Below are 90452 nucleotides of genomic sequence, written 5' to 3' on the forward strand. Positions count from 1 at the left end.
GAATCCGGTTCTGCTCAGGGGTGTCGTCCATCACCATCTGGTTGAAGCCGGTGCCGCCGAATTCCTTGGACTTCACACCCGATAGCCGACCGTTGCTGTGCCACTGCGGACGCTGTTCCCCATTGAACAAGCGCCCGGTCACCACCGGCCGATCCGGGTCGCCGTTGAGGAAGGACACGATGACTTCCTGCCCGATGCGCGGTACCTGGATGGCACCCCAGTACTCGCCGGCATTGGGGTAACTCACCCGCATCCAGCAGGACGCTGCCTCGTTGCCAGGATTGATCCGATCCCAGCGGAACTGGACCTTGACGCGATCGAGCTGATCGGTATGGACCTCTTCTCCGACAGGCCCGACGACGATGGCGGTCTGCGGCAACATGAGCGGCTTCTGATGAGTACGTGCAGGGCGAAACGGCAGCTTGCGGCGTTGTACCTCGACGCGATTGAAGCAATGGCCGGTGTGCTCATTGCCCTCTTCGCCGATGTCCCGTTCGCGCCCGATGGACTGCTTGAACGTCTTCAGTGCAGGACTCAGGCTGCCCGGAAAGTCCAGCGCCTGATGCGACAGGGGAAGGTTGTTCTCGATGAACCAGTCGATGGCGAGTATGACGAACTGGCGTTCGCTCTGCGCTTCCTTCCGGTGCAGCGGATGCTCCTCCAGCCTGAACCAGCGTCCACAAGCCAGATTGCGCACACCTGAGACGGCAGCGTAGCGCTGCATGGAGGATTCCCACTGCTCAACTTGCAGGTCGGCCTGTCGATTGCCTTGTGCCAGCTGCGCAAAACTGTAAGCACCGGTGTACTCATACATCTCCAGCTGTGCGGGCAGTTGGCCGTATTCGGGCATCACCTGTTCTTCGGCCTCCTTCTGCATGCGAGGCGATTTGTAGTCGTCGCTGCGGCCCCGCCAGGATGTCGAGGCGAGCGTGCGGCTCGCGCTCCAATGCAGGATCTTGTCGAGCTCGTCGCGCGGGCCGGCGCGGTGGAAGGCAAGGTCTTGCTGCGGCAATCCGGGCAGGCTCCACGTATTGTCGGTGATGACCAGAACGTGGCCGCTGCCGTCTTCCCGCTGCTCGTGATGGGCGAACCAGCCTTCTTCTTCCATGAGGCGCTGGACGAAATGCCAGTCGGTTTCGTACTGGGTGCAATAGGATCGGGTAAGCGAAGGCCGCTCCAGTTCAAAGCGATACTGCCCCCGCGCCTGTGGATGGCAGTCGAAGACGTCCGCAAGAATGTCTTCGGTGGTCTTGTCCTGCCAGATGCGCGCATCCTTGCGAAAGCGCAGGAAATGCAGCCAGGACGAAAACGCAAGCTGGCAGAAGTCGATGTCGCCGTCACTGCCCAGCCGCCTTGCGCTATGCACGTAGCCATGCAGCGGCAGCGTGTGGCCCTGGTGTTGTCTGATCCATAGGGTGACGGGCTGGGCAATCAACTGCTCCAACGCTATGCCGACCTCCGTGGCCAGCACATCGATGCTGACCTCGTAGCCGTGACTCAGGCGCTCAGTGGCGATGAGCCGTTGTGGCAGCAGGATGTCGGTCCCGAGCGGCGAGTCCAGCTGGAGCAGCCGGCGATGCTGCGTCATGCGCGCTTGGGAACGAGATGAATCTTTCTGCGAGGGGGAGGGCATGCGATGCGACTTCCAGAGAGAATTTGCGCATTCCGAAACATGCCAGTGAACAAACAGGATAAAAACGCACTACCTCGTGCGAAGTGCGTACACGCTCTGCTTGAACGAAGAGGTTCCGGATGCGGCCTATGCCCGTGGACTCATCGATGCAGCAGAGGCCCCGAGCGACGAAGGCGACAGTCTCCGATGTACGAAGCGCTTTCTCAATGGAAGAAATTCTATTTTTCTCATGATTAGCATTGCTGCTTTCAGTGCGTAACAGTCAAGATAGATCGTCGCTTTTGATGAAATGACGATATGTGTTGAATGGTAACGCCCATAAAAAATCGCGCCGCTCCTAGGGAGGGCGCGATGCCTTGTACGTCAGCAAGCAAAAGACGCTTACTTTGTCCCGGTCTTGTTCCAGTCGGCCGCCTTGTCCGACGCCGCTCCCGCCACCGAGTACAGCGCGCCTGGTGCATTGCGCGTCTTCTGGAATTCTTCCAGCGACTGCCCGCGCATGGCCGCGTAGATATGCAGGTTCGATACGCCGACCACCGCGCCCAGCTTTTCCAGCAGGAAGAAGATCACGCCATAGCGGATCATGGCCTGCCAGTCGCGACGGCTGATCATGTCGCTTTCTTCCTGTGTCAGGCCGGCTTGCTCATAGGTCGCCTGCGGATCAGCCAGGAAGCGCTCACGGAACGCCGGCTGGATCAGCTGGTACAGGTAGCGGTTGATGCGGTAGCGGGTGTTGGCCGTTTCCAGCGTGAAGGGGTAGGTGCCGGCAAGCTGCTCTATCCCTTTCAGCTGGTGTGCCACGTGCTCCCGATGGCGCTGCGTTTCGGCGGCCTGCAAGGCCGTATCGACCATGACCGCCGGTTCATAGACGGCCACCGCAATACCCGTCATGGAGGGCAGGTAATACTCGCGATGCAGGCAGTTCACCCCCGCCGGCATGGCGCCGCGCATGATGAGCCACATGATGACCTCGGCACTTTCCAGTCCGCCCAGGGTCGCCAGCTCGGCATGGGTCAGGCGGGTCAGGGCTTCCGGGTCGTGCTGCAGCAGGTCCAGGAACTGGTGGTCCCACGGGGTATTGTTGAAGCCGGCGCGCTCGCCATGCACCTGATGCGACAGCCCGCCGGTGGCGACGATGACCACATCGAGGTCTTCCGGATAGCTTTCGATGGCGCGGCGCAGACCCTGGCCCAGCTTGTAGCAGCGGCGTGCGGTCGGGATCGGGAACTGCAGCACGCCGACCTGCAGCGGGATGATCTGGCCGGGCCAACCCTCCTGGTGCGGCCACAGCATCGACAAGGGCGAGAAGCACCCATGGTCCAGCGGCTTGTTCTGGAAGAAGGCCATGTCGAATTCATCGGCCATGAGCGAGCTGCCGATATGGCGCGCCAGCGCGGCATGGCCACCAACGGCGGGTAGCTTGCGGGCACCCCCGCCTTCGTCGGCGACCTGGTACTCGCTGCCCACCCCCAGGGCAAAGGCGGAGTAATGGTCGAAGAAGAAGGAGCTCACGTGGTCGTTGTAGACCACCAGCAGCACGTCCGGTTGCTTCTCTTTCAGCCATTGCTGCACCGGCTCGTAAGCCTTGAAGATGGGCGCCCAGACCGCATCGTGCTGCTTGTTTGCATCCAGCGCGAAGCCGATGGTCGGTGTGTGGGAGGTGGCGATGGCGCCGACGATGTTGGCCATGACGATTTATTCCTGTAACAGATGAATCCGATGTGATTGATGCAGCGGCTTGATCAAACCGCAGCCGCTGGACGCTGCCCCATCTGGATGAAGACGATGATCAGCGCCGCCAGCGTAGCGGGGACAGCGAGAATGGCGATGACGGCACCAAAGCCCCAGCCCATCGACAGCAGCACGCCACCGGCAAAGGAACCCAGGATGCTGCCGAAGCGGCCCACCCCCAGCATCCACGATACGCCGGTGGCACGCACCACGGTCGGATAGCAGGAGGGGGCAAAGGCGTTCAGTCCGGTCTGCGCGCCGCTCATGCAGAAGCCGGCCAGCAGCACGTAGGCCGCAAACATGCCCGACTGCACACTGCCGCAAGCCAGCAGCAGGATGAAGACGGCACCCGCGATGTAGGCCGCGGCGATGGCACGACTGGGCGACCAGCGGTCCATCAGGAAGCCTACCACCAGCGCGCCGACGGTGCCGCCCAGCTGGAACAGGGCGGTAATGCTGGCGGCCTTTTCGATGGGCAGGCCGGCATCCTTGATCAGCGTGGGCAGCCAGCCTGAGAGCAGGTAAATCACCAAGAGGCCCATGAAGTAGGTGCCCCACAGCGACAGCGTGGTCTTGCGATAGCTGTCCGAGAGCAGTACCTTGGCCGGCTGGCCACCCTTGACCGGCGGTTCACTGACGCTGAATGTCTGGTCGGCGGCGAAGCTGCCACCGCACACGCGCGCCAGGGTGCGGGCAATGCGCTGGGCAGGATAGTGGCGTACCACCATGAAACGGGCCGACTCGGGGACCAGCCACAGGTAGAAGGGCAGGCAGCACAACGGAATGGCACCGCCTACCATCAGCACGCTGCGCCAGCCGTGCTCTGGCAGCAGGGCGGCGGCCAGGAAGCCGATCAGGCCGGAACCCAGATTGAAGCCGGTGAACATGATGGCCAGCAGGGTGCTGCGCGAGCGCTCGGGGACGTATTCCGAGAGCAGGGTGGTGGCATTGGGCATGGCTGCACCGAGGCCCAGGCCGGTCAGCAAGCGCAGGGCGGAGAGCGTGACCACGTCGTGCGCGAAGGCACAAGCCAGGCTGCACACGCCGAACCAGGCCACCGCCGTCATCAGCAGCTTCTTGCGGCCATAACGGTCCGACAGCGGACCGACCAGCAATGCGCCAATGGCCAGGCCGATCGGCGCGGCACTCATGACCACGCCGAAGGCGGCGCGCGAGATGCCCCACTCTTTGGTGATGGCCGGTGCCAGGAAGCCCATGATGGCCACGTCCATACCGTCGGTGGCCACGATGAGGAAGCACAGGATCAGCAGCAGCCATTGATAGCCGGACATCTTGCGTCCGTTGATGTGCGAACGCACGTCCAGCGATTGTGCTGTATTCATTAAGTCTCCGTGATGGTGTCGATTTGTCGGGATCTGCCGGCTTGTATGCACGCGGCTTGGGGATTGCCGGTCAAGGTGCGATCAGGGCTCCTTGACTTGCCGCAAAGTGTAAGACGGGGATCAATGGCGAGTATTGCTTTCGGCTACCTGAGCGTTGCCATTTGCTAATCACGGTGGATTTCAAGCAGATCCGCGAAGCGCGCCCGCAGCGCCCTCCGGTGAGCCCCATGCCGCCTTCCGGCGTGCTTCAGTCCATGCCGGTGGCGACCGCTTCGATGGCTTCCTGCAGGGCGCTTGCGCCCGGAGACAGATGCGCTCCCTTGCGCTGCATGAGTCCGATGCGGCGTTCCATGCCACGCATGGCGAAGGGCAGGGTGGTGAGCTGGCCGGTGGCGATTTCGTGTTGCAGCTGATGGGCCGAGATCACGGTGAGCATCTCGCTGCCCACCAGCAGTCCGCGCAGCAGCGCCAGGTCGCCGGTCTCCACCGCCGGGCGGGGTGCTGGCCAGCGACTGTCGCGGAAGAATTGCTCGATGGAATCGCGCAGCGGCGTCCCGGCCCGCGAGAGCACCCAGGGATAGCCATCGAGATCGCGCAGGGACAGTTTCTTGCGGCTGGCCAGCGGGTGACCCGCGCGTGCAATCAGCGCGGCACTGTCAGCCACCAGCGGGCGCATGTCGAAGGTGTCACTGGAAAAGGCGCGCAGGGCGCCGACGATGAAATCGATACGCCCGCTCATGAGACCGGCCGCCAGCTCTTCATAGGGGCTTTCCAGCGAACGGATCTGCAGGCGCGGATGCCTGGCCAGCACGCGCGTCATTGCCTTGGGCAGCAGCTGCGAGCGCGCCAGCGGCAGGGCACCGACGGTCACTGTCCCTTGCACCACGCCATCGAGTGCGGCGATATCTTCCGGGATATGGCGCAGTTCGGCCAGGGCGCGACCAAAGCGCTCGGTCCAGCGACGCCCGGCATCGGTGGGCAGCATGCCGTGCGCGGTGCGGAAGAACAGCGCCTGTCCCAGGATACCCTCCAGCATCGACAGCGCCTGACTGACCGCCGAGGGGGAGACTTCCATCAGGCGCGCCACGCTGGGCATGTGATGCGTCTCGGCCAGCAGTGCGGCTGCCTGCAGGCGCCGCTCGTTGAACAAGGCATCGAGGCTGCCCACCGGCTTGCCGTTGCGGTCGCGCAGGCGCAGTGCATCATCGCGCACCTCGCGCAATTCGGCTTCGATGCGCTCCACCCTCAGCCGTACAGCCTCGCCGGCAGCGGTGGGCAGCATGCCACGCCCCTTGCGCTCGAACAGTTGTGTGGCCAGGCTGTGCTCCAGTGCTGCCACCGAGCGTGCTACCGCAGAGGAGGCGCGCAGCAGCGTGTCGGAGGAACGGCGTACGCCGCCGGTGGTGGCGACGACATTGAAGACGTGCAGGTGACGCAGGTTGAGCAGGGTCATGACGGGTCGTTCCAGGTCGGTTGAATTCTGAGCGCGATTAGAAAATTAGAACAGAGGAAGGGCCACAACGCAACCAAGCCGGGAGGGCGCTCACGCATACTCGGCGCCATTGTCATCAACGGTAAAGAACCTTGTCCGACCTCGACCTTCACTGCCCTGGCGAGCCTGAGGCATCCGACCTCCTGGCCATCCCCTGCACCCTGATGCGGGGCGGCACGTCGCGCGGCCCCTTCTTCGTGGCCGATGATCTGCCGCAGGACAGCGCTGCGCGGGATCGCGTGCTGCTGGCCGCACTGGGCTCGCCCGACCGGCGCCAGATCGACGGTCTGGGCGGCGCGCATCCGCTGACCAGCAAGGCCGGTATCGTCAGTCGCAGTCGCGTCACCGGCGTGGATCTGGATTTCTTGTTTGCACAGTTGCAGCCCGAGTCGGACCGGGTCGATACCACGCCCAATTGCGGCAACATGCTGGCTGCGGTGCTGCCCTTTGCCATCGAACGCGGACTCATTGCCGCCGGTCCCGAGACCACTACTGCCCGCATCCTCACGTTCAACACCGGCATGCAGTGCGACGTCACCGTCCAGACACCGGGTGGCCGCCTGCGTTACCGGGGCGATACCCGGATCGATGGCGTGCCGGGAACGGCAGCGCCGGTGCGCATCAATTTCCTTGATACCGCCGGTTCGGTGTGCCCGACGATGCTGCCCACCGGCCGCGTACTGGATCGCGTGCGCTATGCAGTGCCCGGCGGCGAGCAGCGCGAAATCGTTGCCACGCTCATCGATAACGGCATGCCCATGGTACTGGTGCGCGCGGCTGATTTCGGCCTGGCCGGTGATGAAGGTGTGGCCGTCCTCAATGCTGACGACGTCCTCAAGCAAAGGCTCGAAGCGCTGCGCCTGGCCTGTGGTCCGCTCATGGGCCTGGGCGACGTGACCGACCGGAACTATCCCAAGATGTGCCTGCTGTCGCCGCCGACGGCAGGCGGCACGGTCTCGACCCGCTGCTTCATTCCGCACGTCTGCCATGAAGCCATCGGGGTACTGGCGGCCGTTACCGTCGCCACGGCCTGCGTGCTGGAAGCGTCGGTTGCGCAAGGCCTGGTCGCCACCGGCAGCGGCTTGCAACGTACCGTCTCGGTGGAGCATCCCAGCGGCGAATTCAGCGTCGAGCTGGAGCTCGATCCGCACGACCAGCAACAGATCCTGCGTGCCGCGCTGCTGCGCACGGCGCGTCCCATCCTGCGCGGGGAAGTGCTGATTCCCGCCGAACTCCTGACAGAACATCCCTGAACCCCATGCGAGACTCTCTCATCATCGACTGCCATGGCCACTACACCACGGCCCCCAAAGCGCTGGAAGACTGGCGCAACCGGCAGATCGCCAACCTGAATACGCCCGAACTCGGTCCCAAGGTGGCCGAGCTCAAGATCAGCGATGACGAACTGCGCGAGTCCATCCAAAACAACCAGCTGCGTCTGATGCGCGAACGCGGGGCGGATCTGACCATCTTTTCGCCGCGCGCCTCCTTCATGGCGCATCACATTGGCGATCTCAACACCAGCCAGACCTGGGCGGCCATCTGCAACGAACTGTGCCATCGGGTGGCGCAACTGTTCCCGGATCACTTCATCGGCGCGGCCATGCTGCCGCAGTCGCCGGGGGCCGATATCCGCACCTCGATTGCGGAGATGGAAAAGTGCGTACGCGAATATGGTTTCGTCGGCATCAATCTCAATCCGGATCCCTCGGGCGGGCACTGGACCTCGCCGCCGCTGTCGGACCGCTCCTGGTATCCGCTCTACGAGAAGATGGTGGAGCTGGAGGTGCCGGCCATGATCCACGTGAGCACCAGCTGCAATGCCTGCTTCCACACCACCGGCGCGCATTACCTCAATGCCGATACCACCGCCTTCATGCAGTGCCTGAGCTCGGACCTGTTCAAGGATTTTCCGACGCTGAAGTTCCTGATCCCGCACGGTGGCGGTGCTGTGCCGTATCACTGGGGGCGCTTCCGTGGCCTGGCACAGGAGATGAAAAAGCCGCTGCTCGAAGAGCATCTGCTCAACAACATCTTCTTCGATACCTGCGTGTATCACCAGCCGGGCATCGACCTGCTCACGCGCGTGATCCCGGTGCAGAACGTGCTGTTCGCCTCCGAGATGATCGGCGCGGTGCGTGGCATCGATCCGCAGACCGGCCACTACTACGACGACACCAAACGCTACATCGAGGCCGCCGCACTGAGCCCCGAAGAGCGCCACCAGATCTACGAAGGCAATGCCCGTCGCGTCTATCCGCGCCTGGATGCCGCCCTCAATGCGAAAGGACTGAGCCAATGAGCATCCCCCTGATCAACCAGCTTGGCGTGGTCAAGCGCCATATCGAACGGGCCGAGGCGGGCGCCGTGCAGCAGCTTGGCCAGTTCGGCGTGGCCACCGTGCATGAGGCCCAGGGTCGTACCGGCCTGTTGAAGCCCTACCTGCGTCCCGTCTATCCCGGCACCACCATCGCGGGCACGGCCGTGACGGTGCTGCTGCACCCCGGCGACAACTGGATGATGCACGTGGTGGCCGAGCAGATCCGACCTGGCGATATCGTGGTGGCGGCCATCACGGCCGAGTGCACCGATGGCTATTTCGGCGATCTGCTGGCCACCAGCTTCATGGCGCGCGGTGCGCGGGCACTCATCATCGATGCCGGTGTGCGCGACGTGAAGGTATTGAAGGAAATGGGCTTTCCGGTGTGGAGCCGGGCCATCAGTGCCAAGGGCACCATCAAGGCCACGTTGGGATCGGTCAACGTACCGGTGATCTGCGCCGGGGCGCTGGTCAATCCGGGCGACGTGATCGTGGCCGATGACGATGGTGTGGTGGTCGTGCCCGCTGCCGACGCCACGCGCGTGGCCGGGGTGGCGCAGCAGCGCGAAGCCCTGGAAGGCGAGAAGCGTGCCCAACTGGCCGCCGGCGTACTGGGGTTGGACATGTACAAGATGCGCTTGCCGCTGGAAGCTGCCGGCCTGAAATACATCGACTGATCTTGTTTGACCCGCAGGCTGAACCTGGCAAGGAGCAGCGAGGGGAAGAACAGAGCGCCCACGCAGAAGAGGCGCACACCGATCTGAACTGACATGCGAGCTATCCGGCAGCGCGCCCTTGATGCACGCCATCGACATTGACAAGAACACTGGATCAACCAGACCGATTTACCCACAGGAGGAGATTCCTTATGCAGTTGCAACATCCCATCCGTCTCATCCCGGCAGCCCTGCTGCTGGCTGCTGCCCCCGCTGCCTTCGCGCAGAGTTCCGTCACCATCTATGGCGTAGTGGATGTTTATACGGCCTACCAGAAGAGCACCGTCGGCGGCAAGGACACCTCGCTCTGGGCCATGGGCAACAATGGACAGATGACCAGCCGTCTCGGCTTCAAGGGCGTCGAGGATCTGGGCGGCGGCTATCGCGCCAGCTTCAATCTGGAAACCGGTTTCGATCCTAGTACCGGCGGCCTGCAGAACAGCTACCGCTACTTTGACCGCCAGTCCTGGGTCGGCCTCGGCGGCGGCTTCGGCGAAGTGCGCGTGGGGCGGCAGAACAGCGTCATGTTCCTCTACTCGGGCAATATGGATGCGTTCGGTGCGGCCACCTATGGCTCGGCCTACAACAACTTCGCCAACTGGCTGGCGCGGGTGGACAACGACATCAGCTACATCTCGCCCAAGTTTGCCAATACCACGCTGGAGCTGCATTACTCGGTCGGCGAGCGCGCCGGCAGCACCGCCGGCAATGCGGTCTACCAGATCGGCATGCAGACCCAGCAGGGGCCGCTCTACGTGGCCAGCGCCTATCTCAACGCCAACAACGCCACCAACACCAACAGCGTGAAACAGTTCATGCTGGGCGGCAATGTTGAGTACGGCAGCGGCAAGGTTTACCTGGCCTTCTTCCGCACCAATGAAGTGATCTCGGCCACCACCGGCAATGTCTTCACCAATCCGGCTGGCAAGTACGATCCGACCGGTGCCGTGGTCGGCAATACGGCGGGCGACTATCACAACACCTACAGCCTCTCGGCCGACTACCGCATCAATGCGCAGACCACCGTCGGTGCAGGCGGCGGCTATGTCAAGGACAGTTCGCGCTACAACAACAACGCGCGCCAGTTCAGCCTGATCGTGAACTACGACCTCTCCAAACGCACGCGGCTGTATGCGGTGGCCTCACGCCTGATCAACCAGAATACCGCCGCCTATCGCATGACCGGTGCCAGCTTCACGGCCAGCCAGGCCTTGAGCCCGGATGCAGGTGCCAGCGAGACCGGCGTGCAATTCGGGATCCGGCATACCTTCTGAGGACCGTCGTTCTCAGTCCGAAGGCATGGCGTAGGCCGCGAGGAAGGTCTCTACCGCGCGGCCTACCATGCGCTTCATGCGCGGCCGCGAGATGCTGGTTTCCAGTCCCAGCATCATCGGCTTGACCGTCTCGCAATCGAGCAGGGCGCACAACTGCTGGGTCGCCAGCATGGGGTCGGCCGGTCGCAGGCGACCGGCTGCCATCTGCTTCTTCAGGAAGGCGGCGATGCGCTCCATCCCCATCTTCGGTCCCTCTTCGTGGAAGCGTCGGCCGATGTCACTGCGGCCGGCTTCGGCCACGATCATGCGGTGCGTCTGCAAGGTGCTCTCCTGGCACAGGAAACTCACCGCCTTCTCGCCAAAGACCTGCAAGGTCTTCGCCAGATCGTCCACCTCCTGGTCCAGTGCGGCCAGGGCAGGCTCCATCTGCTTCTTGGCCTCGCCGTGGGTCACCGCCACGAACAGCTCCTCCTTCGACTTGAAGTAGCCATACAGCGTGGCCTTTGAGCCACCGATGCGGGCCGAGATCTCGGCCATGGACGCACCCTCGAAACCCATCTCCTTGAAGACGTCGGCCGCCACGGCCAGGATGGCCTCGCGCCGGGCAGGGGTCTTGACTCTCATTGCTGGTCTCCGTGATTTCTTTACAAGTGTCTTTTTCGTACAGATGTGTTCAGTATTGCTTGACCGGGAAAGAACTGTCAATTAATAATACTGTACAGTTCGGTATCGTTATAAAAATCTTCCTTCTTTTCCGGAGAGTCCTTCATGCGCACCCCACCCCTACTACGGCCCGTCGCTGCACTGGCCATCCTCAGTGTTCTCAGTGCCTGCGGCAAGCCGCCGGGCGGGCCGCCACCGGCAGCGGGCACGCCCGTGCTGGGGGTGATGACGGTGCATGCGCAACCGGTGGAACTGCACACGGAACTGCCGGGGCGGACCTCGCCCTACCAGATCGCCGACGTACGGCCGCAGGTCAACGGCATCATCAAGACCCGCAGCTTCCGTGAGGGCAGTGACGTCAAGGCGGGCCAGGTGCTGTACCAGATCAATCCGGCCAGCTATCAGGCCGCCTATGACAGCAGCGTGGCGGCGCTGGCCAAGGCCGAGGCGAGCGTGAAGACGGCGCGCCTGAAGGCCAGCCGCTACAAGGAGCTGGTGGCCATCAGGGCGGTCAGCCAGCAGGATTACGATGACGCCGTCGCTTCGCTCGGCGAAGCCGAGGCCGATGTGGGTTCGGCCCGCGCCAACGTGCAGACCAGCCGCATCAACCTCGATTACGCCAGAGTCGACGCGCCCATCTCCGGGCGCATCGGCAAGTCCAGCGTGACCCCGGGTGCGCTGGTGACTGCCAACCAGACCACGGCGCTGACCACCATCCAGCAACTCGATCCGATCTACGTCGACGTCACCCAGTCCAGTACCACCTGGCTCAACCTGAAGGAAGCGCTGGCCAATGGCCAGCTGCAGAAGTCGGGCAATGGCGCCAAGGTCAGGCTGGTGCTGGAGAATGGCCGCACCTATGCGCAGGAGGGGACGTTGCAGTTCTCGGACGTGACGGTCAACCAGGACACGGGGGCCATCACCCTGCGCGCGGTGTTCCCCAATCCGAAGACCGATCTGCTGCCGGGCATGTATGTGCGCGCCGTACTGGAGGAGGGGGTGCGCCAGCAGGGCCTGCTGGTGCCGCAGCAGGCAGTCAGTCGCGATGGTGCCGGCAAGCCGGTGGCCTTCGTGGTCAATGCAGCGGGCGTGGTGGAACAGCGCGCCCTGGTGACTGATCGCGCCATCGGCAGCCAGTGGCTGGTCAGCAGCGGTCTCAAGGAGGGCGACCAGCTGGTGGTCGATGGCCTGCAGCGCGCCACCCCGGGGGCCAAGGTGAACGTGGTGCCGTGGTCGCCCAAGGCCACGGTGGCCACGGCCAGCGGCACCGGCACCCACACCAACTGAAAGGCGGGAACAGATCATGGCTCGCTTCTTCATTGACCGCCCCATCTTCGCCTGGGTCCTCGCCATCATCGTCATGCTGGCCGGCGCCATTTCGGTACTGACCCTGCCGATTGCGCAGTACCCGGCCATCGCGCCACCGGCCATCGCCATCACTGCCAACTATCCGGGGGCGTCGGCCAAGACGCTGGAAGATACCGTGACCCAGATCATCGAGCAGAAGATGAAGGGGCTGGATCGTCTCAGCTACATGGCCTCCACCAGTGAATCGTCCGGCACGGTGACCATTACGCTGACCTTCGAGAACGGTACCAATCCGGATACGGCCCAGGTGCAGGTACAGAACAAGCTCTCGCTGGCCACGCCCCTGCTGCCCTCGGAAGTCCAGCAGCAGGGCATCACGGTGACCAAGTCGGCCACCAACTTCCTCAACGTGCTGGCCTTTACCTCGGAAGATGGCAGCATGAGCGGCTCGGACCTGTCGGACTACGTCGCGGCCAACATTCAGGATCCGATCAGTCGGGTCGAAGGGGTGGGCGATACCACGCTCTTCGGTTCGCAATATGCCATGCGCATCTGGCTCGATCCCGACAAGCTCAACAGCTACAGCCTGACGCCGCTGGACGTGAAGAACGCCATCCAGGCGCAGAACGTACAGGTGTCTTCCGGTCAGCTGGGCGGCTTGCCGGCCGCCGAGAACCAGCAGATCAACGCCACCATCACGGCCCAGACCCGCCTGCGCACGGCCGAGCAGTTCCGCAACATCGTGCTGCGCACGCTTACCGGCGGGGCCCAGGTCAAGCTGGCCGACGTGGCCCGCATCGAACTGGGCAGCGAAAGCTACACCTCGGTGGGTCGCTACAACGGCAAGCCCGCCGCCGGCCTGGCCATCAAGCTGGCCACCGGCGCCAATGCGCTCGATACCGTCAAGGCCATCGATGCGCGCGTGGCCCAGCTGGAGAAGTTCTTCCCCGCCGGGATGAAGGTGCAGAAGCCCTATGACACCACGCCCTTCGTGCGCATCTCCATCGAGGAAGTGGTGCGGACCCTGATCGAGGCGGTGGTGCTGGTGTTCCTGGTGATGTACCTGTTCCTGCAGAACTTCCGCGCCACGCTGATCCCGACCATCGCCGTGCCGGTGGTGTTGCTGGGAACCTTCGGCGTGCTGGCCGTGTTCGGCTTCACCATCAATACCCTGACCATGTTTGCCATGGTGCTGGCCATCGGTCTGCTGGTGGACGATGCCATCGTGGTGGTGGAGAACGTCGAACGGGTGATGTCCGAGGAGGGCTTGCCGCCCAAGGAGGCCACCCGCAAGTCCATGGGCCAGATCAGTGGTGCCCTGGTCGGGGTGGCGCTGGTGCTGGCGGCGGTGTTCGTGCCGATGGCCTTCTTCAGCGGTTCCACCGGGGTGATCTATCGCCAGTTCTCCATCACCATCGTCTCGGCCATGACGCTGTCGGTACTGGTGGCGCTGGTGTTGACGCCGGCCCTGTGCGCCACGCTGCTCAAGCCTGCGGCCAAGGGGCATGCGCTGGCGAGCACCGGTTTCTTCGGCTGGTTCAACCGACAGTTCGATCGCGGCAACCTGCGCTATCAGGGCATCGTGCGCCACATGCTGGGTCGTGGCTGGCGCTACATGGCGGCCTATGCGGTGCTGCTGGCACTGGTGGTGACCGGCTTCATGAAGTTACCGGTGGGCTTCCTCCCGGATGAAGACCAGGGCACGCTGTTTGCGATCCTGCAGTTGCCCTCCGGCGCCACCAAGGCGCGTACCGACGAAGTGATCCGGCAGGTCGAGCATCATTTCCTGGTAGACCAGAAGGATGCGGTATCGGGCATCTTTGCCGTCTCCGGATTCAGCTTCGCCGGTAGCGGGCAGAACATGGGCTTTGCCTTCATCAAGCTCAAGCCCTGGGATGAGCGCAAGGGCCCGGGGCTCTCGGTGACCGACGTGGCAGCCAAGGCCGGTGCCGCCTTCGCCCGCATCCGCGATGCCCGCGTGTTTGCCTTCGCCCCGCCGGCGGTGTCCGAGCTGGGCAATGCCACCGGTTTCGACCTGATGTTGAAGGATGAAGCCAACCTCGGCCATGCTGCCCTGATGCAGGCCCGCAACCAGTTGCTCGGCATCCTGTCGCAGGACAAGCGTCTGGTGGCGGTGCGCCCCAACGGGCTGGAAGATACGCCGGAATTCCGCCTCCATGTCGACACCGACAAGGCCGGTGCGTTGGGGGTGTCCATGTCCGACATCAATGACACCATCGCCACCGCCTGGGGCAGCAGCTACGTCAATGACTTCATCGACAAGGGCCGCGTGAAGAAGGTGATGCTGCAGGCCGATGCGCAGTACCGCATGCTGCCTTCGGACCTGGACCGCTGGTATGTGCGCAACAGCGCCGGCACCATGGTTCCGTTCAGTGCCTTCTCCACGGCCAGCTGGGCCTCCGGCTCGCCGCGCCTGGAACGCTACAACGGCGTGCCGTCCATGGAGATCCTCGGCATGGCCCTGCCGGGCGCGGCCTCCAGCGGTCAGGCCATGGCCATCGTGGAAGCGGCCCTGGCCAAGATGCCGCCCGGCATCGGCTATGAATGGACCGGACTGTCCTTGCAGGAAAAGGCTTCCAGCGGCAAGACCGGCATCCTCTACTCGATCTCGATCCTGATCGTGTTCCTGGCGCTGGCGGCGCTCTACGAGAGCTGGGCGGTGCCGTTCTCGGTGATCATGGTGGTGCCGCTGGGCGTGTTCGGCGCATTGCTGGGCGCGATCCTGACCTGGAAGATGAATGACGTCTATTTCCAGGTAGGTCTCCTGACCACCATCGGCCTGGCCTGCAAGAACGCCATCCTGATCGTGGAGTTCGCCAAGGATCTCTACGAGCACGGCAAGAGCCTGGTGGAAGCCACCATGGAAGCGGTGCGCATGCGTCTGCGTCCTATCCTCATGACCTCGCTGGCCTTCATCCTCGGCGTGCTGCCGCTGGTACTGGGCAGTGGTGCCGGCGCCGGTGCCCAGCATGCGCTGGGGACGGCGGTGATCGGCGGCATGCTCTCGGGCACGGTGCTGGCGATCTTCTTCGTGCCGCTGTTCTTCGTGATCATCATGAAGCTGTTCGCCCGCAAGCCGTCTTCCGCGCCGCAAGGCCAACCCGCGATTTCTCCGGAGCACTGACATGAATTCCTTTCCGACCACCCGCGCCGCGCAACGCCCCCGTCTCCTGATGACGCCGCTGCTGCTGGCCACGCTGCTGGGCGGCTGCACCCTGATGCCGGACTACCAGCGTCCCGCCGCGCCCGTCGCCAGCCGCTTTGCGGGCGACCACAGTGCAGCGCCCGCCAGCACCACGCCGGCGACGGCCGTTTCTGATATCGGCTGGCGTGATGTTTTCACCGATCCGACATTGCAGGAAGTGATAAGTCTGAGTCTGGCCAACAATCGTGACCTGCGCGTGGCCGTGCTCAACATCGAAAAGGCGCGCGCCCAGTATGGCGTGGAGCGTGCCGCACTGTTCCCGACCATCAACGCCGCCACCAGCGAATCGGCCAGCCGCACGCCGGCCGACCTGTCGACCACCGGCCGTGCGCTGACCTCACGCAGCTATACCGCCACGCTGGGTTTGAGCGCCTATGAACTGGACCTGTTCGGACGCGTGCGCAGCCTCAAGGAACAGGCGCTGCAATCCTTCCTCTCCACCGCCGAAGCCAGGCGCAGTACCCAGATCAGCCTGATCGCCGAAGTGGCCACGGCCTGGCTGACCCTGGCCTCCGACCAAGATCGCCTGCGCCTGGCCAGGGACACGCTGGCCAGCCAGAGCAGCAGTTATGCGCTCACGCAGCGCAGCTTCGAGCTGGGCTCGGCCTCGGCACTGACCTTGCGCCAGGCGCAGACCAGCGTGGAAAGTGCGCGTGTGGATGTGGAGAGCTACACCGCCCAGGTCGATCAGGACCGCAATGCCCTGGTGCTGCTGGTGGGCAAAGACCTGCCGGACCGATTGTTGCCGCAGGGCCTGCCGGATACCGCCCTGGCCGCCGCCAGTCCGCTGGCGAGCATTCCGCCCGGGCTGCCCTCGGAACTGCTGCAGCGCCGCGCCGACATCGTCGAGGCCGAGCGCTCCCTGCGCGCGGCCAACGCCAATATCGGCGCGGCGCGTGCGGCCTTCTATCCCAGCATCAGCCTGACCGCCGATGCGGGAACGGCCAGCGCGCGGCTGGCCGGCTTGTTCAAGGGCGGCTCGGGTTCGTGGAGTTTCGTGCCGCAGATTTCCTTGCCGATCTTCGATGGCGGCGCCAATCAGGCCAATCTGGATATCGCCACCATCAGCCGCGACATCAGCGTGGCCCAGTACGAGAAGGCCATCCAGACCGCCTTCCAGGAAGTCTCGGACGCGCTGGCCCAGCGCAATACCCTGGGCCGCCAGCTCAAGGCCCAGGAGGATCTGGTGGAAGCCAGCGACGCCTCGTATCACCTCTCGCAGGCACGCCTGAACAGTGGTGTGGATAGCTACCTGGACGTGCTCGATTCGCAGCGCACGTTGTATTCGGCACAGAAGACCCTGATCGGTACGCGTCTGTCGCGCTGGACCAACCTGGTGACCTTCTACAAGGCGCTGGGCGGCGGCTGGGTGGAACGCACCGGCACCCCCGTGGCGAGCGATCCGGCCACCGCCGCGCCATGAGCCCGCGCGCCGACAAGACCCGCGCCATCCTGCTCGACGCGGCACTGGCCGCCTTTGCCCGGCGCGGGGTGCGCGCCACCACGCTGGAGCACGTAGCCGCCAGCGCCGCCTTTACGCGCGGGGCCGTGTATTGGCACTTTCCGGACAAGGTGGCGCTGGTCAAGGCGGTCTTCGATGAGCTGGTCTGGCCGTTCGATATCGGTCCCGAACTGGCGGTCTATCGCCAGAGCGAGCAGCCGCTGATGTTGTTGCGCGAAGTACTGTGGTTCAAGCTGCTCGATTTCCTGCGCAATGTGCGCCAGCGTCGGCGCATGGAGGTGGTGCTGCGCTATCGCGGCACGCCCGAGCTGCCCGAGGAACTGGGCGAGCGCATCGAGTCACTGAGCCTGCGCGCCTTGCAGCATCTCACCGCCGTTCTCAATATCGCCTATGAGCGTGGCCAGTTGCGGCGCGGGCTGACCCCCATCGACGTGGCACGTTGCCTGGTGGCGGCCTGCATGGGCGTCATCGCCGAGCACATGGAAGATCCGCAGGCGCGCCTGGAACATTCCTTTCACCTGGCGCCGCTGCTGGTCCTGCAAGGTGCCGGCGCGCTGCTGGAGGAAGACGCCTAGGGGCTGCTGACATTGAATCGCTCCCGCAGATTGAATGTGAACAGGCCCTAATGCCGTGCGCTGGCGCGCGCAATCAGGGTGTTGAGGAAGGCGCGGGCGGCATCGGGCAGGGTGCGTCCGGCCAGGGACTGGATTTCCAGCTGCAGGGTATTCATGTCCTTGTCGCGGATGGGCAGGGCCGCCAGCTGCCCTTCACGTACCAGCCTGCGGATCGGCAGCGCGGCCGAGAAACCGATGCCCTGGCCGGCCATCACGAAGCACAGCAGGGCGCTGATGGAGTCGGCCGCCAGCGTCGGTTCCAGCAGGACGTTACGGCGGCTGCAGCAGGCATCGATCAGGCGTCGCATGGTGATGTTCTTCTGCGGCATGGCCAGCGGGTAGGGCGCCAGCTCCGACAGGCTGACCTGCCTGCGATGGGCCAGGGCATGGTCCGGTCGCATCACTGCCATGATGGGGGCGCGCTGGGCGAACTCCACCTTGATGTCCGGATCCGGTGCCATCGTGAAGGTCAGGCCCAGGTCCACTGCTCCTTCGCGGATCTGCTGCGCCACATGGACTGCGTTGCCCACCGACAGCTGGAAACGGATGCCCTTGTGCTGAGCGCAGAACTGTTCGATGGCCACCGGGACGAATTCCAGCGCGAAGCCTTCGGTGGTAGCCAGTTTCACTTCCCCGCGCCGCAAGCCTTTCAGGGCGGCCAGTTCATTGCCGATGCGCTCGGCTTCCAGTTGCTGGCGCAGCGCATGCGCGGCCAGCAATTCTCCTGCGGCATTGGGCCGCATGCCGCGCGAGACGCGCTCGAACAGCGGGGTGTCGAGCTCGGCTTCGAGGCGGGCAATCTGGCGGCTGATGGCCGAGGAGGCTACGTTGAGGGTATGGGCCGCTTCGGTAATGGAGCCGCGCCGCACGACTTCAAGGAAGTAGCGTACGGCGGTCTCCTGCAAGATGCGGGTAGGGATATGGGACATGCAGCGATTGTAGGAACGGTTTGCCGATTCGGCAATCACTAATTCGAAAACTTGTACTTGTGGCAAACCATGCGCGGGCTTAGGATTGGCTCACCGATCGGCGGCAAGCTTGCCCGCCATCGCGTTGCGAGGGAGGCTTCATGGATGCTGCAAGGGCTGCAATGACGAAGGCGCAGGGCGAGGGACGCTACCGATACCTGGTGCTGGTGTTGCTTTATCTGGGTTGGTGCGTGTCCTATATCGACCGCGCCGCCATCACTTTCGCGGCGACCCAGATCGCCGGTGAATTCCAGCTCAAGCCCTCGGAGCTGGGCATCCTGCTCTCCAGTTTCTTCCTCGGTTATTCGTTGCTGCAACTGCCCGGCGGCTGGCTGGCCGATCGTTACGGTTCGCGGCCCGTGATCGTCGTTTCCATCCTGTTGTGGTCGGTCTTCACCGGTATCACCGGCATGGCCTGGTCGATCACCAGCCTGGTGGTGATCCGCTTCATCTTCGGCCTGGGCGAGGGCGCGTTTCCGGCGGCCAGCGTCAAGGGCGTGGCCGAACATTTCAGCCGGGCCGAACGGCCCAAGATGTCTTCGCTGCTGATGTCGTCCAACTACATCGGCAGCATGCTGGCACCGCTGCTGATTGCCCCGCTGATCCTGCATTTCGGCTGGCGTCCGGTGTTCCATACCATCGGCATCGTCGGGCTGGTGTTCGCGCTGGTGTACTGGTTCTGCGTGCGGCCGGTGCTGCCCGGCAAGGATGGCCCCAAGGCCATCAACAAGGAGGCTTTTACGGCCCTTCTCAAGATGCCGTTGATGTGGAAGATCGTGGGTGTGTGGTTTGGCCTGTCCATCATCAACAAGGGACTCGACAGCTGGATGCCGACCTATCTGATGACCGTACGCGGGCTGAACCTGAAGGCGGTGGGTTTGTTGTTGCCGCTGCCCTATGTCATGGCCGGGCTGTCCACCGCCATTGGCGGCTGGGTCATGGTGCGCTTCTTCGATGGTCGCGAAAAGCTGCTGCTGATCGGCTCCTCCCTGCTCACGGCCATCTTCGTCTACTGCATGTACACTGCCCGCAGCGTGGAAGGTGTCATTGCCTGGCAATGCCTGGCGTATTTCTTCAAGTCCTTCGTATTGGCCACCTGCATCGCGCTGCCGACCAAGCTGCTGCAGGCCCAACTGGTCGGTAGCGGCGTGGGCATGGTCAACCTGGGCGGACAACTGGCGGGCTTCATTTCGCCGCTGGTGATCGGCTTCCTGGTCAGCGCCTTTGCCAACTACGATTACGCCTTCAGCTTCCTGATCGGCGCGGCCTTGTTCTCGGTGCTGGTCAGCCTGTTCATCCGCACCAGCAAGAGCACCGAGCAGATACAGCCGGCCTGATCCCACTTCAAGGAAATTCATGTCTGACATCCTCGTCGAAAAAAGTGCCGTCGAACTGCGCCAGCTGATCGGCAGCAAGCAAGTCTCTCCGGTCGAATTGCTGGACGCCTGCATCGCCCGCATCGAAGACCTCAATCCCCATATCAATGCCGTGACCGCCACCTGCTTCGAGCGCGCCCGCCAGGAGGCGCGCGCGGCCGAGCAGGCCGTGATGGACGGTCGCCCGCTGGGCCTGCTGCACGGGCTGCCCATCGGCATCAAGGATCTGGAAGAGACAGAAGGTCTGCTCACCACCTACGGTTCGCCCATCTATCGCAGCAATGTCCCCGCGCGCGACAACGCGCTGGTAGCCCGCCTGCGTGCCGCCGGTGCCATCGTGGCCGGCAAGACCAACGTGCCGGAGATGGGGGCGGGCGCCAACAGCCGCAATACGGTGTGGGGCGCCACCGGCAATCCCTTCAATCCGTTGCTCAATGCCGGCGGTTCTTCCGGTGGTTCGGCCGCAGCGCTGGCGGCGGATCTGCTGCCACTGTGCTCCGGTTCGGATACCGGCGGCTCGCTGCGCATTCCGGCGGCCAAGTGCGGCGTGGTCGGTTTTCGCCCGTCGCCGGGGCTGGTGCCGAGCCAACGCAAGCTGCTGGGCTGGACACCGATCTCGGTGGTCGGTCCCATGGGCCGCGATGTGGCCGACACCGTGCTGCAATTGCGCGCCACGCTGGGGCTGCATGCCAGCGATCCCTTGAGCTATGCGGTCGATGAAGGGGCCTTCGCAGCGCTGCCACCGGTGGACCTTTCACGCTTGCGCATCGGCTATACCGAGGACTTCGGCGTGTGCGCAGTAGACGATGGCATCCGCCAGGTCTTCCGCCAGAAGATGGCCGCCATCGGGCGTTTCGTGCAGGTCTGCGAACCGGTCGAGGTCGACATGGGCGAGGCCCATCGCGCCTTCGACGTGATCCGTGCCGAAGCCTTCGTGGCCGGTTTCGAGGCCGCCTATCGGCGCGACCCTGCCTCGTTGGGCCCCAATACCCGCGCCAATTACGAAATGGGGGCGGCCATGAGCCTGTCCGACTGTGCCTGGGCGCAGAGTGAGCAGACCCGCCTGTTCCGCCGCTTCCAGCAGCTTTATGCGTGCTATGACCTGATCCTCTCGCCGACCACGCCGGTCTCGCCCTTCCCCTGGAGCGAGCTGTACCTCAAGGAGGTCAACGGCGTGGCGCTGGAGAATTACTATCGCTGGCTGGCCCTGACCTATGTGGTCACGCTGGCGACCAATCCCTCGATCTCGCTGCCGTGCGGACGCGATCATCGCGGCATGCCCTTCGGCCTGCAGGTGACCGGTGCCTTCCGCGACGATGCCCGCCTGCTGGCCTGGGCAGGAGCACTGGAGGCGGCGTTTGCGGGCGAGGAGACATTGCGCCGGCCACGTCCCGATCTGCACAAGCTCAAGACCGTCCACGCACCGTTGAACTCCATCGTCACCCATCCGCCTGTCCTGGATGGCGGGGCGACGGCGGTGGCGGCACAGTCTGCGGTATAAAACATTTATATAATTTTTAGAATTTATATCATTCCATTTCTTCGAGATTCCATGAGCACGATACAACGCTTCAACACCAATGCCCGCATGAGCCAGCTGGTGCTGGCCAACAATTTCGCCTTCGTCGCCGGACAGGTACCCGACCACGCGGGTGCGCCCATCGCGCAGCAGGCCAGCGAAGTGCTGGCCAAGGTCGATGCACAGTTGCAGGCGCAGGGCATTGCGCGCGAGCGTATCGTCAGCGCCAATGTCTGGCTCTCCAGCCCGGAGCACTTCGCCGCCTTCAATGCGGTGTGGGACGCCTGGGTGCCGGCCGGTCACGCGCCCACGCGCGCCTGCGTGCAGGCCTTGCTGATGGCGCCGGGACTGGATGTGGAAGTGGCCGTCATTGCCGCGCTTTGAAGCTGCCTCAGGAGCATGTCCATGAATGAGCACGGCCGCGTCGACTATCTCATCATCGGCGCCGGCATTGCCGGTGCTTCCATTGCCTACTGGCTGGCGCGTCACGGCGGCGTATTGCTGGTGGAGCGCGAATCGCAGCCGGGCTATCACAGTACCGGCCGTTCAGCCGCGCTCTACATGGAAAGCTACGGCCCGCCCCAGGTGCGGGCACTGACCTGTGCCAGCCGCGCCTTCTTCGATCATCCGCCCGAAGGCTTTGCCGAACACGCGCTGCTCACGCCGCGCGGCGCCTTGTTCTACGCTACTGCTGCCTTGCGGGAACAGCTCGATGCCCATGAGGCGCTGGTACGTTCGGTCTCCGACAAGGTTCAGCGCCTCGATGCGGACCAGACCCGTGCCATGGTGCCGGTCTTGCGTGAGACCGACCTGATCGGATCGGTCTATGAGGAAGACGCCAGCGACATCGACGTGCATGCCCTGCACCAGGGTTTCCTGCGCGGTGCGCGGGCCGCGGGTGCGCGCGTGCTGTGCAATGCCGAGGTGTTGTCGCTGCAGCATGTGCCGGCTGAGGGCCACTGGCACGTGCACACCAGTCAGGGAGAGTTCAACGCCGGCGTCATTGTCAATGCTGCCGGTGCCTGGGCCGACGAGATCGGCGCTCTGGCCGGGGCGGCGCCCATCGGGCTGGTACCCAAGCGACGCTCGGCCTTCACCTTTGCCGCACCGCCAGACAGTGCGCACTGGCCCATGTTCATGCCGGTTGATGAATCCTTCTACATCAAGCCGGATGCCGGCCTGTTGCTGGGTTCGCCGGCCAATGCCGATGCGGTCGCAGCGCACGACGTGCAGGCCGAGGAGCTGGACATCGCCATCGCCATCGACCATATCCAGAACGGCACGACGCTGGAAATCCGCCGTCCGGCCCATGTCTGGGCCGGCCTGCGATCCTTCGTCGCCGATGGCAGTTTCGTCGGCGGCTACGATGCGCAACTGCCCGCCTTCTTCTGGGCGGCGGGGCAGGGTGGTTACGGCATCCAGTCCTCACCGGCCGCCGGCGAAGCCTATGCCGCCCTGGTCAGGGGCGAACCCGTGCCAGCGCATATCGCCCGCTTCGGTGTGGAGGCGGCAGCATTGAGTCCGGCGCGCCTGCGCTGAGCACGCGGCAGCCGATCAGGTCGTGCCATCGCGGGTGGCTGATGCGTCCTGTTGCTTGCCCAGTACCACCGGTCGCGGCAACTGGCAGTCCTCGACCCGGTCACGGCCGTTTTCCTTGGCGCGGTACAAGGCCCGGTCCGCGGCCTTGAAGATGTCCCCGATCTGCATGTCCGCACGCGCTACGCAGCTCATGACGCCGGCGCTGATGGTGACCACGCCGCCGGCATTGCCTTGGTGCGGGATCTTCAGGGCGCGCACCGCATCGAGGACCTTCTGTGCGATCCGGTGTGCGGCAGCCAGGTCCGTGTCGGGCAGCAGCAGGGCGAATTCCTCGCCCCCGTAGCGCGCTGCCAGGTCGCCGTGGCGACGCAGCACGGCGCGCAGGGTGCGGGCGATGTCCTGCAGGCAGTAGTCGCCCTGGATGTGACCGTACAGGTCGTTGTACTTCTTGAAGTAATCCACGTCGAACATCACCAGCGACAGCGCGCTCTTGCTGCGACTGGCATTGTGCATGACCTGCTGCAGCTGTTCGTCCAGGTAGCGGCGGTTGGGGATGCCGGTCATGCCATCGAGCATGGCCTGGGCCCGCAGGTTTTCGGTGAGCAGCTTCAGGGAAAGATTCTTCTTTTCGATTTCTTCCTCGGCCAGGTCACGCATGCGCACCACCCGCAGCAGATAGACCGTCAGCAGACTCACCAGCAGCACCGCCGAGATCACCACCAGCAGGTGGGCGCGTTGCGCCTCGCGCCAGTCGGCCAGCATGTCGTCATGGGACAGCGCAGCCGTGACGAACAGCGGATAGTCCGGCACACGCGTGAAGTAGTTCAGCCGCACCACGTCATCCTGGGCCGACCGGATCATGGCCCAGCCGGAGCGCCGCTGCTGCGCATTGTCGCGGTAGAGCGGCAGATCGGCCATGCTCTTGCCGAGAAACTGGGGGCCGTAGGGACGGCGCAGCAGCATGGTGCCTGTCGTGGTGGCCAGCACCAGCGAACCCTGCCTGCCGATATCGACCTCATTGAAGAGACCGATGAAATGATCCAGGCTGACCCCCACCCGGACCAGGCCGGCAGGATGGCCATCGCGTTGGCGCAGGCGGGTCAGCGGAATGATCCAGCGTCCGGTCACGCTGCTGATGACGGGCGTACCGATCTGCAGCTCCGTGGGCTTGCCTTGGAGGTCCTTGCGCAGGGTTGAAGGAGTCGATAGCGGCTCCATGCCCGGCACCACCTCCACGGCTTGCAGGGCCGGCCAGCGTTGCAGTGTGTGTCCCTGTTCATCAATGACCAGCACACTGTCCATCTCCGGAAACAGCCGGCTCTGGCGCGCCAGCAGGTCCTGGATCAGGCGCTGCAGCTCGACGGCGGGCAGCTGGGGCTGGTGCTCCAGCGCCATGATCTCCTGGATCAGCAGGTCGGCAGCGCGAAAGCTCAGGTTGACCTGGATCGACAGTCCGGTGGCGATATTGAGGGTGGCAGTCTCGCCGCTTTTGAACGCTGCTTCCCGGCTGCTCAGGCTGCCATTGAGCAGGGCATAGCCGAACAGCGCCGTGCCAAGGATGGCCAGCATCAGCGAGATGATCCTGACCTTGTTGTTGAGACGTCTGAGGGGCATGGCAGGACTCCGGGCTGACTTCTGCTGAGTCAAGGCTGTCTTGAAACAAATTTATCAAATTTAACATTTGCATTTTAATGCAAATTGTTTTTGGTTTATTTTATTGCAATAGTTTTCCTCCCCTTAAACACGTGAAGCTTGATGTGGATTAAGTCGTGCCTTGCCTGTGGGAATCTGTTCAATTGCGCTGAAATCACAATTGTTTCCGCCTGGAATGGCATTTTCCGGCAGGCAATGCTCACTGTTCTTCACGAGCGCGTGAATGACTCGGCAACTATGGCGCTGAAATGCGACGAAACGCATGAAGTAAAAGATCTTTTTACCGAATACGTTAAATAAATCGTTTATATTGCTTTCAATCAGCTGACAGCGGTCGATTGGGCGAGGTGTTGCCTGGGCTTGCTCAGGTTCAAAAATGAAAAGGGGATCGTATGAAAATGTCGGATATCAAGATCAGTGTCCGGTTGGGCGTCTGTTTCGCCGCACTCATTGCCGTGATGTGCGTGATCGGCGTGGTGGCGGTCAAGAATCTGTGGACGGTGAGTGCCATCACCGATGAAATCGTCAACGACCGCTACGCCAAGGTGGTGCTGGTCAACCAGATCAATGACAGGGTCAATATAGCGGCACGGGCGTTGCGCAATGCGATCATCGCCCCCGATCAGGCCGCTACGGACAACTATGTGGAGCGCTCGCTGAACAATACGCGCGAGATCAACGAACAGATGGCCGATCTGGAAAAGCGCCTTGCTACCCCTCAGGGCAAGCAATTGTTCGCCAAGGTCAAGGAGGTGCGTGGTGAATATGCCAAGCCGCGCGACAAGCTGGTCGAGTTGCTGCGCCAGCAGAAGAAGGTCGAAGCGGGAGAAGTTCTCTTCCGCGAAGTGATACCTGCACAGGACAAATACTTTGAGGTCCTCAAGGAACTGGTCGCCTTCCAGGTGGCGCTCATGGATCAGAGCGTGGCCCAAGGGAATGATGCTTCCGCCAACGCGGTCAACACCGTGATCGTGCTCTCTGTCGCAGCCATTCTGCTGTCGGTGCTGTGTGCCTTGCTCATTACCCGTTCCATCACCCGTCCGCTCAATGAGGCGGTAGGCGTGGCCACGGCGGTGGCGGCGGGCGACCTGACGGTGCGCATCGAGGCCACTTCCAAGGACGAGACTGGCACCCTGCTGGCGGCCCTCAAGGCCATGAACGACAACCTGCACCGCATCGTCACCGAAGTACGCCAGGGCAGCGATACCATCAACACCGCCTCCAGCGAGATTGCCACCGGCAACCTTGACCTGTCCGCGCGCACCGAGCAGCAGGCCGGCGCGCTGGAAGAAACGGCCTCGGCCATGGAGGAACTGACCTCCACCGTCAAGCAGAACGCCGACAATGCTCGCCAGGCCAACAGCCTGGCCGAGACCGCCTCCCAGGTGGCGATCCAGGGCGGCAGCGTGGTCGGTGAAGTGGTGCAGACCATGGGGCAGATCAACGATGCGTCGAGGAAGATCGTCGACATCATCAGCGTCATTGACGGCATCGCTTTCCAGACCAATATCCTGGCCTTGAATGCCGCCGTGGAAGCGGCGCGGGCCGGCGAGCAGGGGCGCGGCTTTGCGGTGGTGGCCTCGGAGGTGCGGACCCTGGCCCAGCGCAGCGCAGCGGCGGCCAAGGAAATCAAGACCCTCATCGACGCCTCGGTGGAGCGTGTGGAAAACGGCAGTCGCCTGGTCGAGCAGGCGGGCAGCACCATGGATGAAGTGGTGGCCAGCGTCAAGCGCGTCACCGATGTGGTGGCCGAGATCACTGCTGCCAGCGGCGAGCAGAGCGACGGCATCGAACAGATCAATCAGGCCATCGTGCAAATGGATGAGGTGACCCAGCAGAATGCCGCGCTGGTGGAGCAGGCCGCTGCCGCCGCGCAATCGCTGCAGGAGCAGTCGGGCCGCCTGGTGGAGACGGTCGGGGTCTTCAAGCTGGGTGGTCATGATGTACGGCGCCCGGCCGCCGTCAGTGCCCAGCGTACGGTGGATGTGACCGCACGTACAGCGACGCTGCCGCGCCAGCCGGCACCCAAGGCAAGTGCCCCCGCCAAGGCCTTGCCGGCGGCACAGCCTGGCCTCAAGCCGGCCGCCGCAGAAGGGGACTGGGAACAGTTCTGAGGTGGCGGACGGCCTGGCTGGTCAGGCCATGCAGCAGTCAGCGCGTCCAGAGGGCGCGCTGTTTTTTTTCGGCCAGGCGTAATGAATCACGGCCGCAATGCGGGCCGTCATCGCGTGCTCTATTGCTCCGGAATGTTCTCGGGAGTGCGTGCCTGGGCCAGTGAAATCCCCTTGAAGCGCGCCAGCTTCTGCAGTGCATCTTCCAGCGGCAGGCGGGCGCGTCCGGCGGCGATGCGCAATTCGCGGTGCAGGTCGGCTTCTGCGACGGAGTCATCTTCGCACTGGCGGCTGTAGCGCTCGAAACCGACCAGTGCCGTCAACAGTTCGGCCAGATGACGCGGACATTCGCACTGCATGCGATCGGATTGCTCCGACACCGAGGCCAGGGTGCTCTCGCTGAAGCGCGGCGCCGGCAGCAGGTCGTCGTCGCCGGGGGGATGAGCGGCCATCGGCTCCATGCGCCGGATCATCTCGCAAAGCCATTCCACATCGATCCCCTCTACCGTCTTGCGCACGACCCGATGCCCGGCCTCGGTCAGGCGCGCCACCATGTCCGGGGCCCCGAAGCGATAGAGGATCAGCACCGGTACCTGGATGAAGGAACGGCGCAGGCTCTCCAGGCGCAGATCGAGATCGCTATCCAGGACTGTGCTCTCCAGCAGCAGCAGGTCGCCGTCGAAATGTTTGAGGTCCAGTTCGTCGAGGGTCTCGACTGCGGCAGTGACGCTCAGTTGCCGTTGCGCCAGCGCCTGTCCCACCGCCTTGGTGGCAATCCAGGGACCGACCAGCGCCAGGCGCATCGGCAGGCTGGCCCGGCGCTCGAGGGGGGCGGCGACTTCGCCAGGCAGGCCCAGCGCCAGGGCCTGCAAGTCCTGCGGGGACAGCGCGGCCAGCTTGCCGATGCGATGCCCGGCATCCACCAGGGTCTTGATCCAGACCAGGCGTTGCAGGTCTTCCTGTGAATACAGGCGCTGGCCGCCGCCGCTGTGCTGCGATGAGCTGATGCCGTATCGATGTTCCCAGGCGCGCAGCGTCTCGACCGACATGCCCAGCTGGCGCGCCACCGCACCAGGACGCAGCAGCGGCAGATCGGAGAGCTCGGCCGGTTCCGAAGAGGCCGTGACCGCCGGAAGAGGGGATGAGTTTTGTATTTTCGACATTGTCCTATGTCCTATGAAAATTTTTTTGTAAATGTACGGATATATTTTCCGTATATCTGTTCAGAGTCGTTGCAATGAAAATTCGTTGCATCGTTATCCAGAAATATTGCCGTTTGTTTTAATGATTTTTGGCAGTATGTCACGCTTTCTCGGAAGTGTGAAATGTCTTGCATCAAACAAGATCTGGCGCATTCCGTGCAGGCGTGCGCCGGGCGTCATCAGAGAACCTTGCTGTCCCTCCGGAAAGAACCATCATGAAATTATCGGACCTGAAAATCGGTACTCGCCTCCATATCGGCTTCGGACTGGTTTCGGCCATCCAGCCGAGCCTGGCCCTGCGCCCCGCCGTGCGCCAGTGCCGTGAAGACATGAGCAAGCTGGTCACCTTCTGATCAGGGCCACTCCATGCACGCCGACCTTCTCCGTCTGACCAGCCCGTTGCCCGGGCATCTCGGTCACGACCAGCCATCCAGGGATGAGCAGCAACGCCTGGCCGTACTCGATACCTTCTGTGTGCTTGATACCCAGGCTGACGTGCTGTGTGATCTGTTGACGGAGCTGGCCGCCACGCTGTTCGGGACCGAGATTGCGCTGGTCTCGCTGGTGGCCGAGAACCGCCAGTGGTTCAAGGCACGGCACGGACTGGATGCGCAAGCTACGCCGCGTTCACAGTCCTTTTGCAGTCACGTGATCGAGCAGGACCAGGTCATGGTGGTGCTTGACGCCACCCAGGATGCGCGCTTCGCCGACAACCCGTTGGTGACCGGTGAACCGGGGATTCGCTTCTATGCCGGCGCCCCGTTGCAGACTGCCGACGGTGTGCGGCTGGGGACCTTGTGCGTGATCGGCAAGTCGCCACGCACGCAGTTCGGTCGAGCCGAAAGGCTGACGCTGCGACAGCTGGCGGCCATCGTCATGGCCCGCCTGGACACGCTGCGCGTCTCCAGTTACGTGGACAGCCTCACCTCTCTGCCCAATCGCAGCCGCCTGACGGCCGACCTGCACAGCCTCGCATCCCTGGGGCAGGGCACGCAGGCGCTGGCTGGCAAGCTGACGGTGGTGGCCATCGATCTCTGTGATCGTGTCTACCTGCGCGACATGATCAAGGCACTGGGCTGGGACTATGTGGAAGGCTTCCTGATCCAGGCCAAGGAACAACTACGCCAGGCGCTGGGCGAGGTGGCGCTGTATCGCATCGGTACCACCACCTTCGCCTACCTGGAGCGGCGCGATATCTGGCAGCAGCAGATGGAGCAGGTCGAGCGCGCCTTTGCCGAGACCGTCCAATACCAGGGTATTCCGCATCGCCTGGAGATTTCGGCGGGCATCATGCCGCTGGCACAGTGCGATGACATCAATGAACTGGTGCCATCGCTGCTGACCGCCGCCGACAATGCGCGTGAGCGCGGCAATCTGTATTGCCGTTATGAGCAGCCGCTGGGGCGTGAGCAGAAGCATTTTTTTGAACTGCTCTCGGCCCTTCCCGCAGCCTTGCTCTCGAGCGAGCAGTTGTGGCTGGAATACCAGCCCAAGGTGGCCCTGTCCTCCGGGCAGTGTGTTGGCGTGGAGGCGCTGCTGCGCTGGCGCCATCCGGTACATGGCGTGATCTCGCCAGGGCTGTTCATCCCGCTGGCCGAGAAGACTGCGCTGATCCGCCAGGTGACCTTGTGGGTACTGCAGCATGGCATCGAACAGGCCGCGGCCTGGGCGCGCCGTGGGCGGGCCATTCCGGTGGCCATCAACGTGTCGGCACGCGACTTCGACAATGACGACCTGGTGCAGACGCTGGTGTTGCTGTTGCGGCAGCACCGCATTCCTGCCGGGCTCATCGAGATCGAGTTCACCGAAAGTGCGATGAGCAAGAATCCCGAGAAACTCTACGGCAGGATCCAGGAGATCAAGCGCCTGGGCGTGAAGGTGGCCATCGATGACTTCGGTGCCGGATTCAGCAATCTGAGCTACCTCAAGAACATCCCGGCGGATTATCTCAAGATCGACCAGTCCTTCATCCGGACCATGGAAAGCAATTATTCCGACCAGCAGATCGTGCCGTCGATGATCCATCTGGGACAGAAGCTGGGATTCGCCGTTGTCGCCGAAGGCGTGGAAACCGAAAAGTGCCGGCGCATCCTGCACCACCTCGGTTGCGAATACGGCCAGGGTTATGGCATTGCCCGACCGATGACGGCAGGTGACACCTGGGACTGGATCGCGGCGCGCGACTGAGTCGTTGCCCTCGTGCAGTACCGCCCGGGTCTCCAACGGTAGCTTGAACGCCTGTGCCAGCAGGAGCGTGAGCCTGCTGACGGCCTCAAGAGGGCAGAAGGATTTCGTGCCACGCATCTGGGCCGTATCGGCCGACCGCACGGGAAGGGATCAACGCACCAGGGCGCAAGGTATGGCTTGCAGTGAGGATTGGTGAGGCGTATATTTCCGTATAGAAATATAATTTTGGAGACTTTCCGTGACTGTCCGACCGGTCCCCTTACCATTGGCTTCGCTCGCCATCCTGACCCTGGCGGTGGTGCTGCCGCTGACCTTGGGGGCATGCAGCCGTTCGCCCAAGGAGCAGCAGGCGTTTGAGCATGCCGAGGAGCAGTACCAGATCAACCAGCGCAACGCCGAACTGGCGCGCACCCAGCCCGAGGGCGAGTCAGCGGGTGGGGATGAACGCAGTCGGGAGCGCAACTGATCCGCAACGGCACGCCGTCATCGATACAGCGCCAGGGCTTGCGCTGCCCAGGCGTTGAGGCTCATGCCACGCGCTTCGGCCATCGTGGCCGCATGCGCATGCACCTCGGGCGAGACGCGAACCATGAATTTTCCTGAAAACGGCTTTTGCGGTGCCTTGCCCGCCTTTGCGCAGGTCTCCAGATAATCATCAACAGCCTCTTCGAAAGCGGCCTTGAGGGTGGCGACAGAGTCGCCGTGAAACCCGACGATATCCTGAATTCCGGCGATACGACCGATGAAGCTTTCATCTTCGTCGCTGTATTCGATGCGGGCAGCATAGCCCTTGTAGATCATTGTTCCCATTGCGTCATTCCTTTCTCAATGCGCACCCCTGCGTTGAGCAGGAAGCTGCGGGCATCGCGGATCTGATACGGTTTCACATCCTTGGATGGATGGGGGCGGTGGAATGTCCCGATCACATCGCCGATCATGAAGCGCACACGCGATCCGCGTCCCTCGATGACCTGCGCACCCATGGCGATGAAAAGCAATTCGATCTGGCGCCACTCCAGTGAGCGGGGCAGCGGGTCGCTGAAGATGCTCAACAGGGTTCTTCGATGCGTGCTTTTCATGGCGCGAATTGGTATCAAAAAATGATATCATATATGTCGCATATTCCAAAAAATAACGGACGGCGCAAGTCGCGATCGAATCTTCAATCTTTTCAATCAGCCTGTCGGCACAGGGCCTCCAGTCCCGACAGATCGCCCGTCATCAGCAGTTGCCGGGCCGTGGCTTCGAAGTTTCTGCAGTCAGGATACTGTTGCAGCGCCTCGCACCAGTCGAGCAGATCCGACACCGCCCCCATCTCGACGAGCGACAGGGCCTGCTGCAGCTCGGCCTGAGGTGGCCGCTGCAGGGGCGGTGCGGCGGCTTGCTCCGGTTCTGAATCCGGCTGCTTCTGCAGGTCCAGCAAGCGGCTGATGGTCTCCTGCAGTTCCAGGAAATTGACTGGTTTGAGCAGACAGGCATCGAAATGCTCGCCATCCTCTTCGTCCCGTTCCGGTTGCAGCGTGGCCGACAGCAACAGCACCGGCACTTGCGGAAGATGCCGGCGTGCGGCCTGCAGCACGGCATCACCATGCAGACCCGGCAACTGGTAGTCGGTCAGCACCAGCGCCACCTCAGGAGCATCTTGTGCGGCGATGCGGGCGATGGCACTTTCGCCGTCGGCATACAGTTCCACGGCGAAACCGACGCTGCCGAGCTGGTCGCCCAGCAACTGGGCGATGTCGACATGGTCTTCCACCACCAGCACCAGGCGTCCTTCGCCATCGATCACGAGGTGGCCGCTGGCGTCTTCGAGGGCATCGTGGCGGGCGATGTCGTGTTCGCTGCCAATGGCTGCCGGCAGGCGCAGCGTCATCGTGGTGCCTTGACCGGGCGCGCTCTCCAGCGCCACCTGGCCCCCCATCTGCTGTATCCACTGACGCACGATGGCCAGCCCCATGCCGATGCCCGGCTGCGAGCGATCCGCATGGGCGCGTTCGAAGGGTTCAAACACGCGCGTCTGGAAATGCAGCGGAATGCCGCAGCCGGTGTCGCGCACCTGCATTTCCATGACCCCCATGCCGGACTGCGCTGACGCCGGATGCCAGTACACCTGCAAGCTGATCTGGCCATCGCGGGTGTACTTGGCGGCGTTGTCGAGCAGGTTGCCGAGGATGCGCCGTACCCGGCGGGCGTCCAGCGTGAGCACCGGCGGCAGGCTGGGCGCCACCTGCAGGCGGAAGGCATTGTGCTGGCGTTGCGCCAGCAGGGCGGCCTCCTGGCCGATCTCCTGCAACAGGGCATGGGCGTAGACGGCGGCCGGCTGCGGCAGGTCCGGGCGGTCGCCGCGCGCATAGTCGATCAGGTCATTGACCATGGCCAGCATGTGACGTGCGCTGCGCACGATGATGCGACCATGGCGCGCGCGCTCGTCACCGCCGGTCTGCAGCATGTCGGCAAAGCCGAGGATGGAGGTCAGCGGTGTGCGCAGATCGTGGCTGATGCGGGTGAGAAATCCGGTCTTGGCGCGGTTGGCCTGGTCGGCCGCCTCCAGCGCTTCACGCAATTCACGGGTGCGGGCAGTGACTGCCTGTTCCAGTTTCAATTGCTCGCGCACACGCTGGTAGAGCATGCTCCACTGCATCTGCTCATGCTTGCGGTGCAGTTCGATTGCGCGACTGATGACCACCATCGTGCTCATGCACAGCAGTCCCAGCTGGAACAGCGCCGCGAAATGCCAGTCCGGCAGCAGGCTGCGCTCGACCAGACCGTTGAGCTCGAGCAGCTTGAGCGACATCCCCAGCCAGGTCAGTGCGAAGGACAGCGTCAGCAAGCGTGCATGCGCCAGTCCGCGCCACCAGGCATGCAGCATCGAGGCTAGCCAGACCAGATAGGCCAGGGCAGCGCTGGCATTGGCCAGCGGCGCGGTGAGGCGATAGTCGCCCAGGGCGGTCCAGCCGGTGATCATCATCAGCAGCACCACCATCCCGGTGTAGACGGTCTTCCAGCCGCGCAGGCGCTCCAGTCCGGCCAGTACATAACTCATGCGCACGTAGAGCAGGGTGGCCAGACAGCCCAGGGTCGCCGGGGCACGGACCAGCCAGGGAGCGCCTGCGGGAAACAGATAAAGGTAGAGATAGCCCTGGAATGCCCAGATATACAGCAGTCCCGCGAGGATCCATGCTGCCATCCACCCGAAGCCGCGGTCGCGCCAGGCGATACCCTGGACCAGCGTATAGGCCAGCAGCAGCAGGGAGATGCCCAGCACGAAGGACTGAAATGCCAGCTCGCGACCTTCCTCCTGACGAAACGCGGCCGGTTCCCACAGCATCACTTTGAGGTCGATGGTCGAATCCCCGGCCACCCGCAGGATGAAAGGGCGTTGCTCACCCGGGGCCAGCGTGAGCGGAAACAAGGCGGTACGACTGAGGACCTCCTTTCCTGCCAGCGAATGCAGCGTACCGGCCTGTTGCGGCAGCAGGGACGGGGATGCTGCGCTTTCCCGGCGCGTCGGCAGATACAGCCGGACGTCCTGCAATCGTGCCGAGTCCAGCGTCAGCCAGCGCGTGAGGTAACGCGGGCCGGGGTTGCGCAGTTCTCCGCGCAGCCAGAAGGCACCGGTGCTGTAGCCTTCCTGCAGCATGGGCTGGTGCACCGACTCCCACTGCGTACTCTCCAGCACGGTGGCCAGTGGCAAGCTGCCGTTGGCCGTGCGCAGGATCTGCAAGCCCGATGTGACCACTGCGCGGCTGGCGACCTGCGTCAGGTCGATGGCCTGGGGCGGCAGGGACGCCAGCGCGGGCAAGGCGGGCAAGGCCAGCGCAATACCCAGCCACCCATGCCACCAACACCATCGGGACAGTCGCCACATCGCGCGCACATCAGCGCCGGAACTGGCTGGGGGGCATGCCGAAGCGTTCGCGAAAGGCCGTGGAGAAATTGGCGGTATTGCTGTAGCCCAGCGCCAGCGCGATGGCGCCGATGTCGAGCGTGCTCTCGGAGAGCAGCCGACGGGCTTCCTTCATGCGTTCTTCCCGCAGGAAGTCGAATACCGTCACCCCGGCGCAGTGCTTGAAGGCACTCGACAGGCGCCGCGCATTGGTGCCCACTGCCGCGGCCAGCGCATTGAGGCTCAGCGGCTGGTCCAGCTTGTCGAGCATCAGCCGTCGCGCAGCCTGGAACAATACGGTGTCGAAGGTACTGGACCCGGCTTGCTGGCCAAAGCTGCCCACCGTAGCCGCAGGGGGCAGCTCGGTATGCAGCAGTGAACGCAGATGCACACACAGGCGCAGGCGCACTTCCTCGAAATCGAAGGGTTTGGTGATGTAGTCCACCGCACCGACCGACAGACCGTTGACCTTTTCCTCCGTGGACGCCGCCGCCGAGAGGAAGATCAGCGGGATATTGCGCGTGCTCGAGTTGGCCTTGAGCAGGCGGCAGCTGGTCAGCCCATCGTAGACCGGCATGCGGATATCCATCAGGATCAGGTCCGGCCGTACCGTCTGCGCCTTGCGATAGCCGTCCTGCCCGTCGCGGGCCACATACAGGCGCGCCCCATGGCGCAGCAGGAAGTCCGACAGCAGCATCCGATCTTCCTCGGCGTCGTCGACGACCAGGATGCGCTGTCCTGCCAAAGGTCCGGCCAGTGCCGGATGTGCTGATTTGTAGACCATATTCGCCTCATCAGAAATGAGCGCGAAGTTACCCCGAAATTTCGACAACACGAAGCGAAAATGGTCGGCCAGAAAATATTTTTCCCGCCATCAAAACTATGTGATCAGGAGGCAAAACATCGACGAGTAAATCGTCGAATAAATTCGATATGGCGATGCCTGCGAGGCAGGAACTGTCAGTGTCCGGGACCTTGGACGTGCTTTCATCGAGATGACATCAACGCGGGGATTTGTGAATTCAAGTTAAAGATGACCTCGCCTTTTTTCAGACCCTGTTTTTCGCATTGAACCAGGGCGCGCATGCAGACAGGTAAAGCAGCGCGTTCTGCCTGCGGCGAATTCTCATCCCGCGAAATATTTTTCCTTGTACCAGAACCATGAGGCTGGCCTGCACAACCACGCGCGCGAAATGCCAGTTCTCTTGCGCTAAATTTTGAGCGCGTCAGGAGGCGGGTGCCGTGCAGCAATCTTGTGCGCGGCCATGTCACGACGGCAAAGGGTCGGTCCGGCCGTGCCGGTCCGACGTGTCATGGGATTGGATCAAGATCAGGGGAGGCCGGTATGGCCAGCATTTTGTTGGTGCAAGACATCTTGAGAAGTGAACGCCACAGTGCGCTGGGCGGTTTTCTGGAAGCGCAGGGGCACAAGGTCAACCGCGTGATGGCCGATGGCGAAGAATTGCTGACGCCGGTGCAGCCCGGCGACATCGCCATCGTACAGATGGGACGGGCCAGCGGGGCAGGCTATCTGCTGACCCGGCAACTCCGCCAGGCCAGTGCGCGCATGGGCATCCTGCTGTTGGCGGCCGAGCATGAGAGCGCGATGGTCCGTATCGGCGGTCTGGAGCGGGGCGCCGACTTCTGTGAAGCGATGCCGCAGCGCATGGAGTTGCTCAACGCCTATCTCGATGTGATGCTGCGACGGGTGGCGCCGCAGGCGTGGCGGCTGGACGTGGCCGGACGCACGCTGCATGCGCCACAACACGATGCGGTGGAAATCAACTCGCGCGAAGTAGCGCTCTTGAAGGCGCTGGCCAACAGCACCCGCCACGCCGCCGACCGCTGCACCATCGCGCACGCCTTCGGGGTAGATTGGGTGAGCTTCGATGAACGCGTGCTGGAGAAGACCGTCAGTCGTCTGCGCCGCAAGTGGCGCGACAGCACCATGTGTGATCTGCCGCTGCGCACCCTGCATGGCGTGGGCTATTGCTTTACCGAAGCGATTCAGGCGTGCTGAGGTGGCAGTGAGCGCTCTCGACGCTGCGCGCAGCCTGCCCGCGCCCATGAAAAACGGGAGCCGAGGCTCCCGTTGCAAAAGGGCCGGTCGCGCTGCGAACCGGCTCGCGTTGACTTACCTGCCCCAGCTCAGAACCATCGGATCCAGACGGCGCGCCACGCGCAGCAGGCCTTCGCGCACCTTGGGGTGCATCGGGGCTTGCGGATGGCGCAGCATGTCGGACTTGATCACGCCGCCTTCGAGCATCAGTGCCTTGCACGCCGCCAGGCCGCATTGACGATTCTCGTAGTTGATCAGCGGCAGCCACTGCATGTAGAGCTCGGCAGCCTTTTCGGTGTCGCCGGCGAAATAGGCATCGACGATCTTGCGGATGCCATCCGGATATCCGCCGCCGGTCATGGCACCGGTGGCACCGCCGTCCAGGTCGGGGATCAGGGTGATGGCTTCTTCGCCATCCCAGGGGCCGACCACGGCGTCGCCGCCCAGTTCGATGAGCTCACGCAGCTTGGAGGCGGCACCGGCGGTCTCGATCTTGAAGTAGGAGACGTTCTCGATTTCCTTGGCCATGCGCGCCAGGAAGGGCGCCGACAGGGGCGTACCGGCCACCGGTGCATCCTGGATCATGATGGGGATATCGATGGCGTCCGAAACGCGTGCATAGAACTCATAGATCTGTTTTTCCGACACGCGGAAGGTGGCGCCGTGATAGGGCGGCATCACCATCACCATGGCAGCGCCGGCGTCTTGCGCGGCACGGCTGCGCTCGGCGCAGATCTGGCTGCCGAAGTGGGTGGTGGTAACGATCACCGGCACCCGACCAGCCACGTGCTTCAGGACGGTGTCCTGCACCAGCACGCGCTCGTCGTCGGAGAGCACGAACTGCTCAGAGAAGTTGGCCAGGATGCAGATGCCGTTGGAGCCGGCATCGATCATGAAGTCGATGGCGCGCTTCTGGCCTTCCAGGTCCAGCTTGCCGTCCTGGTCGAAGATGGTCGGGGCGACCGGGAATACGCCGCGATAAAGGGGGGTGCTCATGGGAGTCTCCGTCTTGGTTGTCGTGGGCCATCAGGCGATGGCGGTGTGCAATGGGGCTCAATATACGGGCGCGCCGATGGCCTGTATAGTGAAGACTTTCCATCATGTGATCGCTTTTTGGAATCACCCATGAAACCCGCGCCCAGCCAGCAACGTCTCAACAGTCTCCTGTCCCGCCTGCGCATGAAGCAGCTGCAACTGCTCATCGCGCTGGACGAGCACCAATCGCTGCACAAGGCCTCCAGCGCCCTGGCCATGACCCAGTCGGCCGCCAGCAAATCGCTGGCCGAGCTCGAAGCGATGCTGGATGCGCAATTGTTTGAACGGACCCGATCCGGTCTCATTCCCAATCAGTTCGGTCATTGCGTCATCCGTTATGCGCGCCTGATGGCGACCGATCTCGGTTCGCTGTGCGAGGAGATGGCGCAGATCCGCTCCGGACGCGGCGGGCGGCTGGCCATCGGGGCGGTCATGGGGGCCTTGCCGGAACTGGTGGTGCCGGCGGTGGATGCCTTGCAGCGGCGCCATCCGGAGCTCTCCATCGATATTGTCGAGCAGACCAGCCGACAATTGCTGAGCCTGCTCGACGAAGGCCATCTCGATTTGCTGGTGGCGCGCGCCAGCGTCTCCGACAATCCCGGCAAGTATCACTATCAGCCCTTGTCGGAAGAACCGCTGTCGGTGGTGGTCTCGGGCGAACATCCGCGCCCGCGTGGCAGGCAGATGCGTCTGGCGGCGCTGGCGGGCTATCGCTGGGTGACCTATCCCAGCCACATGCCCCTGCATGCGGTGCTGGAGCGCGAAATGGACCTGGCCGGGGTCAGCATGCCGGGCAATGCCATCTCTACCGCCTCGACCTTCGTGACGGTGGCCTTGCTGCAGCAGGGGACCGACATGGTTTCTATCCTGCCCACGGCGGTGGCCGAGATGTTCGTCAGGCGCGGCATGTTGCGTATCCTGCCGGTGAAACTGCGTTCGATGTCGCAGACCATCGGCATCGTCACGCGCAAGGGCGGGCAGTTGTCCAGGGCGGGCGAAGCCTTCGTGGGCTTGTTGCGCCAAGAGGCCAGCGCCGTTTGATCCTGCGCCGGCGCCCGGCCATGGCCGGGCGCGGCGGATGCTGCCGTTGTCTTCCTGCCTGTCTCTCTTTCCTCACTGTTAAGCACAAAGCTTCACTTGCGCCGCTCAGCCGGCAGCAAGCCTGCTCCGTTCGCCCTTGCCCGATGACCGTGGCCGGACGCTGACCCGCCGCAAAGCGCCAAGGGACGGAGCTTGGCGGTCGAACTGAAAGGATCTTCACCTCATCCATGCAAAAAATTTGAGCGAGCATTTTTGGTGTAATGGTATAGTGATTATACCAGTTGGTCTTCTCCGGCTTGATCTGTGCGTTGCCTTCTGGAAAAACAACGAAATAACAAAGAAACAACCAAGGCAGCCAGGCGACCGCAAGGCGCACAGCCCCCGCGTCCCTGGCCAAACCCGTAGAGGTTGTCGTTGATCAGGCACAGCCTCTGAACCCGACAGGAGACAAGACAACAATGGAGACGCCCCAAAGCGCCGTCGAAAGATCGGCCATCCGCAAGGTCGCAATGCGGCTAGTGCCCTTCGTGGGCCTGATGTTTTTCATCAATTTTCTGGATCGCACGGCGATTTCCTTCGCCGGCCCCAATGGCATGAGCCGTGATCTGGCCCTGACCGCCGCCCAGTTCGGGTTTGCGGCCGGGGTCTTCTTCATCGGCTATGTGCTGCTGGAAATCCCCAGCAACCTGGCCCTGCACAAGTACGGCGCGCGCCGCTGGCTGGCGCGCATCATGGTCACCTGGGGCATCGTGGCGCTGCTGTTTACCTGGGTCAGCAGCGTGGAGGGGCTGTATGTACTGCGCTTCCTGCTGGGTGTGGCCGAGGCCGGGTTCTTCCCGGGAGCCATTCTCTACTTGAGCCTGTGGGTGCCGGCCAGGCATCGCAGCCATATCCTGGCCTTGTTCTATCTGGCCCAGCCGCTGACCATCGTCATCGGCGCGCCGATGGCCGCGCTGCTCATCGAGGCGCATGGCCTGTTCGGGCTGGAAGGCTGGCGCGTGATGTTCGCCGGGGTGGCACTGCCGGCCATCGCGGTGGGCGTGATGGCCTGGTTCTATCTGGCCGACCGGCCCGCCGATGCCAAATGGCTCGACGAGGCCGAGCGCAAGTGGCTCACGGCCGCCCTGCAAGCCGAACAGGGCAACAAGCGTGTCGAGCACGTGGCCCATGCGGGCGCGGCACTGAAGAATCCGCGCGTGTGGCTGCTGGCCCTGGTTTACTTCGGATTGATCTATGGCCTGTATGCCCTGGCTTTCTTCCTGCCGACCATCATCGGTGGTTTCGAGGCGCAATTCGGCAGCAAATTCAATGTGTTCCAGAAGGGGCTGATCACCGCCATTCCCTACCTGCCGGCGGCCATCGCCCTGTTCCTGTGGAGCCGTGACGCCACCCGGCGCGGCGTGCGCAGCTGGCACGTGGGCCTGCCCGCCTTGCTGGGCGCCATCAGCATCCCGGCGGCACTTTACATGCAGAGCCCGGCCACCACGGTGCTGGCCATCACGGTGACTGCCTGCGCCATCTTCTCGGCCCTGCCGACCTTCTGGTCGATTCCGGCACGTTTCCTCTCGGGAGCGGCCGCGGCCGCAGGGATTGCACTGATCAACACGGTGGGCAACGCGGCCGGCTTCATGGCGCCCTTCATCACCGGGGCGATCAAGGATGCCACCGGCAACTACCAGGCGCCGATGTTCGTGGTGGGTGCGCTCATGGCGGTGTCGGCGGCGGTGATCTTCGCCATCGGCGCCGGTGCCCGTGAAGAGGCCGCCGAACTGCAGGCACGCGTGATTGCCGAGTGAAGGCAATCCATGGCCAGTGGCATGGGCTCAACGCCGCGCTGGCCAGCAAGCAATGAACCCGCTCACCGCGTGAGCGGGCCGGTAACGATGACAGGAGAAATCACATGAAGGAAAAAATTGCACTCTTCGGCGCAGGCGGCAAGATGGGCGTTCGCCTGGCGAAGAACCTGAAGAAATCCGACTACCGCGTGGCGCACGTGGAAGTCAGTCCGGCCGGCCAGCAGCGCCTGCGCGAGGAAGTCGGCGTGGAGTGCGTCAGCATCGATGCCGCGCTGGACAATGTGGACGTGGTCATCCTGGCCGTGCCCGATACCCTGATCGGCAAGATCGCCGCCGAGATCTCCCCCAAGCTGCGCGCCGGGGTGATGGTGATGACCCTGGACGCGGCCGCACCCTTCGCCGGCCACCTGCCGGATCGTCCGGACCTGGTCTACTTCGTGGCCCACCCCTGCCATCCGCCCATTTTCAATGACGAGACCACGAGCGAAGGCCGTCGTGACTTCTTCGGCGGCGGTGCGGCCCGACAATCGATCACCAGCGCCCTGATGCAGGGGCCCGAGTCGGCCTTTGACCTGGGGGAGGACGTGGCCAAGGTCATCTACCAGCCCATCCTGCGCAGCTATCGTCTGACGGTGGAGCAGATGGCGATCCTGGAGCCGGGCCTGTCGGAAACCGTCTGTGCCACCTTGCTCTACGCGATGAAGCAAGCCATGGACGAGACGGTACGCCGTGGCGTGCCGGAAGAGGCGGCGCGTGATTTCCTGCTGGGCCACATGAACATCCTCGGGGCGGTGATCTTCAAGGAGATCCCGGGGGCGTTTTCGGACGCCTGCAACAAGGCCATCCAGAACGGCTTGCCGCGTCTCTTGCGCGACGATTGGCTCAAGGTCTTCGACCACGACGAGATCGCGGAGAGCATCCGCCGCATCACCTGACCAGGAGCGCGCATGGAACGCATCTACGCCAGCTACTGGCTGGAAACCGGCGATGATCCGGCCCGCGCGGCCGAGGTCATCGCAGGCGAACAATCCAGCGGCACCTTCGTGGCGCTGGCCACCGAAACGCCCGCCTTGAAGGAGCGCTCCGGGGCGCGGGTAGAAAAGCTGGAGATCCTCGGCCACAGCACCACGCCCAGCCTGCCCGGCGGCATGCCGGCCGCGCGCTATACGCAATGCCGGCTGGAACTGTCATGGCCCCTGGAAAACACTGGCGCCTCGCTGCCCAACCTGATGTCCACGGTGGCCGGCAACCTGTTCGAACTGCGCCAGGTCTCGGGCCTGCGGCTGACCGACCTGCGCCTGCCGCGCGCCTTCGTGCAAGCCTATCCTGGCCCCGCCTTCGGCATCGACGGCACGCGCAAGCTCACGGGCGTGACGCACGGGCCGCTGATGGGCACCATCATCAAGCCCAGCATCGGGCTGTCGGTGGAGGAGACGGTACAGCAGGTGCGTGAACTGGTGGCCGGTGGTATCGACTTCATCAAGGATGATGAATTGCAAGCCGATGGTGGCCGCTGTCCCTTCGATGAACGGGTGCGGGCGGTGATGCGGGTGGTCAACGAGCATGCCGAGCGCACCGGCAAGAAGGTGATGGTGGCCTTCAACCTGACCGGCGATCTCGACCAGATGCGCCGTCGTCACGACCTGGTGCTGGCCGAGGGGGGAAGCTGCGTGATGGCGGTCTTGAATTCCATCGGCCTGGTCGGTCTGCAGGAACTGCGCCGCCATGCGCAGTTGCCGATCCACGCGCATCGTGCCGGTTGGGGCTATCTCACGCGCAGCCCGCAACTGGGCTGGGACTACGCGCCATGGCAGCAGCTGTGGCGCCTGGCCGGGGCCGATCACATGCACGTCAACGGCTTGCGCAACAAGTTCAGCGAGCCCGATGAGAGCGTGGTGGCCGCTGCGCGTTCGGTCCTGCAACCGGTGGTGCCGGGTGCCGAGATGGTCAGCACCATGCCGGTCTTCAGTTCCGGCCAGACCGGTCTGCAGGCCGCCGATACCTATGCGGCCATTGGTTGTGCCGACTTGATCCACACGGCTGGCGGCGGCATCTTCGGTCATCCGCAGGGCGTGGCCGCCGGCGTGCAGGCGCTGCGCGAAGCCTGGGTGGCTGCCATCGAAGGCGTGCCGCTGGCCCAGCATGCCCAACGACATCCGGCCTTGCAGGCGGCGCTGGGGTTCTGGAAATGAGTCTGCTGCCTGATCACGACGGTCTGCCGCCGGGTTTGCTGCTGGCCTATTACGGTGACGACTTCACCGGCTCCACCGACGCCATGGAAGTCATGAGCGCCGCCGGACTGTCTACCGTGCTGTTGCTGCGCACGCCCGATGCGGCGCTGCTGGCGCGCTTTCCCGAGGTGCGCTGCATCGGTATCGCCGGGGCCTCGCGGGGGCGTTCGCCGCAATGGATGGACGATCACCTGCCCGCGCCCTTTGCAGCGCTGGCCTCGCTGCACGCGCCGCTGATGCAATACAAGGTGTGCTCCACCTTCGACTCTTCGCCCGCTACCGGCTCCATCGGTCGTGCCATCGACCTGGGCGTACGCCATATGCGCGGCGACTTTTCGCCCATGATCGTGGGCGCGCCGCGGCTCAAGCGCTATCAGGTGTTCGGCAATCTGTTCGCCGCTGTCGACGGCGAAGCTCATCGGCTGGACCGGCATCCGACCATGGCGCGCCATCCGGTCACCCCCATGGACGAGGCCGATCTGCGCCGCCATCTGCGCCGCCAGACGGCGCGCCGCATCGAACTGGTGGACATGCTGCAATTGCGCGACGGCGCCGAAGTCGCCCATACGCGGCTGCCCTCACTGCGTGGCCAGGATGTGCCGGTGGTGATGATCGATGTTCTGGATGACGAGACCCTGCGCGAAGCCGGTCGACTGGTCTGGGAAGGGCGCGGGGAGGGCGTTTTCAGTGCCTCTTCCTCGGGGCTGCAATATGCGCTCACGGCGTATTGGCGTACACGCGGCTGGATCGCCGCCCAGCCTGCACTGCCGCAGGCCGGGCCGGTGCCGGTGATCGCGGCGGTCAGCGGCAGTTGCTCGCCGGTGACGGCGGGGCAGATCGGCTGGGCGCGCGAACACGGTTTCGTATGCCTGCGCATGGATTTGCCGGCGGTGTTGTCGCAGACCACACGCGAGGCGGAACTGGCACGGCTGGTCAGCTCGGCCGTGGCGGCGCTGCGGGACGGGCGCAGCCCGTTGGTGTTTTCGGCAGAAGGGCCGGACGATCCGTGCGTCACCGGCTTTGATGCCATCGCCGCCGCAGCCGGACTGGCGCGGGCGGAGGCGGCGCAGCAGCTTGGCCTGGCGCTGGCTGCGACCATGCGCCGCTTGCTGGAGGCGATTCCCTTGCAACGCATCGCCATCGCCGGGGGGGACAGCTCGGGCGAAGTGGCCAGCGCGCTGGACATCACGGCGCTGTCGGTTTGCGCCGGACTGGCGCCGGGTGCGCCCTTGTGCCGGGCGTGGTCGGATCATCCCGGACGCGATGGACTGGAGCTGGTGCTCAAGGGCGGGCAGGTCGGCGCGCGCAGTTTCTTCGGCGATGTGCTGGAGGGGCGCTGCCACTGAAATCCGGGCTCGGGCTGGTGGCCGCAATCACAGTCCTGGCGTGGGATTGTGGTAGAGTGCGCGTCCAACGAAACCTACAATTGAGACAGCCCAGCCATGCCGGAACCGATACAGCGACGCAAGCTATACCAGGAAGTCCTGGAGCGCCTGATGGCGCGCATTCATCAGGGGGAATTCCCGCCGGGTTCGCAACTGCCCTCCGAACGCGATCTGATGGATCAGTACGGGGTCGGCCGCCCGGCCGTGCGCGAAGCGCTGCAGGCCATGGAGCGCTCGGGATTCGTGGAAATTGCCCATGGTGAACGGGCGCGCGTGGTCGATCCAACCGCCGACCGCCTCATCGCTCAGATCGCGGCGGGCGCGCAGCATCTGCTGCGGACCAAGCCGGACATGCTGAAACATATGAAGGAAGCGCGCGTGTTCCTGGAAACCAGCACCGCCCGCATGGCGGCCGAACGCGCCACCGAAGAGCAGGTCGCACGCCTGCGCGAGGCCATCGCCGCGCACCGCGCTTCGATGGTCAACCTGGAAGAATTCATCGAACGCGACATGGCGTTTCACCGCGAGATCGCCGACATCAGCGGCAATCCCATCTTTCCCTCGGTGGTGGAATCGATGTTCCGCTGGGCCAGCGAGTTCTACACCACCCTGGTGCGTGCTCCCGGCGCAGAAGAACTGACCCTGGCCGAGCACCAGCGCATCGTCGACGCCATTGCCGCGCATGACGGAGACGCCGCCGCCGAAGCCATGCGCGCGCACCTGATGCGGGCCAATGACCTCTATCGGGAGCTGGGTCAGCAGTAAAGCCCTAGCGCAACATGCCGTGCCAGGTCGGCTGTTTTTCTTCGTGATAATAAGGGCGGGTCAGTGGTGCCGACATCACCGCCGGATCGGCCAGCACCGTGACCGTGAGCAGGTCGGGCGGGCCGTCATAGCGGCGGCAGGCCTGGGCTGAATTGCGGTTGTTGTGCATGTCCACCACCAGCAGGCGCTTGTCCTGTTCGCTCATGCCAGGCCGGGGCGGCGGGGCCATGCGCTTGGGCGGGAGCACCAGGGCGTCGCCCGGTTCCACCCACAGGTCGGCCAGGCTGATTTCATTGACGTAAGGACGCCAGCGCGCCACCGTGATCACCAGCGGCTCGGGTCCGCGCGAAAAGAAGATGTGCGCGAAGTCGTGATACTCCAGGTCGGTGGCATTCCAGGTCAGCAGCTCGCGGCTGCGGCCATCCCCCAGATACGGCGATTCGTAACCGGCCCACTTGCCATAGGTGTACTCGGCCATCACCAGACCGTCGTAGCTGAAATGCAGGCATTGGCCATTGCGCAGCAAGGTCGCGCCGAAGGCCTGGGCGTTCTCCGGGGTGGCGGGCAGGGGTTCGTAACGGACTTCGGGAACGCGGAAATCAAATTCGGTAATCTCGTAGGAGGGCCAGTCCTTGGGCGTGATCGTGCGCTGCCAGTGGGCGATGTCGCGGTAGGTCACGCCGCGTTCGAGCGCCGGTGCTTCCGGCGCCAGCGTGATCAGTTCGCCCACGACGACGGCGCTCTGGCGACCCACGCCGGCCTCGTTGAGCATGTATGGATACTGGTTGGTATCCAGCAAGGGCGCTGAGGGCCCATCCTTGATGAAGAGAACGGGATCGAAATCACTCTGGTCTGGCGGCATGGCTTCCCCTGATGTTGGCGCGGTGGCGTGGTGACGATGGCCGTCCGGCCTCCCCCGAGGCCGCGTGGCGCTCGCGATCTTCGCACATTTCGGGTCAACTGAGGCGTTTGATCTCGGCGTTCGAAGAGAGTCGGCGGATCGCCTCTTCGGCCTGCGACAGTGCCGCTTCAGGCAAGCGCAGGTGAAGATGGGCCAGCGTGTCGTGGCGGCTGTTCAGCAGTTCGTATTTCTGCTGGATCAGCCAGTGGCGCAACTGCGGTTCGGCCGAATAGACCACGCCGATCTCGATTTCGGCTTGTGCCACGCGTTCGGTGCGCTCGCTGCTCTTGAGCGCAGTCGCAATTGCATCGGTGTAGGCGCGCACCAGGCCGCCCGCACCCAGTTTCACGCCACCGTAGTAACGCACCACCATGGCCAGCACGCCATCGAGTTCATGATGGCGCAGCACTTCGAGCATGGGGCGGCCGGCCGTGCCGGAAGGTTCGCCGTCATCGGACATGCCGGACTGGCCACCGGCCATCAATGCCCAGCAGACATGGGTGGCGCTGCGATGGGCCTCGCGCATCCTGGCGATCTCCTGCATGGCCGCCTCGCGCCCCGGCACCGGCATGACGATGCCGATGAAGCGACTCTTGCGGATCTCCAGTGTGATCTCGGCGCGTTGCGCGATGGTGAAGGTGGCCATGAGGAAACCGGCCTCAGTCCTGCGGCGGGACGTTGCCCTTGAGCAGCGCCAGCTCTGCGCGCAAGCCCTGGTTTTCTTCGGAGAGGCGACTCACGCGCGCCTGCAGCGAAGCGATTTCGCGGCGCAGGGCGGCGCTCAGTTCATTCTCCTGGCCTTCCACCAGCGGGATGGCCTGCTCGCTCATCTCTTGCGCCTTCGGCACGCGCGGGGTGCGGGTGGCGGCTTGCTGTTCGCGCACCTTCTTGGCGGCTTCGCGCAATTCCTTCTTGCCACCGGCGACCGCGCTGACCTGCGCCTGGCTGGGCAAGGTGGCCACGGCGGCAGCGGCATTGATGGAGATGGCGCCATTGCGCACCGCCTCCACCAGCTCGGGTGCGGCGGTCTTGCGGATGCGGTCGATCTGGCCGATGGTCGCGCTGCTGATGCCGGCGGCACGCGCAATGTCTTCGCGGGTCTTGATGCGACCGGTGTTGTCATCGGCGTGCCAGGGATCATCGCCTGAGGGGGAGGCATCGCCAACGCCTTCAGGCGCGGCGGTCTGGTCAGTAGCGGCGGCCACCTTGGCGGGCTTGGCCTCGGCCTTGGTGCGGGCGGCGATGATGTCGCGCTTGCGCAGGGCCAGCATGCCGCGCTGGAAGTCCGAGACGCTGCGACGACCGAGCTGGTTGTCGATCATCCAGAGCAGCACGTCCTCCTGCGAGCCAAAGCTGTCGTTCTGGATGGTCTTGAAGGGCAGGTCGTACTTGCTGCAGATTTCGTAACGGTTGTGACCATCGATGAGCACCTCGCCCCACAGCACCAGCGCATCGCGGCAGCCTTCGGCCAGCAGGCTGCGTTCCAGCGCGGCATATTCGTTGGGGGTGAGGGGATCGATGTACTGTTTCAGTTCTTCGTTGATGACGATATTCATGGGACTGTGACGCCGAAGGCGTCTCGACTGAATCGAAAAGCCGGGGTCGCATTCTACACCACTGCCTGTGGCACTCTCCGGACGGTCGGGGTGCTTGCAGTACAATGTCGGGCTTCATCACTGCTGCCCCTCGCGTCATGCGCATTCGATTCCGTCTGATGGCTGCGGCCATTGTTTCTGCCTTGTTTCTCTCTGCCTGCGGCACGTCCTCGCTCTTGCCGGGGGGCGCTGCGTCCAGACCCGCCGAGGGCACCGTCGCACCGAGCGCCACGGCGGCGCCCACTCCGCGCAAGATCAAGATCGGCCTGGCCCTGGGCGGCGGCGCTGCGCGCGGCTTTGCCCACATCGGTGTGATCAAGGCGCTGGAAGCCCAGGGCATCACCGTGGACGTGGTGGCGGGGACCAGTGCCGGCAGCCTGGTGGGCGCGCTCTATGCCGCCGGCAATGACGGCTTCGCCCTGCAGAAGCTGGCGCTGGCGATGGACGAGGCGGCCATCTCGGACTGGTCGGTGCCGCTGTTCTCCAAGCTCAGTGGCGTGCTCAAGGGGGAGGGCGTGCAGAATTACGTGAACAAGGCGGTGCACAACGTGCCCATCGAGAAATTCAAGATTCCCTTCGGCGCGGTGGCCACCGATCTGCGTACCGGTCAGCCCATCCTGTTCCAGCGCGGCAATGCCGGTACGGCAGTGCGCGCGTCCTCGGCGGTGCCGGGCGTGTTCCAGCCGGTCAGGATCGGCGACCATACCTATGTCGATGGCGGACTGGTGGCGCCGGTGCCGGTGCACTTCGCACGGCAGATGGGGGCGGACTTCGTGATCGCGGTCAACATCTCGGCCAATCCGGAGGCGCAGGCAGCGGCCAGCAGTTCCCTCGACGTGCTGCTGCAGACCTTCGCCATCATGGGGCAGACCATCAACCAGTATGAGCTGAAGAATGCCGACATCGTCCTGCAGCCGGGGCTGGGCGCCATGAAGGGGAGCGACTTCGCCAGCCGCAACGTGGCCATTCTGGCCGGCGAGCAGGCTGCCAGTGCAGCCATGCCGGAAATCAAGCGCAAGTTGAAGCAGATGGAGACCGGTAACTGACGGCTGGGCCGTTTTTGGGCGGTATATGAAGGAAAAAAAAGGCCGCTGTCCCCAGCGGCCTTTTGCTATGTACGGTGCACCGTGATGGTGATCATTTCTGTTCGTCGTCGCCCGCGATGATGCGGCGCGCACCATTGAAGCGCTTCTTCCAGTAGGACTCGTCCATGCTCTCGATGCGCACCTGACCACCGGTCGAGGGGGAGTGAATGAACTTGCCGTCACCCAGGTAGATGCCGACGTGCGAGAAGCCGCGGCGCAGGGTGTTGTAGAACACCAGGTCGCCCGGTTGCAGGTTGTCGCTGCCAACCTTCTCGCCCACGCGGCTGATTTCCAGCGAGGTGCGCGGCAGGTCGGTACCCCATGCTTCCTTGAAGACGTAACGCACCAGACCGCTGCAATCCAGGCCGGTATCAGGCGAATTGCCGCCGTAACGGTAATTGATGCCCAGCATGGCCAGCGCCTGGGTGGCCAGTTCGGAAGCACGATTGGTGATTTCTTGCAGGCGGGCGATCGCAAGATTGGTCCTGCTGATCAACTGCTGGGCTTGCGGGGAGGTCGCTTGGGGAGGAGGAAGATCCTGCGCTGCCAGGGAAAGGTCAGCGGAATGAGCCGATGCACTGATCCAGAGGCCGGCCGCCAGCGCGCATGCGCGAGCGGTTTGTCGTCGGATTCGGTCAGATCGGCGTAGGGTCATCGGGATCCTCTCAAAATAGGATTGCAGGAATGTAAGGTAAATCTTACGGCTTGTCAAAAGCTGGATTCGTGCCAGCTTGTCAAACTGAAATGATTTACGGGTTAAAGCGGGCTGCTTGCGGGTTTCTCCCTGTCAGGGTTTTTCCTACACGCGGTAGGAAAACAGCCCGGCTAAAAGATTTACGTTTTTACAGAAAGTTTCCTTGCTGCATGAGAAAAATGAGTTGCGGGCCAGGTGTGATGCAAAAAACTTCATCTATGGCGTGAAGATGACTTGGCCGGGCGGGATGTCAAAAAAGACTTTCTGGCCGTACAATCAGCGTTCAATTTTTTCTGCCTATCGGAGCAAACATGCAAACCAAACCGTTCCTGTCGCTGGACGACGTCAAGAAGATCGCTGCCGGCGCTGAAGCCGAAGCCCGTGCCAACAACTGGAACGTGGCCATCTCGGTGGTCGATGACGGCGGCCACCTGCTGTGGCTGCAGCGCATGGACGGCGCCGCCCCGATCTCCTCGCAGATCGCCCCGGCCAAGGCCCGCACCGCTGCCCTGGGTCGCCGCGAAAGCAAGATCTATGAAGACATGATCAACAACGGCCGCGTCTCCTTCCTGAGCGCCCCTGGCCTGGACGGCCTGCTCGAAGGCGGCGTGCCGGTGGTGGTCGATGGCCATTACGTGGGCGCCGTCGGCGTCTCGGGCGTGAAGTCCTCGGAAGACGTGCAGATCGCCAAGGCCGGTATCGCTGCCCTGGGCCTGTAATCTCTCCCGCGCCGGCAGCCTCGTCTGCCGGCGCTCCCGCCTTGTCTGCACCCCGTTTCGGTGCAATTTGCGCCAACTTTCGGCAATCTACGATTTGCCGGAGGGAGGCTCTTGCGCTATAATTGAGCGGTTTAGCCAATTTTATCCGCCGTAGCGCATACCCATTCCTCTTCCTCGTTCCCAACAGGCCCAGCCACGCTTCCGTACCGAATGAGTCGGGGTGTTCGCGCCGGTCAGTTTGGCGCGCAAAGGTCTACCGGTCATCCAGCCGCGGCGGTAACAATCTCAGGAGTTACCCTTGCTGCCTCTTCTTTCCGGTCCCGCGATTCCGGCCGTCCTCGCGCTCGCAGACGGGTCTGTCTTCCAAGGTTTTTCCATCGGCGCCGCAGGCAATACCACCGGTGAGGTGGTCTTCAATACCGCGATGACCGGCTACCAGGAAATCCTGACCGACCCCAGCTACAGCCGCCAGATCGTCACCCTTACCTATCCGCACATCGGCAACACGGGCGTGAACCGTGAAGACGTCGAAGCGTCGCAGATCCACGCCGCCGGCCTCATCATCAAGGACCTGCCGCGCCTGCTGTCGAACTTCCGCAGCCAGCAATCGCTGTCGGATTATCTGAAAGAAGGCAACATCGTCTCCATCGCCGGCATCGACACCCGCAAGCTGACCCGCATCCTGCGCGAGAAGGGTGCCCAGAACGGCGCCATCGTCGCCGGTGAAGCCGATATCGCGGCGGCCACCGCCAAGGCACTGGAACTGGCGCGCGCCTTCCCGGGCCTGGCCGGCATGGACCTGGCCAAGGTGGTCTCCACCCAGAAGGCCTACAACTGGACCGAGACCGAATGGCGCCTGGGCCGCGGCTACGGTCAGCAGATCACCCCGAAATTCCACGTGGTCGCCTTCGACTACGGCGTCAAGTACAACATCCTGCGCATGCTGGCCGAGCGCGGCTGCAAGGTCACCGTGCTGCCGGCGCAAGCCACTGCGGCCGAAGCGCTGGCCCTGAACCCGGACGGCATCTTCCTCTCCAACGGTCCTGGCGATCCGGAACCCTGTGATTACGCCATCGCCGCCTCCAAGGAGCTGATCGAGCGCGGTATCCCGACCTTCGGCATCTGCCTGGGTCACCAGATCATGGCCCTGGCCTCCGGCGCCAAGACCTTGAAGATGAAGTTCGGCCACCACGGTGCCAACCACCCGGTGCAGGACCTGGATTCCAAGCAGGTGATGATCACCTCGCAGAACCACGGTTTCGCCGTGGACCAGGCCACCCTGCCAGCCAACTGCCGCGTGACCCACGTGTCGCTCTTCGACGGTTCGCTGCAAGGCTTCGAGCGTACCGACAAACCTGCTTTCTGCTTCCAGGGCCACCCCGAAGCATCCCCTGGACCGCATGACATCGCTCCCCTGTTCGACAAGTTCGTGGCGATGATGGAGAAGAAACAAAATGCCTAAGCGTACTGACATCAAAAGCATCCTGATCATTGGCGCTGGCCCGATCATCATCGGCCAGGCCTGCGAATTCGACTATTCCGGCGCCCAGGCCTGCAAGGCCCTGCGTGAAGAAGGTTTCAAGGTCATCCTGGTCAACAGCAACCCGGCCACCATCATGACCGACCCGGAAATGGCCGATGCCACCTACATCGAGCCGATCACCTGGCAAGCTGTCGAGCGCATCATCGCCAAGGAAAAGCCGGACGCCATCCTGCCGACCATGGGCGGCCAGACCGCGCTGAACTGCGCGCTGGACCTGCATCGCAATGGCGTGCTGGAGAAGTACAAGGTCGAGCTGATCGGCGCGACCCCGGAAGCCATCGACAAGGCGGAAGACCGCTCCAAGTTCAAGCAGGCCATGACCAAGATCGGCCTCGGTTCCGCCCGTTCGGGCGTGTCGCACACGATGGAAGAATCGTGGGCGGTGCAGAAGACCATCGGCTTCCCGGTCATCATCCGTCCGTCCTTCACCATGGGCGGCACCGGCGGCGGTATCGCCTACAACGCCGAGGAATTCGAAACCATCTGCAAGCGCGGCCTGGAGGCTTCGCCGACGTCCGAACTGCTGATCGAAGAATCGCTGATCGGCTGGAAGGAATACGAAATGGAAGTGGTCCGCGACAAGGCGGACAACTGCATCATCGTCTGTTCCATCGAAAACCTGGACCCGATGGGCGTGCACACCGGCGACTCCATCACCGTCGCCCCGGCACAGACGCTGACCGACAAGGAATACCAGATCATGCGTAACGCCTCGCTGGCGGTGCTGCGTGAAATCGGTGTGGATACCGGCGGCTCCAACGTGCAGTTCTCGGTCAACCCGGCCGATGGCCGCATGATCGTCATCGAAATGAACCCGCGCGTCTCGCGTTCCTCGGCACTGGCCTCCAAGGCCACCGGCTTCCCGATCGCCAAGATCGCGGCCAAGCTGGCCGTGGGCTTCACGCTCGATGAACTGCGCAACGAGATCACCGGCGGCGCGACCCCGGCGTCCTTCGAGCCGTCCATCGACTACGTCGTGACCAAGATCCCGCGCTTCACCTTCGAGAAATTCCCGCAGGCCGACAAGCACCTGACGACCCAGATGAAGTCCGTGGGTGAAGTCATGGCCATCGGCCGTACCTTCCAGGAATCCTTCCAGAAAGCCCTGCGTGGCCTGGAAGTGGGCGTGGACGGCATGAACGAAAAGACCACCGACCGCGAACTGATCGAGAAGGAACTGGGCGAACCCGGTCCGGACCGCATCTGGTACGTGGGCGACGCCTTCGCCCAAGGCTTCTCGCTGGAAGAAGTGCATGGCCTGACCCACATCGACCCGTGGTTCCTGTCGCAGATCAAGGAAATCGTCGACATCGAACTGTGGCTGGAAAAGGATGTGGCGCTGGAGTCGCTGGACAAGGCGACCCTGTTCCAGCTGAAGCAGAAGGGCTTCTCGGATCGTCGCCTGGCCAAGCTGTTGAAGACCACCGACACCGCCGTGCGCGAGCAGCGCAAGAAGCTGGGCGTGCGTCCGGTCTTCAAGCGCGTCGATACCTGTGCGGGCGAGTTCTCGACCGATACCGCCTACATGTATTCGACCTACGACGAAGAGTGCGAATCCAACCCGACCGACAAGAAGAAGATCATGGTGCTGGGCGGTGGCCCGAACCGTATCGGCCAGGGCATCGAGTTCGACTACTGCTGCGTGCACGCGGCACTGGCGATGCGCGATGACGGTTACGAAACCATCATGGTCAACTGCAACCCGGAAACCGTCTCGACCGACTACGACACCTCCGACCGCCTGTACTTCGAGCCGGTGACGCTGGAAGACGTGCTGGAAATCGTCGACAAGGAAAAGCCGGTTGGCGTGATCGTCCAGTACGGCGGCCAGACCCCGCTGAAGCTGGCGCTGGACCTGGAAGCCAATGGCGTGCCCATCGTCGGCACCTCGCCTGACATGATCGACGCCGCTGAAGACCGCGAGCGCTTCCAGAAGCTGCTGCAAGACCTCGGCCTGCGCCAGCCGCCCAACCGTACCGCCCGTACCGAAGCCGACGCGCTGCAACTGGCGCAGGAAATCGGTTATCCGCTGGTGGTGCGCCCGTCCTACGTGCTGGGTGGCCGCGCCATGGAAATCGTCCACGAGCAGCGTGACCTGGAGCGCTACATGCGCGAAGCCGTCAAGGTTTCGCATGATTCGCCGGTGCTGCTGGACCGCTTCCTGAACGACGCCATCGAAGTGGACGTCGATTGCCTCTCCGACGGTGAACGTACCTTCATCGGCGGCGTGATGGAGCACATCGAACAGGCTGGCGTGCACTCGGGCGACTCGGCTTGCTCGCTGCCGCCGTATTCGCTGTCCAAGGAAACGATTGAAGAACTGAAGCGCCAGACCGCACTGATGGCCAAGGGCCTGAACGTGGTCGGCCTGATGAACGTGCAGTTCGCCATCCAGCAAAGTGAAGTCGATGGCAAGACCGTCGATACCGTCTTCGTGCTGGAAGTGAACCCGCGTGCATCGCGTACCGTGCCCTTCGTCTCCAAGGCCACCGGCCTGCAGCTGGCCAAGATCGCTGCACGCTGCATGGTCGGCCAGTCGCTGGACAGCCAGGGCATCAAGAACGAAGTCGTACCGCCTTACTACAGCGTCAAGGAAGCCGTGTTCCCGTTCGTCAAGTTCCCGGGCGTGGACACCATCCTCGGCCCTGAAATGAAGTCCACTGGCGAAGTCATGGGCGTGGGCAAGACCTTCGGTGAAGCCTTCGTGAAGTCGCAGATGGGTGCTGGCGTGAAGCTGCCGAAATCGGGCAAGGTCTTCCTGTCGGTGAAGAACAGCGACAAGCCGCGTGCCGTGCAAGTGGCGCGCGACCTGGTCGCCCTGGGCTTCTCGATTGTGGCCACCAAGGGTACGGCCGCTGCCATCAGCGCTGCCGGCATCCCCGTGGCGACCGTCAACAAGGTGGTGGAAGGCCGTCCGCACATCGTGGACATGGTCAAGAACAACGAGATCACCCTGGTGGTGAACACCGTTGAAGAAAAGCGCAACGCCATTGCCGACTCCGGAGCGATCCGTACTTCGGCGCTGGCCGCCCGTGTGACCACCTTCACTACCATCGCCGGTGCCGAAGCGGCAGTGGAAGGCATGCGCCATCTGGACGCGCTGGACGTCTACGATTTACAAGGCCTGCATAAAGCTATACACTAAACCCACAACACGTTACTTTTGCCGGCTTTAGCTTGATTGACGCCGGCAGGCAAAGAGGGCATCTGAGCAATCGATGCCCTCTCTGACTTTTGGACGACACCCTGCGGCCACAACATGTTCAATGTTGCAGGGCAGATCCGTCCGGGGACGCTAAGGACATGACGCCATCGGGCCTCACGCATGTGGATTTGCGCGTGGCGTCATGTCCTTAGCGGCTCTGAGTCAGAGCGCGTGTTGTTGAAGAGCTGACGGAATCCTGCAGCAACGGTCCGTTCACCAGTCAGACTGTTCCCGTAAAAACAACGCTTGTCCGCCAGGTTGGCGGCGCGGAGATCTTTTTGCGTGTTCAGCGGCCGGCGGACCTTGGATGCGTCTTCCGTGTAACCCTAACCTTGAGCAAGAGACTTATGAGCACAGTTCCCCTTACCAAGCGTGGCGCCGAACTTCTGAAGGAAGAATTGCACCGTTTGAAAACCAAAGACCGTCCGGAAGTCATCAATGCAATCGCCGAAGCGCGCGCGCAGGGTGACTTGTCCGAAAACGCCGAATACGAGTCGGCCAAGGAGCGCCAGGCCTTCATCGAAGGCCGTATCGCCGACCTGGAAGGCAAGCTGGGCGCGGCCCAGATCGTCGACCCGGCCGAACTGAACGCCGAAGGCCGCGTGGTCTTCGCCTCCACCGTGGACCTGGAAAACCTGGACAGCGGCGAGAAGGTGACCTACCAGATCGTCGGTCTGGACGAAGCCGACATCAAGGAATCCAAGGTCTCCGTGACCTCGCCCATCGCCCGTGCCCTGATCGGCAAGAGCGCCGGTGACGTGGTGGCCGTGGAAGCCCCCTCGGGCCTGAAGGAATACGAAATCCTGGAAGTGCGCTACGTCTGACGTAGTCCGCCGCATCCGTCCCGCGCAGAGCAGGGCGGATGCGGCATTGATCCTGCCGCAACACCGACGCCGGAAATGAAAATGCCCGCATCAGCGGGCATTCTGTTTTGTGGGCCGCAGCAAGCTGCAGCCCGGTGCGTCCAGCGACCGAAGGATCAGCCGAGCGACTTCTTGGTGCTGCGCTGGCGCGGCTTGGCCTTCTTGACCAGACCACCGGCGGTGATGCGTTCGTTGCCCTTGAGCATGACCTTGCTCACCGAAGGACGCTTGGTGGCGTGCGACTTGACGATGGTCACTTCGCGCAGGCCGCCCTTGGCGCCGGCAGCGGCTTTCTTGCCTTCGTCCTTTTGCGGGCGATACAGCACCAGCAGCTTGCCGATGTGTTGTACCGGGGCCGCCTTGAGCTCGGCGCAGATGGTTTCGTAGATCGCGATGCGGGCTTCGCGGTCGTCGCCGAAGACACGGACCTTGATGAGGCCGTGGGCGTTGAGGCTCTTGTCGATTTCCTTCATGACGGATTCGGAAAGGCCACTTTCGCCTACCATCACGACGGGGTTCAAGCCATGGGCCTGGGCGCGCAGTTCGCTGCGCTCGGCGGGAGTCAGATTCAACATGGGAGTGCAGGTTCGGGACGAGGTCTCGGCGGCGCCAAGTTGTCCCTCAATGAGATAAAACCAGTATTCTACGCGAATGGCAAAGAACAAACTGAACAAAAACTGGTTACACGACCATATCAACGACCCTTATGTGAAGTTGGCACAGAAGGAAGGCTATCGTGCGCGTGCCGCCTACAAGCTCAAGGAAATCGATGAGGAAGAACGTCTCATCAAGCCCGGGCAGGTCATCGTCGACCTCGGCTGCACCCCCGGCAGCTGGTGCCAGTACGCCCGCAACAAGCTGGCCGGCGCCGAGGGTGGCGGCATCCACGGCACCATCATCGGGCTGGACATCCTGCCGATGGACCCGATTGCCGATGTGCACTACATCCAGGGCGACTTCCGCGAAGACGAGCCGGTGCGCCAGCTCGAAGCCGTGCTGGAGGGGCGCAAGGCCGATCTGGTGCTCTCGGACATGGCGCCCAACCTGTCGGGCGTGGCCATTGCCGATGCCGCGCGGGTGGAGTACCTGATCGACCTGGCCATCGATTTTGCGCAGCTGCACATGAAACCTGGCGGCGCTTTGCTGGTCAAGTGTTTCAACGGGACCGGCTACAACGAACTGGTGCACAAATTCCGGGCCGAATTCAAGACGGTGATGTCCAAGAAACCCAAGGCCAGCCGCGACAAGTCGTCCGAAATCTTTCTGCTAGGGAAAATCCTGAAAAATCCTCGCAGTTAAATCGGTTAAAGTTGACTCAAAACCGGTTCGTCATCCGCAATCCAGCGCAAAATCTGCTGTAAAACCGGCGATTTAGTGAATTTTCCCGCCTTGTTTTGCCCGATTTCAGCCTTATATCGATTTCTGGAAATCGTTAGTCTGTCTGAATCGGTGACAAACTTGGCGACAAACAGGTCTTCCCCGCCCGTCTTCAAGCTGATGACGGAATGGCAAAGAAATGAGCCTGCAGCCTGGTGCGACGCGTTGTTGTGCGTTGCGCGATGGCACAGCAGGGCGGGGCGAGGCTGGTCGGACGGCGGTTTTCCGTGTAAGGGTGGTTGAATCCGGGTAAAATCGGACGATACAAAGGCAACGTGGCGCGCAGGCGTCGGAGGAGTTCCAGTGAACAATATGTTTTCCAAGGCTGCCATCTGGGTAGTCATCGCGCTCGTGCTGTTTATGGTGTTCAAACAGTTCGACAGCCGCAGCATGGCGACCAATGCCAAGCCGATCGCGTATTCGGACTTCATCTCCGAGGTCAAGGCCGGACACATCAAGGACGCGACCATCGAGGATCGCAACATCATCGCCACCACTCAGGACGGCACCAAGGTCAAGACCGCGACCACCATCCTGGATCGCGGCCTGGTCGGCGACCTGTTGAACAATGGCGTGAAGTTCGACGTGCGCCAGCCGGAAGAGCAGTCCTTCCTGTCGCAAATCTTCATTTCCTGGTTCCCGATGCTGCTGTTGATCGGCGTCTGGATCTTCTTCATGCGCCAGATGCAGGGCGGCGGCAAGGGCGGCGCGTTCTCCTTCGGCAAGTCCAAGGCGCGCATGCTGGATGAAAACAGCAACTCCGTCACCTTCGCCGACGTCGCCGGTTGCGACGAAGCCAAGGAAGAAGTCCAGGAGCTGGTCGAATTCCTGCGTGACCCGACCAAGTTCCAGAAGCTGGGCGGCCGCATCCCCCACGGTGTGTTGATGGTGGGCCCCCCGGGTACCGGTAAAACCCTGCTGGCCCGTGCCATCGCCGGCGAAGCCAAGGTGCCGTTCTTCACCATTTCGGGTTCGGACTTCGTGGAAATGTTCGTCGGCGTGGGCGCATCGCGTGTGCGTGACATGTTCGAGAACGCCAAGAAGCATGCTCCCTGCATTATCTTCATCGACGAAATCGACGCCGTCGGTCGCCATCGTGGTGCCGGCATGGGCGGCGGCAACGACGAACGCGAACAGACCCTGAACCAGATGCTGGTGGAGATGGACGGTTTCGAAGCCAACTCCGGCGTCATCGTCATCGCCGCTACCAACCGCGCCGACGTGCTGGACAAGGCGCTGCTGCGTCCGGGCCGTTTCGACCGCCAGGTGATGGTCGGCCTGCCCGACATCCGTGGCCGCGAACAGATCCTCTATGTGCACATGCGCAAGGTGCCCATCGCGCCGGACGTCAAGGCCGATATCCTGGCCCGTGGTACCCCCGGTTTCTCCGGTGCCGACCTGGCCAACCTGGTCAACGAAGCCGCCCTGTTCGCTGCGCGCCGCAACAAGCGCCTGGTGGAAATGCAGGACTTCGAAGATGCCAAGGACAAGATCGTCATGGGTCCGGAACGCAAGTCGGCCGTGATGCGCGAGGAAGAGCGCCGCAACACCGCCTACCACGAGTCCGGCCACGCCGTCGTCGCCAAGCTGCTGCCCAAGGCCGATCCGGTCCACAAGGTCACCATCATGCCGCGTGGCTACGCCCTGGGCCTGACCTGGCAGCTGCCGGAGCATGACCGCGTGAACATGTACAAGGACAAGATGCTGGAAGAGATCTCTATCCTCTTCGGTGGTCGTATCGCTGAAGAAATCTTCATGCACCAGATGTCCACCGGCGCTTCCAACGACTTCGAGCGCGCTACCAAGCTGGCTCGCGCCATGGTTACCCGTTACGGCATGTCCGTGACCTTGGGCACCATGGTGTATGAGGATTCGGAGCAGGATGCCTACTTCGGCCGCATGTCCTCCAAGACCGTCTCCGAAGCCACCCAGCAAAAGGTGGATGCTGAAATCCGCAGCATCCTCGACGAGCAATACGCCCTGGCCCGTCGTCTGCTGGAAGAAAACCGCGAGAAGGTCGACGTCATGGCCAAGGCCCTGCTGGAATGGGAAACCCTGGACGCCGATCAGGTCAACGACATCATGAACGGTGACGAACCGCGTCCGCCGCGCAATGGGACTCCCGTCAAGAAGTCGCCGTCGGACGGCAATCGTTCCGGCGACGTCTCGCCCAACGCCACGGCTCCGGCCTGAAGCGTGAAGGCTGCGGCGAACAGCCCGAGCGCCTGAGACCGCAGGTTTGATGAAGGTGAGGAGCGATCCTCACCTTTTTTATTTGGCAGATGAAAAACCGTGCAGTCGATGACGCGCTTGCCGGACAAAAGTATAAAGACGGTCCATCGGCGGTGTATCATGCAGCCGCAGAGCGATGGCAGGCGGCGCAGCCTCCGCAAGGTCGCTACGTCGGACAACTCATCCGCAACACCCACAACAGCAAGATGACGCAAGCATTTCTCAAGTGCGGCAGGTTCCGCCTGCCGGTCCAGCCTGGCCGCCGGCCGCTGGTCATGGGTATTCTCAATGTGACGCCCGATTCCTTCTCCGATGGCGGCCGCCATCACTGCCTGGAGCTGGCCCTGACCCATGCCGAACAGATGATCGCCGACGGGGTCGACATCATCGACATCGGTGGCGAGTCGACCCGTCCCGGCATCGCCCCGCTGTCCTTGCAGGAAGAGCTGGAGCGCGTCATGCCGGTGATCTATGCCCTGCGCGACTGCGGCAAGCCGATCTCGCTGGATACCTACAAGCCCGCCGTCATGCGCGAAGCGCTGGCCGCCGAGGTGGACATCATCAATGACATCAATGGTTTCCGTGCCGAGGGCGCCATCGATGCGGTCAAGGACAGCGAGGCCGGCCTGTGCGTGATGCACATGCAGGGGCAGCCGCAGACCATGCAGCAGGAACCCCGATATGAAGATGTGGTGACCGAGGTCGCCCAATTCCTGCAGACCCAGGTCGACCTCATGCGCGCAGCCGGCATCGGACGTGAACGGATTTGTATCGATCCCGGTTTTGGCTTTGGCAAGACTGTGGAGCATAATCTGGCTTTGCTCAAGAACACGCGCCGACTGATCGACATGCTGGACCTGCCCCTGCTGGCGGGCATGTCGCGCAAGTCGATGATCGGCGCCGTCACCGGCAAGCCGCTGGAACGCCGCATGGCCGGCAGTCTCGGCGCGGCGCTGGCGGCGGCGCAGCAGGGCGCGATGATCATCCGGGTGCATGATGTGGCCGAGACGGTCGATGCACTGGCCATGTGGCAGGCCGGGCGCGCCGATCGGTAGGCACAGTGGCAATGCAGCTTCGGACCTCACCGATCATCAGGCAGCAACCCATCGTCTTCACTGGAGACAGGCCGACGCCTTCGCCCGGCCAGCAAGACATCGACAAGCAATAAAGGATCAACATGGCAGCAAAATATTTCGGCACCGATGGTGTGCGCGGTCGCGTAGGCGTGGCACCCATTACCCCTGATTTCGTCATGCGCCTGGGCTATGCGGCCGGCAAGGTGCTGGCCAAGTCCAAGGATGGCGTGGCGCGTCCCACGGTGCTGATCGGCAAGGACACCCGCATTTCCGGCTACATGCTGGAAGCCGCCCTGGAGGCCGGTTTCGCAGCGGCCGGGGTGGATGTCTGGCTGGCCGGGCCACTGCCGACCCCGGCCGTGGCCTACCTGACCCGCGCCCAGCGCCTGTCGGCCGGCGTGGTGATTTCGGCCTCGCACAATCCCTATCACGACAACGGTATCAAGTTCTTCTCGGCCAAGGGCAACAAGCTGCCCGACCAGGTCGAGGCCGATATCGAAGCCGCCCTGGAGCAGCCCATGGAGTGCGTTCCCTCCGAGAAGCTGGGCAAGGCACGCCGCCTGTCGGATGCGGCCGGCCGCTACATCGAATTCTGCAAGAGCACCTTCCCCAGCGCCATGGACCTGCGTGGCATGCGCCTGGTGGTGGACTGTGCCAACGGCGCGGCCTACAACATCGCCCCGCACGTATTCCATGAGCTGGGGGCCGAAGTCATCACCATCGGCAATCAGCCCGATGGCCTGAACATCAACGAGGACTGCGGCGCCACCGCGCCCAAGTCGCTGGTAGCCGCGGTGCGTGAATACCGCGCCGACCTGGGCATTGCCCTGGACGGCGACGCCGACCGGCTCATCATGGTCGATGGCCATGGCCGCATCTACAACGGCGATGAACTGCTCTACCTGATGGTCAAGGACCGCCTGGCCACCGGCCCGGTCGATGGTGCAGTTGGTACCCTGATGACCAACATGGCCCTGGAAGTGGCCTTCAAAAAGATGGGCGTGCCCTTCGCGCGCGCCAAGGTGGGCGACCGCTATGTGCTGGAAGTGCTGCAGGAAAAGGGCTGGCTGCTCGGCGGCGAAGGTTCCGGCCACCTGCTGGCGCTGGACAGGCATACCACCGGTGATGGCATCGTCTCGGCGCTGCAGGTCCTGTGTGCCCTGAAGCGCGCCGGCCAGAGCCTGGCGCAGATGACCGGTGACATCACCCTGTTTCCGCAATCGCTGATCAATGTGAAGATTCCGGCCGGCTATGACTGGAAGTCCAACGCCGCCCTGCAAGCCGAGAAGCTTGCGGTGGAAGAGGCACTGGGCGAGCGCGGCCGCGTGCTGCTGCGACCGTCCGGCACCGAACCGCTGATCCGCGTGATGGTGGAAGCCGAAGAAGCCGAGCTGGCGCGTACCATGGCCCAGCGTATCGCGGCCAAGGTACTCTGATCGAGCCACAGCGAAGCCAAGGAAGATGTCAAAAGAGCTCCCCCACATCCTGATGGTCGAAGACGAACCCAGCATCGCGGAGCTGTTGCGCTTTACGATGCAGGGAGCGGGTTTTGCCACCACCGTCGCCACCGACGTGGCCCAGGCCCGCAAGCTGATCGCCGAATCGCTGCCGCACGTGGTGCTGCTGGACTGGATGCTGCCCGACAGTTCCGGTCTGGTGCTGCTGGCGGAGCTGCGGCGCGACCAGCGTACGGCGGCGCTGCCGGTCATCATGCTCACCGCCAAGGGCATGGAAGAAGACAAGGTCAAGGGCTTGAACGAGGGCGCGGATGACTACGTGACCAAGCCGTTCTCGCCCAAGGAACTGGTGGCACGGGTGCAGGCCCTGCTGCGTCGCAAGACGCCCGAGATCGGCAGTCAGGCACTGCGCTACGGCGACATCAGCATCGACGTCGAACGCCGCCAGGTGGCCGTGGCGGGCAGGTCGGTGGCGCTGGATCAGGCCGAGTTCAAGCTGCTGCGCTATCTGGTGGCGCATCCGGAGCGCATCTTTTCACGCGCCCAGTTGCTCGACAGGGTCTGGGGAGACCACACCTTCATCGAGGAGCGCACGGTCGATGTGCACATCATGCGCCTGCGCAAGTCGCTGGGTGATCTGGCGTACTACGTGCAGACGGTGCGCGGCATGGGCTACAAGCTCAGTACCGAGCACTGACGTTTCTTCATCTAGAATGTGAATGAAAAAGGCGATATCCGGATCGCCTTTTTTTTCGAGCCGCACCCAGGATGCGCTGCGCAGGATCAATCCAGCGGCACGCTGCGATAGCGGTTCACCTCCGAGGCTGAAACGAAGCCGCTCTGGTTGCCCCAGCTATTGCGCACATAGGAGACCAGTGCGGCCACCTCCTGGTCACTGAGCTGCGGACCGAAGGGTGGCATGCCGAAGGGGTAGGGGTTGCCTGTCGTGGAGGGCGGGAACCCACCATTGAGCACGGCCCGGATGGCATTGACCGGCTCTGGCCCGGCAATGGCGTGGTTGCCCGCCAGCGGCGGATAATCCGGTGCGCTGCCCTGGCCACGGCCGCCGTGGCAGTCCACGCACAGACTTCCGTAGAGCTTCTTGCCCTGCTTGAGGATGCGTTCGGCCTCGGCGGGTTCCGGTTGGGCGGCCATGCCATCCTTGGGCAGGGCTTGTGCCGGCAGCGACTTCAGGTAGACCGCCATGGCGCCGATATCCTCATCGTTCAGATACTGCAGGCTGCGCCCGACGATTTCCGACATCGGCCCCAGCGAGGCAGCGCGGGGCGAGACGCCGGTCTTGAGCAGGGCGGCAATGTCCGCCTCGCTCCAGTTGCCCAGGCCATGCTCTGCTCCATGCAGGGGCGGCGCATACCAGTCCAGCCCCGGGATCATGCCCCCGGCCAGTGCCAGCGGCGCAATGCTGGCGCCGGCCCGGTTGCGGGCGCTGTGACAGGCGCTGCAATGGCCAGCCCCTTGCACCAGGTAGGCGCCCCTGTTCCACTGGGCGGAGCGCGCCGGATCAGGCTGGTAAACAGCCGGTGTGAAGAAAAATGCGCGCCACAGGCCCAGCAGCGGCCGCTGGTCGTAGGGGAAGCGCAAATCATGTGAACGATTGGGCTGAACTACGGGAGGCAGGCCGCGCAGCCAGGCGAACAGGGCATCGCTGTCGTCGCGGGTGAGGCGGGTGTAGCTGGTGTAGGGGAAGGCCGGGTAGAGGAAACGGCCATCGCGTCCACGTCCGTGGTGCAGGGCGCGCCAGAAATCGTCGGCGCTCCAGTCGCCCAGGCCGGTGGCCTTGTCCGGCGTGAGGTTGGTGGTGTAGAGCGTGCCGAAGGGGGTGGCGATGGGGCGGCCACCGGCATAGGCCGCACCGCCGCGCACCGTATGGCAGGCCATGCAGTTGCCGGCGCGTGCCAGGTATTGCCCCCTGAGTCGCTGCGCCTGCGCATCGGTGACCGGGGTGGCCACACCGGTATCTTCGCTGCGCAGGCTTTGCCAGGCGATCACGCCGGCGGCCAGCGCCACGACCGCCAGCACGCTGCCCAGCAGCATCCCCAGTCCCCGACGCAAGATCTTGTTCATCGTGCCGCTCCTGCGTCGGCAGGACCCGGCGGCATGCTGCCGCAGGCCACCGGGAGTGGCTGGGGCAGGCTGCGCGCCGGGGCATAGTCGGCCGGCACCGGCTGGGAGGACAGCCAGCTGCTGACGGCATTGATGTCTTCCGGACTCAGGGCCCGGGCAATCTTGCCCATGCAGTCCGGTGCGCTGGCAGTGCGCTCGCCATTGCGCCAGGCCCCCAGTTGCGCATTGATATAGTCGTGCGGCAGGCCCAGCAATCCCGGGATGCCCGGCTGTACGCCGCCCAGCCCGACGCCATGGCAGCTGGCGCAGGCAGCAATGCCCTGCCTCGGCTTGCCCTGGCTCACCAGCAGGCGCCCCCGATCCAGTACGGCGGTGCCGGCGTCGGCGGGAACCGGCGGCGGATAGGGCGGATGCTGGTCGGCGAAGAAGGCGGCGATCTGCCGGAGATAATCATCCGAAAGATTGCCCAGCAGGTAATTCATCATCGGATAACGGCGCCGTCCATCACGAAAACTCTGCAGCTGATTGAGCAGGTATCCCTCCGGCTTGCCGGCGATGCGCGGATAGTAGCCATCGGCCGTGGCCCGCCCCTGTTTGCCATGGCAGGCGATGCAGGCGGCCATGCGTTCGGCCATGCCCGGCATCGTACCCGGCTTGTCCGCCGTCGGCTGGGCCATGGCCAGGCCCGCTGCCATCCATGTCCCCAGGGCAGTGACTGCAAGCTTCTTCATATTTATTGTGGGCGAGCGCATCGGCCTATTGTAGTGCAAGGCCGTTGCGGCGCATGGGAAGCTTGCAGCTTTGCAAGGGCCGGCGCAGCGGATACAATAGCGGCCTTGTTGCCCCCGTAGCTCAGTGGATAGAGCGATCCCCTCCTAAGTCAAATTGGGCAGCGGATGCCGAAAGGCGCCGCCTGAATGGAGTCAAAGTCGGTGAACCCTGACAGCGCATGCTTTTGAGCCTGCGGCTGCTGGCAATACCGAGCCAAGCCGGTTTCCTCGGAAGCCGGAAGGTGTAGAGACTAGACGGCTCCGGCCTCCCGATCTTGCTCGCCAGGGCAGGGTCCATGGCCAAGGTATAGTCCAGACTGCAAACATCCGGTCATCTGTATCTGATGGTGGCGAAAGCCATAGCGGTATGAAGGGATAGGTCACACGTTCGATCCGTGTCGGGGGCGCCAGACAAAAGGAAACGGGCACTTCTTCGGAAGTGCCCGTTTGCTTTTGCCGTCCCGCTCCTGAAGTGCCAGGTGCCAGGCCCCAGGCCCGGCCCGGCTTCAATGTCCCTGGTTGGTGTTGTCCATGAAGCGCCGTGCGTTCTCGTTGAGGGGACGGCCCGCCGGTGCGCCCGGTAGCGTGCGCGGGGTGCTGGGGGAGGACCCGGGCAGGTTCGGTGCCGCCTGCGTATTGCCCTGTTGAGCGCCCGGTGCAGCCGGGGTGGAGCTCGGTGTCCAGCCGAAGAAGTTTGACAGGGCATCCACCACTGTCACGCCCACATTGGTCACCAGACCGTTGTTGGGAGTGAAGTTGTCGTAGTAGGGTTCGCCATCGATGAAGCGGATGCCGTCCGGCACCGGCAGGTCGAACTGCGGCACCCCCTTGAGGGCCTTGGCCATGTAGTCGACCCAGATCGGCAGCGCCAGCTGCGCCCCGAATTCCTTGCTGCCCAGGCTCTTGGGCTGGTCGTAACCCATCCAGGCGACGGTCGCCAGGGTGCGCTGATAACCGGCGAACCAGCCATCGACGGCGTCATTGGTGGTGCCGGTCTTGCCGGCCAGGTCGGTGCGGCCGATGCTGTTGCTGCGCGCGCCGGTACCGCTCTGGGCGACCGACTTGAGCATGCTGGTCATCATGTAGCTGTTGCGTTCGGCCACCACGCGCGGCGCGCCATTGCCCACGATCAGCGGATCCGCCTTGGACAGCACCTTGCCGCGCGCATCGGTGATCTGCGAGATCAGGTAGGGCTGGATCTTGTAGCCGCCGTTGGCAAAGACCGAATAGGCCGCCGAGAGCTGCAGCGGGTTGGTCTGGCCCGCGCCCAGCGCCATGGGCAGGTAGGGCGGGACCTTGTCGGCATCGAAGCCGTAGGTGCCGGTGATGAAGTCGCGGGCATAGGGCACGCCGATATAGTCCAGCGTACGGATGGCCACCAGGTTCACCGACTTTTGCAGGGCGGTGCGCACGGTCATGGGGCCGGCCGGGGTTTCGTCATCCTTGGGTTCCCAGTTCGGCTGGCCGGGGCCGGCCGGATAGGAAACCGGGGCATCGTTGACGATGGAGGCCGGGGCAAAACCCTTCTCCAGCGCCGCCGAATAGATGAAGGGCTTGAAGGTCGAGCCCGGCTGGCGCCAGGCTTGGGTGACGTGGTTGAAATTGTTCTGGGTGAAGTCGAAACCACCGACCAGGGCGCGGATGGCGCCATCCTGCGGCACCACCGAGACCAGTGCCGCTTCTACCTGCGGCAACTGCACCACCTGCCAGTTCTGTTTGGCGTCCTGCATCACGCGGATCAACGCACCGGGGGCGATGCGGATCTCCTTTTTGGCCTTCTCCGACAAGGCCGCAGCGACGAAGCGCAGGGCCTCGCCCTTGATGCTGATCTTGTCGCCGCTGCGCAGCACCGCATCGATCTGCCTGGGGCTGGCGGCCACCACCACGGCGGCCAGGATGTCATCGTTGTCGGGGTGGTCGTCCATCACGTCGTCGATGGCCGCGGCACGATCGTCGGCGTTGGCGGGCAGGGCGATGGTTTCTTCCGGACCGCGATAGCCGTGGCGGCGGTCGTAATCCATCACGCCCTTGCGCACGGCCTGGTAGGCGGCCTGCTGGTCGGCTGCATTGACGGTGGTGTAGACGTTGAAGCCCTGGGTGTAGGTGTCTTCCTTGTACTGCGCGTACACCATCTGGCGCACCATTTCATTGACGTATTCGGCGTGGATGCTGTACTGACTGCCCGGTGCGCGCACCTTCAGTTCTTCCTTGGAAGCCTTGTCGTACTGGGCCTGGGTGATGAAACCCACTTCCAGCATGCGCTGCAGGATGTACTGCTGGCGGATGTGGGCGCGCTTGGGATTGACGATGGGGTTGTAGGCCGAGGGCGCCTTGGGCAGGCCGGCCAGCATGGCGGCTTCGGCCAGGGTGATGTCCTTGAGGTCCTTGCCGAAGTAGGTGCGGGCGGCGGCGGCGAAGCCGAAGGCGCGCTGGCCCAGGTAGATCTGGTTCATGTAGACCTCCAGGATCTGGTCCTTGGTCAGGGCATGTTCGATCTTGTTGGCCAGCAGCACCTCGTAGAGCTTGCGGGAGAAGGTCTTCTCCTTGGTCAGGAAGACGTTGCGCGCCACCTGCATGGTGATGGTGCTGGCCCCCTGCGAGGCGCTGCCGCGCAGGATGTCGGCCACCAGCGCGCGGGCGATGCCGATCCAGTCGATGCCGCCGTGTTCATAGAAACGGTAGTCCTCGATGGCCAGCACGGCATTCTTCATGTCGGCCGGGATGTCTTCGAGCTTGACCAGGCTGCGTTTTTCTTCACCAAATTCGCCCAGCAAGACCTTGTCTTCGGACCAGATGCGCAGCGGTACCTTGGGGCGGTAGTCGGTGATCAGGTCCAGCGAGGGCAGGCGCGGGTTGATGAAGATCAGTGCATACACCACCAGCAGCGCACCGGCCACACCCAGACCGAGGATGGACAGACCGATGAACTTGGCGATGTTGGGATTGAGGAAGCCGCGCTGGCGGCGCAGGTCTGGCAGAGAGGAAAAAGGCATGGGATGAGCGGGAATCGGAATGCGCTATCTTACCGCATCACGCCGCCAGCCCGGCGGCCCGGCCCTGGGCAATGCTTAACCAGTTGTAACATGGCTCTCGAACGACGGGGAAATTCGAGCTTTTGTCGCTATTTTTCATCAATCCCGTTGCTTTGATGCAAACCGGAGTGATTCTGCGTCCCGCGATGGAGCGTGGCTGCGCTTAAATCAGCATTTCGGCGGCGCAGTCGGTACAATGCCGCTCTTGCGCTTTTTCCCGCATCAAGCGCCTTTGCTTTCATCCTGCGCGGCCCTGGCCGTCGCATTCACGCAGATCACGCACGCTATGGCAGTCATTTCCCTCTCCGACGCACAACTGGCCTTCGGCCACGTCGCCCTTCTGGATCACGCCGAATTCTCGCTGGAGACCGGCGAACGCATCGGCCTGATCGGCCGCAACGGCACCGGCAAGTCCTCGCTGCTCAAGATCATCGCGGGGCGCTCCAAGCTCGATGATGGCCTGCTGGTGATGCAGCAGAACCTGAAAATTGCCTATGTCGATCAAGAGCCGCACTTCCCGGAAGAGATGAGCGTCTTTGACGCCGTGGCCTCGGGCCTGGGCGAGCTGCCGGCGCTACTGGCCGAATATGAAGCCATCACCGGCCAGTTCGGCGGTGACAACGACGATGCCCTGCTGGAGCGCATGCACCAGATCCAGACCGTGCTGGATGCGGCCGATGCCTGGTCCATCGGCAACAAGGTCGAGACCACGCTGGACAAGCTGAACCTGAACCGCGAGGCCCGCATCGGCGAGCTCTCCGGCGGCATGAAGAAGCGCGTGGCGCTGGCCTGCGGGCTGGTGGGCAATCCTGACGTGCTGCTGCTGGACGAACCGACCAACCACCTCGATTTCGGCTCCATTCTCTGGCTGGAAGGACTGCTGCGCGACTTCAAGGGCAGCATCCTCTTCATCACCCACGACCGCAGCTTCCTGGACAACGTCTCCACTCGCATCATCGAACTGGATCGCGGCAAGATTCTGTCCTTCCCCGGCAACTTCACCACCTACCAGGCCCGCAAGGCCGAGCTGCTGGCCAATGAGGAAGTGGAGAATGCCAAGTTCGACAAATTCCTGGCCCAGGAAGAAGTCTGGATCCGCAAGGGCGTGCAAGCCCGCCGCACCCGTGACGAAGGTCGCGTACGCCGTCTGGAAGCCCTGCGCGTGCAGCGCAGCGAGCGCCGCGAACGACAGGGTCAGGTCAAGCTGGAAGTGGGTACCGGTGAGCGTTCCGGCAAGATCGTGGCGGAACTGGAGAATGTGAACAAGGCCTACGGTCCCAAGACCATCGTGCGCGACTTCAGCACCATCCTCATGCGCGGCGACAAGGTCGGGCTGATCGGCCAGAACGGCGCGGGCAAGACCACGCTGTTGAAGCTGATCCTGGGCGAGGAGGCGCCCGACAGCGGCACCGTCAAGCAGGGCACCAAGATGCAGGTGGCGTATTTCGATCAGATGCGCGCGCAATTGAATGAAGAAACCACCCTGGCCGACACCATCGCCCCGGGCAGTGACTGGGTGGAAGTCAACGGCCAGCGCAAGCACGTGATGACCTATCTGTCGGACTTCCTGTTCGCGCCCGAACGCGCGCGCTCGCCGGTGCGCACGCTTTCCGGGGGCGAGCGCAACCGCCTGCTGCTGGCGCGCCTGTTCGCCAAGCCGGCCAATGTGCTGGTGCTGGACGAACCGACCAACGACCTCGACATCGATACGCTCGAACTGCTGGAAGAATTGCTGGAAGAGTATGAAGGCACGGTCTTCCTGGTCAGCCACGACCGCATGTTCCTGGACAACGTGGTCACGCAGGTGATCGCCTCCGAAGGCAATGGCCTCTGGCGTGAATACGTGGGCGGTTACTCCGATTGGGAGCGCCAGCGTCCGGCCCAGTCAACCGCTGCTTCGAAGGCGGCTGCCAAGGCGGCCGACAAGAACGAGGTCAAGGCTGAATCGACCATGGCCGCACCCGCAGCACCGGCGCCGGCCAAGAAGAAGCTGAGCTACAAGGAACAGCGCGAGCTGGAAGAACTGCCCAAACGCATCGCCGCGCTGGAAGCCGAACAGAAGGAACTGTCGGCGAAACTGGCCGATCCGGATCTGTACAAGAAGAGCGCCGATGAAGCCGTCAAGCTGAACCAACGCTTCGCCGAGATCGACGAAGAACTGCTGGTGAGCCTGGAACGCTGGGAAGAAATCGAAGGCAGGCAGTAAGCCCGGCCAAGCCGGTCAGCTTGGCTTGCGCAGAGCTTCGCGCAGGTCAGGCAGCATCTCGCGCAGGTTGGGCGCGTCCTCGGCATGGGGACGCAGGGCCAGATAGGCTTCCAGGTCTTCCAGCGCCGCCTGGGCTTGGCCCAGGTTGGCGTAGGCCAGGCCACGGTCGCGCTTTTCGGTGATTTCCTCAGGCAGCAGGATCACCAGGCGCTCCTGCACATCCAGCACTTGTTGCCAGCGCTGGCCTTCCATGAAGATGGCCTTGAGGTTGCGCAGCATGCGCGCCAGGATCTCGCGCGGATGGGCCGCGCGCAGGTAGGCCGCCAAGGGCAGTTCATCACCGAAATCTTCTTCCGGCTGGTGCGCCAGATAGGGCTCCAGTCGCTCTTCCAGTTCCTGCCGCGACAGGCTGGCGCCATTCATGGGGTCCAGTACGATCTCGCCTGATTGTACCGACAGCTTCATCAGGAAATGGCCGGGGAATGACACTCCCTTCATTTCCAGGCCGATGTGCTGGGCCAGTTCGATATAGACCACCGCCAGCGAGATCGGGATGCCGCGCCGCGTCGAGATGACGCGGTGGATGTAGCTGTTGTCGGGATCGTAGTAATTGTTGACGTTGCCGGCGAAGGCCATTTCCTGGAAGAAGAAATGGTTCAGCATGCGCAGCTTCTGGATCTGCGAGGCATCCGAGGGCAGGCGCTGCTTGAGCTTGAGCGCCAGCGTGTCGAGCGCCATCTCTTCCTCGGCAAAATCCATTTCCGGATAAAAATCCTGTCCCAGCGTCAAGGCGGATTCGAACAGCGGAATCGAATCATCCTGGCGCACCAGCGAAGCAAAATAGTCGAGGGAGGTGAGCGTCATGTCACCCATGCTATCAAAATATTGCGCGCTGCGTCAGGTCTGCCGGGAGGGGAATGAAATTTCTTGTGTCAGAGTGCGCCCGGCTTGTGATGAAGTGCTGTGCAAGCCCCTTCAGCGACGCGCGATGCGCTTGAATTCGCGCAGGCGGAAGCCCATCGCGAACAACGGTCCGAAATACGCCGCCGCACATACCATCAATACCAGCATCAGCGCGCCGATGCGCAGCAGCGGATGGGCGCGCAGGGCGACCCAGTCGAAGTGGCCGGCGCTCCATAGCGCCACGCCGGCCATCACCAGCAGCGCGCCGGTCAGGCGTACCAGGAACAGGCCCCAGCCCGGACGCGGGACATAGATCCGGCGACGGCGCAAACCGATGAACAGGCACAGGGCATTCAGACAGGCACCCAGCCCGATGGACAACGCCAGACCGGCGTGGGCGAACAGCGGCACGAAGACACTGTTCATGAGCTGGGTGGCGATCAGTACGCCCACGGCGATGATGACGGGGGTGCGGATATCCTGCTTGGCGTAGAAGCCGGGTGCCAGGATCTTCACCACGATCAGGCCGATCAGGCCCACGCCGTAGGCCACCAGCGCATGGCTGACCATGGTGACCGACAGCGCATCGAAGCGGCCATAGTGGAACAGGGTGGCCGTGAGCGGCTCGGAGAGCGTGGCCAGGCCCACGGCCGATGGCATGGCCAGCATGAAGGTCAGGCGCAGCCCCCAGTCCAGCAGGGCGGAATACTCTTCCATGTCCTCGGCGGCATGGGCGTTGGAGAGGCTGGGCAGCAGGATGGTACCCAGCGCCACGCCCAAGAGCGCCGTCGGGAATTCCATCAGGCGATCCGCATAGCTTAGCCAGGAGACGCTGCCATGCTCCAGGCGCGAGGCAATGTTGGTATTGATCATCAGGCTGATCTGCGCCGCCGAGACGGCGAAGACGGCGGGGCCCATCTTCTTCAAGACCCGTTTGACGCCTTCGTCACGCAGCCCCAGCAGCGGATTCCAGTACAGGCGCGGCAGCATGCCGATCTTGATCAGGGCCGGCACCTGGATCGCTACCTGAAGGATGCCCCCCACCAGCACGGCAAAGGCCATCGCGTAGATGGGTTGTTTCATGAAGGGTGCCACGAACAGCGCGGCGACGATGAAGGCGACATTGAGCAGTACCGAGGTGACCGCCGGAATCTTGAATTCCTTCCAGGTATTGAGGATGCCCCCGGCCAGCGCCACGAAGGCCATGAAGCCGATGTAGGGAAACATGATGCGGGTCATCAACACCGAGGCATTGAAGGCATCGTGATCATATTGCAGGCCGGTGGCGATGAAATAGACCACCAAGGGGGTGGCGATGATGCCGACCACGCAGGTGATGAGCATGACCCACATCAGGGCCGTGGCCACGTGGTCCACCAGATGCTTGGTTTGCTCGGCGCCGCGCCGGTTCTTGTATTCGGCCAGGATCGGCACGAACGCCTGCGAGAAGGCGCCCTCGGCAAAGAGCCGGCGCAGCAGGTTGGGAATGCGGAAGGCGATGTTGAAGGCGTCGGTGTAGGCGGAGGCGCCAAAGGCGCGGGCGAACAGGATTTCCCGGGCCAGCCCGGTGATGCGCGAGAGCATCGTCATGCCGGAGATGGCGGCGAGGGTTTTATGCAGATTCATGGAGCGGCATTATAGCGGTGGGCAGCGGTGCTTTTGCGGTGGTGATGTTGGCCGGCGGCGTTCATGGAGGGCGGGCGCGGCGGCAGAGCCGTGTGCAGGAGCGGGGAAGGGGTGGTTTCGAGCCGATGTGAAAGAAAAGACAATGGCCCCGCGCCCGGGCCAATAGAGTCGCCGCGGCGTCAGCAGGTTCGGCAACCGGTATGAATTTCTTTGCGGAAATCGGCAAGCCTGCGGCAGCATCGCAACGGATGGCATCGTGTTTACGGCAGAATTGGGGCAGATGCGGACAAGTGGATTGCCTTGTCACCGGAATCTGGTTATAATCCGATACTTTACAGAATTTGGCATCGCGAGTCCTCGGGGTTTGCGGCGCAAACGACTCTCGATTTAGGATAATTTTCATGGCAAATACCGCACAGGCACGTAAGCGTGCTCGTCAAGCAGTCAAGCAAAACGCTCACAACTCGAGCCAGCGCTCGACCCTGCGCACCGCAATCAAGGCAGTTCGCAAGGCCATCGCCGCCGGCGACAAGGCTGCAGCAACCTCCGTGTTCCAATCTTCCGTGTCGACCATCGACAGCATCGCCGACAAGAAGATCATCCACAAGAACAAGGCTGCTCGCCACAAGAGCCGTCTGGCTGCTGCCCTGAAGGCCCTGGCTGCTTAATTGCTCCGGCGCTTGAACTGAAGCGCGGCCTCGCCCGCTTCAGACTGCAGTAAAAGAAAACCGCTTGAATTCAAGCGGTTTTTTGCGTTTTCGCGACGCTTCTCTACAAGCCTTGTGTTTTGTACCCGTATCGGCAGGGACACTGCCTTGCAGTGCCGTCCCGCCGTTCCTGGCGATCTTATCGGGGCAGGCCCTCGATCCTGGTGCCTGGCTTGATGTTCTTCTGTTTGAACCAGCCCTTGTTCATCTCCAGCGCATACACCGCCGGGCGCTTGGCGCAGTGTGAGTCCAGGGTCTGTTCCTTCATTTCCTCGATGTTGATGATGACGCCTTTTTCATCCATGAAGGCGACCGACAGGGGGATCAGCGTATTCTTCATCCACATGCACACCCCGGCCGGCTGGCCGAAGAGGAACACCATGCCTTCGTTGTCGGCCATTTTCTCGCGGAACATCAGGCCTTGCTCGCGCTCGGCTTCGGTCTGGGCCACTTCGGCCTTGATCAGATAGATGCCGATATTGAGCTGGGTGGTGGGGAATCTGCGCACCTGCGGCGTTTGCGCACCGGCGCTGGAGAGGCAGCCAAGCGCCAGCAGGGCGGCGGCGCTGCGCAGGAAAAAACGGGAAAGGGAAGATTGGCGCATGTTCATTATCAGTCGTGATTCGGATCGGCCTCGGGCTGCCAAAGCCCCACAGCATAGCAGCAGCGCGACAGCCCGTGTGCGGTGTGCCTGCGGGCAGGTCGCAAACCTTGCGGACATGAAAAAAGGCAGGACGAGCCTGCCTTTTCATTGAGCGGACGCTAATTACTTAGCTTCAGCTGCCTTCTTTGCCTTCTTGGCCTTCTTTGCCTTCTTTGCCTTCTTGGCCTTCGGCGCAGCGGCTTCAGCCTTCGGTGCTTCAGGCGCGGCCGGAGCTTGTGCGAAAGCAGCAGTTGCGAACAGACCAGCGATCAGAGCGGCGATCAATTTTTTCATTTTGCGTCCTTCAATTCAACATGTTAGGGATGTGAGGCAAACGATGATTCGTGCGAATCACTGCCAATAACGAAGTGCGCGTATGAAGGTTGACACCGTTTCAGATCTTTTTTATGAACATTCCTGAAGAAGTGGGCAGGTCCGCCGGCTGAAAAACTTGTCTGATTGGCTATTTTGCAAGAGTTTCCCGCCGTCGGCGCGGGCGGTAGCTCAGCTCTCCAGCTCTAGCGGATCGACTTCTCGCCACTCCCCCGGCATCACCGGATGGGTGGCCAGCGAGAACGGACCGATGGCAATACGCACCAGGCGCAGCGTCGGCAGGCCGACGGCGGCCGTCATGCGGCGCACCTGGCGGTTCTTGCCTTCGCTGATGGTCAGGGCGACCCAGCTGGTGGGCTGGTGGGCGCGCTGGCGGATGGGCGGCGTACGCGGCCACATCCAGTCAGGTTGCTGGATCAGCCTTGCCTGGCCGGGCTGGGTCACGAAGTCGCCCAGGTCGAGCGGGTCGCGCAGGCGCTGCAGGGCATCCGGGGTGGCCAGACCCTCGACCTGAGCCAGATAGGTCTTGGGCTGCTTGCGGCGCGGGTGGGCAATGGCGTGTTGCAGCTTGCCGTCATCGGTGAGCAGCAGCAAGCCCTCGCTGTCGGCATCCAGGCGGCCGGCAGGGTAGATGGCGGGAATATCGAGGTAGTCAGCCAGGGTCTGGCGCTCGGGATGGGCCGAGAACTGGCTCATCACGCCGAAGGGTTTGTTGAAGAGGATCAGAGGCATGCGCTAGTGTCGCAAAAAGATGGCCTTGCGTAAAATCCTGATGGATAATCAAATGATCATGTTCTATATCTTATATAAGACATTACCATTGCAATCCGGAATTTTCCCGGCTCAAAACCCGGAAATCTCTTAAAATTCCCGGCTTGTATGGCAAATCATGCAAGGTCGTCGCTGATCCTGCATGGGCGTTGCCGCTGATGCTTCCTAATGCTACCGCCTCAACCGTCGGAGACCACGATGTCGTACCAACATATCCAAGTGCCTGCAGAAGGGCGCAAGATCACCGCCAATGCCGATGACACCCTCAATGTCCCCAACAACCCGATCATCCCCTTCATCATGGGCGATGGCGTGGGCGTGGACGTCACGCCGGTGATGTTGAAGGTGGTCGATGCGGCAGTGGAGAAAGCCTACGGCGGTGCGCGCAAGATCCACTGGATGGAAATCTATGCGGGCGAGAAGTCGACCAGGCTGTATGGCCAGGATGTCTGGCTGCCCGAGGAAACCCTGGACGTGCTCAAGGAATACCTGGTCTCGATCAAGGGGCCGCTGTCGACCCCGGTCGGTGGTGGCATCCGTTCGCTCAACGTGACCATGCGCCAGCAGCTGGACCTGTATGTCTGCCTGCGTCCGGTGCGCTACTTCAAGGGCGTGCCTTCGCCGTTGCGCGAACCGGAGAAGACCGACATGGTGATCTTCCGCGAAAACTCCGAAGACATCTATGCCGGTATCGAATGGCAGGCCGGTACGCCCGAAGTGAAGAAGCTCATCGAGTTGCTGACGCGCGAAATGGGCGTCAAGAAACTGCGCTTCCCCGAGACCTCGGCCCTGGGCATCAAGCCGGTCTCGCGCGAAGGCACCGAGCGCCTGGTGCGCAAGGCCATCCAGTATGCGATTGACCACGACAAGCCCTCGGTGACGCTGGTCCACAAGGGCAACATCATGAAGTACACCGAAGGTGCCTTCCGTGACTGGGGCTATGCGCTGGCCGGCCGCGAATTCGGTGCGGAACTGATCGACGACGGCCCGTGGATGCGCCTGAAGAACCCCAAGACCGGTCGCCAGATCGTCATCAAGGATGCCATCACCGATGCCTTCTTCCAGCAGGTGCTGATGCGTCCGGCGGAATACAGCGTGATCGCTACCATGAACCTGAACGGCGACTACATCTCGGACGCGGTGGCGGCCCAGGTCGGCGGCATCGGCATCGCGCCCGGGGCCAACATGTCGGATTCGGTGGCCGTGTTCGAAGCCACCCACGGTACCGCCCCCAAGTATGCCGGCAAGGATTATGTGAACCCCGGTTCCAGCATTCTCTCGGCTGAAATGATGCTGCGCCACATGGGCTGGATCGAGGCGGCGGACCTGATCATCTCGGCCATGCAGAAGTCGGTTTCGGCCAAGCGCGTGACCTACGATTTCGCCCGCCTGCTGGAAGGGGCGACCCAGGTTTCCTGCTCCGGTTTCGGTGAAGTGATGATCGAAAACATGTAAGCCGCGCGGACTGCGTGGAGCGCATGTCCGTGCGAAATTGATGACCAAAAAGCAACAAACAGCCGGCTTGTGTCGGCTGTTTTTTTTGCGCTACAGGGGGGAGGGCGGATTTGTCGCCCAATGAAAAAAGCCCCGCGATTGCGGGGCTTTTAGAGAAACCGGGGTTTAAGCGGCGTTCTGGATGTTCGATGCTTGCTTGCCCTTGGGGCCTTGCGTGACGTCAAACTGGACTTTTTGACCTTCTTTCAGGGTCTTGAAGCCGTTCATCTGGATTGCGGAGAAGTGGGCGAACAGATCTTCGCCGCCGTCATCCGGAGTGATAAAGCCAAAGCCTTTGGAATCATTGAACCACTTGACAGTACCTGTTGCCATAAAAGCATCTTTCAAAAATAACTATCACACGAGCCGTCAAAGCAAGAAGCATCGCGCGTCACGCAGCCCCCCTTAAACCGTGCCCCCTTTCGTATCGACGAGTTGTTACATTTAGTAACTACTAATCAATGAATTCCATTGTTCTCGGTCGAAATACAAAAGTCAAGCAGTTTTCATGTTCTGCTTTGTGGTCCTGTTTGAGTGATGGGGAAAGAAACCCTTGATTTAGGATAAATCATCGTCATCTGCGCAAGGTCCGGAAAACAAGTAATATCTATCTCATCTAGAGGTTACGAGATCATTGTGCGTTGCACAGCTTTTGATGGTCCAATAAACGCATGGCAACCAAGCACGAAAATGATGGCGGTACAGTTCTGGAACGGCAAGAGTCCAAGCTCAAGCCGCCCCCGATGTACCAGGTTTTGTTGTTGAATGATGACTATACGCCGATGGAATTCGTCGTCGCCGTCATCCAGCAGTACTTCAACAAGGACCGTGAAACCGCGACGCAGATCATGCTCAAGGTTCACCGCGATGGGAAGGGAATGTGTGGTGTGTATCCCAAAGATATCGCATCCACAAAAGTGGAACTCGTTTTAACCCACGCTCGAAAAGCAGGGCACCCCCTGCAATGCGTGATGGAGGAAGCATGATTGCGCAGGAACTCGAAGTCAGTTTGCACATGGCCTTTGTCGAAGCCAGACAATCCCGTCATGAATTCATTACCGTGGAACACTTGCTGCTGGCGCTGCTGGATAATCCCTCCGCCGCAGAAGTGCTGCGCGCCTGCTCGGTGAACATTGACGATCTGCGCAAGACGCTGACCAATTTCATCACCGACAACACGCCCACGGTGCCCGGCACCAATGAGGTGGATACCCAGCCCACGCTGGGCTTCCAGCGCGTGATCCAGCGCGCCATCATGCACGTGCAGTCGGCTTCCAACGGCAAGAAGGAAGTCACCGGCGCCAACGTGCTGGTGGCCATCTTCGGCGAGAAGGATTCGCACGCGGTCTACTACCTGCACCAGCAGGGTGTGACGCGTCTGGACGTGGTCAACTTCATCTCGCACGGCGTGCGCAAGGATCAGCAGGCCGACCCGCAGAAGGCCCCGGAAGGCGCGGAAGACGTGCAGGCCGAAGGCCAGCAGAAGGAAAGCCCGCTGGATCAGTTCACCCAGAACCTGAACAAGGCCGCCGCCGAAGGCAAGATCGATCCGCTGATCGGTCGCGAGTCCGAAGTCGAGCGCGTCATCCAAACGCTCTGCCGCCGCCGCAAGAACAATCCGCTGCTGGTGGGCGAAGCCGGCGTGGGCAAGACCGCCATCGCCGAAGGCCTGGCCTGGCGCGTGACGCAAGGCGACGTGCCCGAGATCCTCAAGAATGCCGTCGTCTATTCGCTGGACATGGGCGCGCTGCTGGCTGGTACCAAATACCGCGGCGACTTCGAGCAGCGCCTCAAGGCCGTGCTCAAGCAGTTGAAGGACAGCCCCAACGGCATCCTCTTCATCGATGAAATCCATACCATCATCGGTGCGGGGTCGGCTTCGGGTGGCACGCTGGATGCGTCCAACCTGTTGAAGCCTGCGCTGTCGAGCGGACAGTTGAAGTGCATCGGCGCGACCACCTATACCGAATTCCGTGGCGTCTTCGAGAAGGACCACGCGCTGTCGCGTCGCTTCCAGAAGATCGATGTGAACGAACCGACCGTGGAGCAGACCGTGCAGATCCTGCGCGGCCTGAAGTCCAAGTTCGAGGAACACCACGGTGTGAAGTATTCTGCTTCGGCGCTGACCTCGGCGGCGGAACTGGCGGCGCGCTTCATCAATGACCGTCACCTGCCTGACAAGGCCATCGACGTGATCGACGAAGCCGGTGCCGCCCAGCGCATCCTGCCCAAGTCCAAGCAGAAGAAGACCATTGGCAAGCCGGAAATCGAGGAAATCATTTCCAAGATCGCCCGCATCCCGCCGCAGTCGGTCAACCAGGACGACCGCGCCAAGCTGCAGACCATCGAGCGTGATCTGAAGAACGTGGTGTTCGGCCAGGACCCGGCCATCGAAGCACTGGCCTCGGCCATCAAGATGGCACGTGCCGGCCTGGGCAAGACTGACAAGCCGATCGGCTCCTTCCTGTTCTCCGGCCCGACCGGCGTGGGCAAGACCGAAGTGGCCAAGCAGCTGGCCTTCATCCTCGGTATCGAGCTGGTGCGTTTCGACATGTCGGAGTACATGGAACGTCACGCCGTGAGCCGCCTGATCGGCGCGCCCCCGGGCTATGTCGGTTTCGACCAGGGCGGTCTCCTGACCGAAGCCGTCAACAAGAAGCCGCATGCCGTGCTGTTGCTCGATGAAATCGAGAAGGCACACCCCGACATCTTCAACATCCTGTTGCAGGTGATGGACCATGGCACGCTGACCGACAACAACGGCCGCAAGACCGACTTCCGCAACGTGATCATCATCATGACCACCAATGCGGGGGCCGAGAGCCTGCAGAAGCGCACCATCGGCTTTACCGAGAAGAAGGAAGCCGGCGACGAAATGGCGGACATCAAGCGCATGTTCACCCCGGAGTTCCGCAACCGTCTGGATGCCATCATCAGCTTCCGCCCGCTGGACGAGGAAATCATCCTGCGCGTGGTCGACAAGTTCCTCATGCAGCTGGAAGAGCAGTTGCACGAGAAGAAGGTGGAAGCCGTCTTCTCCGACAGCCTGCGCAAGTTCCTGGGCAAGAAGGGCTTCGATCCGCTGATGGGTGCACGTCCGATGTCGCGCCTGATCCAGGACCTGATCCGCAAGGCGCTGGCCGACGAACTGCTGTTCGGCAAGCTGGTCAGCGGTGGCCGGGTGACGGTGGAGATGGACGACAAGGACCAGATCAAGCTGGACTTCCCCGAAGGCGACGATTCGTCTCCGCCGGAAGAACCGCAAGAGAAGCTCGAAGTCGAATAAGCCATATCAGGCAAGCCATCAAGGCCACGTCGGGAAACCGGCGTGGCCTTTGTTTTGCAGAGGGCTTCATTTTCGAGAAGCAAACAAAAACGGCGCGGTCTTCACCGCGCCGTCTTCACTTCAAATACTTCATATCCCCATTTTTACGGCACCAGCGGCTTGCCCGCCTCCTGCTTGGCCTTGACGATCTGCGTGACCTTTTCGATCATCGCCAGGCGATAGGTCGTAGAGGGATGCAGCGCCGTATAGCCATTGGGCACGCTGGCCGGAACCTGGTCAGACAGGCGCTTCCAGAAGGCCGGTACGTTGTCGATGTTGTAGCCGGCGCGCGCCAGCAGGTACAGCGAGAGCGTATCGGCCGCAGCATCCAGATCCTGCGGATAGACGCGGATGCCGGCCGTGCCGGCAGTCATGGTCGGGTCAGGATGCGGCAGCAGCAGGTTGTCGATCACTTCGGCGATGGTCGAGACCATGCGCTGGCGGATGGCGTGACCGAGGATGTTGTGCGCCATGTCCTTGGCGATCAGGTAGGCCAGTTCATCGTCGGACTGGGTGAACCTGAGCATGCCGCGCGTGATGAGCACACGGCGGCCATCAGCGTAGGTGTTGACGTTGTCGGCATTGCCCAGCTCGATGCTGAAGGCGCAGGCGTAGGTCAGCGGGACGCTGACGATGCTGTTCTGGCCATTGCGCTGGATGCCCAGTGCAATGGGCGCCTTCTTGACCACCAGCGGGCTGAGCAGCACGGCCGCCTGGCGTTCGGCATCCGTGCCTTGCGGCATGGGCTTGCCAGCCACCGAGATCAGTACGTCGCCACGCTGGATGCCAGCCTGCTCGGCGCCGCTGCCGGGCAGCACGCCGGTCACCTGGAGGCGGTCGTCATAGCCCAGGCTGCGTGCGGTATCGGCAAATTCGATGGGGAAGGAGTACTTGTTCTTGGCCGTGAAACCCAGCAGATTGCGGGAATTTCCCCGGCACAGCTGGGCGTTGCTGGTCAGCAGCGGCGCTGCCACGCGGTAGAGCCGGTCCTGCTGCGCGATCAGTTCGCGCAATTGCTGCTGCTGGGGATTGTCGGCTACCGGGCGCGGCGCCTGGGTGGTCGTGGTGGCCGGCTTGGACGGTGTGTCCGCGACCGGACCCGGTTCCTGGGTGGCACAGGCGGCCAGCAAGGCCAGCGGTGCCAGGACGGCAAGGGTTTTCAGTTTCTGCCACTGCGGCAGGGGGGATACGAGCATGCGGTTCTCCATCAGTGTTTGCCTGTGCTGCCGAAACCACCGGCGCCGCGTTGGCTGCTGTCGAATTCATCTACCACATTGAAGCCGACCTGCAGTACCGGCACGATCACCAGCTGCGCCAGGCGTTCCATGGGGTTTAGGACAAACTCGGTACTGCCGCGGTTCCATGTCGAGATCATCAACTGCCCCTGATAATCCGAATCGATCAGTCCGATGCCTATCCGCACCCTGGGGTGTCTCAAAAGGCTAGAGCCTGCACCGACGCTGGTCTTTAAGAAACAGTCACGGGGAAACTGTCTCAGTTGGCGATAATTCAGCTTGAGCAAACAAAATTTGTGGGCTTAGGACTTTCCGGTGCTGCCAAAGCCACCGGCACCTCGTGCTGTTTCGGCAGAGAATGATTCTACGAATTGAAAACCAATTTGGATAACCGGCTGAAACATCAGTTGAGCAATCCGTTCGCCTGGCTGGATAACGTACGGCTCACTGCCATCATTGGAGAGAATGACACCAATTTCGCCGAGATAGTCGGAATCGACCACTCCAATACCTTGAGTCACGCGGAGGCCGTGCTTGAGTGCGAGGCCAGAACGAGAGGCAATGATGGCGACAAGTCCTGAGTCCGCCATATTAATTGCGAGACCAGTTTTCACCAAAGTCCGAGCCCCTGGGGCGAGTGTTACTGGCTCTTCGATGCAAGCCCGAAGGTCCATTGCTGCCGAGCCATCTGTTGCGTAGGCGGGAAGTTCGATTTTGTCACCCAGCAGGGGGTTAACGATGCGGGCTTCGATTTTTCTGAGCATCTAGGGTCCTTAGATAGAGTCTGATTTTCTGTATAGCGCCAATTACATGGCATGCCAGTACAAAATTGATGCCGGATTTTAGCAAGATAGTGGGATGGGCGGCCAGAACACTCTCCGTGCGGGAAAAGAGATAGAGAGCGTCGCGTCAAACCTAGAGAATGACGGCTTCAGTTCTGACCTGCTTCGACGCGGTATGAATTGAGCAATATTATCGGTGGAGGGGGTTGCATCGCTCAGTTTTTCTTGAAGTGATTTTACTTGTAACCACAGAAGAGCGATTTGACATTTTTGGGTAGTTACTTGTTTCTGTAGCTGGTCACGCTCGTCGCGCAACGTAGAAATTTCGCCGCGCATCGCTTTTATGGAATCTCCCGTCGTTTCAATGGGCGGGCTATTTCTGTTTTCTTCCGAAAGCACATTTGAGGACAGGACGGGCAAGTCGGGAAATTCTTTGAATCGTCTATAGAGCGTTGCTTTGCTAATTCTGGCTTCAGCAGCCAAATTGACGGCAATCAATTTTCCATTGGTGGATTCCGACGTGCCGGATACCAAGCGGTCAATAGCCGACAAGATGCTCAGGTAGTCAGGGTTATCAAAATATTCTGGTATTTTTTTTCAGAGATATTCATGCTTTTTTTTTCCAAGCTATCTACAACAGATTTCAATTTTGAAATTTCTGCTTCCATCGCGGTGCGGAGTGTCGGCGTGATTTTTGGAATTGAGTGAAATTCGATTGCTTGTGCGAGCTGACCATCCTACGAGGGCTTGTGCCGTTTTCCGACACAAGAGTTAGCGCAGGTTCCTGGCTGGCAGCGATTTAGCACGGGAGTGGCGGATTCTTCCTCGGTACATACAGCTTTAGCTGGGTCGAAAAAGCAGAAAGTGAATTTCCCCACGAACAAATGCTTCTGAGAGGATTGCAACCACTTCGCTATGAGGGACGCTTTGAAGTCTTCGGCACGCCCTTTGAACTCTATGATTGCCTGTTCTTTCAGATGTTCTCCTAAAGGGCCTCCGACTTGCCCATGTTCGATGTCCATGGCTGGGCTTATTTCGTCTTCGGGGGAGCTCCATCGGCTCTCGAAGGCCGCTACCCAAATTTAGGCCACAAAGTCGGTCCAGGCGGTGTTCATATAGTCGATGAAATTTTCGCTGAGGCCGCTCGTACGCAGGAAGTCTGCAGTCACCGGCGTCTCCGGCACTTTGAAGTTCTGATTCAGTCTGACCTGCCAAGGGTAATCTCGCTGCAGAATGGCAGCTCTGCCCAAGAGAACGAAGTCGCAGCCCTCGTCGAGAACTTCAGCGGCATGTGTGGCGGTCATGATTTTCCCCGCGGTTCCCAAGCGTACGCTACCCCGCGGTAGGCTGGTGAACACGCTCAGTGCGGTCTTGCCCTTGTAGTCGCCTTGGTCAACAATTTGATGAGAATCCCACAACGCCAAGTCGACGTAATCGATTTTTTCTCGGCGGAACATTTCAGCGGTTACTTCTCGCAGCTCCTCAAACTTTTGGCCGTAGCGTTCGATGGATAGGCGCCATCCGATTTGGAAATCACCCCAATTTCATATTTTCCGTACGGAAATTCTTCGATGGCCCTTGTGGAATCTATGAATGCGCAAGAATTTTTCATGCATTAAATGCAAGGCAGTGCAATGACGAGCTTCCCGCTCTGTGATAACTTACAAGTCACTGGCATATGTTAACTACAAGTCAAGGAGGGGTCCTTGGAAGTAGAAATACCGACTCTGTCGGGGACAGAGTTCGCCCGTGCTTTTGCACTTAGGCCCAATTTATATGCATGGTTTCTCGGGGCTGGAGCTTCGGCGGCTTCAGGCATACCAACCGGCTACGCAATGATTCGCGACTTCAAGAAGCGAATTTTCTGCGAACAGAATAAATATTCTCCTAAAGAAGTCGACTCAGGGGACCCATTGTGGGTTGCTCGAATCGATGAGTTTTTCAAGCGTTCCAGTATTCTGCCGCCTGATGGTGACCCAGAGGAGTATTCGCGCGCATTTGAGGCGGTCTATCCACAAGAGGTCCACCGCCGCCAGTATATTGATGACGCTGTAAAAAAAGGGACTCCTTGCTTTGCGCATCGTGTTCTGGCGTCATTGATGACCAGCCGGCAATTGGACTGCGTCTTCACGACGAACTTCGACCCTCTGGTCGAGGAGTCTGTCACGTTGAGCGATGCACTGCTGCCAGCTGAGAGGCGGGCCAAGGCTACAGTAGCAGCGATTGATTCGGTAGAGAGAGCCAAGCGGTGTCTCGCTGAAAGTGACTGGCCGCTCGTCGCGAAGCTCCATGGCGATTACAAATCCACAAGAATCAAGAATACTCTGGGCGAGTTGCAAGAGCAGGATGCGCAAATGCGGCAAGTGCTGGTTGGCGCATGCCAGCGATATGGCCTTGTTGTTGTCGGGTATAGCGGCCGTGATGCATCCATCATGGATGCGCTATCCCACGTTCTCAAAGAGCCTGCTGCTTATCCCGGCGGGCTCTATTGGGTGACGTCGTCGAAGAGCCGCTTACTTCCTGCCGTTAAGGAGCTTCTGGAACACGCTGTAATCGCCGGGGTTAGCGTGGCCGTGGTCGAATCTAAAACCTTCGACGAGTTGGCTGGCGACCTAGTTGGCCAAGTTAAATTACCAGATGAACTGCGTCATCATATAGACGTTCAGAAGGTCGTGGAAAGATTGGTGCCTGTCGAAAAAATGACAAAAGAGGCGCTCCAATTTCCTGTTTTACGCTGCTCAGCAATTTTGGTAGACAGTCTTCCGACCGAAGCTAGGCGTATCACACTGCAAAGGCCACTAACGACTGAAGAAGCAAGGGCGATATTGAGAGAGCGTCGTTGTCGTGGGGTGGTCGCTGCTATTGGAAATGAGCTCGCGGCATTCGGTCGTGACGCAGACCTTCTCCAGGCTTTCTCTGAATATGGACCGGTAGTTGACGGCCGTATCCAACTCAATCCTGGCAAAGACAGCTGGGCGCTTGGCTTGTTGTATGACTCCCTCACGCGTGCATTAGCTAGACGGCGGCCACTTATTCCGCGGCTTCGGCGTTTTGGGCATGCACTTCTAGTGGCCAACGGGCGTCCGGAAGATAGCGACGAAATGAAAAGCCGTCGGCTCGGCCAACTTCAACAGTTAAAGGCGGCATACGAGGGTTCTCTTACCGGTATTGTCCAAGAGGTAGGTCATCCCTTCAATGAAGGAATTCATCTGAAGCTTGAGAAGATAGAGAGCCGGTGGTGGTGCGGTTTCGAGCCATTTACGTTTGTCGATGTGCCTGCTGAAGATAGAGAAAAAATAGAAAATTCTGAAGGCGATGGTCTTGGTAGGCCCGCTGCTCGAGCGCCAGACGCATCGGCTAGCTGGCGCAGAGAGCGCTGGGTTAAAAAGTACAACAAGAATTGGGACGCAATTATCAAGGCGTGGACTACGTTGCTTACATCCGCATCGGAAAATTCGGTCGCCGCAATCGGGCTTGACGATGGTGATGGGATAGACGCAATTTTCAGACTATCCCCTGTTACGGCTTGGAGTCGTCCATCGCACTATCACCCATATTTTGATAGGACCAAATGATGTCCGGCGCTGCAGATTCCAAACTCCCACCGTTTACTCTGCTGGATGAACCGCAGCTTGCTTTCGCTCCGAATGATGCTCACGTCGACGCCCATCCGCTTCGTGGGCTAGAGCGATATGGGCCATTTTCAAAAGGCTCATTTTCAGGATTTACCCCGAGAATTCGGATTGCTACTGTTGGCCCGGGGAGTATGTTTAAAACTCGAGGCGCCTTGATGGCGGAGCTGCTTCGGAGTCACCAAGTTTCTGAACGAACCGAGTACATACCTCCTTATCCGGGTTTTTCAAAACTCTTTCATGTGGAATTGGTTTCTGCACCAGGTGAGGCGCATATTCGGTGGCCGGAATCTCTTGGTCAGTTAGCTGGAGCAGGCGGGCCAGAGGAGAAGCTGTTTGCTGCAATGGAGAATGCGCTCGCACGGCTTAATAATATGCGAGACGAGTTCGACGTGGTGCTGGTGCATTTCCCCGATTCATGGGGGCCCGCGACTCGTACCAAATTCTTTGATGCCCACGATGCCTTGAAGGCACTCGGTGCCAAGTACAACATACCTACCCAGGTGCTCAACGACCGGGCATTCACTTTCAAGCATCGTGCTTCCCTCGCTTGGCGGCTAGCTACCGCAATATACGTCAAGGCCGGCGGAATACCATGGAAACTGGCGCGTATGCAAGGTATCCCGGATGACACTGCTTATATCGGCCTCGCATACGCATTGCGTGGGGACCCGTCTAATGCTCACTACGTTACATGTTGCTCTCAGGTCTTTGATATGGATGGCGGTGGTATGCAGTTTGTTGCGTTCGAGGCGCGAGAACCGGTCGCTGACGTGAAGGAGGCACAGCGAAATCCCTTCTTGAGCCGCGCGGATATGCGTGCGGTTCTTGCGCGGAGCCTTGAGCTCTACCAAAAGCGGAATGCTGGTCAACTTCCTCGGCGACTTGTAATCCACAAGACAACGGCGTTCAAGAAAGAGGAACTTGATGGCGCCTATGATGCACTGGCAGGAATCTCTGAAGTTGAGTGTATTGAGGTCGGTACGAATTCCACTTGGAGAGGCGTTTGGCTTTTGGACTCACGCGGGCAAAAAGCGAAAAGCATCCCCGCTCAGTATCCCGTTCCACGGGGGACGATGGTAGTGCGCTCCGGCACATCCGTATTGCTTTGGGTGGCAGGCAATGCGCCAAGCGTCTCTCGCAAAAGCGATTACTACCAAGGAGGTAAGAGCATTCCCAAGCCACTTCAGCTGATTAGGCACGCTGGTCGGGGGCCGCTGGAGACAGTGGCATATGAGACGCTCGCGTTGACAAAGATGGACTGGAATAACGATGCACTGTATGACCCAGTGCCGGTCAGTATCAGGTATTCGCAGCGATTGGCGCGAACGATTGCGAACGCACCTGAATTACCTGGGAATATTTATCCATACCGGCTTTTCATGTAAGCAGATGCCATCATTCATCGGATAGAGAGAAATGACACATTTTAGAAACTGGTGCCAGATTGAGGAAGAGTCGCTTAATAAGCATAAGGTAAGCGTGCTTGATGCTCATGAACTACACACTATTCCAGCTGTAAAATTGGTGGCAAAAGGAGTTCCGGAACAGTATGTGGACGGCTCTAGAATCGAGAAAATTTTAGTTCGATTGGGTAGAGAATCGGCGGCAAAAATGTTGGCTGCAAAACTACCTAGAGGAGCAAAGGCGCGCTCGGGAGACCTTGGGGAAATATTGTGTGCGTCCTACGTTCGCGAAGAGACCATCTATCAAGTCGGGGTCTATAAACTTCAATGGGCTGACCATCGTGAAATGGCCATGCGAGGGGATGACATCCTGTGTTTCCATATTGACCCTCGCACGAAGCAGGTCCTTATCTTAAAAGGCGAAGTTAAGAGCCGGGCTAATTTGGGCGCAGTGGTTATCAATGAGGCGAGAAAAGCGCTGTCTGCAAACGATGGCCTTCCCTCAGCCCATTCGGCCTTGTTCGTGGCTGACCGATTGCACGAAATCGGTGAGTCAGCGGCGGCAACCGTTCTTGATGACCTATTTCTTAAAAACCAAATTAGACCTGAGCAGGTTACACACATGCTATTCACCTTTTCCGGAAATAATCCAAAGAAGCTACTGCTGAAGAATCTTCAAGACTATTCAGGAACCATACCTCAAATATACGTAGGTTTGCGTGTAGAAAAGCATCAAGCCTTTATCAAAAGCGTTTTTGATGCGGTGACGTTGTAATGGCCAATAGCTACGAAGAACTGCGTGCGAATATTGAACTCGCACTGGATAAAGAGTTTCGGCAGAAGCTATTAGCAAAAGGCCAAAGTAGAGCAATGATTTGGCGCGAAGGTGTCTTGCCGGAGGACGCACCTAGATATGCTCCGAGACTGTCCGAGGACTTACTTTCATTTGGATATTCGTTGCTACTGCATGCAATCCGCTTCATCGAAGCCGGCGGGAATACTATAAATGAAGAAAAAACCGTACACGACGCATTCGAGGTTGCAGCCGAGGCAATTGAAGCGGTTGTTGTCAATGGGAATGACAACGTAGACCGTGACTTTCATCGACTTGTGGCGGCAAGTTCTTACCATATTGGACGTTTCTCAGCGCGAGCATTTTCCATCCTCACCTATGAGCGCGAGTTAGGCAACCTATCTATCATCGAGAATGCTCTCTCGAAATTGATTCTCCGTAGGCTTGATAGTTTGAATCAAGACGTCAATCTGTGGTTGAGTAACGAAGCTGTAAATGACGAAGCGCTTCTTGCCCCTCTTGTAGCGCAGCAATCCATGCTATTTGAGGAGGATGAGAGCAAGCGGCAAGAAGATGCGCTTGTTGAAGTAATCATTCGAACACTCGATGATAACTTTATGAAGGGCATGGCGCTTTTCATCCTTGCGCTCGAACGTGGGCAACCGATTTTTGTAGAGCAAGCGTTAGCTCGCTTGCGCGAAGGGCTTTCTGTCGCCAATTCAGAGAACTTGGTAACCCAGTGGTGGATTCACAGGTTGGCGATTCACTTAGTCGATGGCTTGTGGAATACATCTTTCCACACCCGTCTCCCCCCCCCGAGCAGTGGAGGGGGGAATTGGGAGGAAATGCGTACGGTCTTTATATCTTCTCTATATAGGCGTGGAAAATCTGAGATTGAATTGTGGCCATCTCAGTTAGAGGCCGCTTCAAAAGCCTTTTACCTTGATTCCAATTTGGTTTTGTCTTTGCCCACGAGCGCAGGAAAAACAAGGATTGCCGAACTATGCATCCTGGCATGTTTGGCGGGCGGAAAAAGAGTTGTTTTTGTCACGCCTTTGCGAGCCTTGTCTGCTCAGACTGAGGTAAGTCTTAGGAAAACATTTCGCCCGTTAGGGAAAGAAGTATCGAGCCTATACGGCGCAATTGGCGCCCCTCTTGCTGATATCAACGCGCTGCGCACCAAAGATATAGTTGTTGCGACCCCGGAAAAATTGGATTTCGCATTGAGAAGTTCACCGGAGCTATTGGATGACGTGGGGCTCATTGTGTTAGATGAAGGGCACATGATTGGGATGAATGAGCGTGAGGTTAGATACGAAGCTCAAATCCAGCGTCTACTTCGGCGAGCCGATGCCGCTCAACGTCGGATTGTTTGCTTGTCAGCTATTCTTCCCGATGGTGAGCAGTTGGAGGATTTTAGTGCCTGGCTTACCGCTGACAAGGACGGTGGGTTGGTCAAGTATGACTGGCGACCAACCAGATTGAGATATGGGGAAATAGCTTGGAATTCTTTAACGGAAACAGCAAAGTTGGAGATTACTGTCGGAGAACCTAATCCCTTTGTTCCAAAATTTATTCTTGGTAAAAAGCCAGCTAAGGGGCGTGCGAGAAAGATTTTTCCTTCGGACCAGCGTGAGCTTTGCATTGCCACTGCGTGGCGTCTAATGGAAGAAGGACAAACGGTTCTAATTTTCTGCCCGCTGCGGAAGTCCGTCTTACCATTTGCGACGGCCATTATTAAGATGGTGGAGCGCGGACACATTCACTCAGTTTTGCAGGTTCCATTGTCTGAATTGTCGACGGCGTTGCTGGTGGGCGCAGAGTGGTTCGGAAAAGACCACGACATTCTCAAGTGTCTGAAAATGGGAATCGCTGTCCACCATGGCGAACTTCCGACGCAATATCGAAAGGAAATTGAGCGGCTATTGCGCGAGGGAATATTACGACTCACTGTATCGTCTCCGACTCTTGCGCAAGGACTTAATTTAGCCGCGACAAGTTTGATTTTCCACGGACTCTATCGGAATAGAGTTCTTTTGGATGTCTCTGAGTTCAAGAACGTAGTGGGGCGAGCCGGTCGTGCCTACGTGGATATCGAGGGATTGGTCCTTTATCCCATGTTCGACAATCAACAAAAAAGAAGAGAGGATTGGAAAAGTCTAATAGACAACAAGAAATCTCGCGAGATGGAAAGTGGAATATTAAATTTACTTGTCTATCTTCTAGGGCGAATGTGGGAAAAACTTGGGAAACCCAACGTCGATGTTTTACTCAACTATGTTATGGGGCAAGCGTCGTGGGATTGTCATGTTATCGACGCTGAACGTTCAGAGGAAGAAGCCAAAACATGGGATGGCTATTTAGCATCGTTGGATACGGCGATTTTCAGCTTGCTCGGCGATTTTGAAATAGCTGACGCGAATGTCGAAGGAGCATTGGAGAAAGTTCTGACTTCCTCTTTACTGCAGCGTAGGTTGCGTCGTTGGGAGCCTGATACTGCCCAAGTAATCCTCGGGGGTATCAAAGCTCGTGCGAAATTTATCTGGAGTAGGTCGACGCCTATCCAGCGCAAGGCCTATTATCTTGCAGGGTTAGGTTTTTCTTCGGGGCGGAAACTAGATGATGCATCCAGTATGCTCGAGGAGAGCTTGTCTGGTGCTGCTGATGCAATGGCGGAGGGAGACCACGAAAAAGCCATCGACTATATTGTGCAGTTTTCTCGCATTGCATTCCGAATTCCGCCGTTTATTCCGGATAAATTGCCTACTGACTGGGAGATTTCTCTTAGGCGCTGGTTAAATGGAGAGTCTCTTGCTGCCGGGGCCGCTATCGGGGAGGATAACGAGGAAGCTGAGAATCTTTTGGATGTCTCTGCATCGTTGGTAGAGAGCGTGTTCGCATATAACCTCTGCTGGGCTATGGAAGCTGTTCGTGTACGCGCTGGCGTGTATGTCGACCCGTTTTCGGAACTGCCGCAAATCTCATTCTCATCTGCAGCGCACGTCGTTACCGCTGTTGAAAATGGCACGCTGAGTATTTCAGCAGCTTTACTTATGCGGGCGGGATTTAAATCTAGGCTCGGTGCTATCGCGGCAATTAAGTCAACCGGCGCGTCATTCCATAATCAAAAAGATATGCAGAGTTGGTTGGCGTCGCCGTTAGTTTCGGATTTTAGCGCCGACGAAAATTGGCCGACAGTTGATTCGCGCGCGTTATGGCTGGATTTCATTTCAATTGTAAGCTCTGACGAGGCCAAGACTTGGGGGACGATTCCATATCGTGTCAACGCGCAGTGGTATGGACAGCCTCCACCACCTGGAACACACCTGGTTTTGGGACGTTCAATTGGAAGTCATAGAGCGGTATGCTCTATGTGACCTGCTCCCCAATTTAGTACGAGAACGACTTGGAGTCTGCGGTTAAAAAA

75 protein-coding genes are annotated in these 90452 nt (G+C 61.6%); 42 read left to right on the top strand and 33 right to left on the bottom strand.

Annotated elements, in window-relative coordinates:
* The 4 genes from HNO82_RS16540 to HNO82_RS16555 form a co-directional block, all read right to left on the bottom strand.
* Nucleotides 1-1588, bottom strand: a 1588-nt coding sequence (locus HNO82_RS16540) for a type VI secretion system Vgr family protein (protein ID WP_249777029.1), incomplete at its 3' end; no start/stop codon positions are given.
* A gap of 426 nt (nucleotides 1589-2014) precedes the next feature.
* Nucleotides 2015-3322: a gallate dioxygenase gene (locus HNO82_RS16545; protein WP_175344461.1), complete on the bottom strand. Its 1308-nt coding sequence runs from the start codon at nucleotides 3320-3322 to the stop codon at nucleotides 2015-2017.
* A 53-nt stretch (nucleotides 3323-3375) separates the two neighbouring features.
* Complete coding sequence (locus tag HNO82_RS16550; RefSeq protein ID WP_175344462.1) at nucleotides 3376-4707, bottom strand: MFS transporter; 1332 nt, start codon at nucleotides 4705-4707, stop codon at nucleotides 3376-3378.
* A 247-nt stretch (nucleotides 4708-4954) separates the two neighbouring features.
* Complete coding sequence (locus HNO82_RS16555; RefSeq protein WP_175344463.1) at nucleotides 4955-6160, bottom strand: LysR family transcriptional regulator; 1206 nt, start codon at nucleotides 6158-6160, stop codon at nucleotides 4955-4957.
* A gap of 131 nt (nucleotides 6161-6291) precedes the next feature.
* On the opposite strand from HNO82_RS16555, the gene HNO82_RS16560 reads away from it, so the two are divergent.
* From HNO82_RS16560 to HNO82_RS16575, 4 genes are all read left to right on the top strand, one after another.
* Complete coding sequence (locus HNO82_RS16560) at nucleotides 6292-7452, top strand: 4-oxalomesaconate tautomerase (RefSeq protein WP_283810196.1); 1161 nt, start codon at nucleotides 6292-6294, stop codon at nucleotides 7450-7452.
* A gap of 5 nt (nucleotides 7453-7457) precedes the next feature.
* Complete coding sequence (locus tag HNO82_RS16565) at nucleotides 7458-8501, top strand: amidohydrolase family protein (protein ID WP_175344464.1); 1044 nt, start codon at nucleotides 7458-7460, stop codon at nucleotides 8499-8501.
* 11 nt (nucleotides 8502-8512) lie between these two features.
* Nucleotides 8513-9196 (top strand): 4-carboxy-4-hydroxy-2-oxoadipate aldolase/oxaloacetate decarboxylase, encoded by a 684-nt coding sequence (ligK, locus tag HNO82_RS16570; protein WP_175344508.1) that lies wholly within the window; start codon nucleotides 8513-8515, stop codon nucleotides 9194-9196.
* Between the two features lie 191 nt (nucleotides 9197-9387).
* On the top strand, nucleotides 9388-10509 hold the full coding sequence (locus HNO82_RS16575; RefSeq protein ID WP_175344465.1) for a porin: 1122 nt from the start codon (nucleotides 9388-9390) through the stop codon (nucleotides 10507-10509).
* 12 nt (nucleotides 10510-10521) lie between these two features.
* Here the strand turns inward: HNO82_RS16575 and HNO82_RS16580 are convergent, their stop codons facing one another.
* The gene (locus tag HNO82_RS16580) at nucleotides 10522-11133 is read right to left on the bottom strand and encodes a TetR/AcrR family transcriptional regulator (RefSeq protein ID WP_175344466.1); all 612 of its coding nucleotides are present in this window, start codon (nucleotides 11131-11133) and stop codon (nucleotides 10522-10524) included.
* Nucleotides 11134-11277: 144 nt separating this feature from the next.
* Between HNO82_RS16580 and HNO82_RS16585 the strand changes: the two genes are divergently transcribed.
* From HNO82_RS16585 to HNO82_RS16600, 4 genes are read left to right on the top strand one after another with little or no spacing between them, the layout of a single operon-like run.
* Entirely contained in the window at nucleotides 11278-12459 is a 1182-nt protein-coding gene (locus HNO82_RS16585) for an efflux RND transporter periplasmic adaptor subunit (RefSeq protein ID WP_008326772.1), read from the top strand.
* A gap of 16 nt (nucleotides 12460-12475) precedes the next feature.
* A complete protein-coding gene (locus HNO82_RS16590) occupies nucleotides 12476-15625 on the top strand; it encodes an efflux RND transporter permease subunit (RefSeq protein WP_175344467.1) in 3150 nt (1049 codons plus the stop codon).
* A gap of 1 nt (nucleotide 15626) precedes the next feature.
* Nucleotides 15627-17129 carry an AdeC/AdeK/OprM family multidrug efflux complex outer membrane factor gene (adeC, locus tag HNO82_RS16595; RefSeq protein ID WP_283810197.1) on the top strand — a complete coding sequence of 501 codons (1503 nt, stop codon included), beginning with the start codon at nucleotides 15627-15629 and terminating at the stop codon, nucleotides 17127-17129.
* Nucleotides 17126-17743 (top strand): TetR family transcriptional regulator, encoded by a 618-nt coding sequence (locus HNO82_RS16600; protein WP_008326775.1) that lies wholly within the window; start codon nucleotides 17126-17128, stop codon nucleotides 17741-17743. Before adeC ends, HNO82_RS16600 begins: the two co-directional genes overlap by 4 nt.
* Nucleotides 17744-17790: 47 nt before the next feature.
* Here the strand turns inward: HNO82_RS16600 and HNO82_RS16605 are convergent, their stop codons facing one another.
* Nucleotides 17791-18711 carry a LysR family transcriptional regulator gene (locus tag HNO82_RS16605; RefSeq protein WP_034350002.1) on the bottom strand — a complete coding sequence of 307 codons (921 nt, stop codon included), beginning with the start codon at nucleotides 18709-18711 and terminating at the stop codon, nucleotides 17791-17793.
* A 140-nt stretch (nucleotides 18712-18851) separates the two neighbouring features.
* Between HNO82_RS16605 and HNO82_RS16610 the strand changes: the two genes are divergently transcribed.
* The 4 genes from HNO82_RS16610 to HNO82_RS16625 are packed head-to-tail and all read left to right on the top strand — an operon-like array spanning nucleotide 18852 to nucleotide 23184.
* On the top strand, nucleotides 18852-20087 hold the full coding sequence (locus HNO82_RS16610) for an MFS transporter (RefSeq protein ID WP_175344468.1): 1236 nt from the start codon (nucleotides 18852-18854) through the stop codon (nucleotides 20085-20087).
* A 19-nt stretch (nucleotides 20088-20106) separates the two neighbouring features.
* Entirely contained in the window at nucleotides 20107-21627 is a 1521-nt protein-coding gene (locus HNO82_RS16615) for an amidase (protein ID WP_175344469.1), read from the top strand.
* Between the two features lie 51 nt (nucleotides 21628-21678).
* On the top strand, nucleotides 21679-22029 hold the full coding sequence (locus tag HNO82_RS16620; protein WP_008326782.1) for a RidA family protein: 351 nt from the start codon (nucleotides 21679-21681) through the stop codon (nucleotides 22027-22029).
* Between the two features lie 21 nt (nucleotides 22030-22050).
* Nucleotides 22051-23184, top strand: coding sequence for an NAD(P)/FAD-dependent oxidoreductase (locus tag HNO82_RS16625; protein ID WP_175344470.1), 1134 nt, complete (start codon nucleotides 22051-22053; stop codon nucleotides 23182-23184).
* A gap of 15 nt (nucleotides 23185-23199) precedes the next feature.
* Here the strand turns inward: HNO82_RS16625 and HNO82_RS16630 are convergent, their stop codons facing one another.
* Nucleotides 23200-24798: a sensor domain-containing diguanylate cyclase gene (locus HNO82_RS16630; RefSeq protein WP_175344471.1), complete on the bottom strand. Its 1599-nt coding sequence runs from the start codon at nucleotides 24796-24798 to the stop codon at nucleotides 23200-23202.
* A gap of 431 nt (nucleotides 24799-25229) precedes the next feature.
* On the opposite strand from HNO82_RS16630, the gene HNO82_RS16635 reads away from it, so the two are divergent.
* Complete coding sequence (locus HNO82_RS16635) at nucleotides 25230-26951, top strand: methyl-accepting chemotaxis protein (protein WP_175344472.1); 1722 nt, start codon at nucleotides 25230-25232, stop codon at nucleotides 26949-26951.
* A 119-nt stretch (nucleotides 26952-27070) separates the two neighbouring features.
* Here HNO82_RS16635 and HNO82_RS16640 read toward each other — a convergent pair whose 3' ends face one another.
* Nucleotides 27071-28111 (bottom strand): MerR family transcriptional regulator, encoded by a 1041-nt coding sequence (locus tag HNO82_RS16640; RefSeq protein WP_175344473.1) that lies wholly within the window; start codon nucleotides 28109-28111, stop codon nucleotides 27071-27073.
* Between the two features lie 254 nt (nucleotides 28112-28365).
* Between HNO82_RS16640 and HNO82_RS16645 the strand changes: the two genes are divergently transcribed.
* From HNO82_RS16645 to HNO82_RS16655, 3 genes are all read left to right on the top strand, one after another.
* Nucleotides 28366-28503, top strand: coding sequence for a hypothetical protein (locus HNO82_RS16645; RefSeq protein ID WP_175344474.1), 138 nt, complete (start codon nucleotides 28366-28368; stop codon nucleotides 28501-28503).
* 13 nt (nucleotides 28504-28516) lie between these two features.
* Nucleotides 28517-30337, top strand: coding sequence for a putative bifunctional diguanylate cyclase/phosphodiesterase (locus HNO82_RS16650; RefSeq protein ID WP_175344475.1), 1821 nt, complete (start codon nucleotides 28517-28519; stop codon nucleotides 30335-30337).
* A gap of 238 nt (nucleotides 30338-30575) precedes the next feature.
* Nucleotides 30576-30803: a hypothetical protein gene (locus HNO82_RS16655; protein WP_034350005.1), complete on the top strand. Its 228-nt coding sequence runs from the start codon at nucleotides 30576-30578 to the stop codon at nucleotides 30801-30803.
* 17 nt (nucleotides 30804-30820) lie between these two features.
* Here HNO82_RS16655 and HNO82_RS16660 read toward each other — a convergent pair whose 3' ends face one another.
* The 4 genes from HNO82_RS16660 to HNO82_RS16675 form a co-directional block, all read right to left on the bottom strand.
* Nucleotides 30821-31138 carry a type II toxin-antitoxin system HicB family antitoxin gene (locus HNO82_RS16660; RefSeq protein ID WP_237713516.1) on the bottom strand — a complete coding sequence of 106 codons (318 nt, stop codon included), beginning with the start codon at nucleotides 31136-31138 and terminating at the stop codon, nucleotides 30821-30823.
* Nucleotides 31135-31389 (bottom strand): type II toxin-antitoxin system HicA family toxin, encoded by a 255-nt coding sequence (locus HNO82_RS16665; RefSeq protein WP_217509946.1) that lies wholly within the window; start codon nucleotides 31387-31389, stop codon nucleotides 31135-31137. Before HNO82_RS16665 ends, HNO82_RS16660 begins: the two co-directional genes overlap by 4 nt.
* A gap of 119 nt (nucleotides 31390-31508) precedes the next feature.
* A complete protein-coding gene (locus HNO82_RS16670) occupies nucleotides 31509-34205 on the bottom strand; it encodes a hybrid sensor histidine kinase/response regulator (protein ID WP_175344477.1) in 2697 nt (898 codons plus the stop codon).
* 10 nt (nucleotides 34206-34215) lie between these two features.
* A complete protein-coding gene (locus tag HNO82_RS16675) occupies nucleotides 34216-35007 on the bottom strand; it encodes a response regulator transcription factor (RefSeq protein ID WP_008326794.1) in 792 nt (263 codons plus the stop codon).
* A 561-nt stretch (nucleotides 35008-35568) separates the two neighbouring features.
* Between HNO82_RS16675 and HNO82_RS16680 the strand changes: the two genes are divergently transcribed.
* Entirely contained in the window at nucleotides 35569-36243 is a 675-nt protein-coding gene (locus HNO82_RS16680; RefSeq protein WP_175344478.1) for a response regulator transcription factor, read from the top strand.
* 114 nt (nucleotides 36244-36357) lie between these two features.
* Here HNO82_RS16680 and HNO82_RS16685 read toward each other — a convergent pair whose 3' ends face one another.
* The gene (locus HNO82_RS16685; RefSeq protein WP_175344479.1) at nucleotides 36358-37278 is read right to left on the bottom strand and encodes a dihydrodipicolinate synthase family protein; all 921 of its coding nucleotides are present in this window, start codon (nucleotides 37276-37278) and stop codon (nucleotides 36358-36360) included.
* Between the two features lie 129 nt (nucleotides 37279-37407).
* Here HNO82_RS16685 and HNO82_RS16690 point away from each other — a divergent pair, with 129 nt between their 5' ends.
* From HNO82_RS16690 to HNO82_RS16715, 6 genes are all read left to right on the top strand, one after another.
* Complete coding sequence (locus tag HNO82_RS16690) at nucleotides 37408-38358, top strand: LysR family transcriptional regulator (protein WP_008326816.1); 951 nt, start codon at nucleotides 37408-37410, stop codon at nucleotides 38356-38358.
* Nucleotides 38359-38816: 458 nt separating this feature from the next.
* A complete protein-coding gene (locus tag HNO82_RS16695; protein ID WP_175344480.1) occupies nucleotides 38817-40154 on the top strand; it encodes an MFS transporter in 1338 nt (445 codons plus the stop codon).
* Nucleotides 40155-40258: 104 nt separating this feature from the next.
* Nucleotides 40259-41089 carry a phosphogluconate dehydrogenase C-terminal domain-containing protein gene (locus tag HNO82_RS16700; protein WP_175344481.1) on the top strand — a complete coding sequence of 277 codons (831 nt, stop codon included), beginning with the start codon at nucleotides 40259-40261 and terminating at the stop codon, nucleotides 41087-41089.
* Between the two features lie 12 nt (nucleotides 41090-41101).
* Nucleotides 41102-42346 carry a ribulose-bisphosphate carboxylase large subunit family protein gene (locus HNO82_RS16705; protein WP_175344482.1) on the top strand — a complete coding sequence of 415 codons (1245 nt, stop codon included), beginning with the start codon at nucleotides 41102-41104 and terminating at the stop codon, nucleotides 42344-42346.
* Nucleotides 42343-43731, top strand: coding sequence for a 3-oxo-isoapionate kinase OiaK (gene oiaK / locus HNO82_RS16710; RefSeq protein WP_175344483.1), 1389 nt, complete (start codon nucleotides 42343-42345; stop codon nucleotides 43729-43731). Before HNO82_RS16705 ends, oiaK begins: the two co-directional genes overlap by 4 nt.
* A gap of 96 nt (nucleotides 43732-43827) precedes the next feature.
* Complete coding sequence (locus HNO82_RS16715; RefSeq protein ID WP_008326821.1) at nucleotides 43828-44535, top strand: transcriptional regulator NanR; 708 nt, start codon at nucleotides 43828-43830, stop codon at nucleotides 44533-44535.
* Between the two features lie 4 nt (nucleotides 44536-44539).
* Here the strand turns inward: HNO82_RS16715 and HNO82_RS16720 are convergent, their stop codons facing one another.
* The 3 genes from HNO82_RS16720 to HNO82_RS16730 all read right to left on the bottom strand — a co-directional run bounded on the left by HNO82_RS16720 (nucleotide 44540) and on the right by HNO82_RS16730 (nucleotide 46992).
* The gene (locus HNO82_RS16720) at nucleotides 44540-45397 is read right to left on the bottom strand and encodes a hypothetical protein (protein ID WP_175344484.1); all 858 of its coding nucleotides are present in this window, start codon (nucleotides 45395-45397) and stop codon (nucleotides 44540-44542) included.
* 94 nt (nucleotides 45398-45491) lie between these two features.
* Entirely contained in the window at nucleotides 45492-46082 is a 591-nt protein-coding gene (locus HNO82_RS16725; protein WP_175344485.1) for an IMPACT family protein, read from the bottom strand.
* Between the two features lie 13 nt (nucleotides 46083-46095).
* The gene (locus HNO82_RS16730) at nucleotides 46096-46992 is read right to left on the bottom strand and encodes a ParB N-terminal domain-containing protein (RefSeq protein ID WP_175344486.1); all 897 of its coding nucleotides are present in this window, start codon (nucleotides 46990-46992) and stop codon (nucleotides 46096-46098) included.
* Between the two features lie 137 nt (nucleotides 46993-47129).
* Here HNO82_RS16730 and HNO82_RS16735 point away from each other — a divergent pair, with 137 nt between their 5' ends.
* Nucleotides 47130-48077, top strand: coding sequence for a patatin-like phospholipase family protein (locus tag HNO82_RS16735; protein ID WP_034350496.1), 948 nt, complete (start codon nucleotides 47130-47132; stop codon nucleotides 48075-48077).
* A 91-nt stretch (nucleotides 48078-48168) separates the two neighbouring features.
* Here HNO82_RS16735 and HNO82_RS16740 read toward each other — a convergent pair whose 3' ends face one another.
* Nucleotides 48169-48771 carry a C40 family peptidase gene (locus tag HNO82_RS16740; RefSeq protein ID WP_034350010.1) on the bottom strand — a complete coding sequence of 201 codons (603 nt, stop codon included), beginning with the start codon at nucleotides 48769-48771 and terminating at the stop codon, nucleotides 48169-48171.
* Nucleotides 48772-49121: 350 nt separating this feature from the next.
* On the opposite strand from HNO82_RS16740, the gene HNO82_RS16745 reads away from it, so the two are divergent.
* The 4 genes from HNO82_RS16745 (at nucleotide 49122) to greA (ending at nucleotide 55101) form a co-directional block, all read left to right on the top strand.
* Nucleotides 49122-49529, top strand: a complete 408-nt coding sequence (locus HNO82_RS16745; protein ID WP_008326828.1) for a GlcG/HbpS family heme-binding protein — start codon at nucleotides 49122-49124, stop codon at nucleotides 49527-49529.
* 298 nt (nucleotides 49530-49827) lie between these two features.
* The gene (gene carA / locus HNO82_RS16750; protein ID WP_013233399.1) at nucleotides 49828-50991 is read left to right on the top strand and encodes a glutamine-hydrolyzing carbamoyl-phosphate synthase small subunit; all 1164 of its coding nucleotides are present in this window, start codon (nucleotides 49828-49830) and stop codon (nucleotides 50989-50991) included.
* The gene (gene carB / locus HNO82_RS16755; RefSeq protein ID WP_154132757.1) at nucleotides 50984-54217 is read left to right on the top strand and encodes a carbamoyl-phosphate synthase large subunit; all 3234 of its coding nucleotides are present in this window, start codon (nucleotides 50984-50986) and stop codon (nucleotides 54215-54217) included. Before carA ends, carB begins: the two co-directional genes overlap by 8 nt.
* 407 nt (nucleotides 54218-54624) lie before the next feature.
* The gene (gene greA, locus HNO82_RS16760) at nucleotides 54625-55101 is read left to right on the top strand and encodes a transcription elongation factor GreA (protein ID WP_013233401.1); all 477 of its coding nucleotides are present in this window, start codon (nucleotides 54625-54627) and stop codon (nucleotides 55099-55101) included.
* A gap of 155 nt (nucleotides 55102-55256) precedes the next feature.
* On the opposite strand, the gene yhbY is transcribed toward greA, so the two are convergent.
* Nucleotides 55257-55715 carry a ribosome assembly RNA-binding protein YhbY gene (gene yhbY, locus HNO82_RS16765; protein ID WP_175344487.1) on the bottom strand — a complete coding sequence of 153 codons (459 nt, stop codon included), beginning with the start codon at nucleotides 55713-55715 and terminating at the stop codon, nucleotides 55257-55259.
* A 76-nt stretch (nucleotides 55716-55791) separates the two neighbouring features.
* Between yhbY and HNO82_RS16770 the strand changes: the two genes are divergently transcribed.
* On the top strand, nucleotides 55792-56439 hold the full coding sequence (locus HNO82_RS16770; protein WP_008326838.1) for an RlmE family RNA methyltransferase: 648 nt from the start codon (nucleotides 55792-55794) through the stop codon (nucleotides 56437-56439).
* Between the two features lie 5 nt (nucleotides 56440-56444).
* Here HNO82_RS16770 and HNO82_RS16775 read toward each other — a convergent pair whose 3' ends face one another.
* A complete protein-coding gene (locus tag HNO82_RS16775) occupies nucleotides 56445-56849 on the bottom strand; it encodes a hypothetical protein (protein WP_175344488.1) in 405 nt (134 codons plus the stop codon).
* Between HNO82_RS16775 and ftsH the strand changes: the two genes are divergently transcribed.
* The 4 genes from ftsH to HNO82_RS16795 all read left to right on the top strand — a co-directional run bounded on the left by ftsH (nucleotide 56821) and on the right by HNO82_RS16795 (nucleotide 61979).
* Nucleotides 56821-58710, top strand: a complete 1890-nt coding sequence (ftsH, locus tag HNO82_RS16780; protein WP_008326840.1) for an ATP-dependent zinc metalloprotease FtsH — start codon at nucleotides 56821-56823, stop codon at nucleotides 58708-58710. The two genes, HNO82_RS16775 and ftsH, sit on opposite strands and share 29 nt — an antisense overlap.
* Before the next feature lie 245 nt (nucleotides 58711-58955).
* The gene (folP, locus tag HNO82_RS16785; RefSeq protein ID WP_175344489.1) at nucleotides 58956-59804 is read left to right on the top strand and encodes a dihydropteroate synthase; all 849 of its coding nucleotides are present in this window, start codon (nucleotides 58956-58958) and stop codon (nucleotides 59802-59804) included.
* A 122-nt stretch (nucleotides 59805-59926) separates the two neighbouring features.
* On the top strand, nucleotides 59927-61261 hold the full coding sequence (gene glmM / locus HNO82_RS16790) for a phosphoglucosamine mutase (protein ID WP_175344490.1): 1335 nt from the start codon (nucleotides 59927-59929) through the stop codon (nucleotides 61259-61261).
* Nucleotides 61262-61286: 25 nt separating this feature from the next.
* Nucleotides 61287-61979: a response regulator gene (locus HNO82_RS16795; protein ID WP_175344491.1), complete on the top strand. Its 693-nt coding sequence runs from the start codon at nucleotides 61287-61289 to the stop codon at nucleotides 61977-61979.
* 86 nt (nucleotides 61980-62065) lie between these two features.
* Here the strand turns inward: HNO82_RS16795 and HNO82_RS16800 are convergent, their stop codons facing one another.
* From HNO82_RS16800 to HNO82_RS16810, 3 genes are all read right to left on the bottom strand, one after another.
* The gene (locus HNO82_RS16800) at nucleotides 62066-63367 is read right to left on the bottom strand and encodes a c-type cytochrome (RefSeq protein WP_175344492.1); all 1302 of its coding nucleotides are present in this window, start codon (nucleotides 63365-63367) and stop codon (nucleotides 62066-62068) included.
* Nucleotides 63364-64098, bottom strand: a complete 735-nt coding sequence (locus tag HNO82_RS16805) for a c-type cytochrome (protein ID WP_175344493.1) — start codon at nucleotides 64096-64098, stop codon at nucleotides 63364-63366. Before HNO82_RS16805 ends, HNO82_RS16800 begins: the two co-directional genes overlap by 4 nt.
* A gap of 545 nt (nucleotides 64099-64643) precedes the next feature.
* Complete coding sequence (locus HNO82_RS16810; protein WP_175344494.1) at nucleotides 64644-67130, bottom strand: penicillin-binding protein 1A; 2487 nt, start codon at nucleotides 67128-67130, stop codon at nucleotides 64644-64646.
* Nucleotides 67131-67455: 325 nt separating this feature from the next.
* Here HNO82_RS16810 and HNO82_RS16815 point away from each other — a divergent pair, with 325 nt between their 5' ends.
* Nucleotides 67456-69375, top strand: coding sequence for an ATP-binding cassette domain-containing protein (locus tag HNO82_RS16815; protein WP_175344495.1), 1920 nt, complete (start codon nucleotides 67456-67458; stop codon nucleotides 69373-69375).
* 15 nt (nucleotides 69376-69390) lie between these two features.
* Here HNO82_RS16815 and HNO82_RS16820 read toward each other — a convergent pair whose 3' ends face one another.
* On the bottom strand, nucleotides 69391-70239 hold the full coding sequence (locus tag HNO82_RS16820; protein ID WP_175344496.1) for a SirB1 family protein: 849 nt from the start codon (nucleotides 70237-70239) through the stop codon (nucleotides 69391-69393).
* A 111-nt stretch (nucleotides 70240-70350) separates the two neighbouring features.
* Nucleotides 70351-71904: a murein biosynthesis integral membrane protein MurJ gene (gene murJ, locus HNO82_RS16825; RefSeq protein ID WP_175344497.1), complete on the bottom strand. Its 1554-nt coding sequence runs from the start codon at nucleotides 71902-71904 to the stop codon at nucleotides 70351-70353.
* A 401-nt stretch (nucleotides 71905-72305) separates the two neighbouring features.
* Between murJ and rpsT the strand changes: the two genes are divergently transcribed.
* Nucleotides 72306-72572 carry a 30S ribosomal protein S20 gene (gene rpsT, locus HNO82_RS16830; protein WP_006463174.1) on the top strand — a complete coding sequence of 89 codons (267 nt, stop codon included), beginning with the start codon at nucleotides 72306-72308 and terminating at the stop codon, nucleotides 72570-72572.
* A gap of 178 nt (nucleotides 72573-72750) precedes the next feature.
* On the opposite strand, the gene HNO82_RS16835 is transcribed toward rpsT, so the two are convergent.
* The 3 genes from HNO82_RS16835 to HNO82_RS16845 form a co-directional block, all read right to left on the bottom strand.
* On the bottom strand, nucleotides 72751-73215 hold the full coding sequence (locus tag HNO82_RS16835; protein WP_034350501.1) for a DUF192 domain-containing protein: 465 nt from the start codon (nucleotides 73213-73215) through the stop codon (nucleotides 72751-72753).
* 162 nt (nucleotides 73216-73377) lie between these two features.
* Nucleotides 73378-73548 carry a hypothetical protein gene (locus HNO82_RS16840; RefSeq protein ID WP_006463172.1) on the bottom strand — a complete coding sequence of 57 codons (171 nt, stop codon included), beginning with the start codon at nucleotides 73546-73548 and terminating at the stop codon, nucleotides 73378-73380.
* A gap of 210 nt (nucleotides 73549-73758) precedes the next feature.
* Complete coding sequence (locus tag HNO82_RS16845) at nucleotides 73759-74319, bottom strand: pseudouridine synthase (RefSeq protein ID WP_175344498.1); 561 nt, start codon at nucleotides 74317-74319, stop codon at nucleotides 73759-73761.
* 237 nt (nucleotides 74320-74556) lie between these two features.
* Between HNO82_RS16845 and icd the strand changes: the two genes are divergently transcribed.
* A complete protein-coding gene (icd, locus tag HNO82_RS16850; RefSeq protein ID WP_175344499.1) occupies nucleotides 74557-75813 on the top strand; it encodes an NADP-dependent isocitrate dehydrogenase in 1257 nt (418 codons plus the stop codon).
* Between the two features lie 165 nt (nucleotides 75814-75978).
* Here the strand turns inward: icd and cspE are convergent, their stop codons facing one another.
* On the bottom strand, nucleotides 75979-76185 hold the full coding sequence (cspE, locus tag HNO82_RS16855; RefSeq protein ID WP_006463169.1) for a transcription antiterminator/RNA stability regulator CspE: 207 nt from the start codon (nucleotides 76183-76185) through the stop codon (nucleotides 75979-75981).
* Between the two features lie 338 nt (nucleotides 76186-76523).
* On the opposite strand from cspE, the gene clpS reads away from it, so the two are divergent.
* Nucleotides 76524-76838, top strand: coding sequence for an ATP-dependent Clp protease adapter ClpS (gene clpS, locus HNO82_RS16860; RefSeq protein ID WP_013233417.1), 315 nt, complete (start codon nucleotides 76524-76526; stop codon nucleotides 76836-76838).
* Nucleotides 76835-79138, top strand: coding sequence for an ATP-dependent Clp protease ATP-binding subunit ClpA (clpA, locus tag HNO82_RS16865; protein ID WP_008326864.1), 2304 nt, complete (start codon nucleotides 76835-76837; stop codon nucleotides 79136-79138). The genes clpS and clpA overlap by 4 nt, the downstream gene beginning before the upstream one ends.
* 143 nt (nucleotides 79139-79281) lie before the next feature.
* Here clpA and HNO82_RS16870 read toward each other — a convergent pair whose 3' ends face one another.
* From HNO82_RS16870 to HNO82_RS16890, 5 genes are all read right to left on the bottom strand, one after another.
* The gene (locus HNO82_RS16870; protein ID WP_249777030.1) at nucleotides 79282-80373 is read right to left on the bottom strand and encodes a M48 family metallopeptidase; all 1092 of its coding nucleotides are present in this window, start codon (nucleotides 80371-80373) and stop codon (nucleotides 79282-79284) included.
* A gap of 11 nt (nucleotides 80374-80384) precedes the next feature.
* Nucleotides 80385-80615, bottom strand: coding sequence for a dCTP deaminase/dUTPase family protein (locus HNO82_RS16875; RefSeq protein WP_502709277.1), 231 nt, complete (start codon nucleotides 80613-80615; stop codon nucleotides 80385-80387).
* Between the two features lie 99 nt (nucleotides 80616-80714).
* Nucleotides 80715-81176, bottom strand: a complete 462-nt coding sequence (gene dut, locus HNO82_RS16880) for a dUTP diphosphatase (RefSeq protein ID WP_175344501.1) — start codon at nucleotides 81174-81176, stop codon at nucleotides 80715-80717.
* Between the two features lie 78 nt (nucleotides 81177-81254).
* Nucleotides 81255-81746: a hypothetical protein gene (locus HNO82_RS16885; protein WP_175344502.1), complete on the bottom strand. Its 492-nt coding sequence runs from the start codon at nucleotides 81744-81746 to the stop codon at nucleotides 81255-81257.
* Nucleotides 81747-82276: 530 nt separating this feature from the next.
* Complete coding sequence (locus HNO82_RS16890) at nucleotides 82277-82651, bottom strand: beta/alpha barrel domain-containing protein (RefSeq protein ID WP_175344503.1); 375 nt, start codon at nucleotides 82649-82651, stop codon at nucleotides 82277-82279.
* Between the two features lie 249 nt (nucleotides 82652-82900).
* Between HNO82_RS16890 and HNO82_RS16895 the strand changes: the two genes are divergently transcribed.
* The 4 genes from HNO82_RS16895 to HNO82_RS16910 are packed head-to-tail and all read left to right on the top strand — an operon-like array spanning nucleotide 82901 to nucleotide 90402.
* Nucleotides 82901-84769 (top strand): SIR2 family protein, encoded by a 1869-nt coding sequence (locus HNO82_RS16895; RefSeq protein WP_249777031.1) that lies wholly within the window; start codon nucleotides 82901-82903, stop codon nucleotides 84767-84769.
* The gene (locus tag HNO82_RS16900) at nucleotides 84769-86214 is read left to right on the top strand and encodes an argonaute/piwi family protein (RefSeq protein ID WP_175344504.1); all 1446 of its coding nucleotides are present in this window, start codon (nucleotides 84769-84771) and stop codon (nucleotides 86212-86214) included. Before HNO82_RS16895 ends, HNO82_RS16900 begins: the two co-directional genes overlap by 1 nt.
* Before the next feature lie 31 nt (nucleotides 86215-86245).
* Nucleotides 86246-87007: a Hachiman antiphage defense system protein HamA gene (locus tag HNO82_RS16905; protein WP_175344505.1), complete on the top strand. Its 762-nt coding sequence runs from the start codon at nucleotides 86246-86248 to the stop codon at nucleotides 87005-87007.
* Complete coding sequence (locus tag HNO82_RS16910; protein ID WP_175344506.1) at nucleotides 87007-90402, top strand: DEAD/DEAH box helicase; 3396 nt, start codon at nucleotides 87007-87009, stop codon at nucleotides 90400-90402. Before HNO82_RS16905 ends, HNO82_RS16910 begins: the two co-directional genes overlap by 1 nt.
* Nucleotides 90403-90452 lie beyond the last annotated feature (50 nt).

The sequence above is a fragment of the Herbaspirillum sp. C9C3 genome (genome assembly GCF_013359625.1).
In the GTDB taxonomy this organism is placed as follows: domain Bacteria; phylum Pseudomonadota; class Gammaproteobacteria; order Burkholderiales; family Burkholderiaceae_D; genus Herbaspirillum.

Excerpts from the sequence above, each read along its gene's own strand:
- HNO82_RS16545 (WP_175344461.1), bottom strand. The coding sequence starts at position 3,322 with ATGGCCAACATCGTCGGCGCCATCGCCACCTCCCACACACCGACCATC.
- HNO82_RS16550 (WP_175344462.1), bottom strand. The coding sequence starts at position 4,707 with ATGAATACAGCACAATCGCTGGACGTGCGTTCGCACATCAACGGACGC.
- HNO82_RS16555 (WP_175344463.1), bottom strand. The coding sequence starts at position 6,160 with ATGACCCTGCTCAACCTGCGTCACCTGCACGTCTTCAATGTCGTCGCC.
- HNO82_RS16565 (WP_175344464.1), top strand. The coding sequence starts at position 7,458 with ATGCGAGACTCTCTCATCATCGACTGCCATGGCCACTACACCACGGCC.
- HNO82_RS16575 (WP_175344465.1), top strand. The coding sequence starts at position 9,388 with ATGCAGTTGCAACATCCCATCCGTCTCATCCCGGCAGCCCTGCTGCTG.
- HNO82_RS16580 (WP_175344466.1), bottom strand. The coding sequence starts at position 11,133 with ATGAGAGTCAAGACCCCTGCCCGGCGCGAGGCCATCCTGGCCGTGGCG.
- HNO82_RS16585 (WP_008326772.1), top strand. The coding sequence starts at position 11,278 with ATGCGCACCCCACCCCTACTACGGCCCGTCGCTGCACTGGCCATCCTC.
- HNO82_RS16590 (WP_175344467.1), top strand. The coding sequence starts at position 12,476 with ATGGCTCGCTTCTTCATTGACCGCCCCATCTTCGCCTGGGTCCTCGCC.
- adeC (WP_283810197.1), top strand. The coding sequence starts at position 15,627 with ATGAATTCCTTTCCGACCACCCGCGCCGCGCAACGCCCCCGTCTCCTG.
- HNO82_RS16600 (WP_008326775.1), top strand. The coding sequence starts at position 17,126 with ATGAGCCCGCGCGCCGACAAGACCCGCGCCATCCTGCTCGACGCGGCA.
- HNO82_RS16605 (WP_034350002.1), bottom strand. The coding sequence starts at position 18,711 with ATGTCCCATATCCCTACCCGCATCTTGCAGGAGACCGCCGTACGCTAC.
- HNO82_RS16610 (WP_175344468.1), top strand. The coding sequence starts at position 18,852 with ATGGATGCTGCAAGGGCTGCAATGACGAAGGCGCAGGGCGAGGGACGC.
- HNO82_RS16615 (WP_175344469.1), top strand. The coding sequence starts at position 20,107 with ATGTCTGACATCCTCGTCGAAAAAAGTGCCGTCGAACTGCGCCAGCTG.
- HNO82_RS16620 (WP_008326782.1), top strand. The coding sequence starts at position 21,679 with ATGAGCACGATACAACGCTTCAACACCAATGCCCGCATGAGCCAGCTG.
- HNO82_RS16625 (WP_175344470.1), top strand. The coding sequence starts at position 22,051 with ATGAATGAGCACGGCCGCGTCGACTATCTCATCATCGGCGCCGGCATT.
- HNO82_RS16630 (WP_175344471.1), bottom strand. The coding sequence starts at position 24,798 with ATGCCCCTCAGACGTCTCAACAACAAGGTCAGGATCATCTCGCTGATG.
- HNO82_RS16635 (WP_175344472.1), top strand. The coding sequence starts at position 25,230 with ATGAAAATGTCGGATATCAAGATCAGTGTCCGGTTGGGCGTCTGTTTC.
- HNO82_RS16640 (WP_175344473.1), bottom strand. The coding sequence starts at position 28,111 with ATGTCGAAAATACAAAACTCATCCCCTCTTCCGGCGGTCACGGCCTCT.
- HNO82_RS16645 (WP_175344474.1), top strand. The coding sequence starts at position 28,366 with ATGAAATTATCGGACCTGAAAATCGGTACTCGCCTCCATATCGGCTTC.
- HNO82_RS16650 (WP_175344475.1), top strand. The coding sequence starts at position 28,517 with ATGCACGCCGACCTTCTCCGTCTGACCAGCCCGTTGCCCGGGCATCTC.
- HNO82_RS16660 (WP_237713516.1), bottom strand. The coding sequence starts at position 31,138 with ATGATCTACAAGGGCTATGCTGCCCGCATCGAATACAGCGACGAAGAT.
- HNO82_RS16670 (WP_175344477.1), bottom strand. The coding sequence starts at position 34,205 with ATGTGGCGACTGTCCCGATGGTGTTGGTGGCATGGGTGGCTGGGTATT.
- HNO82_RS16675 (WP_008326794.1), bottom strand. The coding sequence starts at position 35,007 with ATGGTCTACAAATCAGCACATCCGGCACTGGCCGGACCTTTGGCAGGA.
- HNO82_RS16680 (WP_175344478.1), top strand. The coding sequence starts at position 35,569 with ATGGCCAGCATTTTGTTGGTGCAAGACATCTTGAGAAGTGAACGCCAC.
- HNO82_RS16685 (WP_175344479.1), bottom strand. The coding sequence starts at position 37,278 with ATGAGCACCCCCCTTTATCGCGGCGTATTCCCGGTCGCCCCGACCATC.
- HNO82_RS16690 (WP_008326816.1), top strand. The coding sequence starts at position 37,408 with ATGAAACCCGCGCCCAGCCAGCAACGTCTCAACAGTCTCCTGTCCCGC.
- HNO82_RS16695 (WP_175344480.1), top strand. The coding sequence starts at position 38,817 with ATGGAGACGCCCCAAAGCGCCGTCGAAAGATCGGCCATCCGCAAGGTC.
- HNO82_RS16700 (WP_175344481.1), top strand. The coding sequence starts at position 40,259 with ATGAAGGAAAAAATTGCACTCTTCGGCGCAGGCGGCAAGATGGGCGTT.
- HNO82_RS16705 (WP_175344482.1), top strand. The coding sequence starts at position 41,102 with ATGGAACGCATCTACGCCAGCTACTGGCTGGAAACCGGCGATGATCCG.
- oiaK (WP_175344483.1), top strand. The coding sequence starts at position 42,343 with ATGAGTCTGCTGCCTGATCACGACGGTCTGCCGCCGGGTTTGCTGCTG.
- HNO82_RS16715 (WP_008326821.1), top strand. The coding sequence starts at position 43,828 with ATGCCGGAACCGATACAGCGACGCAAGCTATACCAGGAAGTCCTGGAG.
- HNO82_RS16720 (WP_175344484.1), bottom strand. The coding sequence starts at position 45,397 with ATGCCGCCAGACCAGAGTGATTTCGATCCCGTTCTCTTCATCAAGGAT.
- HNO82_RS16725 (WP_175344485.1), bottom strand. The coding sequence starts at position 46,082 with ATGGCCACCTTCACCATCGCGCAACGCGCCGAGATCACACTGGAGATC.
- HNO82_RS16730 (WP_175344486.1), bottom strand. The coding sequence starts at position 46,992 with ATGAATATCGTCATCAACGAAGAACTGAAACAGTACATCGATCCCCTC.
- HNO82_RS16735 (WP_034350496.1), top strand. The coding sequence starts at position 47,130 with ATGCGCATTCGATTCCGTCTGATGGCTGCGGCCATTGTTTCTGCCTTG.
- HNO82_RS16740 (WP_034350010.1), bottom strand. The coding sequence starts at position 48,771 with ATGACCCTACGCCGATCTGACCGAATCCGACGACAAACCGCTCGCGCA.
- HNO82_RS16745 (WP_008326828.1), top strand. The coding sequence starts at position 49,122 with ATGCAAACCAAACCGTTCCTGTCGCTGGACGACGTCAAGAAGATCGCT.
- carB (WP_154132757.1), top strand. The coding sequence starts at position 50,984 with ATGCCTAAGCGTACTGACATCAAAAGCATCCTGATCATTGGCGCTGGC.
- greA (WP_013233401.1), top strand. The coding sequence starts at position 54,625 with ATGAGCACAGTTCCCCTTACCAAGCGTGGCGCCGAACTTCTGAAGGAA.
- yhbY (WP_175344487.1), bottom strand. The coding sequence starts at position 55,715 with ATGTTGAATCTGACTCCCGCCGAGCGCAGCGAACTGCGCGCCCAGGCC.
- HNO82_RS16770 (WP_008326838.1), top strand. The coding sequence starts at position 55,792 with ATGGCAAAGAACAAACTGAACAAAAACTGGTTACACGACCATATCAAC.
- HNO82_RS16775 (WP_175344488.1), bottom strand. The coding sequence starts at position 56,849 with ATGGCAGCCTTGGAAAACATATTGTTCACTGGAACTCCTCCGACGCCT.
- folP (WP_175344489.1), top strand. The coding sequence starts at position 58,956 with ATGACGCAAGCATTTCTCAAGTGCGGCAGGTTCCGCCTGCCGGTCCAG.
- glmM (WP_175344490.1), top strand. The coding sequence starts at position 59,927 with ATGGCAGCAAAATATTTCGGCACCGATGGTGTGCGCGGTCGCGTAGGC.
- HNO82_RS16795 (WP_175344491.1), top strand. The coding sequence starts at position 61,287 with ATGTCAAAAGAGCTCCCCCACATCCTGATGGTCGAAGACGAACCCAGC.
- HNO82_RS16800 (WP_175344492.1), bottom strand. The coding sequence starts at position 63,367 with ATGAACAAGATCTTGCGTCGGGGACTGGGGATGCTGCTGGGCAGCGTG.
- HNO82_RS16805 (WP_175344493.1), bottom strand. The coding sequence starts at position 64,098 with ATGAAGAAGCTTGCAGTCACTGCCCTGGGGACATGGATGGCAGCGGGC.
- HNO82_RS16810 (WP_175344494.1), bottom strand. The coding sequence starts at position 67,130 with ATGCCTTTTTCCTCTCTGCCAGACCTGCGCCGCCAGCGCGGCTTCCTC.
- HNO82_RS16815 (WP_175344495.1), top strand. The coding sequence starts at position 67,456 with ATGGCAGTCATTTCCCTCTCCGACGCACAACTGGCCTTCGGCCACGTC.
- HNO82_RS16820 (WP_175344496.1), bottom strand. The coding sequence starts at position 70,239 with ATGACGCTCACCTCCCTCGACTATTTTGCTTCGCTGGTGCGCCAGGAT.
- murJ (WP_175344497.1), bottom strand. The coding sequence starts at position 71,904 with ATGAATCTGCATAAAACCCTCGCCGCCATCTCCGGCATGACGATGCTC.
- rpsT (WP_006463174.1), top strand. The coding sequence starts at position 72,306 with ATGGCAAATACCGCACAGGCACGTAAGCGTGCTCGTCAAGCAGTCAAG.
- HNO82_RS16835 (WP_034350501.1), bottom strand. The coding sequence starts at position 73,215 with ATGCGCCAATCTTCCCTTTCCCGTTTTTTCCTGCGCAGCGCCGCCGCC.
- HNO82_RS16840 (WP_006463172.1), bottom strand. The coding sequence starts at position 73,548 with ATGAAAAAATTGATCGCCGCTCTGATCGCTGGTCTGTTCGCAACTGCT.
- HNO82_RS16845 (WP_175344498.1), bottom strand. The coding sequence starts at position 74,319 with ATGCCTCTGATCCTCTTCAACAAACCCTTCGGCGTGATGAGCCAGTTC.
- icd (WP_175344499.1), top strand. The coding sequence starts at position 74,557 with ATGTCGTACCAACATATCCAAGTGCCTGCAGAAGGGCGCAAGATCACC.
- cspE (WP_006463169.1), bottom strand. The coding sequence starts at position 76,185 with ATGGCAACAGGTACTGTCAAGTGGTTCAATGATTCCAAAGGCTTTGGC.
- clpS (WP_013233417.1), top strand. The coding sequence starts at position 76,524 with ATGGCAACCAAGCACGAAAATGATGGCGGTACAGTTCTGGAACGGCAA.
- clpA (WP_008326864.1), top strand. The coding sequence starts at position 76,835 with ATGATTGCGCAGGAACTCGAAGTCAGTTTGCACATGGCCTTTGTCGAA.
- HNO82_RS16870 (WP_249777030.1), bottom strand. The coding sequence starts at position 80,373 with ATGCTCGTATCCCCCCTGCCGCAGTGGCAGAAACTGAAAACCCTTGCC.
- dut (WP_175344501.1), bottom strand. The coding sequence starts at position 81,176 with ATGCTCAGAAAAATCGAAGCCCGCATCGTTAACCCCCTGCTGGGTGAC.
- HNO82_RS16890 (WP_175344503.1), bottom strand. The coding sequence starts at position 82,651 with ATGTTCCGCCGAGAAAAAATCGATTACGTCGACTTGGCGTTGTGGGAT.
- HNO82_RS16900 (WP_175344504.1), top strand. The coding sequence starts at position 84,769 with ATGTCCGGCGCTGCAGATTCCAAACTCCCACCGTTTACTCTGCTGGAT.
- HNO82_RS16905 (WP_175344505.1), top strand. The coding sequence starts at position 86,246 with ATGACACATTTTAGAAACTGGTGCCAGATTGAGGAAGAGTCGCTTAAT.
- HNO82_RS16910 (WP_175344506.1), top strand. The coding sequence starts at position 87,007 with ATGGCCAATAGCTACGAAGAACTGCGTGCGAATATTGAACTCGCACTG.